The organism is Arthrobacter sp. 08Y14, assembly GCF_002929455.1.
GTDB lineage: Bacteria > Actinomycetota > Actinomycetes > Actinomycetales > Micrococcaceae > Arthrobacter_B > Arthrobacter_B sunyaminii.
In genome coordinates this window covers 461,184-576,526 of the sequence record NZ_PJIX01000003.1, presented here as the reverse complement: position 1 = coordinate 576,526, position 115,343 = coordinate 461,184, and the positions used below count along the sequence as shown (strand labels likewise).

96 protein-coding genes and 1 pseudogene (2 of these 97 cut by a window edge) are annotated in these 115,343 nt (G+C 63.8%); 46 read left to right on the top strand and 51 right to left on the bottom strand.

All coding sequences use genetic code 11. The annotated features are described in order from the left end of the window. The 4 genes from CXR03_RS14985 to CXR03_RS14970 form a co-directional block, all read right to left on the bottom strand. Positions 1-631, bottom strand: partial view of a formimidoylglutamate deiminase gene (locus tag CXR03_RS14985; protein WP_258073674.1) — the 5' end (the start) only. It extends 794 nt beyond the left edge of the window; 631 of the gene's 1,425 nt are visible here — the first part of the coding sequence; it begins with the start codon at positions 629-631; its stop codon lies beyond the left edge, outside the window. Next, positions 628-1,947, bottom strand: a complete 1,320-nt coding sequence (locus CXR03_RS14980) for an allantoate amidohydrolase (RefSeq protein ID WP_258073673.1) — start codon at positions 1,945-1,947, stop codon at positions 628-630. The genes CXR03_RS14985 and CXR03_RS14980 overlap by 4 nt, the downstream gene beginning before the upstream one ends. Positions 1,948-1,951: 4 nt before the next feature. Then, a complete protein-coding gene (locus CXR03_RS14975; protein ID WP_104104522.1) occupies positions 1,952-3,637 on the bottom strand; it encodes a urocanate hydratase in 1,686 nt (561 codons plus the stop codon). Between the two features lie 76 nt (positions 3,638-3,713). Continuing rightward, a complete protein-coding gene (locus CXR03_RS14970; protein ID WP_104104521.1) occupies positions 3,714-4,544 on the bottom strand; it encodes an IclR family transcriptional regulator in 831 nt (276 codons plus the stop codon). 88 nt (positions 4,545-4,632) lie between these two features. On the opposite strand from CXR03_RS14970, the gene hutH reads away from it, so the two are divergent. Next, entirely contained in the window at positions 4,633-6,207 is a 1,575-nt protein-coding gene (gene hutH / locus CXR03_RS14965) for a histidine ammonia-lyase (RefSeq protein WP_104104520.1), read from the top strand. A 4-nt stretch (positions 6,208-6,211) separates the two neighbouring features. Beyond that, positions 6,212-6,508, top strand: coding sequence for an acylphosphatase (locus CXR03_RS14960; protein WP_104104519.1), 297 nt, complete (start codon positions 6,212-6,214; stop codon positions 6,506-6,508). A gap of 226 nt (positions 6,509-6,734) precedes the next feature. Here the strand turns inward: CXR03_RS14960 and CXR03_RS14955 are convergent, their stop codons facing one another. The 13 genes from CXR03_RS14955 to CXR03_RS14895 all read right to left on the bottom strand — a co-directional run bounded on the left by CXR03_RS14955 (position 6,735) and on the right by CXR03_RS14895 (position 19,914). Then, entirely contained in the window at positions 6,735-7,640 is a 906-nt protein-coding gene (locus tag CXR03_RS14955) for a hypothetical protein (protein ID WP_181034632.1), read from the bottom strand. Between the two features lie 222 nt (positions 7,641-7,862). Then, entirely contained in the window at positions 7,863-8,972 is a 1,110-nt protein-coding gene (locus CXR03_RS14950) for an FAD-binding oxidoreductase (RefSeq protein WP_258073672.1), read from the bottom strand. Between the two features lie 17 nt (positions 8,973-8,989). Continuing rightward, positions 8,990-9,892 (bottom strand): aminoglycoside phosphotransferase family protein, encoded by a 903-nt coding sequence (locus CXR03_RS14945; RefSeq protein ID WP_104104517.1) that lies wholly within the window; start codon positions 9,890-9,892, stop codon positions 8,990-8,992. 176 nt (positions 9,893-10,068) lie between these two features. Then, positions 10,069-11,586: an Asp-tRNA(Asn)/Glu-tRNA(Gln) amidotransferase subunit GatB gene (gene gatB, locus CXR03_RS14940; RefSeq protein WP_104104516.1), complete on the bottom strand. Its 1,518-nt coding sequence runs from the start codon at positions 11,584-11,586 to the stop codon at positions 10,069-10,071. Further along, positions 11,586-13,088, bottom strand: coding sequence for an Asp-tRNA(Asn)/Glu-tRNA(Gln) amidotransferase subunit GatA (gatA, locus tag CXR03_RS14935; RefSeq protein ID WP_104104515.1), 1,503 nt, complete (start codon positions 13,086-13,088; stop codon positions 11,586-11,588). The genes gatB and gatA overlap by 1 nt, the downstream gene beginning before the upstream one ends. Positions 13,089-13,096: 8 nt before the next feature. Then, entirely contained in the window at positions 13,097-13,393 is a 297-nt protein-coding gene (gene gatC, locus CXR03_RS14930; protein ID WP_104055298.1) for an Asp-tRNA(Asn)/Glu-tRNA(Gln) amidotransferase subunit GatC, read from the bottom strand. Positions 13,394-13,621: 228 nt separating this feature from the next. After that, positions 13,622-14,116 carry a GNAT family N-acetyltransferase gene (locus tag CXR03_RS14925; protein WP_104104514.1) on the bottom strand — a complete coding sequence of 165 codons (495 nt, stop codon included), beginning with the start codon at positions 14,114-14,116 and terminating at the stop codon, positions 13,622-13,624. A gap of 112 nt (positions 14,117-14,228) precedes the next feature. After that, positions 14,229-14,675, bottom strand: a complete 447-nt coding sequence (locus CXR03_RS14920; RefSeq protein WP_104104705.1) for a TraR/DksA C4-type zinc finger protein — start codon at positions 14,673-14,675, stop codon at positions 14,229-14,231. Between the two features lie 144 nt (positions 14,676-14,819). Next, positions 14,820-15,461 (bottom strand): ABC transporter ATP-binding protein, encoded by a 642-nt coding sequence (locus tag CXR03_RS14915; RefSeq protein WP_219816257.1) that lies wholly within the window; start codon positions 15,459-15,461, stop codon positions 14,820-14,822. After that, positions 15,451-16,359: an ABC transporter ATP-binding protein gene (locus CXR03_RS14910; RefSeq protein WP_104104513.1), complete on the bottom strand. Its 909-nt coding sequence runs from the start codon at positions 16,357-16,359 to the stop codon at positions 15,451-15,453. Before CXR03_RS14910 ends, CXR03_RS14915 begins: the two co-directional genes overlap by 11 nt. Then, complete coding sequence (locus CXR03_RS14905) at positions 16,356-17,186, bottom strand: ABC transporter permease (RefSeq protein WP_258073671.1); 831 nt, start codon at positions 17,184-17,186, stop codon at positions 16,356-16,358. Before CXR03_RS14905 ends, CXR03_RS14910 begins: the two co-directional genes overlap by 4 nt. Before the next feature lie 73 nt (positions 17,187-17,259). Beyond that, on the bottom strand, positions 17,260-18,285 hold the full coding sequence (locus CXR03_RS14900; protein WP_258073670.1) for an ABC transporter permease: 1,026 nt from the start codon (positions 18,283-18,285) through the stop codon (positions 17,260-17,262). Positions 18,286-18,288: 3 nt separating this feature from the next. Beyond that, positions 18,289-19,914, bottom strand: a complete 1,626-nt coding sequence (locus CXR03_RS14895; protein WP_104104511.1) for an ABC transporter substrate-binding protein — start codon at positions 19,912-19,914, stop codon at positions 18,289-18,291. Between the two features lie 196 nt (positions 19,915-20,110). Here CXR03_RS14895 and CXR03_RS14890 point away from each other — a divergent pair, with 196 nt between their 5' ends. Then, entirely contained in the window at positions 20,111-20,443 is a 333-nt protein-coding gene (locus tag CXR03_RS14890) for a helix-turn-helix transcriptional regulator (protein WP_104055291.1), read from the top strand. Between the two features lie 77 nt (positions 20,444-20,520). Further along, positions 20,521-21,333, top strand: a complete 813-nt coding sequence (locus CXR03_RS14885; protein ID WP_219816256.1) for a bifunctional 2-polyprenyl-6-hydroxyphenol methylase/3-demethylubiquinol 3-O-methyltransferase UbiG — start codon at positions 20,521-20,523, stop codon at positions 21,331-21,333. Between the two features lie 8 nt (positions 21,334-21,341). Here CXR03_RS14885 and CXR03_RS14880 read toward each other — a convergent pair whose 3' ends face one another. The 4 genes from CXR03_RS14880 to CXR03_RS14865 all read right to left on the bottom strand — a co-directional run bounded on the left by CXR03_RS14880 (position 21,342) and on the right by CXR03_RS14865 (position 25,171). Then, positions 21,342-22,154: an inositol monophosphatase family protein gene (locus tag CXR03_RS14880; protein ID WP_104104510.1), complete on the bottom strand. Its 813-nt coding sequence runs from the start codon at positions 22,152-22,154 to the stop codon at positions 21,342-21,344. Next, positions 22,151-24,358 carry an NAD-dependent DNA ligase LigA gene (gene ligA, locus CXR03_RS14875; protein ID WP_104104701.1) on the bottom strand — a complete coding sequence of 736 codons (2,208 nt, stop codon included), beginning with the start codon at positions 24,356-24,358 and terminating at the stop codon, positions 22,151-22,153. Before ligA ends, CXR03_RS14880 begins: the two co-directional genes overlap by 4 nt. Before the next feature lie 121 nt (positions 24,359-24,479). Further along, complete coding sequence (locus CXR03_RS14870) at positions 24,480-24,785, bottom strand: pore-forming ESAT-6 family protein (RefSeq protein WP_104104509.1); 306 nt, start codon at positions 24,783-24,785, stop codon at positions 24,480-24,482. Positions 24,786-24,835: 50 nt separating this feature from the next. Beyond that, positions 24,836-25,171, bottom strand: coding sequence for a hypothetical protein (locus CXR03_RS14865; RefSeq protein ID WP_104055287.1), 336 nt, complete (start codon positions 25,169-25,171; stop codon positions 24,836-24,838). 356 nt (positions 25,172-25,527) lie between these two features. Here CXR03_RS14865 and CXR03_RS14860 point away from each other — a divergent pair, with 356 nt between their 5' ends. Next, complete coding sequence (locus tag CXR03_RS14860) at positions 25,528-27,870, top strand: FdhF/YdeP family oxidoreductase (RefSeq protein WP_104104700.1); 2,343 nt, start codon at positions 25,528-25,530, stop codon at positions 27,868-27,870. Between the two features lie 105 nt (positions 27,871-27,975). Here the strand turns inward: CXR03_RS14860 and CXR03_RS14855 are convergent, their stop codons facing one another. Beyond that, a complete protein-coding gene (locus tag CXR03_RS14855) occupies positions 27,976-28,293 on the bottom strand; it encodes a DUF6457 domain-containing protein (protein WP_104104508.1) in 318 nt (105 codons plus the stop codon). Positions 28,294-28,469: 176 nt separating this feature from the next. Here CXR03_RS14855 and CXR03_RS14850 point away from each other — a divergent pair, with 176 nt between their 5' ends. Genes CXR03_RS14850 through eccCa form a run of 4 tightly spaced genes read left to right on the top strand, consistent with a single transcriptional unit; the run spans position 28,470 to position 35,240 of the window. Beyond that, positions 28,470-28,760 (top strand): hypothetical protein, encoded by a 291-nt coding sequence (locus tag CXR03_RS14850; RefSeq protein ID WP_104104507.1) that lies wholly within the window; start codon positions 28,470-28,472, stop codon positions 28,758-28,760. Positions 28,761-28,765: 5 nt separating this feature from the next. Beyond that, on the top strand, positions 28,766-30,106 hold the full coding sequence (locus CXR03_RS14845) for an EsaB/YukD family protein (protein ID WP_104104506.1): 1,341 nt from the start codon (positions 28,766-28,768) through the stop codon (positions 30,104-30,106). Further along, complete coding sequence (locus CXR03_RS14840) at positions 30,103-31,245, top strand: hypothetical protein (RefSeq protein WP_104104505.1); 1,143 nt, start codon at positions 30,103-30,105, stop codon at positions 31,243-31,245. The genes CXR03_RS14845 and CXR03_RS14840 overlap by 4 nt, the downstream gene beginning before the upstream one ends. Further along, the gene (gene eccCa, locus CXR03_RS14835; RefSeq protein WP_104104504.1) at positions 31,242-35,240 is read left to right on the top strand and encodes a type VII secretion protein EccCa; all 3,999 of its coding nucleotides are present in this window, start codon (positions 31,242-31,244) and stop codon (positions 35,238-35,240) included. Before CXR03_RS14840 ends, eccCa begins: the two co-directional genes overlap by 4 nt. A gap of 12 nt (positions 35,241-35,252) precedes the next feature. On the opposite strand, the gene CXR03_RS14830 is transcribed toward eccCa, so the two are convergent. From CXR03_RS14830 to CXR03_RS14805, 6 genes are all read right to left on the bottom strand, one after another. Beyond that, positions 35,253-36,086 (bottom strand): PP2C family serine/threonine-protein phosphatase, encoded by an 834-nt coding sequence (locus CXR03_RS14830; protein WP_104104503.1) that lies wholly within the window; start codon positions 36,084-36,086, stop codon positions 35,253-35,255. A 184-nt stretch (positions 36,087-36,270) separates the two neighbouring features. Continuing rightward, positions 36,271-37,452: an adenylate/guanylate cyclase domain-containing protein gene (locus CXR03_RS14825; RefSeq protein WP_258073669.1), complete on the bottom strand. Its 1,182-nt coding sequence runs from the start codon at positions 37,450-37,452 to the stop codon at positions 36,271-36,273. Continuing rightward, positions 37,445-38,020: a PH domain-containing protein gene (locus CXR03_RS14820; RefSeq protein WP_104104502.1), complete on the bottom strand. Its 576-nt coding sequence runs from the start codon at positions 38,018-38,020 to the stop codon at positions 37,445-37,447. The genes CXR03_RS14825 and CXR03_RS14820 overlap by 8 nt, the downstream gene beginning before the upstream one ends. Further along, positions 38,017-38,901, bottom strand: coding sequence for a biotin--[acetyl-CoA-carboxylase] ligase (locus CXR03_RS14815; protein ID WP_104104698.1), 885 nt, complete (start codon positions 38,899-38,901; stop codon positions 38,017-38,019). Before CXR03_RS14815 ends, CXR03_RS14820 begins: the two co-directional genes overlap by 4 nt. Positions 38,902-38,978: 77 nt before the next feature. Continuing rightward, entirely contained in the window at positions 38,979-39,827 is an 849-nt protein-coding gene (locus tag CXR03_RS14810; RefSeq protein WP_104104501.1) for an NAD(P)-dependent oxidoreductase, read from the bottom strand. Between the two features lie 275 nt (positions 39,828-40,102). Beyond that, positions 40,103-40,747: a hypothetical protein gene (locus CXR03_RS14805; RefSeq protein WP_146070538.1), complete on the bottom strand. Its 645-nt coding sequence runs from the start codon at positions 40,745-40,747 to the stop codon at positions 40,103-40,105. 555 nt (positions 40,748-41,302) lie between these two features. Here CXR03_RS14805 and CXR03_RS14800 point away from each other — a divergent pair. The 5 genes from CXR03_RS14800 to CXR03_RS14780 all read left to right on the top strand — a co-directional run bounded on the left by CXR03_RS14800 (position 41,303) and on the right by CXR03_RS14780 (position 47,305). Next, positions 41,303-42,898, top strand: coding sequence for an acyl-CoA carboxylase subunit beta (locus tag CXR03_RS14800; protein ID WP_104104499.1), 1,596 nt, complete (start codon positions 41,303-41,305; stop codon positions 42,896-42,898). After that, positions 42,895-43,155, top strand: coding sequence for an acyl-CoA carboxylase subunit epsilon (locus CXR03_RS14795; RefSeq protein ID WP_258073668.1), 261 nt, complete (start codon positions 42,895-42,897; stop codon positions 43,153-43,155). The genes CXR03_RS14800 and CXR03_RS14795 overlap by 4 nt, the downstream gene beginning before the upstream one ends. A gap of 114 nt (positions 43,156-43,269) precedes the next feature. Next, positions 43,270-44,964 (top strand): DUF885 domain-containing protein, encoded by a 1,695-nt coding sequence (locus CXR03_RS14790; protein ID WP_104104697.1) that lies wholly within the window; start codon positions 43,270-43,272, stop codon positions 44,962-44,964. 182 nt (positions 44,965-45,146) lie between these two features. Further along, the gene (locus CXR03_RS14785) at positions 45,147-46,574 is read left to right on the top strand and encodes a dicarboxylate/amino acid:cation symporter (protein WP_258073667.1); all 1,428 of its coding nucleotides are present in this window, start codon (positions 45,147-45,149) and stop codon (positions 46,572-46,574) included. A 95-nt stretch (positions 46,575-46,669) separates the two neighbouring features. Continuing rightward, on the top strand, positions 46,670-47,305 hold the full coding sequence (locus CXR03_RS14780) for a nucleoside triphosphate pyrophosphatase (protein WP_104104496.1): 636 nt from the start codon (positions 46,670-46,672) through the stop codon (positions 47,303-47,305). Between the two features lie 182 nt (positions 47,306-47,487). On the opposite strand, the gene CXR03_RS14775 is transcribed toward CXR03_RS14780, so the two are convergent. Then, positions 47,488-48,060 carry an endonuclease domain-containing protein gene (locus CXR03_RS14775; protein ID WP_104104696.1) on the bottom strand — a complete coding sequence of 191 codons (573 nt, stop codon included), beginning with the start codon at positions 48,058-48,060 and terminating at the stop codon, positions 47,488-47,490. Positions 48,061-48,685: 625 nt separating this feature from the next. On the opposite strand from CXR03_RS14775, the gene CXR03_RS14770 reads away from it, so the two are divergent. After that, positions 48,686-50,575, top strand: a complete 1,890-nt coding sequence (locus CXR03_RS14770; RefSeq protein WP_104104495.1) for an acetyl/propionyl/methylcrotonyl-CoA carboxylase subunit alpha — start codon at positions 48,686-48,688, stop codon at positions 50,573-50,575. A 78-nt stretch (positions 50,576-50,653) separates the two neighbouring features. Here CXR03_RS14770 and CXR03_RS14765 read toward each other — a convergent pair whose 3' ends face one another. Then, complete coding sequence (locus CXR03_RS14765) at positions 50,654-52,066, bottom strand: MFS transporter (protein WP_104104494.1); 1,413 nt, start codon at positions 52,064-52,066, stop codon at positions 50,654-50,656. A gap of 393 nt (positions 52,067-52,459) precedes the next feature. Beyond that, positions 52,460-53,863 carry an NAD(P)H-quinone dehydrogenase gene (locus tag CXR03_RS14760; RefSeq protein WP_104055273.1) on the bottom strand — a complete coding sequence of 468 codons (1,404 nt, stop codon included), beginning with the start codon at positions 53,861-53,863 and terminating at the stop codon, positions 52,460-52,462. Between the two features lie 105 nt (positions 53,864-53,968). On the opposite strand from CXR03_RS14760, the gene CXR03_RS14755 reads away from it, so the two are divergent. Continuing rightward, on the top strand, positions 53,969-54,769 hold the full coding sequence (locus tag CXR03_RS14755; protein WP_104055272.1) for a purine-nucleoside phosphorylase: 801 nt from the start codon (positions 53,969-53,971) through the stop codon (positions 54,767-54,769). Positions 54,770-54,812: 43 nt separating this feature from the next. Further along, entirely contained in the window at positions 54,813-56,573 is a 1,761-nt protein-coding gene (locus CXR03_RS14750; RefSeq protein ID WP_104104493.1) for a phospho-sugar mutase, read from the top strand. Between the two features lie 40 nt (positions 56,574-56,613). Here CXR03_RS14750 and CXR03_RS14745 read toward each other — a convergent pair whose 3' ends face one another. The 3 genes from CXR03_RS14745 to CXR03_RS14735 form a co-directional block, all read right to left on the bottom strand. Beyond that, positions 56,614-58,236 carry an EAL domain-containing protein gene (locus tag CXR03_RS14745; protein ID WP_308470586.1) on the bottom strand — a complete coding sequence of 541 codons (1,623 nt, stop codon included), beginning with the start codon at positions 58,234-58,236 and terminating at the stop codon, positions 56,614-56,616. Beyond that, positions 58,229-58,579: an STAS/SEC14 domain-containing protein gene (locus CXR03_RS14740; RefSeq protein WP_146070537.1), complete on the bottom strand. Its 351-nt coding sequence runs from the start codon at positions 58,577-58,579 to the stop codon at positions 58,229-58,231. Before CXR03_RS14740 ends, CXR03_RS14745 begins: the two co-directional genes overlap by 8 nt. Positions 58,580-58,826: 247 nt before the next feature. Beyond that, entirely contained in the window at positions 58,827-59,870 is a 1,044-nt protein-coding gene (locus CXR03_RS14735) for a hypothetical protein (RefSeq protein WP_104161755.1), read from the bottom strand. A gap of 440 nt (positions 59,871-60,310) precedes the next feature. Here CXR03_RS14735 and deoC point away from each other — a divergent pair, with 440 nt between their 5' ends. From deoC to CXR03_RS18345, 3 genes are all read left to right on the top strand, one after another. After that, complete coding sequence (deoC, locus tag CXR03_RS14730; protein ID WP_258060110.1) at positions 60,311-60,985, top strand: deoxyribose-phosphate aldolase; 675 nt, start codon at positions 60,311-60,313, stop codon at positions 60,983-60,985. Positions 60,986-61,024: 39 nt separating this feature from the next. Beyond that, positions 61,025-61,276: a hypothetical protein gene (locus CXR03_RS14725; protein ID WP_104104489.1), complete on the top strand. Its 252-nt coding sequence runs from the start codon at positions 61,025-61,027 to the stop codon at positions 61,274-61,276. 187 nt (positions 61,277-61,463) lie between these two features. Beyond that, on the top strand, positions 61,464-61,607 hold the full coding sequence (locus CXR03_RS18345) for a hypothetical protein (RefSeq protein ID WP_181032373.1): 144 nt from the start codon (positions 61,464-61,466) through the stop codon (positions 61,605-61,607). Between the two features lie 45 nt (positions 61,608-61,652). Here the strand turns inward: CXR03_RS18345 and mfd are convergent, their stop codons facing one another. Both mfd and CXR03_RS14715 read right to left on the bottom strand, forming a co-directional pair. Then, complete coding sequence (gene mfd / locus CXR03_RS14720) at positions 61,653-65,270, bottom strand: transcription-repair coupling factor (RefSeq protein ID WP_104104488.1); 3,618 nt, start codon at positions 65,268-65,270, stop codon at positions 61,653-61,655. A gap of 211 nt (positions 65,271-65,481) precedes the next feature. Next, positions 65,482-67,188, bottom strand: a complete 1,707-nt coding sequence (locus CXR03_RS14715) for a M20/M25/M40 family metallo-hydrolase (protein WP_104104487.1) — start codon at positions 67,186-67,188, stop codon at positions 65,482-65,484. A 377-nt stretch (positions 67,189-67,565) separates the two neighbouring features. Here CXR03_RS14715 and CXR03_RS14710 point away from each other — a divergent pair, with 377 nt between their 5' ends. The 4 genes from CXR03_RS14710 (at position 67,566) to nhaA (ending at position 70,830) form a co-directional block, all read left to right on the top strand. After that, positions 67,566-68,213, top strand: coding sequence for a hypothetical protein (locus CXR03_RS14710; protein WP_104104486.1), 648 nt, complete (start codon positions 67,566-67,568; stop codon positions 68,211-68,213). Between the two features lie 399 nt (positions 68,214-68,612). Continuing rightward, a complete protein-coding gene (locus tag CXR03_RS14705; protein ID WP_104055263.1) occupies positions 68,613-69,110 on the top strand; it encodes a DUF2505 domain-containing protein in 498 nt (165 codons plus the stop codon). Between the two features lie 12 nt (positions 69,111-69,122). Then, a complete protein-coding gene (locus CXR03_RS14700; protein ID WP_308470585.1) occupies positions 69,123-69,356 on the top strand; it encodes an SCO4848 family membrane protein in 234 nt (77 codons plus the stop codon). 85 nt (positions 69,357-69,441) lie between these two features. After that, complete coding sequence (nhaA, locus tag CXR03_RS14695; protein WP_104104485.1) at positions 69,442-70,830, top strand: Na+/H+ antiporter NhaA; 1,389 nt, start codon at positions 69,442-69,444, stop codon at positions 70,828-70,830. A 31-nt stretch (positions 70,831-70,861) separates the two neighbouring features. Here nhaA and CXR03_RS14690 read toward each other — a convergent pair whose 3' ends face one another. The 5 genes from CXR03_RS14690 to CXR03_RS14670 all read right to left on the bottom strand — a co-directional run bounded on the left by CXR03_RS14690 (position 70,862) and on the right by CXR03_RS14670 (position 74,375). After that, on the bottom strand, positions 70,862-71,467 hold the full coding sequence (locus CXR03_RS14690; protein ID WP_104104484.1) for a hypothetical protein: 606 nt from the start codon (positions 71,465-71,467) through the stop codon (positions 70,862-70,864). Further along, a complete protein-coding gene (locus tag CXR03_RS14685; RefSeq protein WP_104104483.1) occupies positions 71,464-72,372 on the bottom strand; it encodes a hypothetical protein in 909 nt (302 codons plus the stop codon). Before CXR03_RS14685 ends, CXR03_RS14690 begins: the two co-directional genes overlap by 4 nt. Further along, positions 72,372-73,145 (bottom strand): signal peptidase I, encoded by a 774-nt coding sequence (locus tag CXR03_RS14680; RefSeq protein ID WP_104104482.1) that lies wholly within the window; start codon positions 73,143-73,145, stop codon positions 72,372-72,374. The genes CXR03_RS14685 and CXR03_RS14680 overlap by 1 nt, the downstream gene beginning before the upstream one ends. A 29-nt stretch (positions 73,146-73,174) precedes the next feature. Continuing rightward, positions 73,175-73,717 (bottom strand): hypothetical protein, encoded by a 543-nt coding sequence (locus tag CXR03_RS14675; RefSeq protein WP_146070536.1) that lies wholly within the window; start codon positions 73,715-73,717, stop codon positions 73,175-73,177. Positions 73,718-73,805: 88 nt separating this feature from the next. After that, complete coding sequence (locus tag CXR03_RS14670) at positions 73,806-74,375, bottom strand: alternate-type signal peptide domain-containing protein (RefSeq protein WP_181034631.1); 570 nt, start codon at positions 74,373-74,375, stop codon at positions 73,806-73,808. A 285-nt stretch (positions 74,376-74,660) separates the two neighbouring features. Here CXR03_RS14670 and CXR03_RS14665 point away from each other — a divergent pair, with 285 nt between their 5' ends. The 6 genes from CXR03_RS14665 (at position 74,661) to CXR03_RS14640 (ending at position 79,845) form a co-directional block, all read left to right on the top strand. Then, positions 74,661-75,236 (top strand): low molecular weight phosphatase family protein, encoded by a 576-nt coding sequence (locus tag CXR03_RS14665; RefSeq protein ID WP_104104479.1) that lies wholly within the window; start codon positions 74,661-74,663, stop codon positions 75,234-75,236. 122 nt (positions 75,237-75,358) lie between these two features. Next, positions 75,359-75,757: a VanZ family protein gene (locus CXR03_RS14660; RefSeq protein ID WP_181034630.1), complete on the top strand. Its 399-nt coding sequence runs from the start codon at positions 75,359-75,361 to the stop codon at positions 75,755-75,757. 241 nt (positions 75,758-75,998) lie between these two features. Then, positions 75,999-76,361: a hypothetical protein gene (locus CXR03_RS14655; protein ID WP_104104477.1), complete on the top strand. Its 363-nt coding sequence runs from the start codon at positions 75,999-76,001 to the stop codon at positions 76,359-76,361. 85 nt (positions 76,362-76,446) lie between these two features. Next, positions 76,447-78,204, top strand: coding sequence for a PAS domain-containing sensor histidine kinase (locus tag CXR03_RS14650; protein WP_104104476.1), 1,758 nt, complete (start codon positions 76,447-76,449; stop codon positions 78,202-78,204). Positions 78,205-78,264: 60 nt separating this feature from the next. Further along, the gene (locus tag CXR03_RS14645; protein ID WP_104104475.1) at positions 78,265-78,672 is read left to right on the top strand and encodes a YciI family protein; all 408 of its coding nucleotides are present in this window, start codon (positions 78,265-78,267) and stop codon (positions 78,670-78,672) included. 24 nt (positions 78,673-78,696) lie between these two features. Continuing rightward, entirely contained in the window at positions 78,697-79,845 is a 1,149-nt protein-coding gene (locus tag CXR03_RS14640; RefSeq protein WP_104104474.1) for an RNA polymerase sigma factor, read from the top strand. Between the two features lie 184 nt (positions 79,846-80,029). Here CXR03_RS14640 and CXR03_RS14635 read toward each other — a convergent pair whose 3' ends face one another. Further along, on the bottom strand, positions 80,030-80,860 hold the full coding sequence (locus tag CXR03_RS14635) for a response regulator transcription factor (RefSeq protein ID WP_104104473.1): 831 nt from the start codon (positions 80,858-80,860) through the stop codon (positions 80,030-80,032). A 118-nt stretch (positions 80,861-80,978) separates the two neighbouring features. Between CXR03_RS14635 and CXR03_RS14630 the strand changes: the two genes are divergently transcribed. From CXR03_RS14630 to CXR03_RS18720, 5 genes and pseudogenes are all read left to right on the top strand, one after another. Further along, on the top strand, positions 80,979-82,640 hold the full coding sequence (locus CXR03_RS14630) for a cell wall metabolism sensor histidine kinase WalK (RefSeq protein ID WP_104104472.1): 1,662 nt from the start codon (positions 80,979-80,981) through the stop codon (positions 82,638-82,640). A gap of 649 nt (positions 82,641-83,289) precedes the next feature. After that, positions 83,290-84,342: a glycosyltransferase family 4 protein gene (locus tag CXR03_RS14625; protein WP_146070535.1), complete on the top strand. Its 1,053-nt coding sequence runs from the start codon at positions 83,290-83,292 to the stop codon at positions 84,340-84,342. Further along, on the top strand, positions 84,329-85,600 hold the full coding sequence (locus tag CXR03_RS18190) for a lipopolysaccharide biosynthesis protein (protein WP_146070534.1): 1,272 nt from the start codon (positions 84,329-84,331) through the stop codon (positions 85,598-85,600). The genes CXR03_RS14625 and CXR03_RS18190 overlap by 14 nt, the downstream gene beginning before the upstream one ends. Next, positions 85,597-86,484 carry an ATP-grasp fold amidoligase family protein gene (locus CXR03_RS14620; RefSeq protein WP_104104470.1) on the top strand — a complete coding sequence of 296 codons (888 nt, stop codon included), beginning with the start codon at positions 85,597-85,599 and terminating at the stop codon, positions 86,482-86,484. The genes CXR03_RS18190 and CXR03_RS14620 overlap by 4 nt, the downstream gene beginning before the upstream one ends. A gap of 154 nt (positions 86,485-86,638) precedes the next feature. Then, positions 86,639-87,416: pseudogene (locus tag CXR03_RS18720) on the top strand (IS481 family transposase); the annotation flags it as partial. Between the two features lie 590 nt (positions 87,417-88,006). Here CXR03_RS18720 and CXR03_RS14610 read toward each other — a convergent pair. Further along, positions 88,007-89,422, bottom strand: a complete 1,416-nt coding sequence (locus CXR03_RS14610) for a hypothetical protein (protein WP_146070533.1) — start codon at positions 89,420-89,422, stop codon at positions 88,007-88,009. Between the two features lie 225 nt (positions 89,423-89,647). On the opposite strand from CXR03_RS14610, the gene CXR03_RS14605 reads away from it, so the two are divergent. Further along, positions 89,648-91,759 carry an acyltransferase family protein gene (locus CXR03_RS14605; RefSeq protein WP_104104467.1) on the top strand — a complete coding sequence of 704 codons (2,112 nt, stop codon included), beginning with the start codon at positions 89,648-89,650 and terminating at the stop codon, positions 91,757-91,759. A 1,054-nt stretch (positions 91,760-92,813) separates the two neighbouring features. Next, positions 92,814-93,008, top strand: a complete 195-nt coding sequence (locus tag CXR03_RS18835) for a transposase (protein WP_181034629.1) — start codon at positions 92,814-92,816, stop codon at positions 93,006-93,008. A gap of 387 nt (positions 93,009-93,395) precedes the next feature. Here the strand turns inward: CXR03_RS18835 and CXR03_RS14595 are convergent, their stop codons facing one another. Continuing rightward, a complete protein-coding gene (locus tag CXR03_RS14595; RefSeq protein WP_146070532.1) occupies positions 93,396-94,334 on the bottom strand; it encodes a glycosyltransferase in 939 nt (312 codons plus the stop codon). A 267-nt stretch (positions 94,335-94,601) separates the two neighbouring features. On the opposite strand from CXR03_RS14595, the gene CXR03_RS14590 reads away from it, so the two are divergent. From CXR03_RS14590 to CXR03_RS14570, 5 genes are all read left to right on the top strand, one after another. Beyond that, positions 94,602-96,080, top strand: a complete 1,479-nt coding sequence (locus CXR03_RS14590) for a polysaccharide biosynthesis tyrosine autokinase (protein ID WP_104104464.1) — start codon at positions 94,602-94,604, stop codon at positions 96,078-96,080. Continuing rightward, complete coding sequence (locus CXR03_RS14585; protein ID WP_104104463.1) at positions 96,073-97,557, top strand: sugar transferase; 1,485 nt, start codon at positions 96,073-96,075, stop codon at positions 97,555-97,557. The genes CXR03_RS14590 and CXR03_RS14585 overlap by 8 nt, the downstream gene beginning before the upstream one ends. 44 nt (positions 97,558-97,601) lie before the next feature. Further along, positions 97,602-99,479, top strand: coding sequence for a DUF4012 domain-containing protein (locus CXR03_RS18715; protein ID WP_258073666.1), 1,878 nt, complete (start codon positions 97,602-97,604; stop codon positions 99,477-99,479). Positions 99,480-99,713: 234 nt separating this feature from the next. Continuing rightward, complete coding sequence (locus tag CXR03_RS14575; protein ID WP_104104462.1) at positions 99,714-100,274, top strand: peptidase; 561 nt, start codon at positions 99,714-99,716, stop codon at positions 100,272-100,274. Positions 100,275-100,416: 142 nt separating this feature from the next. After that, positions 100,417-101,730, top strand: a complete 1,314-nt coding sequence (locus CXR03_RS14570; protein WP_104104461.1) for a UDP-glucose/GDP-mannose dehydrogenase family protein — start codon at positions 100,417-100,419, stop codon at positions 101,728-101,730. 427 nt (positions 101,731-102,157) lie between these two features. On the opposite strand, the gene CXR03_RS18340 is transcribed toward CXR03_RS14570, so the two are convergent. Then, positions 102,158-102,295 (bottom strand): hypothetical protein, encoded by a 138-nt coding sequence (locus CXR03_RS18340; protein ID WP_181034628.1) that lies wholly within the window; start codon positions 102,293-102,295, stop codon positions 102,158-102,160. A gap of 195 nt (positions 102,296-102,490) precedes the next feature. Here CXR03_RS18340 and CXR03_RS14565 point away from each other — a divergent pair, with 195 nt between their 5' ends. Next, positions 102,491-103,231, top strand: coding sequence for a glycosyltransferase (locus CXR03_RS14565; protein WP_104104460.1), 741 nt, complete (start codon positions 102,491-102,493; stop codon positions 103,229-103,231). Here CXR03_RS14565 and CXR03_RS14560 read toward each other — a convergent pair. From CXR03_RS14560 to CXR03_RS14545, 4 genes are all read right to left on the bottom strand, one after another. After that, positions 103,228-104,226 carry a GDP-L-fucose synthase gene (locus tag CXR03_RS14560; protein ID WP_308470584.1) on the bottom strand — a complete coding sequence of 333 codons (999 nt, stop codon included), beginning with the start codon at positions 104,224-104,226 and terminating at the stop codon, positions 103,228-103,230. The two genes, CXR03_RS14565 and CXR03_RS14560, sit on opposite strands and share 4 nt — an antisense overlap. Before the next feature lie 5 nt (positions 104,227-104,231). Beyond that, on the bottom strand, positions 104,232-105,260 hold the full coding sequence (gene gmd, locus CXR03_RS14555) for a GDP-mannose 4,6-dehydratase (protein WP_104104458.1): 1,029 nt from the start codon (positions 105,258-105,260) through the stop codon (positions 104,232-104,234). 362 nt (positions 105,261-105,622) lie between these two features. Continuing rightward, the gene (gene sufU / locus CXR03_RS14550; RefSeq protein ID WP_104104457.1) at positions 105,623-106,096 is read right to left on the bottom strand and encodes a Fe-S cluster assembly sulfur transfer protein SufU; all 474 of its coding nucleotides are present in this window, start codon (positions 106,094-106,096) and stop codon (positions 105,623-105,625) included. Then, positions 106,097-107,413, bottom strand: coding sequence for a cysteine desulfurase (locus tag CXR03_RS14545; RefSeq protein ID WP_104104456.1), 1,317 nt, complete (start codon positions 107,411-107,413; stop codon positions 106,097-106,099). A 284-nt stretch (positions 107,414-107,697) separates the two neighbouring features. Between CXR03_RS14545 and CXR03_RS14540 the strand changes: the two genes are divergently transcribed. Both CXR03_RS14540 and CXR03_RS14535 read left to right on the top strand, forming a co-directional pair. Next, the gene (locus CXR03_RS14540; RefSeq protein ID WP_104104692.1) at positions 107,698-109,944 is read left to right on the top strand and encodes a LamG-like jellyroll fold domain-containing protein; all 2,247 of its coding nucleotides are present in this window, start codon (positions 107,698-107,700) and stop codon (positions 109,942-109,944) included. Positions 109,945-109,974: 30 nt separating this feature from the next. Next, the gene (locus tag CXR03_RS14535) at positions 109,975-110,487 is read left to right on the top strand and encodes a VanZ family protein (RefSeq protein WP_104104455.1); all 513 of its coding nucleotides are present in this window, start codon (positions 109,975-109,977) and stop codon (positions 110,485-110,487) included. Positions 110,488-110,659: 172 nt separating this feature from the next. Here CXR03_RS14535 and CXR03_RS14530 read toward each other — a convergent pair whose 3' ends face one another. Together CXR03_RS14530 and CXR03_RS14525 are read right to left on the bottom strand one after the other, a co-directional pair. Then, complete coding sequence (locus tag CXR03_RS14530; protein ID WP_104104454.1) at positions 110,660-112,144, bottom strand: glycerophosphodiester phosphodiesterase; 1,485 nt, start codon at positions 112,142-112,144, stop codon at positions 110,660-110,662. Continuing rightward, a complete protein-coding gene (locus CXR03_RS14525) occupies positions 112,141-112,593 on the bottom strand; it encodes an adenylyltransferase/cytidyltransferase family protein (protein WP_104104453.1) in 453 nt (150 codons plus the stop codon). The genes CXR03_RS14530 and CXR03_RS14525 overlap by 4 nt, the downstream gene beginning before the upstream one ends. A 250-nt stretch (positions 112,594-112,843) precedes the next feature. Here CXR03_RS14525 and CXR03_RS14520 point away from each other — a divergent pair, with 250 nt between their 5' ends. Next, a protein-coding gene (locus CXR03_RS14520) for a DNRLRE domain-containing protein (RefSeq protein ID WP_104104452.1) crosses the window boundary here: on the top strand, positions 112,844-115,343 show its 5' portion. 620 nt of this gene lie beyond the right edge of the window; the window shows 2,500 of its 3,120 coding nt (coding positions 1-2,500); it begins with the start codon at positions 112,844-112,846; the stop codon falls past the right edge of the window.

The window sequence follows — 115,343 nt, the reverse complement described above, 5'->3', positions numbered from 1 at the left end:
CCACGCTGACCTGCGCCGGATCGAACTCCTCGGCAAACGCAGCACGCAGGGAGGCCAGCCGCTGCAGCCAGGCGGCGCCGTCGCGGTCCCCGAAGCGCAGCTGTCCCTGCGTGAGCGGGGCACCAAATCCGCCGGCCAGGTAGCAGGTGTCCAGCAGGGTCAGGCGGATGCCGGCGGCAACGGCGGCCCGCGCCAGCGCCCGTTCCATGGCGTGCTCCTGCGGATAGGCGCTGCCGTCCGGCTGATGGTGGACATAGTGGAACTCGGCCACGGAGGTCCATCCGGTGACCACCATTTCCGCGAACACCGCAGTGGCAAGCTGCTCATACAGTTCCGGAGTCAGGGCAGCGGCTACCTCGTACATCTGCTCACGCCAGGTCCAGAAGCTGCCGGTGCCGGCGGCGTGCGTGCGTCCGCGCAGGATCCGGTGGAAGGCATGGGAGTGCGCGTTGGACGCCGCCGGGAACGTCACGCCGGGCAGCCGGCAGTCCCCTTCCCTGGCCGGCACGCCGGTTTCGGTTCCCGTCACCGTGCCCGCGGGATCAATCTCCACCCGGACACCGGCGGCAACCGTGCCGTTCACCCAGGCTTGCTCGCACCAGAAGGATTCCTGCCGCTCCGGGATGCTCACAGCAGGTCCTGCAGGGCATCGGCGAGCGCGGCAACGCCGAGCTCGGCGTCGGCATCCTCCACATACTCCTCCGGCGAGTGGCTGATTCCCGAGGGATTGCGGACAAACAGCATGCCGGTGGGCACCCGAGCCGCCAGCACTCCGGCGTCATGCCCGGCGCCGGTTGCCAGGACGGGGGCGCCTGGCACGGTTCGAGCCACTGATTGCTCGAGTGAGCGCTGAAGGGCGGCGTCAAAATGGACGGTGCCGGAATAGGATTCCTCGGTCAGGCGGACTGTGCAGCCCTCCATCGCGGCGATCCTCTGGGCCTGGCCGTGGATCTTCTGCACCAGGGCAGCGGTAACCGCGTCCTCGGGGTGGCGGACATCCAGCCAGAGGTCCACCCGGGAGGCGATGACGTTGGTGCCGCCGGGAACCGGTTCCAGCCGGCCGACCGTGGCGCGGGCCCCCTGCTGGGCTGCTGCGGTCTGCCGCACGGCCACGATCAGCTGGGCGGCGGCGACCATGGGATCGGCGCGGTCCGCCATCAGGGTGGTTCCGGCGTGGTTTCCCTGCCCGGCGATGGTGAAGCGCCACCGCCCGTGGCCCAGCACGGATCCTCCCACGGCCACGGCCGGACCGCGCCCGGCCGCATCCATGAACTCCTCGGTGTTCAGGCCGCGCCCCTGCTCCACATGCAGTTCCACAAAGTCGCCGATGCGGCTCAGCACCGCATCATCGCGTCCCATCAGCTCCGGGTCCAGTCCGTTGGCGCGGGCGACGTCGGCAAAGGTGTTGCCGTCCGCGTCCCGCAGGGACAGGGCTTTAGCCGGGTCGATCGCTCCGGCCAGCAGCCGGGAGCCGAGGCAGGCGACGCCGAAGCGCGAACCTTCCTCTTCCGGGAACACCGCGACGGCGAGGGCCCGGTTGCGGACCAGGCCCCCTTCCCTTTCCCGGGCCTGCAGCAGATCCACTGCCGCCAGGGCACCGGCCACGCCAAGGGGTCCGTCGAAGGCACCCCCGCCGGGCACGGAGTCCAGGTGGGAGCCGGTGACCAGCGCGCCGCGGCGCTCCGGTACCCCGGACGTCGCGTCGATCCCCGCTGCAGAAGCTCCGGGCAGGTCCCACCAGGCCCACAGAATGCCGTTGGCATCCGTTTCCACGGCCAGCCCGCGCCGAAGCGCTTCGGCCGTGAACCATTCACGCAGGTCTCGTTCCGCGGCGGAGTACACCGGGCGGGAGTATCCGCCGCGGCGCTCATCGCGTCCGGTGTCCTCAATGGCGGCCATCAGAGCTTTAAGGGGCGAAGCAACGGGCGAAGCAGGTGACAGGTCCATGGATCTACTCTGCCATCGGGATACGGACACCGCGCTCGGCGGCGACGTCGGAGGCGCGCTCATATCCGGCGTCGACGTGGCGGATGACGCCGGTGCCCGGATCATTGGTCAGGAGCCGCTCCAGCTTCCGGGCGGCCAGCTCGGTTCCGTCGGCCACCGACACCTGGCCGGCATGGATGGAGCGGCCGATGCCCACGCCCCCGCCGTGGTGGATGGAAACCCAGGTGGCACCTGAGGCGGTGTTCAGCATCGCGTTGAGCAGGGGCCAGTCGGCGACGGCGTCGGAGCCGTCGGCCATGGCTTCGGTCTCCCGGTACGGTGAGGCCACCGAGCCGGAATCCAGATGGTCGCGGCCAATGACAATCGGTGCGCTGACCCTGCCCTCCGCGACGAGCGAGTTGAACAGCAGCCCGGCCTTGGCCCGGTCGCCGTAGCCCAGCCAGCAGATGCGGGCCGGCAGGCCTTCAAACTCAACATGCTCCGCCGCGGCGTCGAGCCAGCGGTGCAGGCGCATGTTCTCCGGAAAGAGGTCCTTCATGGCCGCATCCGTGACCGCAATGTCCTTCGGATCGCCGGAAAGCGCCACCCAGCGGAAGGGGCCCATGCCTTCACAGAAGAGCGGCCGGATGTAGGCGGGAACAAACCCCGGGAACTCGAACGCCCGCCCGTAGCCGCCCTGGCGTGCTTCGTCGCGGATGGAGTTGCCGTAGTCAAAGACCTCGGCCCCGGCGTCCTGGAAGCCCACCATGGCCGCCACCTGGCGGGCCATGGATTCGCGGGCCTTCTTCGTGAAACCTTCGGGGTCGGCGGTGGACTCGGCGGCCCAGCGCTCCATAGGAATGCCTGCCGGCAGGTAACTCAGCGGGTCGTGGGCTGAGGTCTGGTCCGTGACAATGTCCACGCTGATGTCCCCGGCGAGCTGGCGGCGCAGCAGTTCCTCGAAGACCCCGGCGGCGTTGCCCACCAGTCCCACCGACAGCGCCCGCTTCTCGGCCTTGGCGGCCATGACCTTGGCGACGGCGGTGTCCAGGTCCGTTTCGACCTCCTGCAGGTAGCGTTTGCCCTCGCGGCGGCGCAGGCGGGATTCGTCGACGTCGACGATCAGCACCGCGCCCCCGTTCAGCGTCACGGCCAGCGGCTGCGCACCGCCCATGCCGCCGCAGCCGCCGGTGAGGGTCAACGTGCCGGCGAGGGTGGCGTTTTCATCGTGAAAGAGCTTCCGGGCAACGGCGCCGAAGGTCTCGTAGGTGCCCTGGAGGATACCCTGTGTGCCGATGTAGATCCAGGATCCGGCCGTCATCTGGCCGTACATCATCAGCCCTTCGGCCTCCAGCCGGCGGAACTCGGGCCAGGTGGCCCAGTCCCCCACCAGGTTTGAGTTGGCCAGCAGCACCCGCGGCGCCCACTCGTGGGTCCGGAAGACGCCCACGGGTTTGCCGGACTGGACCAGCAGGGTCTCGTCGTCGGCCAGCGTGGAAAGGGTGCGGACGATCGCGTCGTACGCCTCCCAGCTGCGCGCAGCCCGGCCGGTTCCGCCATAGACGACCAGATCCTCCGGCCGCTCGGCAACTTCCGGGTCCAGGTTGTTCATGAGCATCCGCAGGGGCGCTTCCGTCTGCCAGCTCTTAGCTGTCAGGGAAGTGCCGCGGGGGGACCGGATGCTGCGGGAAGAATCGGAAATGGTAGCCATGACCAGACGGTAGCTGAGGGTTCCGGTCCGTCCGCAGAGGATTTTCGGGGCGTCTGGGATTCCAGACAACAGGTGATCAGGAAGGTTGCAGCGGCATCGGAGGCTGGGACGTCTGGGCGCCCAGCCGGCGGGAGATTTCGGCGGCGCACCGGGAGACGCCGGTCAACTGGTCGGCTGCAAAGGCAGGGATCCCCTGCAGGGCGGCAGGACCGGCTGAATCGGCTGACAATCGGTTTGGCGCTGTGAGCGTGACACTGGCAACCGCTCGGCCGGAGCGGTCCAGGACGGGCACGGCGATTGAGGAAAAGCCTTCCGTTACTTCGTTTTCCTCCCAGGCATAACCGCGTTCACGCACCTGTGCCAGGAGGCCGGTCAGGGCGGCACCTCCGATGCGGCCGGAGCGCAGAGTCTCTGAATCCGGGTAGAGTGCCCGCAGTTGCGCGTCCGTCATTTGGGCCAGCATGGCCCGCCCGCTGGCGGTGCGGTGGGCCGGAAGCCGGATGCCGGCGTCGGTCACCAGGGGCAGCTGCTTCGGTGCCCGTTCCTCAATCACGTAAATCACGTCAGTGCCCTGCAGGACTGCCAGGTGCGCGGTCAGGCATGCCCGGGTTACCAGCTTTCGCAGCGGAAACCGGCCAATGCGCTGCAGCGGAGCCTGCCGCGCGTAGCCGGTGCCGAATTCATGGGCTGTCGCACCGAGGGCGTATTTGCGCTCCTCCGGCAAATGGACGGCAAACCCGTCGGCAACCAGGGCGGCAAGCAGGTGGTAGGTGGTGGACCGCGGCAGGGAGAGGTCCCGGGAAACGGCGGTGGCGCTGACGGGGCCGGCCTGCGTTCCCAAATACCGCAGGATCGACAGGACTTGTGCAGCAGCGGGAACCTGAACCCGGAAATAGCTCTCTGGCATGTGCAGAGTCTAGTGCAGTGTCTGGAATCCCAGACAGGGAATCGGCGCCCCGCTAGGACCCCTGCCGTTCCCATGCTCAGATAAGGACATGGAAACCCTGCAGAACCCCCGTACAACCATCGAGCTGGGAACCGGCGCCCTGGCGGCGGAGGACATCGTTGCCGTAGCCCGGCACGGCGCCGCCGTCACGCTGGCAGCCGAGGCAGTCACCGCCATGACAGCCTCACGCACGGTCATCGAGGAACTCGCTGCCGACGATAAGCCCCACTATGGGGTTTCGACCGGCTTCGGGGCCCTCGCGGTGAAGCAGATCGTCCCCGAACAGCGCAGGCAGCTGCAGCGTTCACTGATCCGCAGCCATGCGGCGTCGTCGGGTGCGGAAGTGGACACGGAGGTAGTGCGGGCGCTGATGCTGAACCGGCTGTCCACCCTCGCCACCGGCCGCACCGGTGTTCGCCCCCAGGTGGCCCTCGCGTATGCCGGGCTGCTCAATGCCGGCATTACTCCGGTGGTGGGCGAGTACGGTTCACTGGGCTGCTCAGGGGACCTGGCTCCCCTCTCCCACTGTGCGCTGGCCCTGATGGGCGAAGGCGAGGTCCGGACCGCCGACGGCGAGCGGGTGCCGGCCGCAGCGGCCCTGGCGGCAGCCGGGCTGGAACCGCTGGAGCTGCAGGAGAAGGAGGGCCTGGCCCTGATCAACGGCACCGACGGCATGCTGGGCATGCTCACGCTGGCCATCGCTGACCTGCACCTGCTGCTGTCCACCGCGGACCTGGCAGCAGCTATGAGCGTTGAAGGACTGCTGGGCAGCGACGCGGTGTTTGCCGCGGATCTGCAGGCACTGCGGCCGCAGCCCGGACAGGCCGAATCCGCTGCGAACATCCGGGCCGTTCTGGCCGGATCGGCTCTGATCGAGGAACAAAAAACCGGCGGCTTCACCCGCGTGCAGGACGCCTACTCACTGCGCTGCGTTCCCTCCGTCCACGGCGCTGCCCGGTCCACCCTGCAGCATGCCGAGAATGTTGCAGAATGTGAGCGGGCCTCGGCCATCGACAATCCGGTGGTGACCCTGGACGGGCGGCTGGAATCCAACGGCAATTTCCACGGTGCACCGGTAGGCTACGTGCTGGATTTCCTCGCCGTCGCCGTCGCCGACATTGCCTCCATGAGCGAACGGCGCACCGACCGTTTCCTGGACCGCTCCCGCAGCCACGGCCTCAACGCGTTCCTGGCCTTTGACCCGGGAGTCGATTCCGGGCACATGATTGCCCAGTACACGCAGGCCGGGATCGTTTCCGAGCTGAAGCGGCTGGCCGTTCCGGCGTCGGTGGATTCCATTCCCTCATCGGCAATGCAGGAAGACCATGTCTCCATGGGCTGGGCGGCGGGACTGAAGCTGCGCCGCGCAATTGACGGACTGACGCGGGTCCTGGCCATCGAGGTGCTGACCGCAGCCCGGGCACTGGACATGCGCGACGGCGGTGTTTCCACCTCCCGCAGTGCGCCGGCGGTTACCGCGGTGCGGGCTGCCCTGCGTGAAGTGGTGCCGGGGCCGGGTCCGGACCGGTACCTGGCGCCGGAGATCGAGGCCTGCAGGGTGGCCGTGGCGGACGGTTCCCTGCTCGCTGCTGCTGACTCCGTGCTGGACACGCCGTTACTCTAAGCCCATGACACCTACGGATGCTCCCGTCCCTGCCCGCCGGTTAACCGCCCGGATCACCGGAGAAGTCCAGGCGGTGGGGTTCCGCTACCGGACCCTGCAGCAGGCAGTCCGCCTCGGGCTCACCGGCCTGGCCGCCAACCGCAGCGACGGATCAGTCCTGGTGGTCGCAGAGGGAGCCGGCCCGGCTTTGGAGGAGCTGCTGCAGTGGCTGAATTCTCCGGCTGCTCCCGGAACAGTGAGCACTGTGCAGGATTCCTGGTCCGAAGCGACGGGTGAATTCGGGGCCTTCCGAACTGAGTGACCGCCATGGCGGGATGGCCAGCAGTTTGGACAAAGAAAAGCGCCGGCAGACCTTGGGTTGGTTGGGGGGAACAACCCTGGTCTGCCGGCGCCGGATAGGTCACTACTCTATCCATTCATCACTCGCACCCTTATGAGGTATTAACTACGTTAACCCCCCTGACTGGGCACGAACTGGAGGAAAGCTGGCAACTCCCTGAATGTCGGAAGATCCGCAACTGCGCAGGTCAGGAGGCTTTTTGCCGTGTCAGTGCCTCATGCACTTTTCGTACTGCCTGGGGAACGGGATTGCTGGACGCCAGCACCAGTGCAGGCCGCTGGCCCTTGGCCGGTGAGGCACAGGCAGGGGATGCTGCATTGGCGGAGATTCCCGGAGCGGTCTTCTTCTTCGGCTGCACGGCACCGGCCCGCGGCTGCTCTTTCTTGGCGGCCCCGTTGCCCGAACCCTTGACGGCGCCCTTGGTCGGAGTCTTGGCCGGGGTCTTAGCAGGAGTCTTGGCCCCTGCCGGCTGCTTGCCGGGCACCTTGCCGGCAGTGGTCTTTACTGCGCTTGGCTTGGCCGCGGTTTTAGCGGAAGGCTTCTTGGCTGCCGCCGGCTTCGCCGCAGGTGTCTTGACCGCTGATTTCGCGGCGGTCGGCTTCTTGGCTGGGGCCGGCTTTGCCGCAGGCGCGGCCGTAGCCGTCTTCGCTGCAGGTGCCTGATCCTTCTTGGCCGGACGATCCGTCCGGTTTGCTTCAGCCGGAGTGGAAGTCAAAGCAACCGCTGCTGCGTTCGCAGCCGCACGCGCCGCGGCCACGGCTTCGATCATCGACACAGCCGGCCCAACGGTGCGGGCGGCGGGATCATAGGCCCGGCCGGTCGGAGGCGCCGGACGCAGTGCGGCGAGGAGCTCGTCCGCTGCGGAGCGGGTGGTGTCGATGAAGGCCAGTGCGGCGGTATCCTCGGGCGCGGTTTCGCTGCGCCGAATGGCCGAATTTTTAACGGCCCGGTAGATGGCAGCGATCACTACAATCAGGGCGGCACCCGTTGCATACATAAGGATCAGCGAAAAGGCCAGAGATGTTGTTCCGCCGGAAAAGAATCCAAACCCCGTTACGGCCAAAATCAGCCAGGCTCCGGAGATAACGGTCACTGTTGTTCGGATTTTGACATAGAGCGAACTCTGCTGCGCGCCAACCAGCTGTGGCGGCAAAATATCTGACACTGGGACAGACCTTTCAAGCAAAAAGGTGGATCTAAAAAGAAGAGAAAGCCGACTTGGCTTTATCCTTCAACTGTAGGCACCCGGGCACGCGAATATGACCATACACACTCACTTGCACCGATTCGTTACGCAGCAGTGATGAGACTTTGGTCACAGTCCGGCGCGGGTGGGACTCAGTGCCTCAATGACGGCCTTTTTCGGCTGTTCCCCCTGCAGCATTGCGGCCGCGATTTCCGCCATTCCGGATGAGGTTTGAAAGCCGTAACCACCCTGTCCGGCCAGCCAAAAGAATCCGGGAACAACGTCGTCGTACCCCACCACGGGAAGCCCGTCAGCTGCCTGGGTGCGCAGCCCGGTCCAGGACCTCACAACCCCCGTGATTCCCAGGGTCGTCACGGAATTAACGAGGTCAACCAGCGCGGCAACGTCCTCGGCGTGCGGGCGGGCGTCCATGGGCTCGCTGGGAACACTCTCCGACGGAGACACCAGGACCCGGTTTCCATCCGCGCGGTAGTAAAAGGTCTCATCCGCGTCGGCCACCATGGGTGCATCCGCAGGCAGGGGGTGTTCGACGTCGACGATGGCGGCCGTGCGGCGGTACGGCTGCAGTCCGCGCTTCCGGACTGAGTAAAGGGCAGCCAGTTCGTCAGCCCAGGCACCGGCGGCGTTGACCACCACACGGGAAGTGATGTGCTGCTCCCCCGCCTCCGTGACCCAGCGGCCGGAGTTGTCCCCTCCGGCCTGATAGCGAGCACCCCGGACCGGGGAACCTGTCAGGATGCGCCCGCCCCGGTCCAGGATCCGCCGGCGGTGGTATTCCATCAGCGCGTCGGTGTCACACCCTACGGACGTGGTGTCCAGCCCTGCCGCCGGAAAGTGCTCGGGCTTCAGTTCAGGGGCCAGCGCCATCATCTGCGCCGGCGTAATGGGATGCATGTGGCCGCTGGCGCGGTCCCGTACGGTTTCCTCGCTGCCGACCAGCAGGAAACTGCGTGCCGTGAGGACAGGTTTCGGCAAATGGACCTCAAGTGCCCGGATGAGGGCCAGGGTTCGTACGGTCAGTTCTTGGATGACTGCGGGCCCGTAGCTGGGTATGAGCTGGCGGGCGGAGCGGGAGGAGGTGTGGAACCCCAGTGTCGGTTCGGCTTCCACCACCAGCACGCCGGTTCGGCCTGCCAGTGCCGAGGCCAGGGACAGCCCGGCTATTCCGCCGCCGACCACCAAAATGTCACAGTCCACCGTGTCTCCCATGTTCTTCATTGCTTTTTCGGCCGCTTTCAAACCCAGTCCCGCTCATCGGTCAGAATTTCCATCAGGGTTTCCGACCCCATGAGATACATTCCCGGATGATCGTCAGAATTGGCCAGCAGGTTTGAGGCCATGCACACCGCCCAGCCCTGCGCCCTGCCCCAAACGTGCGGATCGGCGTCGTACTGGCTGCCCAGTGCGGCACGGAAGGCGCTGCGCCCGTGTTGGTCAAAGACCAGCCAGGCGGCCGCGAGGTCTGTGGCAGGGTCTCCGGCCGTCAGATCTCCGAAATCGATGACGGCCTGCAGCCCGCCGTCCGGAGCGCCCACGAGGTTGGCCGGATGCAGGTCACCGTGCAGCCAGAGGTTCGGGCCGGGCCAGCCCGGCAGCGTGAGGCTGGCCTCCCACAGCTCCCGGACCCGGGCGGCGTGGGGAACCATGCCGCTGGCGAGGCGGCCCAGAACCGCGTTGTTGCGGGTGGCCAGCGGCACGCCCCGGACCGGGTTCCGGGGGTAATCCGGCGGGGCAGGCCGGTGGAAGGCGTTGAGGAAACCGGCCAGCGGAGCAGCCAGTGCAACGTTGCGGTCCCGGGGCTGCAGCGAAACCTCGGCACCGTCAAACCAACGCGTGATGTTCCAGGGAAAGGGAAATGCCTCGGAGGGGCGGCCGGCAAAGACCGGAGCAGATGTTGCCACGGGAAGATCAGCGGCGAGACTGGGGAGCCACTGCTGCTCGTTGGCCGTCAGCTGCACCGCCGAAAGCCGCCTGGGAAGCCGGACGGCGTGGTCTGGGCCGAGCCGGAAGATGTAGTTGTCCCAGCCGTTGGCGACCAGCTGCAGCGGCTGCTCCGCTGCCGCGGGGTGCTGCTGCCGGAGGAGCTGACGCACGAGGTCCGCATCTGCGTGGATCTCTGCTGCGGGATGATCGGCCATGCCAGAACCCTACAGTCAGCACCGGGCGGTCGTCTCCCTGTTTCGCGGCTGGGTCATAAACGCTGCCCTGGAGTGCGCCGATGGCCTGTTAAACGCTGCCGGCCCCGGGATGTCCCGGGGCCGGCAGCGTTTATGCGGTGCTTATTGTTGATGCGGTGTTTACTCGGTGGCCCGAGTTAGCCCTGCACGCCGAGGCGTTCCAGGATCAGCTCGCGGACGCGGCCGGCGTCGGCCTGTCCGCGGGTGGCCTTCATGACGCCGCCAACAATCGCACCGACGGCCTGGACCTTGCCGCCGCGGATCTTGTCCGCAACGTCGGGCTGGGCCGCCAGGGCGGCGTCGATGGCTTCAAGCAGGGGGCCGTCGTCGGACACTACGGCCAGGCCGCGCGCCTCAATGACTTCCTCCGGGGTGCCCTCACCGGCGAGGACGCCGTCGAGCACCTGGCGGGCCAGCTTGTCGTTGATCTTGCCGGCCTGGATCAGGCGGTCAAGCTCCACGATCAGTTCCGGACTCACGCCCACCTCGGTGGGCTCCACTTCGGCTTCCTTGGCACGGCGGGAAACTTCACCCATCCACCATTTGCGGGCCACCTGCGCGGAGGCACCGGCGGCAATGGTTTCCTCGATGGAGTCCATGACACCGGCGTTGACCACGTCGCGGAACTCAGCGTCCGAGTAGCCCCAGTCGGCCTGCAGGCGCTTGCGGCGCTCGGCAGGCGGCTCGGGCAGGCGGGAGCGGAGCTCTTCGATCCATTCCGGCGTGGTGACTACGGGAACCAGGTCCGGCTCCGGGAAGTAGCGGTAATCATCGGCGTCGGACTTGGGCCGGCCCGACGTCGTCGAGCGCGTATCCTCGTGCCAGTGCCGGGTTTCCTGGACAATCTTGTTGCCCGACTCCAGAACAGCGGCGTGGCGCTGGATCTCGAAGCGGACGGCGCGTTCGACGGCGCGCAGCGAGTTCACGTTCTTGGTTTCGGAACGCGTGCCGAACTTTTCCTGGCCGTGCGGGCGCAGGGAAACGTTGGCGTCGCAGCGCACGTTGCCGCGTTCCATCTTGGCGTCGGAGACGCCGAGGTTCTTCACGATTTCGCGCACCGCGGCCACGTAGGCCTTGGCCAGCTCGGGAGCGCGGGAACCGGCGCCCTCGATGGGCTTGGTGACAATCTCCACCAGCGGAACGCCGGAGCGGTTGTAATCCACCAGGGAGAAGTCGGCGCCCTGGATGCGGCCGGTGGCCCCGCCCATGTGGGTGAGCTTGCCGGCGTCCTCTTCCATGTGTGCCCGCTCGATTTCGACGCGGAACACGGTGCCGTCTTCGAGTTCGATGTCCAGGTAGCCGTCGTACGCAATGGGATCTTCGTACTGGGACGTCTGGAAGTTCTTCGGGGTGTCCGGGTAGAAGTACTGCTTCCGGGCGAAGGTGCAGGATTCGGCGATCTTGCAGTTCAGCGCCAGGCCGATCAGGATCGAGTACTCCACGGCGGTCTTGTTGACCACCGGCAGCACGCCGGGCATGCCCAGGCACACGGGGGTGACGTTGGTGTTCGGCTCGTCGCCGAAGACGTTGGGCGCATCGGAGAACATCTTGGTGCTGGTGCTGAGCTCCACGTGGACCTCAAAACCGAGCACCGGATCGTACTTCTCCATGGCCTCTTCGAAGGACAGGGTGTCGTCCTGGATGTGCACAGACATTACTTCACTCCTCCGAGTACGGGTGCAGAGGCCAGCAGCGGGCCGCCCCACTTCTTTTCCAGCATGCCCTCGAGTGCTGCGCCGGCGCGGTACAGGCGGGCATCTTCGCGGACCGGAGCCAGGAACTGGATGCCCACGGGCAGTCCGTCGGCCAGGCCGCCGGGGATGGAAATGCCCGGAACGCCGGCCATGTTGGCCGGGATGGTGGCAACGTCGTTCAGGTACATGGCCAGCGGATCGTCCAGCTTCTCCCCCAGCTTGAACGCCGTGTTGGGCGAGGTGGGGGAAATCAGGACGTCGGCCTGGGTAAACGCGGCGTTGAAGTCGCGCTGGATCAGGGTGCGCACCTTCTGGGCCGAGCCGTAGTAGGCGTCGTAGTACCCGGCGGACAGGGCGTAGGTGCCCAGGATGATGCGGCGCTTGACCTCGTCGCCGAAGCCGGCGGCGCGGGTGGCGCCCATGACGCGCTCAATGGTCATGGGACCGTCGGCGGGCAGGGCACGCAGGCCGTACCGGACGCCGTCGTACTTGGCCAGGTTCGAGGAAGCCTCGGACGGCATGATCAGGTAGTAGGCGCCCAGGGCGTACTTGAAGTTGGGGCAGGAAACCTCAACGATTTCCGCTCCGGCATCCTTGAGCAGTTCCAGGGATTCGGAGAAGCGGGCCAGGACGCCTGCTTCGTAGCCTTCACCCTGCAGCTCCTTGATGACGCCGATGCGCATGCCTGCCACGTTGCCGTTGCGGGCGGCTTCCACGAGGTTGCCCACGGGATCCGGCAGCGAGGTGGAGTCGCGGGGATCGTGTCCGCCGATGACTTCCTGCAGCAGGGCAGCGTCCAGGACGGTGCGCGATACCGGGCCGATCTGGTCCAGCGAGGAAGCCATGGCAATGGCGCCGTAGCGCGAAACCCCGCCGTAGGTGGGCTTCACGCCCACGGAACCGGTGACGGCGGCAGGCTGGCGGATGGATCCGCCGGTGTCGGTGCCCAGCGCCAGGGGTGCTTCGAAGGCTGCCACGGCTGCGGCCGAACCGCCGCCGGAACCGCCGGGAATGCGGTCCAAGTCCCAGGGATTGCGGGTGGGGCCGAATGCGGAGTGCTCCGTGGAGGAACCCATGGCGAATTCGTCCAGGTTGGTCTTGCCGAGCATGGGCATGCGTGCGGCACGGATGCGGGTGATCACCGTGGCGTCATACGGGCTCATCCAGCCCTCGAGCATCTTTGAGCCGGCCGTGGTGGGCTGGCCCTTGGTGACGATGAGGTCCTTGATGGCGATGGGCACGCCGGCCAGGGTGTGCAGGGATTCACCGGCGGCGCGGGCCTTGTCGACGTCGGCCGCAACCTGCAGCGCTTCGTCGGTGTTCACGTGGAGGAAGGCGTTGACGGCGCCGTCCACCTCGGAGATCCGATCCAGGTGGGCCTGTGTAACTTCGACGGCGGATACCTCGCCGGCGGCGAGCTTGTCTGCCAGGACGGCAGCGCTCGAAGTAATCAGTTCATTCATGGAAGTCTTTACTCCTCATCCAGGATGGCAGGGACCTTGAAACGGCCGGCCGCATTGTCGGGAGCACCGGAGAGCGCTTCTTCATTGGTCAGCGTCTGCCCTACAACATCCTCGCGGAACACATTGAACAGCGGGATGGGGTGGGAGGTAGCCGGGATGTCCTCACCGGCAACTTCGCTTACGGATTTGATCGAATCAACAATGACATCCAGTTCGCCGGCCATCTTGGCCAGTTCATCCTCGGTCATCTCAATGTGGGCCAGATGCGCCAGGTGCGCCACAGCCTCACGATTGATCTCAGACATGAGTCTCCCATGCGTCTTTTTTCGGATAAAAGGTATCCGTCCCAGTCTACGGCGTTTGGTGCTGCGGTTTTCCGTGGTCCGCGGGTGCAGCCTGAATCGCTGAACTCCCCTCTTGACCAATCCGTAGAACAGATAACGGGCTCAAATCGACGACGGAAGCCCGTTATCTGTTCTACGGACGCCGCGTGTTCAGGACCCGGGCGCGTGGCGGGTCGCCCGCAGGCGGCGTCAGAGCTCCAGGCGGAAGACCCAGAGGAGGATGTCCTCGTCGGGCACGGCCCAGTCACGCTCGGGCACGCGCTCAAACCCCATGGACTTGTACAGGGCGTGGGCGTTGGTCATCGGGGTCATGCTGGTCAGGCTGACGGCGTGGATACCGTCGAGGCTTCGGGCATACTCGATGACGGCGGCCACCAGGGCGCGGCCGACACCGCCGCGCTGGAGGGCAGGGTCCACTGCGAGCATGCGGAATTCCAGCTCGCCCTCAATCGCAATGTCGGTGTACGGCTGCCCGGCGAAGGTGATTGCGGTGGACGCCGCTACCTTGCCGTCCAGTTCGGCCACCCAGAGCAGCGCGTTGGCCGCACGGTCCTCAACGTTCTCCAGGTCCTTGACGTAGGGGTTGTCTGCTTCGATAAACCCGGCGCGCAAATAGGCATCGCGGGTGATCCGGCGGATGTCGTCAAAGTCTGCCTCGGTGGCCTGCCGGACGGTGATGCTCATGCGCGTTACGAATCCTTACGTGGTTCTTGATTTCCACCGTAGATTCTAGCTCCGCATATCACCGGCCCCTCGCCGGCGGTGATGCCGGACACGGCTGTTCGGCGGCACACGGTCAGCGGCGCCGGGCAGCCGCGGCGCAGGTCACGCAAAAGCGCGCTTCAGGCCGAATTTCCAGGCGCTCGGAAGGGATCGGATTGCCGCACATTTCACACACCCCGTAGGTGCCTTCGTCCAGCCGGACCCGCGCATCCAGCAGCTCAATCAGCGACTCTTCACCGGCGGCGAGCAGTGCCATTTCATTGTTACGTTCAACGGAGACGGTGGAGCCCTCGGGGTCATGTTCGTCGTCGGCCGGTGTGTCCTTGGCAGCCAGGGTCACTTCGCGGATGTCCGCCACGACGGCGGCAATCTTTTCCCGGGCCTGGCCAATGCGCTCGTCCAGCAGCTCGGCGAAATGGGCTGTGTCCAGATCGGCAGGGGTGGGACGCTTGGGCGCCGGGACTCGCGCAGCTGCGGCAGTGGAAGTCTTCCGGGGGGCAGCAGTTGTCTTACGGGTCATGGATTCCTCCTGGTCCGAAAATGCCAAGCAAGTGTTCCTAATTATCCGCGCCTTGCCCGGAAAGTCCCGCCCCCCGCATGCCTCTCTCCCCTCAGGGCTTAAAGCCGCACGGAACCGGCACAACACACGCACAGCAACGGGTACTTACGAAAGGTGCGTGATGCTCCCGCACCAGGCATCCAGCAGCTCGCGGTCATGACTCAGCGCCAGGACTCCGAGGCCGCGGGCAGTGACCTCCTCCCCGATTATCCGGACCACTGCGGCAGTGGTGGCGGCATCAAGCATGGCGGTGGCCTCGTCGCAGATGAGGTAATCAGGTCTGGCGGCCAAGGAACGGGCAAGGCAGGCACGCTGGAGCTGCCCGTCGGACACCTCATGCGGATACCGGTCCAGCAGGTCGCCGGTCAGCTGGACCCTGGCGGCGACCTGCCGCACGCCTGCGTCCACTTCCCTGCGCCGGCCGGAACCGCGGCCACTGCCCATCATCCCCTCGGCGATCACTGCACGCAGCGTCATGCGGGGGCTGCAGGACCGCCGTGGAGACTGGAACAGCATGGCGACTGCGCCGTCACCCGCCGCCTGGACAGTCGCACCGTTGCAGGTCACGTGCCCGGTCGACGGCGGCATCAGGCCGGCCAGCACCCGGGCCAGCGTCGTTTTGCCGCTGCCCGAGGGCCCGGCCAGACCAACTTGGCTGCCGGCCCCGATGCTCAGGCTCACGTTCCGCAGCACCGTCCTGCCGCCGTAGGAGAACCCCACGTCCACCGCACTCAGCTCACCGGGCAAGATCCGCCTCCAGTTCTGCGGCCGCCCGCAGCCGGTCCGCGTACGTATAGTCCGGCGGCAGATTTGTCAGTTCCGGGGGCAGGCCCGGCATCGGATGCAGCCCGTTGGCGGGAAGGGCCGCGAGCAGATCCATGCTGTAGGGCTCGGCCGGCGCAGTGAGGATCCGGGCGGCCGGACCGGTCTCAATGATCCGCCCCGCGTACATGACGGAGAGTTCGTCGGCGGTGCGGGACTCGGCGAGCGCCTGCAGGTCATGGGTGATCAGGACGACGGCGGTGCCGGCGTCCGCTGTGGCGCGAAGCAGTCCCAGGGTGAGCTGCGCCAGATGCGGGTCCAGGCCGGAGACCGGTTCGTCCGCCACCAGCACATCCGGGTCCCCGGCAAGAGCGAAGGCAAGGGCTGCACGCTGGAGCATGCCGCCGCTCAGCTCATGCGGAAACGCGTCCATCGCCGCCGGGTCCAAATTGACCCGGGCCAGCAGCTCCTGCGCGGTGGCCGTTCCCCGAAGCTCGCGAAGTGTTTCCCGCAGCTGTGCTCCCACCCGGCGGACCGGAGTGAGATAGGTGGCGGCGGACTGCGGCACGTAGCCGATCTCCCGCCCCCGCAGCCCGGCTGTCCGGGCGGCCGCGGCACGCCCCGCACCGGTCAGCGCTGTCACCCGTCCGCCACGGTCAACGTATTCCAGTTGTCCCCCGGCCAGCGTGCCCGCCGGCAGCATGCCGAGGATTGCAGTGGCCAGGGTTGTCTTTCCGCAGCCGGACTCCCCCACGACGGCATGGACCCTGCCGCGGCAAGCGGTGAAGTCAACGTCGGTAGCCGCGTGCACCCACCCTGCCTTCCCGCGGATGTTCACCGGTATCCGGACTGTGTGTCCTTTGGCCCTGATGGCAACACTCATGGCCGGCCTCCTGTTTTGGATACGAGCCCGGCCCCGCAGGCAGCGATTGCCAGGGTGGTACAGACGAGAAGCAGCGCGGGGAACGCCAGCGCCCACCATCCGCCGAGCATCACTTCCGCCTGCGCCTCCTGGAGCAGTGTGCCCAGGGAGGCCCGGTCCGGGGACAGGCCAAGGCCCAGGAAGGAAAGGGTGGATTCGTGCCAGATGGCATGCGGCAGGAGCATCACGGTAGCCACCGTTCCCTGTCCCAGAGCCGCGGGGAGGAAATGCCGCCAAATTACCTGGGCCCGCGTCCCGCCAAGGAGATAGGACACTTCCACATACTCAAGGCCGCGCAGGGACAAAACTTCTGCGCGGACGATCCTTGCAACCTGCGTCCAGTGCGTCAGGGCGATCGAGGCAATGATGGCCGTCACCGATCCCCTGAACATGGCCACGATGACCACTCCCAGCAGCAGATGCGGAACAGCATTGACTGCATCGATGCACCGCATGATGATCCGGTCCGCGCGGCCGCCCAGCGCCGCCGACACCGCACCCACCAGCATGCCCAGGACCATCGCCAGCACTGCACAGAGCACGGCGATCAGCAGCGAGACCCGCAGCCCGGAAGCCAGGCGGACAAACAGGTCGCGGCCGGCATGGTCTGTTCCGAACAGATGGGCGGACGACGGCGGCAGGCGGGCTGAGCTGAAATCGGTCAGCTTCTGGTCGGTGCCCGCCAGCATCGGAACCAGCACGGCATAGGCAACGATTCCGGCCAGCACGGCTACACCCAGGAAGGCACCGGCCCGCTTTCCGGCGCGGCTGCGCTCCGGGGGAACCACCTCGCGCAGAACGGGGGCGCCTCCGGGACTGGAAGTTCTGGGACTGGAAGTTCTGGGACTAGAAGTTCTGGGACTAGACATCGGCGGTCACCCTCGGATCGAGCAGCACGTACAGGAGGTCCGCAAGCAGGGATGCTGCCAGAACGGCGATGGTGGTCAGGACCGTGAGGGCAGCCAGCAGGGCAAAGTCCAGTGCCTGCGCTGAGGACACCACGGCGGCAGCCAGTCCCGGCCAGGAAAACACCGTCTCGATCAGAACGGCGCCAACGATCACTTCCGGAAGCCGGGATCCAAGCACGGCGATGAACGGCGCCAGCGCTGCGGGCAGCACATGTTTGCGGACCACGGTCCTCTCGGACAGCCCGCGGAGCCGGGCCCCGCGCACGGCATCGGACCCCAGGATCCCTGCCGTGGAGGCACGCAGGGAGAGCACCAGCCACGGCAGCTGCGACAGTGCTGTGGCCAGGACGGGCAGCACCATGTGCCGTGCCACCTGACCTGCGCTGAGCTCGGCCCCGGGATCCGTCAGTCCTCCGCCGGGGAGCCACCCGGTGGCAACGGCGAAGACTCCCAGCAGTCCCAGCGATATGACAAACGGGGGCAGCCCCTGGAGGACGGTCGCCGCGGCACCCACGGCCCGGTCCAGCAGTCCGCCCGGACGGTGTGCGCACCGTACTGCCGTCAGGAGTGAACAGACCACGGCAAGGAACAATCCGGTTCCGGCGACCAGCAGAGTCCAGGGCAGGCGTTCGGACAGCACCGCCGTCACCGGCTGCCGGAACACCCGTGAATAGCCCAAGTCACCGGTCAGCGCCGAACCGATCCACTGCCACCACGCGGAGAACCAGGAGGTCTCCAGGTTGAGGGCCTCAGTGAGCTGCCGCCGCTGTTCAACCGACGCCTGCACATACCGGTCCCCCAGGTAGGCGGCCAGCGGATCGAAGGGCGAGATACCGGCCAGCAGGAAAACCAGCAGGCTCACGCCCAGAACCACGGGCACCGCGAGGACGCAGCGGCGGAAGATGATGATCCGCAGATCCGCGCGCCGGTGCCTGCGGCGCTCCCGCCGGCCCGGCAGCAACGGTGCTTCCGCGGGCACCGGCTACTCCCGCGTCCAGTCGCGCAGGCTCCACCAGAAGCCCCACCCGACGTCGTGGGCATGCGGTTCCAGGACGGTCTGGACGTTTTCCCAGCCCATATCCCGCTGTATGTAGTTGTGATTGATGAAGGCCAGCATGACGTAGCCGGGCTGCTGGATGTACAGGTCCTGGACGGCCCGGTAGTGGGCTGTACGTTCTGCGGGATCCGCACTTTTCCGGGCTGCCTCCAGGTGGGCGTCCATTTCAGCGCTGCCGGTGTTGCCCGGATTGGCAAAGGGTGAACCTGTTCCCGGAACTGCCGTATGCAGGGTCTCGAACAGCTGCGAATCCAGGTCATAGGGTTTATCGCCGCCGCCCAGGAGGATTCCGACGTCGTTGCGCCGTTCCTCGATCACGTTCCAGTCTGTCCCGAGAAGCGTGACGTCCACGCCGAGCTTGGACATGTCCGAGGCAAACGCCAGCGACAGGTCCCGGCGGAGGGTGTCACTGGCGTTGTACGCCAGTTCAAAGGCCGCCCGCACACCGTCCCTGGTCCGCACTCCATCCTCACCCGCGACCCAGCCGGCATCGTCGAGGAGCGCTTTGGCCCCCTCGGGGTCAAACGGAAAGACGGCCTCCGGATCGAAGGCGTTCCCGTAGACGGCTGCCACCGGGGTGTGCGCGGGAACGCCGCGGCCGTCCAGTACATGGTCCACCATGCCCGCGCGGTCAACCGCCAGGTTCATGGCCAGAACCGCTTGGGGATCGCTGGCGAAGGCGTTGCCGGAGGGCAGGGACAGTCCCCGCCAGTCAGCTGTGCCCACGGCTTCATGGGAATACCCGGGCTTATCCTCGTATGCTGCGGCCAGCCGCGGCGGCAGGACGGTTCCGTCAATCTCTCCCGACTGAAGCCGCTGGGCCCGCGAGTTGTCATCGGGCATGCGGACGATCGTCACCGTTTTCACTTCGGGGGCACCGTTCCAGTAGTCCTCATTGGCGCTCAGGACCAGCTCATCGGGGCGCAGCGACGTGAGCGTATAGGGGCCTGTCCCCACCGGGTCGGTGTTCAGGGATGATTCGGCGGCCAGCCCTGGCGTCAACCGCTCCGACGGCGCAATGCCCAGCAGCAGCCGGCTGGCGAATCCCGAGTAAGGATATTTCAGGGTGAAGGTGACGGTTCCGTCCGGTCCGGCGGTGACGTCCTGAAGCATGTCATAGGAAGGGGCCAGTTCGGAGGCCGAGGCCGGGTCGATGACGGCCTTATAGGTGGCAGCAACATCTTCGGCGTCCAGGGCAGTGCCGTCGGTGAACTCCACGCCGTCGCGGAGACGGACAGTCCATTGGGTGCCTTCGGCGTTGCTCTGCGGCATCTCTGTTGCCAGCCAGGGGACGAGGTCCGGCAGGGATGAGGAACCGTCAGTGGGCGCGAGCCGCAGGAGCCCGTCATAGATTTGCGACTGTCCGCTGTCTCCATGGCCTCCCACGGGATTGAACCGGCCAAGTTCATTTGTATCCGCAAGCACCAGGGCTGCGCCGTCCGGGGACTCGTCCGGGGACTCCTCCGGGGCCGCTACGCAACCGGCCACGACGGTCAGCAGCAGGGCTGCTGCTGCTACTCGGGGCAGGTCCCGACACCGGATTCCTGACATGTGGGCTCCTGACGACGTATGCATGCCTATGCACATAACGATGAATCAATACCTACCCCGGCACCATCCTCTCCGCCCAAAAACGCTCTGAAACTTGTCTTTGCGTTACCTTCCCCCGGGTGCTGACCCCGTTGTGCGGTGTGGCGGCGCTCTGCAAGGATTCAGAGGTATGCGAGGTGTGCGAGGATTTCGAGGTATGAGACCCCTTCCGCCCGGTGCCGTCATCGACGCTGTAGCTGACGTTCCCGGCACCGTGGATGTGCCGGGATGGGCCGCCCGTTTTGACCTGATTTCCGATCCGACCCGGCTTAAGCTGCTGCTGTGCCTGCACTTCAGTCCGGATATCTCGGTGACCCGGCTGGCCGCCGCCGCCGGGGTGTCACAGACAGTGGTCAGCCAATCACTGCGCCCGCTACGGGACCGGGGGTGGGCGGTGGTGGACAAAGTTGGCCGTGAGCACCGCTACCGGCTGGTGGATGAATCGCTGCATACCCTGCTCCATACCATCGGCGCCCCGCATGCTCACTGATCGCACGCCAACTGATACTGCAGGAAACTCCTGTGCACACAGCATTTCTTTGCATACAGAAGAACCGGGGACTTTCAGTGGTTGACGCGCACTACAACGAGCCGCGTTTGGTGGCCCTCTACGACGAGGACAACGCCGGCCGATGGGACGTCGATTTTTATGCAGGGATGCTGGGCACGCTCAGCGAACAGTTAGGTCCACTGAGGATTGCCGACGTTGGCTGCGGCACGGGCAGCTTTGCGGTGGAGCTGGCGCGCGCCGGCCATACCGTCACGGGCATTGATCCGGCTCCGGGAATGCTGGCTGCGGCCCGTTCGCGCGACGGCGCCGAGCTGGTCACCTGGCTGGAGGGGACAGCGGCCGATCTGCCCGCTGGCCCCTTCGACGCCGCGGTCATGACCGGCCATGCGTTTCAATGCCTGCTCACCGAAGCTGAGATCCTGTCAACACTGGAGGCGGTGCGCTCCCGGTTGACGCCCGGCGGAACCTTCTTCTTTGAGTCCCGGAACCCGGCAGCCAGGGCCTGGCTGGAGTGGGACAGCAGCAGTGCGGGGCCGAAGCTGCAGGAATCCTCGGCCGGGACGCTGGAAGTTGAATGGGAGCTGATTGCCGCAGCGGAGGAGCCCGACGGTGTTGTGGTCACCTTCGAGGACCGCACCCGTTTCCTGGCCGACGGCGCGCACTTTGCCAGCCGGAGCACCCTCAAATTCACTCCCGCGGGTGTGCTGGCCCGGCTGTTGGAGAAGGCCGGATTCAGCGAGGTGGACTGGTACGGCGACTGGGACGGCGGGCCGCTGCATCCCGCCTCCAGCCGGGAAATCATCGTGGCGGCGCGGAGCCTTCCTGATGCAGCTGCCCGGTCGGAGGCCGGTTCCAACGGGTACCGCTGAGCCCCGGTTCAGGCCCCGACTGCGGCACCGGCAGCGGTCACTGCCTGAAGCCGCTCGGTATCGCTGCCCGGAGTCCCCGGCCTGCGCACCGGAACTCCGGCTTCTTCGGCAATCAGCGCACCGGCGGCATAGTCATATTCGTTAAGCCCGCGCTCCAGATAGGCGTCCAGGGTTCCGTCTGCCACCATGCACAGGTCCAGGGCGGCGGATCCGAGCCGGCGGACATCGGCATACCCTGCCGCCAACTCGGCAAGGGCCGCGTACTGCTCGGCGCGCACTGCCCCGTCATAGGAAAATCCGGTGCCCAGCAGTTTGCCGGTCCGCTCCGGATCCGGTCCCGTCAGTCTGCGTACAGTGCCGTGTTCGGCCAGCCAGGCGCCGTGGCCGCGGGCCGCCGAATAGACCCGCACCAGCGCCGGGGCGTGTACGACGCCGGCCAGCCAGACGCCGTCGTCGTTCACTGCCGCCACAGAGGTGGCGTAGTAGACGATGTTGCGGATGAAGTTGGTGGTGCCGTCGAGCGGATCGATGGACCAGCGGATGCCCGAGGCGTTGTCCGGCACGCTGGCATCCAGCTCTTCTCCGGTGACCGCGTCCTGCGGACGGCGGCGGGCCAGGACCTCGCGGACGGCACGCTCGGCGGCCGTGTCGAACTCCGTGACCCAGTCACCGGCGGCACTCTTGTTCACGGCGTTCAGGCCGTCGGCGGTGCGGCGGGCAAGCACGGCTGCACCGGCCGCCGCAGCCTCCCTTGCCACATCCAAAAGCTCCAGCGGATCGTCTCCGGGAACGGCAGCGCGGTCCGGCAGCGGCGGCGTCATGCCGGGCCCTCTTCCTGCCGCGTGTCCTCCTCCAACAGCGTGCCGTCCAGCAGCGCGCGGAAGCCGTCTTCATCCAGCACCGGCACACCGAGGGACTCCGCTTTGTCCAGCTTGGTGCCCGCGTTCTCCCCCGCCACCAGATAGTCGGTTTTCTTGGAGACCGACCCCGAGGCCTTCCCGCCGCGGGTGATGATGGCTTCCTTTGCCTCGTCGCGGCTGAAGTTCGGCAGGGTTCCGGTGACCACAATGGTCATGCCTTCAAGGGTGCGGGGCATCGTTTCGTCTCGTTCGTCGGCCATCCGCACCCCGGCAGCGGCCCAGCGGTCCACGATCTCGCGGTGCCAGTCCTCAGCGAACCATTCGGTCAGGGCCGCCGCGATGGTGGGGCCCACGCCGTCGACATGGGCCAGCTGCTCTTCCGACGCGGCACGGATAGCGTCCATGGAACCAAACGCGGTGGCCAGCGCGCGGGCCGCCGTCGGCCCTACATGCCGAATGGACAGAGCCACCAGCACCCGCCACAACGGCTGGGTCTTGGCCTTCTCCAGCTCGGTAAAGAGCTTGCGGGTGGTGGCGGTGGGTTCGGAGGGCTTCTTGGCCGTTCCCTTGGAATAGAAGTACGGAACCAGTTCGGTGCCGTCCACCACGCCCTTCACCCGCTTGGGGCGTTCAATCCGCACATCGGCCAGATCCTCGACCTTGAGGTCAAACAGGCCGGCTTCACTGGTCAGCGGCGGGATCTGGGGCTCGGTGGGCTGCGTCAGGGCAATGGCCGCCTCCCAGCCGAGTGCCTCAATATCGAAAGCGCCGCGGCCGGCGAGGTGGAAAACGCGCTCCCGCAGCTGAGAGGGGCAGGACTTGGCATTGGGGCAGCGGATGTCCACGTCCCCTTCCTTCGCCGGTTTCAGTTCCGTGCCGCAGGAAGGGCAGTGCGTGGGCATCACAAAGTCCCGTTCGCTGCCGTCCCGGAGGGCGACGACGGGACCCACGATTTCCGGAATCACGTCACCTGCCTTGCGCAGCACCACGGTGTCGCCGATCTTCACGCCCTTGGCCTTGACCACGTCTTGGTTGTGCAGGGTCGCCATTTCCACGGTCGAGCCGGAAACGGAGACCGGAGTCATCATCCCGTAGGGCGTGACGCGGCCGGTGCGCCCCACGTTCACCCGGATGTCCAGGAGCTTGGTGTTCACTTCCTCCGGCGGGTACTTGTAGGCAACGGACCAGCGCGGAACCCGCGAGGTGTGGCCGAGGGCGCGCTGCAGGGCGAAGTCGTCCACCTTGACCACAATGCCGTCGATCTCGTGCGAGAGGTCGTGGCGGTGCTCGCCGTTGACGGCAATGTAGTTGAGCACTTCGTCGTAGCTGTCCAGGACCTTGTAGTACGGCGACGTCGGCAGGCCCCACTGTTTCAGCAGTTCGTAGGTTTCGGACTGGCTGGCAGCTGCCAGACCAGCACGTGCACCGATGCCGTGCACATACATGCTCAGCGGACGCCGGGCAGTGACTTCGGGGTCCTTCTGCCTCAGCGATCCGGCGGCGGCATTGCGCGGGTTCGCGAACGGCGCCTTCCCGGCTTCAACCATGGACTCGTTCAGGCGGGCAAACTCCTTGGAGGGAATGAAGACCTCCCCGCGGATTTCCATTTCCGCAGGGATGTCCTCTCCCGTGAGCACCCGCGGGATGGATTTGATCGTGAGCACGTTGTGCGTAATGTCCTCACCGGTGGTGCCGTCGCCGCGGGTGGCCGCCCGGACAAGCTCCCCGTTGCGGTAGAGAAGGTTCACGGCCAGGCCGTCAATCTTGAGCTCCGTCAGCCACTTGATCTTGGCGTCAGGGGCAATGTTCGCCACTGACGCTTCGGCCTTGCGGACCCAGGCATCCAGTTCGTCCAGCGAGAAGACATCCTCCAGGCTGTACATGCGCTGAAGATGCTCCACCGGAGTGAACGCCGCTGAGATCTCCCCGCCGACTTCCTGGGTGGGCGAATCATTGGTGACCAGTTCCGGATGCAGCGCTTCAAGTTCCTCGAGCCGCCGGTACAGTTCGTCAAACTCCGCATCGGAGACGAGCGGAGCGTCTTCGTTGTAGTACGCGAAACGGTATTTGCGCACCTGGTCCGCAAGATCCTGGTATTCCGCACGCAGGTTGTCGCTGGGCGGGGTGTCAGTGCTGACCGATTCGACGGCGGCTGCGGTGTCCATGGTTTCCGGGGATGTCTTGGCTGTGCTCACCTAATCAATCTTGCCCCATTCGACGCCGCCGGGGCAGTCCCGCCTTCCCGGCCGCTGCCCCGCCGCGCGTCCCCCGTCCCCCGGCCGCCCGTCAGCCGATGTTCTGCACGGCTCCCTTGGCCCGGGCACCGGCGCTGGACGCTGTCTGATCGTTCAGGTTCAGGGTCTGCTTCACCAGCCCGATAATGGTGCGGGTTTCATTGGCGGCATTGCGGAAGCGGTTTTCCACGGCCTGGTACTCCTCCGAAACACCGTCGGCGGAGAAGTCGGACATGGCCGAGTTGACCGCTTTTTCCCGCTCGCCGATCAGCGATTCGAGCTGGGCAACAATGGACTGGATATCCCCCTGCACAGCGGCGGAGGTATCGGTGTCATAACTCAAACGATCCTGGGACATGGCAAATCCTTTCGAAAACTATCAGTTACCTGCTGGGAATTAGGGTGATGTCAGCGGGAGGAACCGAAGCGGGCAGCATCAAAGCTTGCCGCTCCCTGCTGCTGCTGGGCATTGTCCGCGGATTCCTGGTCTCCCATTTGGAAGGACCTGTCCATTTCCGACTGTCCCAGCAGGATGGCGGCGAGGGACCCGTTCAATTCATTGGCCACTTCATCCGTGCGTGCCTTGAATTCGTCGAACTTCACCCGGCCCGAACCGTTGAATTTGCCCTCCAGCGGAGCCACTGCCTGCACCAGCGAGCGCACCAGCTGTCCCAGGTCCTCGTGTGAAGATCCCGTTTGCTGTGTCAGCGTTCCCAGCGTTTGTGAACCCATATCGAATTTCATCACTGCCTGCTTTCGGCGCGTACTGCGCCCTCGTCCGTTCCGGTTTCCTCCGGCACCGGATCCGCCGCACCCCTTTCGGGACTGCCCGTCCGCCTGCCTGTGGCACCATCCAACGTGGAGGCATCCCAAAAAGCCATGCAATGATCCGCACCTGTGGATAACCGCGCGGTGTCGGCAGGAGCCCGGGATGTCCGCCTTTGGAGCCGGTCCGGAAAAGAAGTTCTCGGCGGCGCGTCGGCGGAAACCTTGCTATGCGATACCGCACCTGCTAGGCCTATTTGTACGGATGAGGCGTTTCGGCCGGGAAGGACCGGGTTCGAAACTGCATAGGGCAGGACGGCGAAGGGATGTACGGAATGACCCGGAAGGAACCCCGCGTTGAAAACGTGGATGAGAAGGACATACAAGTTACGTCTCCGAAGGAATGGGCAGCAGGAATTCCTGCCGTCTATCACTCGCTGAAACCTGCCGTGCAGCACATGGGCGCCAAGCGGGCACTGGAAGCCACGTTCAAGATGAACCAGAAGGACGGCTTTGACTGCCCCAGCTGCGCCTGGCCGGACCCGACGCACCGCAGCAAATTCGAATACTGCGAAGAGGGCGTCAAGGCCGTCACATGGGAGGCCTCCCCCGTCATCATTCCCTCCGAATTCTGGGCCGAGCACAGCATTACTGAGCTTCGCGGCCGTACTGAATACTGGCTGGGCATGCAGGGCCGGCTGACGGAGCCGGTCTACAAACCGGCCGGTGAGGACAACTACCGCGTGATCAGCTGGGATGAAGCGTTCCGCATCGTGGCGGACAAGCTCAACGGGTTGGATTCACCGCATGAGGCCGCGTTCTACACCAGCGGCCGCACCTCCAACGAGGCCGCCTTCCTGTATCAGCTGCTGGTGCGCGGCTTTGGCACCAACAACCTGCCCGACTGCTCCAACATGTGCCACGAGTCCTCCGGCTGGGCCATGGGTCAGACCATCGGCATCGGCAAGGCCACGGTCACCTACGATGACTTCGGCAAGGCGGACCTGATCATCCTGATGGGCCAGAACCCGGGAACCAACCATCCGCGCATGCTGACCGCGCTGGAGGAATGCAAGCGCAATGGCGGCAGCATCGTTGCCGTGAACCCGCTCCCCGAGGCCGGCATGCGCCGGTACAAGAACCCGCAGAAAGTCCGCGGCATTGCCGGCAAGGGAACGGAACTGGCCGATCAGTTCCTCCAGATCCGCCTGGGCGGAGACATGGCCCTGCTGCAGGCCATCTCCAAGCGGGTCCTCGAAGCCGAGGAGAAGAACCCGGGCACTGTCCTGGACCACGACTTCCTGGAAAAGCACTGCGAAGGCCTGGCCGACCTCAAAGAGCACTTGGTGCACCTGGATGACCAGACCGTTGTAGAGGCAACCGGCCTGCCCATCGAAGAAATCAACGAACTCGCCGACCGGTATCTGCGGGCGGAGAAGGTCATCATCTGCTGGGCCATGGGCATCACCCAGCAAAAGAAGGCCGTGCCCACCATCAAGGAGATCATCAACCTCCTGCTGCTGCGCGGCAACATCGGCAAACCCGGAGCCGGAGCTGCCCCCATCCGCGGGCACAGCAATGTCCAGGGCGACCGCACCATGGGCATCTGGGAGCAGATGCCGCCGGCCTTCCTGGATTCCCTGGGCAAGGAGTTCAACTTCGATCCCCCGCGCGACCACGGCGTCGACGCCGTCGAAACCTTCTACAAGATGCAGGAGGGACACATCAAGGTCTTCGTGGCGCTGGGTGGAAACCTCATCTCGGCAATCTCCGACACACAGTTTGCCGAAGCTGCCATGCAGAAGACCGAGATGACGGTGCAGATCTCCATCAAGCTGAACCGCTCCCACCTGATCACGGGCGAGGAAGCGCTGATCCTGCCCACCAAGGGACGCACGGAACAGGACATCCAGGAAAGCGGTCCGCAGTTCGTCTCGGTGGAAGACACCGTCTGCGTGGTGCACGCTTCCCGGGGAAATCTGACCCCCGTATCGGAGAATCTATTGTCCGAACCCGCCATCGTTTCCCGCCTCGGAGCGCTGGTGGTCGGTGATCGGATCGACGCCGACTGGGAGGGCTACGAAAAGAACTATGACCTGATCCGCGACCATATCGGCCGCGTCGTCGACGGCTGCGACAACTACAACGAGAGGATCCGCCACGAGGGCGGCTTTGTCCTGCCCAACGGACCGCGTGATTCACGGACCTTCCCCACGCCCACCGGCAAGGCGGTCCTTACGGTCAATGATCTGGAAGCCGTTGAACGCCCCGAGGGCACCCTGATCCTGCAGTCACTGCGCTCCCACGATCAGTGGAACACCACCATCTACGGGCACAATGACCGCTACCGGGGTATCCGCGGGGGGCGGCATGTGCTGTTCATGAATGCTCAGGACATCACGGAGCTGGGCCTGGCTGACGGGCAGTACGTCGATATCCACGGAATACACCACGACGGCGTGAAGCGGGTCCTGCGCAAGTTCCGCGTGGTCTCGTATCCCACGCCGAAGGGCTGCGTTGCCGCCTACTACCCCGAGGCCAACGTTCTGGTCCCGATGGACCATGTGGCCGAAGGCAGCAACACCCCCGTGTCCAAGACTGTCCTCGTGCGCGTTGAGCCCAACCTCGACCCGGCACACGAACAGGCCGAAGACTTCAAGACCCGGGCTCCGGCTTAGGTCCCGGTCCCGGAGGCGCACAAGGGGGCTAAGAACTTCAGCACTCCGCAAAAAGGCGGGAGCTTCTCCACCGGAGAAGCTCCCGCCTTTTCCTCTACCCGCCTGTTACTGGGCGGAGTCCTTCCATCCCTGGCCCTCCGGTCCTTCCAAACCTGTGGCCGCGAGCTGGAAGGCAGTGTCGGCAGCTGTTTGGACTGCTTCCTCCGCGGCCTTTCGACCGCTGGTCTTGGACAGGCCGGCGGCGTATCCCACGAGGAATGTGCTGATGAGACCGGCGTGCGGGCCCACATTCTCGGACGATTCCTCGGCCAGGTCCACCAGCATTTTGTGATCCACTTCCAGGTCCAGGATTTGCAGCGCCTGCGTCAGGCGGCGGCTCCATTCGCTGAGGTTGCGCTCTTCAGGGCCGGGGTTGGTGCTCATGAGATCTCCTTCGGTGCGGGATGGTCCAACAAGACTTAGCACCGGGTACAGGATTGCACAACGTTAGTCTCCGGCAGCCGTCCACAGGGTTGTCCCCAGCTTCGCCCTGACCGCACCGAAATCATGTCCGCGGTGCAAGGATGTAGCCAACGTGTCCAAAGGGCGAGGGGACCTTCATGGCCAGCGACTACGACAATCAGCTCATCGAGTCCGTCACCGTGCGCCGGCAGCGGCTGCTGACGGCCCTGCTCTTTGGGGAGAACCCGAACGAGCGCCGCTGGATGGACAGCGTCCGCCTCTTCCTCCTTAGCGTCGCGGCGGCCGCAGTCATTGCCGCGGTTTGTGTGGGGTATTCCTTTGTCAGCAACCTGCTGGCCGAAAACCGTGCCAAGCAGGAGGATCAAACGCAGCGCCAGGGCAGTGCCCTGTCCCAGCCGTTTACCGAGTACCACCGGTCCGGGGCCTGACCACGATGGCCCATCCCTTTACCCGTGTCACCCTGATCGGCGCACGGAAACACGTTGACCTGCTCCTGCCCTCCGACGAGCCGGTAGGGCTTCTCCTTCCCCAGGTCCTGAACCTGCTGGAGGATGTGCCCGCCGCGCAGGTGGCGGCCAAGGTACTCGTCGCCGGTGACGGCACGGAACTCCGCGCCGGACAGTCCTTGAACCAGGCCCGGGTCCTGGACGGTTCATCGCTGTTGCTGTGCAACGCCGCGGAAGCTCCGCCGGCCGCCGTCGTCTATGACATCACCGATCTGGTGGTGGATGAAACCAGTGCTGTGGGCGGCCGGTGGAACCGCCGTTTCAGTGCTCTCACCGCCGGGACCTTCATGGCGGCAGGCATCTGGACCGGCGCCGAAATCCTGCTGGCGGCACTGGCTCCGGATTCCGCCTGGTGGATGCTGCTGGCCCTGTCACTGCTCGGGCTGGCCGCCGGCACTTCCGCGGGGCAGCTGCAGCCGCGCAGCGCCCTTGGCACCACCCTGCTCGGAGCGGGGTGGCTTGCCGGTCTGGGCGGTACCGTCCATGTTTACGACGGCGATCCGTCGCGGCTTCCCGCCGCTGCCCTGATCGTGGCCGGGCTCTCGGTCCTGGGGCTGGCAGGTCTGGGAACCTTCTCCGCCCAGCCGCGCGCCTTTTTCAGCGCTGCCGCAACGCTGGTCCTGGCCGCAGGAGTGTGGGCCGCTGCCGGTGCGCTCACCGGGGACGCCGTCCGGGCCGCCGCCTTGGCTGCACTGGCCGGCACGGTCATCCTGGGGCTGCTGCCCAAGCTGGCACTCGCGTCGTCCGGTCTTGCCACACTGGATGACCAGCGGGCGAAGGGCGGTTCCATCGCCCGCACCGATGCCCGGGACGCGGTGGCCGCCGCACACCGCGGGCTGACCCTGGGCACCGTCATCACAGCGCTGTGCCTGGCTCCCGGACTGTGGCTGTTGGGCACGGACACCCGTGATCAGAACTGGACGCTGCCGCTGCTGCTGGCCCTGACCCTGGCCCTCGTCCTGCGCACCCGGTCCTTTCCCCTGGCTCCGCAGCGAATTGCGCTCTACCTCGCCGTCGCCGTCGGACTCGGCTCCGCAGCACCGGCTGCGCTGCGGGTCTTGCCCGGCCAGCCCTGGGCTGTGGGGGTGGCAGTGCTGCTGATCGCGGCCACCGCGGCAGTTTCGCTGACGTCCACGCTCCCCGACCATACCCAGGCACGGTTCCGTCTGCTGGCCAAGCGGATGGAAACCTTATCCATCCTGGCCTCCGTTCCCCTGACCGCCGGCATGTTTGGTCTGTTTAGCCAGCTGGCCGGGAGCTTCTCATGAACGTGCCCCGCCCTGCCGAATCCGGGCTGCGCCGCGTGCTCACCGGTTCGGCCGATCTTTTCCGCGGTGATGACTACCCGCGCCGGCTCGCAGAAGCAGCGGCCGGTTCCCAGCTGCCGGTCACCACGGGCCGCCGCATCGCCGTCGTAGGATCCCGCGGCGGGGCGGGGAGAACCACCTCGGCGGCACTGCTGGCCAGGATTTACGCGGCCATGCGTGCCGACGCCGTGGCCGCCGTCGACAATGCGCCGGAAAGCGGAACGCTAGGTTTTCGCCTCGGGGTGCCGGACGCTCCGTCGCTGGAAGCCGTTGCTGCCCGGATGGACGCCGATCCCCCTGCCACGATGGCGCAGCTGGCGGGCCTGCTGGCGGTTGCGGGGCCCGCCAATCTGCTGGTCACCGGACGCCGGAGCCCCCATGCCCGGGCAGGTGCGGGCGTGGGGACTTCGGTTGCCGGCAGCACCGCGGCGGGGACGACGGCGCCGGCATGGACACCCGCCGGTCCCCTCGCCCGGAATCTCTCCGGCGGCCAGGATGACGGCGGGGTGTTCGACGGCGTTTCCTCCGGTGCACCCGGCATTCCGTCCCGCCGCGTTTCCGAAGGAACCGGTCAGGTTGCTGCCGACGCCGCAGCCTCTTTGCTGTCCCGGATAGTTTCCCGCTACTGCCCCATCACGGTTTTCGACTGCGGCGCAGGGCTCAGAGCTCCGGCGGCCCGCTGGGCCCTGGAAAGCTCCCATCTGGCTCTCTTCGTCACTCCGGCCAGCGCCGCGGGAGTGGCGGACGCCGTCGAATACTCCGCGGGTTGGCACCTCGATCCGCTCCTCGGCTCTGTCCCCCTCCTGGTGCTGGTGGTCCAGTGCACCAGGGACGGCGCTTTGTCCGCGTCCCGGCAGGCCGCCGGCCTCCGCCGTGCCGGCATCGACGCTGCCCATGTGAGCTATGACCGGCATCTGGCAGCGGGAACCGCCGTAAGTCCTGCCCTGCTGGCCCGCCGGACCCGCCTTGAAGCGGTGTCCCTGGCGTCGCGGGTCCTGTCCCTTGCCGTGTCCGGCCCGGGACCCGGCCCGCGACGGTCCGGATCTGCCGGATCTGCCGGATCTGCCGGATTTGCGCAGGCGAGGAGAACTCCGGCATGAGCACCAGAATCCTGCACCGGCCCGCACGGACCACCGCTCCGGCACGAACCATGGAGGCGTTCTCCCTGGATGCCCCGCCTCCCGTGGAAGGCGGCAAAACCGGCATGAACATGATGTCCCTGGTTCCCCTGCTGGGTGCCGGCGTCTCGATGACCGTCATGATGCTCTTCCGCGGCTCGCCCCTGGCGGCCGTGGGAGCGCTGATGATGATCGTTACGATCATTGCCTCTGTCCTGATGATGCTCAGCCAGCGCGGCAGGCAGGGAAAACAGCGCCGGGAGCAACGGGAGAACTATCTGGAGTACCTGGAACGCTGCCGCACCACGCTGCGCTCGGACGAGCAGGCCGCCCTTGCCGTGGCCCGGACCTCCAGCCCGCCGCCGGATGCACTGTTTGACATCATCAGGGATACCAAACGGCTCTGGGAACGCCGCCGGCACAACGAGGATTTCCTCCAGGTCCGGATTGGCACCGGCTCCCGGCACAACCGGGACATCACCATTCAAAGCTCCGGCTCGGCCCTGGCCCAGGCAGACACCTTCATGACCACCGAGGTGGAGATCCTCAAACAGCGCTACGAATCCAGTCCCGAACTGCCGCTGACCGTTCCGCTGGACTGCGCCGGAAACGTCTCAGTGGTGGGGTCCCGCCGGTTTGTTGCCCGGGTAGCCAGGCTCCTGCTCACCGAAGGCGCGGCGTTCCATTCACCCGAGGACCTGCACCTTGCCCTCATCGCACCGCCTGACCGGCGGGACGACTGGGAGTGGGCCACCTGGCTCCCCCATCTCGCGGACCAGAGTTCCAGCCATGCCACCGGACCCATCCGCCGGCTGGCTCCCACTGCGGAAGACCTCAGCGACGTAATCAGCGAAGACCTGCACCGGCGCTCCACCCTGGCAGCCGAGTCCCGCAAGAACTTCCTGCGCGGCGGCGTGGGCACCGCGTTGCCCCGGCTCCTGGTGCTCAGCGACTCCTACGGTCTGCTCCCGTCGGAACTGCAGGTGCCGGACCAGGAAGCCTCGGCCGGTTCCCTGGGCATCACCACGGTGTTCCTGGTCGCGGAGCGCAATCAGGAACCGGGAGAAGTCTCGGTGCGGATCAGCGAAGACCGCGACGGTCCGGACGGCGCGTTCATCGTGGAAAACTACCGGGGGGACGCGGTGCTTCCCGCCGTCGAACGCGGCCGCCTGGACGATCTTCCGCTGCCCCTCGCGGAGGCCCTGGCCCGTGAGCTCGCCCCGCTTCGGCTCTCGCCGGATTCCCTGGAGCATGACAGCAGTGAAACCGCCCAGGGATTCCTGGAAATGCTGGGGCTTTCACCCCAGCTGGACGAAGCGGACATCCGGCGGCTGTGGAAGCCCCGCGGCGAGGTGGACTTCCTGCGGGTGCCGCTGGGACCCGATGACCGCGGGAGGCCGGCCCTGCTGGATTTGAAGGAGTCCGCGCAGTTTGGTCACGGGCCCCACGGCCTGTGTGTGGGTGCCACCGGTTCCGGCAAGTCCGAGATGCTGCGGAGCATGGTGGTGGGCCTGCTGGCGACGCACTCGCCCGACGTCCTGGCCATGGTGCTCGTCGATTACAAGGGCGGTGCCACGTTTGCCCCGTTCGCCGGTGCCCCGCAGGTGGCCGGCGTCATCACCAACCTCTCCGATGACGTCAGCCTGATCGAGCGCGTGTACGCCAGCCTTGCGGGCGAGATCCAGCGCCGGCAGGAAGTCCTCAAAGCGGCCGGCAACCTTGCCAACATCACGGACTATCAGCTGTACCGGCAGGAATTGAAGTTACAGGGACGGGAGCCGGCCCCGCTGCCGCACCTGGTGGTGATCATTGACGAATTCGGCGAGCTCCTCACTGCCCGGCCGGACTTCATTGAGCTCTTCCTGTCCATTGGCCGCATCGGCCGCTCCATCGGCGTGCACCTGCTGCTCTCAAGCCAGCGGATTGAGGCCGGCAAACTCCGCGGCCTGGACACCTATCTGTCCTACCGGATTGGGCTAAGGACCCTTTCGGAGGGCGAATCCCGCACGGTGCTGGACACCCCCGATGCCTTCCATCTGCCTCCGGTGCCCGGCTTCGGATACCTGAAGGTGGACACCACCACGTACACCCGTTTCAAGGCCGGTTATGTTTCCGGCCCTCTGGAAGCCGCGCAGGAAACCGCGCAGGACGACGCCGGCCTGTCGCCGCAGGTCCTGCAGGTCCCCCGTTATGCCGCGTCCCTCGAGGCACAACCCGCGGCCAACGACGCGCGCCCGGCATCGACGTCGGCCTCCAAACGCACCACCGGACCCACCGTCCTGTCCACGCTCATGGACACTCTTTCCATGTTCCCGCGGGCGGTGGACCCCATCTGGCTGCCGCCGCTGCCCCGCGGCATTGCGCTGGACCAGGCCGCCGGCGGACTCTCCGCCGAGAAGAGCCTGCGTCTTGCCTGCGGCGGATCCCTGCGGATCCCCGTGGGACTGCTGGATGACCCGGCCAAGCAGTGGCAGGGCGTGTGGGAGCTGGATCTGGCAGCCAACGGCGGCAATGCTGCCATTGTGGGCGGCCCTCAAACCGGGAAAAGCACGGCGCTGCGCACCATCGTTGCGGCGTTATCACTGACCCATAGTCCGGCGGAGGTGGGTATTTACGGCATCGACCTGCTCGGCAGCGCCCTGCTGCCGCTGGAAGGGCTGCCCCATGTGGGCGGGGTGGCCGTCCGCACCAACCGGGAGGTCGTCCGCCGGACAGTGGATGAACTCCTGGCCATGCTGGCCCACCGCGAACACCTCTTTGAGAAATACCAGGTGGACTCGCTGCCCACCCTCCGCCGGCGGTGCGTCGACGGCGGGATCCCGGAGCTTCCCAGCGCCGACATCGTCCTGGTTTTGGATGGCTACGGGCAGCTCAGCGACGAATTCGAGGACATCGAAAAGCCGGTCCACGCACTGATCAGCCGCGGTGCCGGCTACGGCATTCACGTCATCGCCACGTGCTCACGGATGAATGAGATCCGGATCTCGCAGCAGAGCTTCTTCGGTAACCGGATTGAACTGCGGCTGGCCGATCCCGGGGAGTCCGCCCACGGACGCAAGATGGCCGAAGCCGTCAGCCCCGGAAGCCCCGGGCGGTCACTGACGGACCGCAAGCTGCAGGGCCATTTCGCCCTGCCGCGCATCGATGCCGGGACAGATGACGGTTCCGCCGCGAGCAGCCTGCAGGATTTGGTGGCTGCCGTAGCGGCGGCCACCCGCGAGCGTGCCATGCAGGTTCGGATTCTGCCTGCCTCTGTTTCCGCTGATACAGCCCCCACCCCCGAAGCGGCGGCCTCCGTACCGCTGGGTCTCCGCGAGGCCGACCTCGGCACCGAGATCCTTGACCTGCACGGCAGGGAACGGCATTTGCTCATCATGGGTGATGATGCTTCCGGCAAAACCAACGCCCTGCGGTCCGTCATCCGCCGTCTGACGTCCCAGCATCAGCCCGAGGACATCGTCTTTGCGGTCTTCGATCCCCGCCGCAGCCTCACCGGGGAAGTCCCCGGCGAATCGCTGGGCGGCTATGCCACCAGCGCGGCCCTGGCGGAAAAGCTCGCAGCGGCGGTCGCCGGGGAGCTGGAGAAGCGGACCTCGGCTGGCCCGGCGGAGCTGGCCGGCCTGCCGCGCATCGTGCTGGTCATTGATGACTACGATGTGCTGACCGCCGGCGGTTCCTCGCCGCTGAGCCGGTTGACCCCGTTCCTGCCACTTGCCCCTGAAATCGGGCTGCATGCCGTCCTGTCGCGCCGGGTACGCGGGGCGAGCCGGGGAATGTATGAACCCTTCTTCACGTCCCTGCGCGATTCCGGCAGTGCCGCGCTGATCCTCTCCGGCGACCGGGCGGAAGGAACCCTGATTAACGGGGTTCGGGCCCGGACCCTGCCGCCGGGCCGGGCGCAGCTGATCCAGCCGGGCAAGCCTGTTCAGGTGCTTCAGCTGTTCCTGAACGAGGAGCCCAGCCGGGTCCCCGGGTAAGGACGGCCGGGTTTACGATTCCGTCGCGACAGCTGCCGGCTGCGGTTCCGCTGCACTGGACACGCCTGCGGCGGCCTGTCCGGTGCGTTCGTTAGCCGTCTCGACGTCCACCACCAGCACCGTAATGTTGTCCCGCCCGCCGGACCGCAGCGCCGCCTGAACCATGGCGGCGCAGGCATCCTGCGGGTTGGCCACTGTGGACAGAATCTGCTGCAGCTGCCCGTCGCTGATTTCCCCGGTCAATCCGTCGGAGCAGACCAGCAGACGGTCGCCCGGTTCCACCGGGATCAGCCAGTAGTCTGCCTGCGTGTCGCTGCCTGTTCCCAGTGCGCGTGTCACGACGTGGCGGCGCGGATGGATGAGCGCTTCATCGGGCGTAATCTGGCCCATGTCCACCAGTTCCTGGACCTCACTGTGATCCACGGTGATCTGTTCCAGCGCTCCGCCGGTCAGCCGATAGGTGCGGGAGTCTCCCACATTGAAGACCAGCCAGCACGGAACGCCGTCCCCGGAGACCAGGACCGCTCCGGTCACCGTGGTGCCGGCACGGCCCCCGGTGGCCTCGCGGATTCGAGTGTCGGCTTCGCGCAGAAGTGCCCGCAGCTCGTCGGCTCCCACCTCCGGAAGGTGTTCACCCACAAACGCCGCTTCGCCCAGGGTGCGGACGCAGATGCTGCTCGCCACTTCCCCGGCTTCGTGTCCGCCCATGCCGTCGGCAACAGCGAACACGGGATCCGCGGCGATCAGCGAATCCTCGTTCTGTTCCCGGCGTAAACCGCGGTCTGAGGCGTAGCCAAAGACTGCACGGAGTTCCAAACCCGGGGATGTCGTTTCGTCGGAGTTCATTCACGCCCTATCCGGAAGCTGCCCGCTGTGTGGACCACAGCAGTGACACATATTACGCCTTGTCACATCACCCTAGCGGAATCTGCTGGGTGGCGGCCCGATGCCGGCTGCCAACATTCCGTGCCGTCCCTGCAAGTGCCGCACTTTTCCGGTGCAGCCCCGTTCAGGCCAGTCCAGGTTCAGGCTAGTCCAGGATCAGGCCCGGTCCGGTCCCGCGGGCCAGGGTCACCGGATGGATCTCACCGAATCCGCGCACGTTGCGGGGCTGGTGCGGAATGAGGATAAACCGGTCATTGTTCCGCAGAGCAGCTGCAGTGGAGGCATCTGTCAGCACCGTTCCAGGCTCGGCCAGGGACGTCAAACGCGATGCCAGGTTCACGGTGGGACCGTAAATGTCGCCCAGCCGGGACAGCACCCGTCCCCAAACCAGGGACACCCGGGCCGCCGGCAGCAGCTCATCCTCGGTGAAGGCCTTGGCCAGCGCCAGTGAAATCTCGGCTCCGGCTTCAGGGGTTTCCGCGTTGAAGAGCACTTCGTCACCGATGGTTTTCACCAGCCTGCCGCCGCCCACCGAAATGATCTCAGCGCATTTGTGCTCAAAGCGCTGGACCATCTGGGCAAGGGTCTTTTCGTTCATCTGCCGTGACAGGGAGGTATAGGACACCAGATCCGCGAAGCCGACGGCGCGGGCCAGCGGCAGCGGGTTATCGTCCGAAGCGGAGCCGTCATGGCTGGCCAGACCGGCCTCGGCGCGCAGTGCCAGCCGCTGGACGGCGGAGTTCATCTGCCGCTTCCAGGCGTACACCAGGGTCTTTTCCAGCGGTTCGATCAGGGCCGGCAATGCGGCCACGAGGGCCTTGCGGGCCTCGGCGTCGGGAATTCCGCGCTGGACCACCATTTCCTCAACGAGCGCCTCGATCTGCCACACCACCATGCGGTCCGTCATCTGGCCGATCGAGCGCATGATCGAAATAGCTGCCTCTTCGGTCAGCTGCTCGTCACGGACGAGTTCAATGACCGTGGTCAAGGCCTCGCGGTCCTGCTCAGTGAAGAACACGGCGTCGTCGTCGAGGTTGGGAAAGCCCATCGCGCGCCACAGCTTGCGGGCGGACAGGAGGGAGACACCGGCTTCAGCGGCAGCCTCACGCCGTTTGAGGGTTCGCGGTCCGCCGATCAGCTGGGCTTCGAGCTTCCGCACGTCCTCGCGGTCAATGACAGCAGGGTTGGTTGTGCCTGCAGGCTCGCCGGAGCCGCGCTCCGCGTCCGGCTCTGCCGCAGCTTCGGGCTGGACTCGGGGTCGGACAGCGGGCATGGACAGGGTCATGGGTTCGGGATCCGCACCGACGTCGCGGCCTTCCTCACTCATCGCCCCTCCCTTCGTAGTCGTATTCCCCATCTCCATCAATATCTACACCATCAAACATGGCGGTCATGGGCAGCTGGCCTATGGCAGCAAGCACGATGGCCTTGAACTTGTGCACTTCCGGGACATGTTCGTAATGCACCGTCTGGCCGTAGCCAACATCCACCACCAGCGTTCCGGAGCGCTGCATGCGGTCCGGAACGGTCTGCCACGCCTCCAGCTGAAAGACCGAGGCGAGCGACAGTTCGCGCTCCCGCCGCCGCAGCACGCCCTGCCGGTGGATCAGGCGCTGGTTGGTCACGATGTACCGCGAAAACGCCCAGCGCAGCACGGGAGGCACACAAAACCGGGCCAGCAGGACGGCCGCAATGACGACGACGGCGGGCTGCAGGTAGCCGCGCCAGTCGGCAACCTGTCCGGGCAGGGCGTCCCGGTCAAGGTAGCCGTAGCCGAAACCGGCCGCCGCACACACCACCACGGCCAGGACCACGGGCCAGGCCAGCTGGCGGGCGTGCGGCCTGCTGGCCACGATGATCCGCTCCCCCGGCGCCAGATTCAGCCGGATGCTCACGCCTGAACGGCGCGCAGGTGCACCACGTCGCCGGCAACGACTGCATGCCGCTCACCGGCTTCGTCCACCAGGACCAGTGATCCGTACGCGTCCAGGGCCACGGCCCGGCCCGTCAGGGACTTGCCGCCGGGAAGTTCGGCACGGACCTCCTGGCCCAGGGTTGCCATGCGGGCACTGATCTTTTCCAGCAGCGAGGTGCCGTCCGCCCACGGGCGGGAGGCATCGCCGTCGACCGCCCGGAACTGGGCATATTTGTCCGCCAGCTCCCGGATGTAGTCCTCCAGCAGGATGTTGCGGTCAGTGGTGGAGGCGTATTCCATGAGCAGCGACGTTGCGGTGGGCACCGGCAGGTCCTCGTCGGTGAGGGAGACGTTCATGCCCGCTCCCACTATGACGGCGGGAGGGGCGCCGGAAGAGTCCATCACCAGCTGCGCCAGGACGCCGGCAAGCTTCCGCCCGTCCACCATGACATCATTGGGCCATTTCAGCCGGGCCTCGACGCCGGTGCGCCGGGCCACTGACTCGGCCAGGGCCAGGGCGGCCAGCAGCGAAAGCCAGCCGTAGGACTGGGTGGGCAGCGGACGGCCCTCGGCGTTCACCGGACGGAGCAGGACGCTGACAAACAGCGACGAGCGCGGCGGAGCCTCCCACGTGCGGCCCAGCCTGCCTCTGCCGGCCGTCTGCATGTCCGCCGTCAGGACCGAAAGATCGGGGACGTCGGAGGGGCGCAGGCGCGCCCGTTCTGCCAAATCAGTGTTCGTGGAGCCGGTTTCCGCCACCACATCCAGCTGCGCCAGGGGTCCCTGCGGCGCCACGAGTGCAGCCCGGAGGCGTTCCTGGTCGAGCCCGGGTCTTTCCATGCTGGAGTAACGCAGTTGCATGCCTTCGATCTTACGCGGGCCCGCCGACATTGCCCTGCGGCCGGATCCGGCCGCAGGGTTCGGTGTCCTTCGGTGACCTAGAGGAAGAAGTCCTGCATGAGCTTGTCCTCGGGCGCGCCGAGTGAATACGGACGGAAATCGGTGATGCCCTCTTCGCGCAGCACCTGCTCATCCGTGTAGAAGTTGCCGGTGGCTTCGCGGCTGGGCCGGGTCAGCACGGCGTGGGCCGCGTCGGCCATGATGTCGGAGCTGCGCGAGGCGGCTGCCATGGTCTCGCCGCCGAGGTTACGGATGGCGGCGGTGTCAATGGCGGTGACAGGCCAGAGCGAGTTCACCGCGACGCCGTCGTCCTTGAGTTCCTCCGCGAGTCCGAGCGTTGTCAGCGACATGCCGTACTTGGCCATCGTGTAGGCCAGATAGGATCCGGCCCACTTGGGATCCAGGTTCAGCGGGGGCGAGAGCGTGAGGATGTGGGGGTTCTCCGACCGGCGCAGGGCATCCAGGGAGAACTTGGAGAGCATGAACGTGCCGCGGGTGTTGATGTCGGCCATCAGGTCATAGCTCTTCATGGTCATGTCATCGGTGCCGCGCAGGTCGATTGCGGAGGCATTGTTGACGACAATGTCGATGCCCCCGAAGGCCTCCACCGTTTCGGCCACGGCGCGGGCGACGTCGTCGTCGTTCCGCACGTCGCCAATGATCGGCAGGGCCTTGCCGCCGGCCGCGTTCAGCTGGTCAGCCGCAGTGTAGACAGTGCCCTGCAGCTTGGGATGCGGCTCGGCGGTTTTAGCCATGATGGCAATGTTGGCGCCGTCGGCGGCTGCGCGCAGGGCGATGGCCAGGCCGATGCCGCGGCTGCCGCCGGACATCAGGATGGTGCGCCCGGCGAGGGAACGGGTCGTGGATTCAGGTGTGAGAGAGGTCATGGCAACAGGCTAATGCACGCGGGCCCATTATGTTACTCGCCAGTAACATCCAATTTCGGTTCGGTCCGCTGTACTCCCGGCATGGGAGTTCCGCGGTCGCGTTTCGCCAGGCGATGTTCAGCGGGCCTGCCTGCACCCTCCTCATGCCGCGTCACCAGAATCCTTCGTGCAGATGCGGGGGAATGCCCGAATTCTTCGTGCAGATCCGGGGCTTATATCGGCCCAAAAGCGGGTTTTGGGCCCGTTATCTGCACGAAGGAATCCAGCAGCACCCGTTACCCCTGCACGAGGTACAGCGCGAACAGCACCACCACCGTCGCCAGCGCCAGCCTCAGCAGGAAATAAGCCTGCGGATACCTGCGGGCAAGGCGCAGCCACACGCCGGATTCGCCGACGGGCCAGGAACGAGACTCGCAGCGGATGACCGTCAAGGTAAAGAAGATTGCTCCAGCCACGCCGCACACGGCGGTCAATGCGCCGACCAAATCCGCGTTGCCGGTCAATCCGCCGCCCAGCAGGACACCAAGAGCCAGTCCTAGTGAGCTTCCCCGACCCACGAAATCCAGATACCGGGCCATGCCCGGGAGAAAGACAGCACGGAAACGGCGGGGGGCCTCCCGACGGAGGAGGCGTCGGACGGCTGCGCCCTGCAACCGCTCGGTGCGGGCCAAATCCTGGAGCGTGTTTGCGGCGGCCACCGTTTGGGCCAGCTCCGGGAGCAGGTCGGCTGCCGGTATCCGCTGTGCCGGCGAAAGAGCCGGCCGGCTGATCAGCTGCAGCAGAGCCTTCTGCGACGCAGCGCGTTCGGATTCAAGCGGTCGGGAAAGGAGGGCGCGCCGGGTTCGCCGGAGAAATGCGGCATCCCGGCGACGGACGTTGGCCTCAGAACGATCGGGCAGCACCGAACGAACAGACAGCACAGACTTCCCCGACCGCACAGACTTCCCTGACAGCACAGATTGGACAGGCCAAGCAGCCCTGGAAAACCCTAGCTCCGCCGGTACCGTCCCCCAGCCAAGCTCCTGCATCCGGGCAGCGACAAGCTCCAGATAAGCGTCCCGGAGCGCCGGAACCCCGGCATAGTCCCAGCAGGCCCGCGCCAGGATCCAGACACCAAAACCGGCAGTCACCAAAGCAGCCGCCTGCAGCACCACCCATAAGTCCGTTTCCATCACGGCGTCCAGCACCTCCCCCAGTGGACCGGCAACCCCTGCAGGTCGGGAGAAATCCTTTCACAGCACCCCTACTGTTACGGCTGCACCGTCATCAGGGGACGAACAAGAGACGCTCGCCCCGCGGACACCAGGCCAAGGGCAACGGTGCGAAATTGTAGGATCCCTACACCGGGGACCGGTGAATGACCTCACTAGACTGGATAAATCGCCGTGCGCGTTGTGCAATTCCTACTTAACGCAGAAATGCCGCACCAATACCGCACGGCACATGCCCCAACCACTGCGCACTCCGGAGACCAGATGAGCATCGACCAGGACCTTGATCTGCAGACCACAGCCGGCAAGATCGCAGAGTACCGCCGCCGCCAGGAGCAGGCGCAAATGCCGTCCGGTCCGGCCGCCGTCGAGAAGCAGCACGCCCGGGGCAAACACACTGCCCGCGAGCGCATCGAGATGCTCGTTGATGCCGGGTCCTTCGTCGAATTCGATGCCCTCGCCGTACACCGGTCCACCGCGTTCGGCATGGAAAAGAAGAAGCCGCTGGGCGACGGCCTGGTGTCGGGTTACGCCACCGTGGACGGCCGGCCCATCGCGGTCTACAGCCAGGACTTCACCGTGTACGGCGGATCGCTGAGCCAGGTCAACGGCGAGAAGATCGTCAAGGTCCAGGAACATGCCCTGCGCAACGGCTGCCCCGTCGTCGGCATCCTGGACGGCGGCGGCGCCCGCATCCAGGAAGGCGTTGCCTCACTGGCCATGTTTGCGGACATCTTCCGCAACAACGTCCATGCCTCCGGCGTGGTCCCGCAGATCTCCCTCATCATGGGCCCGTCCGCCGGCGGGGCTGCCTACTCCCCCGCACTGACCGACTTTGTGGTCATGGTGGACAAGACCAGCCACATGTTCATCACCGGGCCCGACGTCATCAAGACCGTCACCGGCGAGGACGTGGACATGGAAACCCTCGGCGGCGCCCGGCAGCACAACGCCAACACCGGCACCTCCGCGTATCTGGCCTCCGATGAAGAGGACGCCATCGAGTTTGTCCGCGAACTGCTGGACTTCCTGCCGTCCAACAACCTTGCCGAGGCTCCGCTGGCAGCGTTCGCTTCGGACATGGAACTGAACGACGGCGATCTTGCCCTGGATGAACTCATCCCGGATTCGGCCAACCAGCCGTACGACATGCGCGCGGTCATTGAGCAGGTGCTCGACGACGGCCATTTCCTGGAGATGCAGGCCCTCTACGCCCCCAACGTGATGATCGGCTACGGCCGGGTCGAAGGACACACGGTGGGCATCGTGGCGAATCAGCCGATGCAGTTCGCCGGCACCCTGGACATCGCCGCCTCCGAAAAGGCCGCCCGGTTTGTCCGCCACTGCGACGCCTTCAACATCCCCATCCTCACCTTCGTGGACGTGCCGGGCTTCCTGCCGGGCAAGGACCAGGAGTTCCAGGGCATCATCCGCCGCGGCGCCAAGCTGCTCTACGCCTACGCCGAGGCTACGGTTCCCAAACTCACTGTCATCACCCGCAAGGCGTACGGCGGCGCGTACATCGTGATGGGTTCCAAGAAGCTCGGTGCGGACCTGAACCTCGCCTGGCCCACGGCCCAGATTGGCGTCATGGGCGCCCAGGGCGCAGTGAACATCCTCTACCGCGGCCAGCTCAAGCAGGCGGCCGACGCCGGTGAAAGCGTTGAGCAGGCACGCGCGGATTACATCGCCCAGTATGAGGAAGAGCTGCTCAACCCGTACCAGGCCGCCGAGCTCGGGTACGTTGACGCCGTCGTCGCCCCTTCCGAAACCCGCCTCCAGCTGATCCGCGGGCTGCGCGCACTGCGGGACAAGCGCGCGTCGCTGCCGGCCAAGAAGCACGGGAACATCCCGCTGTGACGGCCTGGGATATGCCGGACACCTGGGGCCGGGAACCGCAGGCCGCACCCCCGCAGCCTCCCCTGTTCTCCGTGCTGGCGGGAAACCCGTCCGAGGAGGAACTCGCGGCGCTGGCCGCCGTCGTGATGGGCCTGAGCGCAGACGACGGCGTGGCGCGCCCTGCGCCGGAATCCGCCCGCCGCACCTGGCACCGGCGGCGGATGCTCAGCCTGGCGCCCAAGCCCGGCCCCGGCTCCTGGCGGCGCAGCTTCCGCTAGCCGGCGGCCCGCGGGGCAACTGTTTGCGTTACGTTGTGATTTCATTCATCCGGGGATGTCCGAGGGACCGGTTAGGCTTCACCTGTGACCCAACAGACTCCTTCATCAGATCCCCTGTCCTTCGCTGGCTCGCACACCCGCCAGCCGACCGCCATCGACGCCGTTGCCGATGCCTTCACCGAGACGCTGCTGCAGCTGGATCCGTCCCTAGCCACCTCGCTGGGCATCCCCGGCCACGAAACCGAATACGCGGACTATTCCCCTGCCGGCCTGGAATCCGTTGCCGAAGCCATCCGCGAGACCCTGGAACGCCTGGACGGCCTGCAGCCGACCGACGACGTTGACCGGGTAACCCTCGACGCCATGCACGAGCGCCTGGGCCTGGAACTGGAAATCCACGAGTCCGGCTGGAACCTCTCGGACCTGAACAACATCGCGTCCCCGGCCCAGGAAATCCGGTCGATCTTCGACCTCATGCCTGCTGCCACCGTGGAGGACTGGCAGCACATTGCCGGCCGCCTGCACAACGTTGCCGACGCTGTCTCCGGCTACATCACCTCCCTGCGTGCCGGGAGCGAGCGCGGCCTGCTGCCGGCCCGCCGCCAGGTGCTGATTGTCATGGAGCAAACCACCAAGTACGCCGAAGACGGCGGCTTCTTTGACAGTTACGTCACCGGTGCCGCACTGGCCGACGGCGGCGACCTTCCCGAGAGCCTCAACGCTGCTCTGCGCACCGGTGCCGACTCCGCCCGCGCCGCCTACCGCAACCTGGCCGCGTTCCTGGAAAACGAACTGCTGCCGAAAGCACCGGAAAAGGACGCCGTCGGCCGGGAGCGCTACGCGTTGATGTCCCGCCGCTTCCTGGGCTCCGCCGTTGATTTGGAAGAAACCTACGCGTGGGGTGTGGCCGAACTGGACCGCATCATTGCCGAGCAGGAAGCCGTGGCCGAGCAGATTAAGCCCGGCGCCACCGTCGAAGAGGCCATGCGCCTGCTTGACGAGGATCCCGACCGCCAGCTGCACGGCACCGATGAGCTGCAGGCCTGGATGCAGGGCCTGGCGGACCGCGCCGTACAGGACCTCGCCGGCACCCACTTCCAGATTGACGGGCCCATGCGCGAGATCGAGTGCATGATTGCCCCCACCCAGGAAGGCGGCATCTACTACACCGGTCCCAGCGACGATTTTTCCCGCCCGGGCCGCATGTGGTGGTCCGTCCCCGCCGGTGAAGACACCTTCACCACGTGGAAGGAAACCACCACCGTCTACCACGAGGGTGTTCCCGGACATCACCTCCAAATCGCGACGGCGACGGCGGCCCGCGGGCTGCTGAACAACTGGCGCCGCAACATCTGCTGGGTCTCCGGACACGGCGAAGGCTGGGCCCTGTACGCCGAGCGGCTCATGGACGAGTTGGGCTACCTCAGCGATCCCGGCGACAAGATGGGCATGCTGGATGCCCAGCGCATGCGGGCCGCCCGCGTGGTCTTCGACATCGGCGTGCACCTGGAACTGGAAATCCCCGAACGCTGGGGCTCCGGAACCTGGACCTCCGAAAAGGGATACGAGTTCCTGAAGCAGAACATCGCCATCTCCGAAGGGCAGCTGAACTTCGAGTTCACCCGCTACCTCGGCTGGCCCGGACAGGCCCCCGCCTACAAGCTGGGCCAGCGGCTCTGGGAGCAGATCCGCGACGAGGTGCGCAGCCGGGAAGGCGAGGACTTCGACCAGAAACGCTTCCACACCCGAGCCCTGGAGCTCGGGTCCGTGGGACTGGACACGCTGCGCCGGGCACTGCTGGAGGCGTAACCCCCGCCACTTTCAGAGCGATATTCATCACAGTACGAGCCGGAATAACCCCCGGGGTAGGCAGCACACCGCCATATCCCGGGGGTTTTCGCTTGATCCGCCGCGGCCCGTGCCAATTCTGCGGCGTAACATTTCGCAACGAGCAATCTCCTCTGATAAAGACTGCCTACTAGCATCTTTAGGTGACCACACAGACCCCCTCCCCCAAGACTTCCTCCGGCCGCAGGCTGCCCCGCTGGATGACTGCGTTCGGACCGCAGATCATCATCGCCCTCATCGCGGGCCTGCTGCTGGGCCTGCTGGCCAAGAACATGGGCACCGTCGGCGACGGCGAGCCCAACTGGCTGACGACCACGCTGACCACCATCGGCACGAGTTACGTCTCGCTGCTGAAGGCCGCCGTCGTCCCCCTGATCTTCACCGCCGTCGTCAGTTCCATTGCCAACCTGCGTGAGGTGTCCAACGCCGCCCGCCTGGCCTGGCAGACGCTGCTCTGGTTCGCTATCACGGCACTTATCGCCGTGGTGATCGGCATCCTGCTGGGCGTCATCATGCAGCCCGGTGCCAACGCCGACGCCGAGCCGCCCGCCGAATACCAGGGCGGCACCGGAAGCTGGATGGGCTTCCTGACCGGCCTGATTCCGGCCAACTTCCTGGGCCTGACCGCCAGCACCTCGATCGCCGAGTCCGGCGCCGCCTCCACCGCCATGAACTTCAACGTGCTGCAGGTACTGGTCATCGCGATCGCCGTCGGCATTGCCGCGTTGAAGGTCGGCAAGCCCGCTGCCCCGTTCCTGGCACTGAACGCCTCGGCGCTGGCCGTCATCCAGAAGGTCCTGTGGTGGATCATCCGCTTGGCTCCGCTGGGCACCGTGGGTCTGATCGGCCGCGCCGTGGCCACCTACGGATGGGACACCATCGGTTCACTGGGCATGTTCGCCATCGCCATCTACGTTGGCCTGGCCATTGTCCTGTTCGTGGTTTACCCGGTGCTCATCAAGGCCCACGGCCTGTCCATCCGCCAGTGGTTCTCCGGCGCCTGGCCCGCCATCCAGCTGGCCTTCGTTTCCCGCTCCTCCGTGGGCACCCTCCCGCTGACCCAGCGTGTCACCGAGCGGAACCTCGGCGTACCCCGGGCCTACGCCTCCTTCGCCGTGCCGCTGGGCGCCACCACCAAGATGGACGGCTGCGCCTCGATCTACCCGGCCATCTCCGCGATCTTCGTGGCGCAGTTCTTCGGCATTGATCTGGGCTTCACCGACTACCTGCTGATCGCCCTGGTCTCCGTGCTGGGTTCTGCCGCGACCGCCGGAACCACCGGCGCCGTCGTCATGCTGACCCTGACCCTGTCCACCCTGGGCCTGCCGCTGGCCGGCGTGGGCCTGCTGCTGGCCATCGACCCGATCCTGGACATGGGCCGCACTGCCGTGAACGTGGCCGGGCAGACCGTCGTTCCTGCTATCGTCGCCAAGCGCAACGGCCTGCTGGACCTGCCGATGTACAACGCCAGGCGCAACGGCGATCCGTTTGCCGACGACTCCGAAGAGGTTGCCGCCGAGGTGACCGACGCCGTCGAGGCCACGGTGCCCGGCTCCGCCCAGGCGCGTTGATGTACTGATTGTTGTCGCGGTGAAGGCCGTCCCGGATTTCCGGGGCGGCCTTCTCACGTTTCGGGCCCCTGCACCGGCCCAGTTAGGCTTGAGGGGTGACTGACCTGAACCTGATCCTCGCTTCCGCCTCCCCCGCCCGCACCAAGCTGCTGACCAACGCGGGAATTGCCCATTCCGTGCTCGTGTCCGACGTCGACGAAGACGCCGTCACCGCCCGCTACGGTACACCGGACCCGCACGACACCGCACTGCTGCTCGCCCGCGCCAAAGCCGAAGCCGTTGCTGCGCTGCCCGAGGCCGAAGGATCCCTGGTGATCGGCTGCGACTCGGTCTTCGAGTTCGAGGGCGAAGCGCACGGCAAGCCCTGGGAACCCGAAGTGGCCCGCGAGCGCATCCGCCGGATGAGCGGCAAGGTGGGCGTGCTGCACACCGGACACTGGCTCGTGGATTGCCGCGACACGGAAGACGACGGCGGCTCCGGTGCTACGCTCGGCGGCGTCAGCTCCGCCTCGGTGTACTTCGCCAAGCTCACCGCCGAGGAGATCGACGCCTACGTCGCCACGGGCGAGCCCCTGCAGGTGGCCGGGTCCTTCACGATCGACTCCCTGGGCGGAGCGTTCATCGAGAAGGTCGACGGCGATCCGCATGCCGTCGTCGGCCTTTCCGTCTCGATGCTGCGCGAGCTGCTCGCCAGCGCCGGCGTCAAGATCACTGACCTCTGGGACCGGTAGGGTTCCCTGCCTGCTTCGGCGCGTTCCTGGGTTCCGAAGTGCCAGGTCCTCCGGGAATCCTTCGTGCAGATCACGGGCTCAAACCGGGTCCGCCGGAATCCTTCGTGCAGATCACGGGCTCAAACCGCCCGAAACTGCGCTTATAAGGCCGATATCTGCACGAAGGATTTTGGCAAAGCCCGTCATCTGCACGAAGGATCAGGAATCCACCCTCCCATCCTCAATCCCCGTTGCACTTTCGTGAGGACAGCGGCCTTTCCGCGTCTCATGTCTTCTTTGCTGATCTTCACCTGGTGCCAGCCAACTTCGGCTGTGAGAAGATCACGCCGATGGTCGCTATGCTGCTGCTCCGGCGAAAGGTGATGACCCCCGTCGTACTCCAGGCAGGTGCGGAACCGCTCGCAGGCTAAATCCGTCCACACCACCGGATGCCCCTGAGCGTTCACCAGCGGATAATTCGGAACAAACTCCGGCATTCCTTCGTGATGCAGCAGCAACCGCAGCCAGGACTCAGGCGGTGAATCTACTCCTACCCGCACCAACGACAACGCATCGCGTGCACGCTGTAGGTATGGCAGCCACTTCTTGGAGTCCAGATAAGCAGTCAGTTCGGCGAAAGTGACAACCGCGAATCGGGGCGGCCCGAACGAACGGTGGTGCTCGCTCACCAAATGATCCCCGGCAACCACCAGCTCATCAACGGAGAGCATCGAGGCCAAATCGAGCCAGGTCCGCTCCACCGACGTCACAGCCATCCCGGAGACAGTGACGATCTCCCGGCCGGTCAGCGCAAGCCGGTGCCCCGTAACCCACCGCCGTCTAGGCACTGCCTGCGACGGCTCCCTGCTCAGGTGGAGAGTGGCATCGGTTTCCTCTCGGCGTGGCACTACCATTCCGTGGATGCGTGCGGCAGTGATGTGGCTGATGACAGCCCCAGGCACGAGTTGCACATGAGGCCTGCATCGTTCAAGAAGCGTCGGTTCTTCATGTATCGGCACCCGTATTGCCCGGCTCGGCGTTTGAAGATCCGAACCCCTGAGACGGTCAGCGCTCACTCCTGCGGCCAGTCCTTGGGCGAGCGTAAAGGGACTCAACAGCTCGGGAGGCAGAGGGCGGCTGGGACGCATGCCTCTATTACGCAACGAATCGGCTCCGGGTGCAGAAGATATCCACAGCCCGCGCCTCCCGGCACCATGGGCGGACATCCGCAAAGCCCGGTGCAATCCGTAGCCCTGCCCCCGCCCGCCCGTACGAACGGCACTGGATTGTAGGGTCCCCACAACGAAACCGGGTGTCCCACGCAGAAACAGCACGCAATATGGCTGGAAACCACAAAATCGCGCTAGGCTCCGAACAGATCAAAAGGAGCCAGTGCATTCAATGAGCCAGTTCAACCCCGCACCCGCCGGCAGCCTGCAGGAAACCCCGCAGGGCACCCTGCAGGACCCGCAGGACGCCACCCAGACCACGCAGATCAGCACCCGCAGCATCACCAAGATCCTGATCGCCAACCGCGGCGAAATCGCCGTCCGGGTCATCCGGGCCGCCCGCGATGAAGGCCTGGCTTCGGTTGCCGTCTACGCCGACCCCGACCGGGACGCCCTGCACGTCCGCCTCGCCGACGAGGCCTACTCCCTGGGCGGCAGCACCGCCGCTGAGTCCTACCTGGACATGGGCAAGATCCTCGACGCCGCCCGCAAGTCGGGCGCCGACGCCATCCACCCCGGGTACGGTTTCCTCTCCGAAAACGCCGAGTTTGCCCAGCGCGTCATCGACGCCGGGCTGACCTGGATCGGCCCGTCCCCGCACGCCATTTCCCAGCTCGGTGACAAGGTCCAGGCCCGCCACATCGCGGCCAAGGTTGGCGCCCCGCTCGTGCCGGGCACCGCCGATCCGGTGAAGAACGCCCAGGAGGTGCTGGACTTCGCCGACGAGCACGGCCTGCCGCTGGCAATCAAGGCAGCCTTCGGCGGCGGCGGCCGCGGTATCAAGGTGGCCCGCACCCGCGAAGAAATCCCCGAAATGTTCGACTCCGCCGTCCGCGAAGCCACCGCAGCATTCGGCCGCGGCGAGTGCTTCATCGAGCGCTTCCTGGACGCCCCGCGCCACGTGGAAACCCAGTGCCTGGCCGATGCGCACGGCAACGTCGTCGTCGTCTCCACCCGCGACTGCTCGCTGCAGCGCCGCAACCAGAAGCTGGTGGAGGAAGCCCCCGCTCCGTTCCTGACGGAAGAGCAGAACCAGCGCCTGTACAACGCTTCCAAGGCCATCCTGCGCGAAGCCGGCTACCAGGGCGCCGGCACCTGCGAGTTCCTGGTCGGCACCGACGGCACCATCTCCTTCCTCGAGGTCAACACACGCCTGCAGGTTGAGCACCCGGTGTCCGAGGAAGTCACCGGCCTGGACCTGGTCCGCGAGCAGTTCCGGCTGGCCCGCGGCGAGGAGCTCGGCTACGGCGATCCCGAGATCCGCGGCCACGCCTTCGAATTCCGCATCAACGGCGAAGATCCCGGCCGCAGCTTCATGCCCGCTCCGGGCACCGTGGACACGCTCAAGCTGCCCACCGGCCCCGGCGTGCGCGTGGATTCGGGCATCGAAGCCGGCGAAACCGTGAGCGGCAACTTCGACTCCATGCTCGCCAAGCTGATCATCACCGGCGCCACCCGCGAGCAGGCCCTCCAGCGCGCCCGCCGTGCCCTGGCCGAAATGGAAATTACCGGCATGCCCACCGTGCTGCCGTTCCACGCCGCCGTGGTCGCGCATCCGGATTTCGCCCCGGCGGCCGGCCCGTTCAAGGTCCACACCCGCTGGATCGAGACCGACTTCGTCAACAACATCCCCTCGTGGTCCGGTGAGCAGAATTCACGGAACGACGACGGCGGCCGGCAGCGCGTCACCGTGGAGGTAGGCGGCAAGCGGCTCGACGTCGTGCTCCCGGCCGGACTCGGCGGCAACGGCAGCGCTTCCAACGGCACGGGCAACCGCGGAGCCGGCGCCAACGGCAAGGCCCGCAAGTCCTCGCGCAGCCGTGGCGGAGCCAACCCTGCCGCCACCGGCGACGACCTGACGTCCCCCATGCAGGGCACCATCGTCAAGGTGGCCGTAGAGGACGGTGCGCAGGTCGCCGAAGGTGATCTCGTCGTCGTACTCGAAGCCATGAAGATGGAACAGCCGCTCACCGCGCACAAGTCCGGCACCGTGTCGGGGCTGAGCGCACTGCCCGGTGCGACGGTGTCCGCCGGTGCTGTGATCGCGTCGATCCTGGACTGACCCCGGCAACAACGGCAACAACAAAACGGCTCGGCCCCCTTCACCGGGGACCGAGCCGTTGTCGTTAAGGCTGCGGGGTTAGCTGGAGTGGTTCGTGTAGTCCACGTCCTTGGTGTCCTTGGTGACGAACAGTGCGATCAGCGTCAGCACGGCCATCGAGGACAGGTACACACCTACCAGCCACGGGCTGCCGTCGGCCGCCTGCCACAGTGCCACGGCGATGAACGGAGCCACTGCCGCGCCCAGGATGGAGGAGACGTTGTACGCGATCGCGGACCCGGTGTACCGCACGTTGGTGGGGAACAGCTCGGGCAGCATGGCGCCCATCGGCCCGAACGTCAGGCCCATCAGCGTGAAGCCGATGATCAGCAGCGCCATGACGCCGGCGGTTCCGCCGCCCAGCAGCGGGGAGAAGGTGAAACCGAACAGGAAGATCCCGGCGGTGACCACCAGCAGCGTCTTGCGGCGCCCAAACTTCTCGGCCAGCGGACCGGACACAAGGGTGAAGATTCCGAAGAACACCACGCCGATGATGAGCATGATCAGGAAGTCGTTGCGGGCGTAGCCCAGGCCGGCGGCGAAGGTGTCCGGGTCGAAGGTCTTGCCCGTCTTCTCGGCCGCCGCACGGGCGGCTTCCTCGCTCTTGGCTGCGGTGCCGTAGGAGAGCGTGAAGGTGGTCATCAGGTAGAACAGCACGTACGTGGCCAGCATGATGAACGTGCCGGCAATCATCTGGCGCCAGCTGTACTTGAACGCGCGGCTCAGCGGCATCTTGCTCACTTCGCCGGAGTCGACAACCTTCTGGAAGGCCGGGGTCTCCACCAGTTTCAACCGGACATAAAGGCCGATGATCACCATGACGGCGCTGGCGAGGAAAGGAACGCGCCAACCCCAGGCGTCAAACTGGTCGCTGGTCAGCTGGAAGCTCAGCAGCAGGAACAGGCCGTTGGCCAGTATGAAGCCGATCGGAGCGCCGAGCTGCGGGAAGGTTCCCCACACGGCACGCTTGTCGGCCGGCGCGTTTTCCGTAGCCAGCAGTGCGGCTCCGGACCATTCGCCGCCGAGGGCCAGGCCCTGGGCAAAACGCAGGACCACCAGCAGTGCCGGGCCCAGGATGGTCCAGCCCGGAGTGAGGGCCGTGGGCAGGCAGCCGATCAGGAAGGTGGCAATTCCCATGGTCAGCAGCGAGGCCACCAGGGTTCCCTTGCGTCCCACCTTGTCGCCGAAGTGGCCGAAAACAATGGATCCCAGCGGGCGGGCAATGAAGGCCACGCCGAAGACCGCGAACGAACTCAGCAGGGCCGTCACGCCCTCCGCATTCGGAAAGAACAGGCGCGGGAAAACGAGGACCGCTGCGGTCGCGTAGACGTAGAAGTCATAAAACTCGATGGACGTTCCGACGAGGCTGGCGACAATCACCCGGCCCTTGGTGTTGGCCTTTGCCGGCGCCGGTGCCGGCGTAGGTGTCGCGGAGGGATCGGTAGTAGACATTGGAGGTCTTTCTCAGTGGGAGTGAGGTTATTTGCACAATGCTATGAGCCATATCCCACCATTCGGACATCGTGTCCACTATTTGGACACGATGCCTTTTGCGGACCTTTCAGTGCCCGACGACGACGCCCCGGACGTTCGCGCGGCCGGCATCCTCGGCCGCTCGGGGAGGATCCTTCTTGCTGGGTCATTCATAGAACAGATAACGGGCTTCTGGCCCCGGAATGGCCCCGTTATCTGTTCAACAGACGGGCGAAGCGGCTCCACCAGCTCGGCCCGGGCAGCAAAAAGCCCGCCTCCGCAGTGGACCAATTCCACCGCGGACGCGGGCTTAGCAGGACGGGAAACCGCCCCAAACAGGAAACCCTGACGGCCTTGCCGCCGGACGGGAACCTACATGTGCACGTGCAGGCGACGGGCAGCTTCGGAAATGGAGCCGGTCAGCGACGGGTACACCGTGAAGGTGTTGGCCAGGTCATCAACGTGCAGCTTCTGGGTTACCGCGATGGCGATCGGGAAGATCAGCTCCGACGCACGCGGGCCCACCACAACGCCGCCGATGACGGTGCCGGAGCCCTTGCGCGAAATGATCTTCACGAAGCCTTCCTTGACCTCCATCATCTTGGCCCGTGCGTTGGTGTGCAGCGAGAGCTTGATGACGTCGCCCTGGTAGCGGCCTTCGGCAATGTCCTGCTCGGACACGCCCACGGAGGCAATCTCCGGGGAGGTGAAGATGTTCGAGGCGACGTTCTTGAGCTTCAACGGCTTCACGCCGTCGCCCATCAGGTGCGCAATGGCGATCCGGCCCTGCATCGCCGCCACGGAGGCAAGGTTGAACACGCCGGTGCAGTCGCCTGCGGCGTAGACGTTGGAGGCGGTGGTGCGGGAAACGCCGTCGACCTTGATCTGTCCGCGGTCATCGAGCTGCACGCCGGCCTCTTCCAGGCCAATCCCTGCCGTGTTGGGGATGGCGCCCACGGCCACCAGGCAGTGGCTGCCTTCCACGGTGCGGCCGTCGTCGAGCGTGACCAGCACGCCGTTGCCGGTGTTCTTCACGGACTCGGCGCGGGAGCGGTTCAGCACGGTCATGCCGCGGGCCTGGAACACGTCCTCCAGCACGACGGCGGCATCCGCGTCTTCGCCGGGCAGGACCCGGTCGCGGCTAGAGATCAGCGTGACCTTGGTGCCCAGACCGTTGTAGGCGGACGCAAATTCCGCGCCGGTGACGCCCGAGCCAATGACGATCAGGTGCTCGGGGATCTCGGTGAGGTTGTAGACCTGCTTCCAGGTGAAGATGCGTTCGCCGTCGGGCATGGAGGATTCCAGCTCACGCGGGCTGGCGCCAACCGAAATCAGCAGCGCCTCAGCCTCAACAGTCTGCGTGCCGTCCTTCGTGACAACCTCAAGGGTCTTGTTGTCCAACAGCCGGCCCTTGCCGGTGATGACCTTCACCCCCACCCGCTCAAGGGTCCGGTGAATGTCATTGGACTGTTCCTTGGCCAGGGCCAGGAGCCGGTTGTTGACCATCTTCAGGTCCGCCACCGCGGGCTGCCCGGTGGAGCCAAAGTCCACGCCCAGGGAAGAGGCCGAGGCGAAGCGGGTCATCACGTCGGCGGTGGCAATCAGGGTTTTGGAAGGCACGACGTCGGTCAGCACGGCTGAGCCGCCCAATCCGTCCTGCTCCACAATGGTGACGTCCGCCCCGAGGGACGCGGCTACCATGGCGGCTTCGTATCCTCCCGGGCCGCCGCCGAGGATCGCAATTTTTCGGGCAGTAAAATCAAGTTGGGTCGTCACAGTTGTCCATTCTGTCCCATCCCCGCCGCCCGCTCAAACGCCGGAAGGTCCGCCCCAAGCTCAGCCACCATGCGGCGCACGCATAAGTCACGGTAGGTTGGACCAGTGAGCAACGATCCTTTTGAACTAGCCCAGCAGGCCGCCAAGTACATTGCCGAGGAAACCGGCGTGCCCAACCATGACATTGCCCTGGTCCTCGGCAGCGGCTGGGGTGAGGCCGCCGAACTGATCGGCGAGACCACTGCCACCCTCAACGCAACGGACATTCCGGGCTTCTCCGCCCCCGCTGTGCAGGGGCACGTGGGGACAATCCGGTCCGTGCTGACGCCGTCGGGCAAGCGCGCACTGGTTCTCGGCGCACGCACCCATTACTACGAGGGCAAGGGCGTCCGCGCCGTCGTCCACGGAGTCCGCACCGCAGCCGCGGCCGGCGCCAAGGTGATGGTTCTCACCAACGGCTGCGGCGGCCTGAACCCCGATTGGAAGCCCGGAACCCCGGTTCTGATCAGCGACCATATCAATCTCACCGCCACCTCCCCGCTGGAAGGCGCCACCTTCGTGGACCTGACGGACCTCTACTCCTCCCGCCTGCGCGAGCTGGCCCGCACCGTGGACCCGTCCCTGGATGAAGGCGTCTACGCCCAGTTCACCGGTCCGCATTACGAAACGCCCGCCGAAGTCCGGTACGCCAAGACCATCGGCGCAGACCTGGTGGGCATGTCCACCGCGCTCGAGGCCATCGCCGCCCGGCACGCCGGCATGGAGGTGTTCGGCATCTCGCTGGTCACCAACCTGGCCGCCGGCATCAGCCCGGAGCCGCTCAGCCACACCGAGGTCCTGGAAGCCGGAGCCGCTGCAGGCCCCCGGATTTCCCGGCTGCTGGCTGACATCATCGGCAAGCTCTAACGGCCGCCGCTTCATTCCTATCCCCGATCCGCAGGTACATCCCATGACGTTGAATCCCACCGAGCTGAACGAGCTTGTGACCGCCGCCAAGAGCTGGGCGGATGAAGACCCCGATTCCGGAACAGCCGCCGAGCTGCGGGGACTGCTCGCTGAGCTGTCCGCCGATGCTTCCGCGGCAGCAGCTGCCGCGGAAGAGCTGGCGGACCGGTTTGCCGGCACGCTGGAATTCGGCACGGCCGGCCTGCGCGCTGCATTGGGCGCCGGACCCCGCCGGATGAACCGTGCGGTGGTGCGCCGCACGGCCGCCGGCATCGCCTCGTTCCTGCAGGACACGGCCGGTGACAAATACACCCCCAGTGCCGTGATCGGCTACGACGCCCGGCACAAGTCGCGCGCCTTCGCACTGGAGACGGCGGCCGTGTTCAGCGCCGCCGGCATCGAAACCTTCCTGCTCCCCTGCACGCTTCCGACGCCGGTGCTCGCCTACGCCGTTCGTGCCCTGGACACCGACGCCGGTGTGATGGTCACCGCCAGCCACAATCCCGCGGCGGACAACGGCTACAAGGTGTACCTCGGCGGGCGGACGGTGAAGGGCCCGGGCAAGGGTGCGCAGATTGTCTCGCCGTACGACGCCGAAATTGCCGCCCGTATCGACTACAGCGTGCCGCTGAAGAGCATTGAGATTGCCCCGGAAGGCTGGACCGACGTGTCCGAGTCCATCGTGGCGGACTACATCAACGCCGTGGATCGGCTGGCATCGCGCGAACGGTTCCCGGAACGGGATCTGAAGATTGTCCTGACCTCGCTGCACGGCGTGGGCGGGGAAACCATGAAGTCCGTGCTGAAGGACGCCGGTTTCCGCAAGGTCATTCCGGTGGCTGCCCAGGCTCTGCCGGACCCGGACTTCCCCACCGTGGCCTTCCCCAACCCGGAGGAACCCGGCGCGCTGGACCTAGCACTGGAAACCGCCGTCGAGCACAACGCCGATCTGGTCATCGCCAATGATCCCGACGCCGACCGCGTTGCCGTGGCGGCTCTGAACCCGGCCGACGGCGAGTGGCGGATGCTGCGCGGCGATGAAGTGGGCGCCCTGCTGGGCCGGCATCTGACCCGCCGCATCACCTCGGGACATTGGAAAGTCCGCGGGGAAAAGACGCGCAAGGGCGTCGTTTTCGCCAACTCGATTGTTTCCTCACGCCTGCTGGCGCGCGTTGCCGAAGCTGCCGGCTTTGCCCACGTTGAGACCCTCACCGGCTTCAAGTGGATCTCCCGCGTGCCCCACCTGACCTACGGCTATGAGGAAGCCCTGGGCTACTGTGTGGCGCCGGGCCTGGTCCGCGACAAGGACGGCATTTCCGCCGGACTCCTGGTGGCCGAAATGGCTGCTGCCCTGAAGATGCAGGGGCGGACGTTCTTCGATGAACTCGATGACCTGGCCCTGGAGCACGGGCTGCACCTGACCGACCAGCTCTCCGTCCGGGTTTCCGATCTGGGCCTGCTGGGCGAGATGATGGCGCGGCTGCGTGCCCAGGCTCCCGTGTCCCTGGGCGGCTCCCCCGTGGAATCCGCCGTGGACCTGGCCGAGGGAAGCGCCGAGCTGCCGCCCACCGACGGATTGAAGTACCTCACGGCTGACGGCACCCGGGTGATCATCCGCCCCTCCGGCACCGAGCCCAAGCTCAAGTGCTACCTCGAGGTGATTGTGCCGGTGGAATCCGCTGCGGACCTTCCGGCGGCCCGCGAACAGGGCCGCGCCCGGCTTGATGCGGTGCTCGCCGACGTGAACGCCGCTCTGGGACTGTAACGCCGGGGCTGCCGCACCTGGGCTGTAACGGCGGCAGGAGTTATCCGGGAAGAACGACGACGGCCTGCGGGAGGGTGCGCCCCTCCCGCAGCAGGTCGGTGACCTGAACCGCGGGAAGCGGCCTGCTGAAGTAGTAGCCCTGCCCGCAGCAGCAACCCATCTCCTGCAGCTGCCGTGCCTGCTTGGCGGTTTCAATGCCTTCAAAGACAGCGTCCATCCCGGCGGCACGGATCAGGTTGTGGACCGCAGCCACAAACCTCAGCTGGCCGTCGTCGTCGGCCATATCCGAAATAAGTGACCGGTCCACCTTGACCGTATCCACCGGCAGCCGCCGCAGGTAGCTGATGGAGGAATAGCCGGTGCCGAAGTCGTCGATTTCCAGGCCAACCCCCAGCGCCTGCAGGGAGCGCAGCGAGTAGGTCTCCACGTCACCGCCCAAGAGAAGAGCGCTTTCGGTAATCTCGAGGACCAGTTCCCCGGGTTCCGCTCCCGTTTTGCGCAGGGAGCCGCGCACGAAGTCCACCAGATCCATGCTCTGCAGTTCCGACGCCGCCAGATTGACCCGGAGCAGGAATTTCCCGTCGGCGGGCAGCAGCGGGCGCCACTGTGCCAGCTGCTGCAGCGCGGTGTGCAGCACCCAGCGGCCGATCCCGACGATCAGCCCCGTCTCTTCCGCCAGCGGGATGAAGTCATCCGGCATCACCAAACCGCGGCTGGGATGGTTCCACCGTACCAGCGCTTCAACGCCCTGCAGCCGGCCCCCCTGCAACTCCACCACGGGCTGGTATTCAAGGAACAGCTCACCATTCGAAGCGGCCTGGCGAAGCTCGCGCGCTGTTTGGCGGCGCAGCTGCCTGCGGTACAGCATCACCGGCTCAAACACTTTAATGCGCCGGTGAACGTCCTCCTTGGCCGCGTACATGGCGGTGTCCGCACGCAGCATGATTGCACTGGCGTCTTCACGGGGCTCCGCCAGATGAATCCCGATGCTGGCCCCGGTCCAGGCGTCAATGTCCTCCAACGGGATGCGCTGCTTGAGGGAGTCCACGATTTTCAGCGCTGTGCCGCGTGCCTGCTGGACGGTGGAGACCGGCAGCAGCACGGCAAACTCATCCCCGCCCAGGCGTGCCACAACGCTGCCGGGGCCGGCCGCCGCCACCAGCCGTGCGGCAATCTCGATCAGCACCAGGTCCCCGGAATCATGCCCCAGACTGTCATTGACTTCCTTGAAACCGTCCAGGTCAAGCAGGAGGACGGCCGGCCCCGGCTGGCCGTCCCTGCGGTTGGCGACCGCAGCAGTCAGCGCCTCGTGCAGGGATGAGCGATTGCCGATGCCTGTGAGCGGATCGGTCATAGCCATCTTCTGCATGGTCAGGTGTGCCTCGCGCAGCTCGCGGGTGCGTGTTTCCACCCGCTCTTCAAAGGCGGCGTAGACCTCGTTGAGTTCATCGGCCAGCAGATTGATGCCCGTGATGACGGCGTCCACCTGGTCCCGGGCCTTGGAGACGGGGATGTGCGTGCTGAGATCGCCTGACGCTATTCGGATGATGCCTTCGACAACTTGGCTCAGACGGCCGTCTTCTTCGGGCGGACGGCGGGCGTCTTGCGGCGTTTCCGGTGCGATGTCCGGCGCAGCCGGTTTCCCGGGCCGGGCATCAGGCAACGCTTTTCCTCCTCAGCCAGCCCAGGGCTTCCTGTTCAGACGAGAAGTAGCGGGTGGGACAGGGCTGGACGGTTCCGCCCAGGAGGAAGTTTGCGATGACACGGTCCACGGGTGTCATGCCAAGAACCGCGACGGCGGCCAGGGACTGAGCACTGCTGAACACAGTGCGCGCACTCCTGGTGACAGCTTCAACGCCGGTCAGAACCAGCAGCATCGGCATCTTCCTGATGCCTGCCAGCCGCCCCACTTCGTCATTCGCCGCTGCGGCCATGGTTCCGGTGACTACTTCGCCGGGCGGGAGGATCAGCAGGATGTGTCCTTCGGGCGCCATGGAAACGTCCACCTTCGGCCCCTTGTCCGGCGCCGGAGCACATCCGCACTCGTAAACCACCGTGCCCGTACCCGTGCCTGAAGAACGCTCATCCGGACAGTCGTTCCAGACTGTTCTTTCGACTCTTTCGACCGATCTTTGCTGTGTCATGCTTCCCCCCAGAAGCGCCGGAAAGTCGCTGCGCGATGCCGCTGCAGTGTCGTGCTCCGCGCCTACTCCCGAAATTGATGCTTGCTAGCCCCGCACGTGCTTTTTCCGATCAGTGGCTGCCGGCATTAATGCTGTCAATGATGCTGCGGACCTCCAGTGCCCGACGGTGTGCGCCGCGCGCAATGAAGACTTTCTCAGAATGAACCGCTGCAGCCAAGGCTTCATCATTCCGCCCGAGGTGATGCAAAGCAAGGGCTGCAACGTATTCCACTTCCGCAATCTCGTGCTCAGGCAGCAGCTCCCGCTGGTCTAGTATTTGCTGGACTATGACCGCGGCTTCCTCAGCACCGTTGTTGAAAACGAGCCACTGTGCACGGGCAGTGGAAAGCTCCAGTTCCATGAGCGGAGTTCCGCCGGTAACGGAACTGGCCAACTCCGCCCGTTCAATGCATTCGAGGGTTTCCTGGTCCGCTATGCCTGCCGAGAGGCGCGCCAGTGCGGACGCTTTGTTGAAAAACGCCCAGATATTTACATCATTATCCGGGGCAAGGTTCTCGGCGGCCAGTTTATGGAATCTAATCCCGTTCTCGCCGTCGCCGTTCAGGAACGCAACGTTGCCGACCGCCCAGTACGCCTTCCCCGCAATAACTTGTTCATCATGTTGACCGGCCAAGTTGGCCATTCTTAGTGCGTGCCCCCATGCCTCGGTGGCTTTGCCGCTCTCGGTGAGAGCAGCAACAAGACCATGCAGCATCTCCAGTTCTTCGTCCGGGTCCATTGCATCCGGAAGATCTATAGCGGCTGCTTCCTGGGCGACAACAAGTGACTCGCCTATGTGCCCCAAGCTCTCCAACGCCCTCGAATACAGAGCTCTAGCGCGGGCAATCATGGCCTGATCCCCTTGCAGTGCCGAGCTTTCCGACAGTTTCTTGGTGCTCGCTGCGAATTCCTGAATCAAGCCCAGCTCCATTTGGCATTCCGCGAGCAGGAGCGTCATGCGCCAGTAGCCGGTAATGTCCTTTTTGGTGAGGGCTTCATCTGCTGCCGCAGTTGCATGGCCTAAAGCGGCCTTGTACTCGCGCCGGTCCCAATGCAGGCGTGCCCGGTACTCGTTCAGCATTTGATCAACAGAGTTGTCCAATTCCCACTGCACCTAACTCGCTCATTCAAGACTTGTTTCGACTACAGTACTCCAGGCTCACCCATGGGAGCGTTCCCGCCATAGAACCTGAGTGTCCGGAATCCTACACTCTGCGTGCTGAAAAAAGACTGCAGATTTTACCTCCAAACTATCGATTTATTCGTTTGCTTGAGCGAGACTTTACTTTGTCGTTATTTACTACTTGGAGGACTCAATGAAAAAAATGGCATCCGCGATGCTTCTTGCCGCCACAATCGCTGTCTTTGGTGCAGCTGCGCCCGCTTCGGCAGCAACACTCGACCTCGTATCGTCGGTAGCAAACCCCCTGGGGACGATTTTTCCCATCGTTTTTCCGTAGGTAACAAATGGCCGGGTCAGCGTCGAAGACGTTTACCCGGCCATCATCTTTTCCGGAGCCCAAACCGCCCCCTGCCTGTGGCAAGATGGTTGCCATGCCTACAGCCATTGCACAGTACATCGACCACACACTCCTCAAACCCGAGGCCAGCCGTGAGGACATCCTTAAAGTCTGTGCCGAAGCCGCTGAGTACGGTTTCAAGTCCGTCTGCGTCAACCCGCTGTGGGTCGGCACCGTGCGCAACGCGCTCAAGGGCAGCGGCGTCCTGACCTGCTCGGTCATCGGCTTCCCGCTGGGCGCCACCACCACCGAGGTGAAGGTGTTCGAAGCCCGGGGTGCACTGCAGGACGGTGCTGACGAGATTGACATGGTCATCGACATCGCCGCCGCCCGCCGCGGAGACCGGGACGCCCTGGTCCGCGACATTGCTGCCGTGGCCGACGAGGTTCACACCGGCAACGGCATCCTGAAGGTCATCATTGAAACGGCGCTGCTCACCGACGAGCAGAAGGTCCTTGCCTGCGAGGCAGCAGTGGAAGCCGGAGCGGATTTCGTGAAGACGTCCACCGGATTCAACGGCGGCGGAGCCACCGTTGAGGACGTTGCCCTCATGCGCAAGACCGTAGGACCTGACCTCGGGGTCAAGGCTTCGGGAGGCGTCCGTTCACGCGAAGATGCGCAGGCAATGATCGACGCCGGTGCCACGCGTATCGGAGCGAGCTCCGGTATCGCTATTGTTAAGGGTGGGAACGCCGCGTCGGACTACTGATCCGCCGGCTACTGAAATCTTTTTGAAACGGAGAACACCATGGCAGGAACACGGTCCAAGCAGCCCACGCACTCGGGTGAAGGGCACCTTGTCAGCAACCTCGTCACCTTTATCATCTTCCTGGCGATCTTTGCCGTTGGCCTTTACTCGCTGAACTGGCTGAGCCTGGACAACGTCTGGCCGATGGTGATCTGCCTGGCTCTGGGTACGCTGGCGTACTTTGTGCCGTTCGTGACGGGCCGTTCGGATACGGCCAAGGAACTGGCCGAAGGCCGGGTTGCCGGCAAGTAGCAGCATCCTCTTCAAAAAACGTTTGCACGCAGCCGGTCAGGCTGCGTGCAAACGTTGTTAACGGGCAAAACACCAGCCCCGGGCCCCCAACAGGCCCCGTTCCAAGTGATTAACGCGTACTTCCGGCAGGCATCCACGTACTCACTACGCTAAGAAACCGGTAAGCCGGTCTCCTATATTCGATTCCATGAGCACCACTATGACGCGCCGGGAATGGCGCCAGGACCGTGCCCGTCAGCAGCGCACCATGCGCATCGGCTACGGGATTGTCATTGCCACCGCAGTAATGTGCGTGGCCGTTTTCATTGTGGCGCTTACCCAGCCGGTCTAACCGGGCGGTGGCCGGGACGCCCCGTCCGACGCCCCGGCCACCGATTCACTCCTTGAAAACCGCGTCCACCACCTGCTGCGCCCAGGCCAGGATTTCGGCATCCACCAAATCCCGTCCGCCAATCCGGGCGGTCTTGGGCTTGGGCACCAGCACCGCATTCAGCGCCGGCTTCACCGAGGCCCCGGGGTACATCCGCTGCAGCCTCATCACGCGGGACTCGGGCAGGTCCGCCGGAGCAAACTTGATGAAGTTGCCCTGCAGTGCCACATCCGTCAGCCCGGCCTCGCGGGCACCCACCCGGAAGCGGGCCACGTCGATGAGGTTCTGCACGGCCTGCGGCGGCTCGCCATAGCGGTCCACCAGTTCGGCCAGCACCTCGTCGATCGCCTCGTACGTCACCGCTGAGGCCAGCTTGCGGTAAGCCTCCAGCCGCAGCCGCTCCCCCGGCACGTACTCGTGCGGCAAATGAGCGTTCACCGGCAGCTCGATCTTCATTTCCGCGGCCTTCTCCTCGGCCTCGCCGCGGTAATCGGCCACAGCCTCGCCCACCAGCCGGATGTACAGGTCAAAGCCCACCCCGGCGATGTGGCCGGACTGTTCCCCGCCGAGCAGGTTGCCGGCGCCGCGGATTTCCAGGTCCTTCATGGCCAGCTGCATGCCGGCGCCGAGCTCGTTGTGCGTGGCCACGGCCTTGAGCCGCTCCAGCGCCACCTCGCCCAGAGGCTTTTCCGACGGATACAGGAAGTACGCGTACGCGCGTTCCCTGCCGCGGCCCACACGCCCGCGCAGCTGGTGCAGCTGGGACAGGCCAAAGTGGTCCGCCCGGTCCACAATCAGCGTATTGGCGTTGGAAATGTCCAGCCCGGTCTCAATGATCGTGGTGCACACCAGCACGTCAAAACGCTTCTCCCAGAAGTCCACGATGATCTGCTCGAGCTTGGATTCGCTCATCTGTCCGTGCGCGACGGCGATGCGCGCCTCCGGGACCAGCTCCTGCAGGTGCGCGGCGGTCCGGTCGATGGAGGACACCCGGTTGTGCACAAAGAACACCTGGCCTTCGCGCATCAGTTCGCGGCGGATGGCCGCTGAGGCCTGCCGGTCCGTGTAGGGGCCAACATAGGTCAGCACCGGATGCCGTTCCTCCGGCGGGGTGGCCAGGGTGGACGTTTCCCGGATGCCGGTCAGCGACATTTCCAGGGTGCGCGGAATCGGCGTAGCACTCATCGCCAGGACGTCCACGTTGGTGCGCATCTTCTTCAGCGCTTCCTTGTGCTCCACGCCGAAACGCTGTTCCTCGTCCACGATCACCAGGCCGAGGTCCTTGAACTGGACCTCCTGGGACAGCAGCCGGTGCGTGCCGATCACCACGTCCACCGAGCCGTTCTTCACGCCCTCGATGGTTTCCTTGGCCTGCTTGGCCGTCTGGAAGCGGGACAGCGACTCCACCCGGACGGGGAATCCGGAGAAACGTTCACCAAAGGTTTCCATGTGCTGCTGGGCCAGCAGCGTGGTGGGCACCAGCACCGCCACCTGCTTGCCGTCCTGCACGGCCTTGAACGCGGCGCGCACCGCAATCTCGGTTTTGCCGTAGCCGACGTCGCCGGAGACCAGGCGGTCCATGGGGACCTCCTTCTCCATGTCCGCCTTGACCTCGTTGATGGTGGTCAGCTGGTCCGGGGTTTCCACGTACGGGAACGCCTCCTCCAGCTCGCGCTGCCACGGGGTGTCCTTCGCGAACGCGTGTCCCTTGGACGCCATCCGGGCCGAGTAGAGCCGGATCAGCTCCCCGGCAATCTCCTTGACCGCCTTGCGCGCCCGGGACTTGGTCTTGGCCCAGTCCGAGCCGCCCATCTTGGACAGCACCGGAGTTTCCCCGCCCACGTAGCGGGTGATCTGATCCAGCTGGTCGGTGGGAACGAACAGCCGGTCGCCGGGGCCGCCGCGCTTGGCCGGCGCGTATTCGAGCACCAGGTACTCGCGCACGGTCTTGTTCTGGCCGGCACCGGTGGCCCGCTGGATCAGTTCCACAAACTTGCCCACACCGTGCTGCTCGTGCACCACAAAGTCGCCCTCGTGCAGCTGCAGGGGGTCGACGGCGTTGCGCCGCTTGGAGGGCATCTTGCGCATGTCGCGGGTGGAGTAGGCGCTGGCCCGGCCAAGCAGATCAGCCTCGGTCAGCAGCCCGGTCTTCAGCCCGTCAAAGACGTAGCCGCGCCCGGCGCTGGCGGTGGTGATGGAGATGATGCCCGGCACCGGTTCGGTATCCAGGGATTCGGTCAGGGCGGCCGGAATGTCGTTGTCACGGAACAGTTCGGCCAGCCGGGAGGCGGGGCCGGGGCCTTCGGTAACGACGACAACGCGCCAGGCGTCCCGCACGCGGGAGCCGATGAATTCCATCATCTCCGCCACGTCGCCCTGGTAGCCGCGCGGTTCGCGGGCGTTGATGGTCAGTGTGTCAATGTCCAGGACGGTTTCATCGTCCGGGTTGAAGGAGGTGATGGACCACCAGCCCACCGAGTTGGCAAGGGCAGCGGAGCGGGTGTCGGCCAGGGAGCGGAAGCTCGCGGCCTCCAGATCCGCGCTGATGCCGGCGGACAGATCCAAAGGTGCGGCACCGCCGTCGGACGCTGTGGCCCACGCCGCGGCGAGGAATTCCTCGTTGGTGGCTGCCAGGTCATGGGCGCGGGCCCGGACTTTCTCGGGCTCGATCACCACGGAGAGCGACCCGGCGGGCAGCTGGCCCATCAGCGGCACCATTTCATCCACCAGCACCGGGGCCAGGGATTCCATGCCCTCGACGGCGATGCCCCCGGCAATCTTCTCCAGCATGTCCGCGGCGGCGGGCATCTGGGACTGCAGCTTCGCGGCGCGCCGCATCACCGACGGGGTGATCAGGATTTCGCGGCAGGGCGGAGCGTAGAGCTCGGCGGGGTGGGTGATGTGCGGGCCGGTAAGGGTGCGCTGGTCGGCGACGGCGAACCAGCGCATCGAGTCCACTTCGTCGCCGAAGAAGTCGATGCGGATCGGATGGTCCTCAGTGGGCGGGAAGACGTCCAGGATGCCGCCGCGGACGGCAAACTCGCCGCGGTGCGAGACCATGTCCACCCGGGCGTAAGCGGCTTCGGAGAGCGCCTTGACGACGTCATTGAACGGACGCTCCTCCCCCACCTTCAGCGCCACCGGCTGCAGGTCGCCGAGCCCGCCGACCAGCGGCTGGACGACTGCGCGCACCGGCGCCACGATCACCTGAATGGGATGGCCCTCGGGATGGGCAAGCCGGCGCAGCACGGACAGCCGCCGGCCCACGGTGTCCGAGCGCGGCGAGAGCCGTTCGTGCGGCAGTGTTTCCCAGGACGGAAACTCCTCGATGCCGGCCAGCGGCAGGTAGGAGCGCAGAGCTGCGGCCAGGTCCTCGGCTTCGCGGCCGGTGGCCGTCACGGCGAGCACCACCGGAGGTGCGGCAGCAGCGTTGGCGGTTCCGGCGTCGTTGGCTGCTTCGGCGAGCCCGTCCACCATTTCCGCCAGCAGCGCCGCACGCATGCCCTGCGGCGCGCCGATCTGCAGGTCGTCGCTGCGGCGCTCGGGGGTGCGCGAGGCGAGGGTTCGCACCCGTGCGTAGGACGGGTCTTCGGCCAGGGCGGCGCGCAGTCCGTTCAGGCTCATGGGGAGGGGCTCCTTGACGTGAGGCAACGCAAATAACCCGAAGTTCACTGAGGAACCCCGGGGCTTTTCTTCCAGAGTACCCGCATGAAAGGGCCGGGGCGGGCCCCGTCCGCTCCCGGCGGATAGGCGGGCGGCCGCTGTGTAAACACACAACCGCCGCCCGTCACATGACGGGCGGCGGCTGTGTGCGGATGTGCGCTTCAGCGCCTGATTACTTCAGTGCCTCATCGCCCCGGAACTGCAGGTCAACCTCGGCTGGTGCCAGCCGCTTCGACCGGACGTCGCCGCCGCCGCGCAGGTCCGCGTCCGTCCGCGCGAAGGTCAGCACGGCATGTGCCACGGCGTCGGACATCTGGTCCAGTCCGCGGCGGTTGATGTTCCCGAGGTCATCGCATTTCTGGTGGTAGCAGGGGTCGTACGCTTCCCCCGCGGTTCCGCCGAACACCGCCGCTTCTTCCTCGGTCTTGACGCCTTCAGCACCGCTGAACAGCCCGCCGGCGGGAATGTTGTTGAGGATGAACGCCGAGTAGTCGGAGCGTCCGCTGAACTCAGTGGGTGCCGAGGCCAGCTGCTGCCCGGCAAAGTACTCCTCGAAGATCCTCTCGATCTCGTCGGATCCCGTTGGCCGCGGAGCGGTACTTCCAGGGAACGCAGAGCCGTCGCCGTCGTACACAAAACGGACCAGGTTCGGCGACCCCAGCATGTCGAAGTTCAGGTTGGCCAAGGTGCCGTCCAGCCCGTCCTGATCCAGCTGCTCGACGTAGTGGTTGGAGCCCTGCAGCCCGTCCTCTTCTCCGCCCCAGAACGCAAAGCGGACCCGGTTCTGCAGCGGGTGCTTTTTGGTGGTCTCGGCGAGCTGGATGGCGGTTTCCAGGACGGCGGCGCTGCCGCTGCCGTTGTCATTAATGCCCGACCCTACCGCTACGGAATCTAGATGCGCGCCGACGACGACGGTACGGTCCGCGTTTCCGCGGGGTGTGTCAGCCAGAATGTTAAACGAGTTGGTGGTCTGCACTCCGGCGTCAATGTTGAGCCGCAGTTCCACTCCGTCAGTGCCGGCCAGCGCTTCGCCAATGGCAAAGGTGGTGCCAACCACGGGGATGGTTGACGGCTCACCCAGGGTGCCGTTGACCAGCCCAAAGCGGTCATCGTTGGCCACCTCGTCCCCCTGGTTGAAGATGACGGCGCCGGAGGCACCCGCCGCTGCCGCATTCGCCGCTTTGATCCCGAAGGAGCATTCGCCGCGCTGCATCAGCGCAATGCTGCCGGCGGCGAATGCGCTAAAGTCCTCAGCCTCGCAGCCGGAGGTGGTAACCCGGTCCCCGGAGAGGTTGATATCCACAGCACTGACGGGTGCCGTGACATCCCCCGCGCCGGAGTAGGTCATGGTGGTGAAGTCGGTTCCGGCTGTGTAGACCGTGGCCGTTGGTGCGGTCTGTTCCAGGGCTTCGCTGATCACCGCAAACTGGTCGTAGGAGAAATCCTGGCGCACGGGCTTGTAGCCGGCACGGCGCAGCTGGTCCTCAATGTATTGGCCGGATGCCTCATAGCCTGGCGTCCCGGCCGCACGGTTGCCGCCGTTGGCATCCGCGGCGTCCTGCAGACCTTCCAGATGGTCAAAAACATTGTGGAGGGTGACGGCGGCACGCAGCTTGGCGCTCTCATCCTTCACGGGCTTGACCGGTTTCCCCGGTTTTCCCGGCTTTCCGGGCTTCCAGGGATGACCCGGCTTGCCCGGATGGCGGCCCTTGCCGCCGTCGGTCACGGCGTTGGTGCCGGCCTCGGTTAAGGTGTCGGTGCCGTCCGTCACGGTGGCGCGGGCCGAGCCCGACTCGGCGAACACCGGGCCTGCGGTTCCGGCGGTAAGGACAACAGCGGCTGCGAGCGCAGTTCCGCGGAGGATACGTGGTGTTTTCATGCTTCCCCTCATAGGTGCGAGTGATGTCAGATCCGGCGGCGCGATGGCACCGGCCGGACTTCGGGCACCTCCCCCGGGGGTGCCGTGCGGCTGACGGTAGGACACTGCAGCCCGGCTGGACAGCGAAGACCGCCAGTTAGGTGAAGTTGCGGCGAAAAGCCGCGTGCCGCCGTCGTCTCTGTTCCGTCCCGTCCGGCCACACGCTAGGTTGAAGGGTTTTGCCTGCATCGGGCCAGCGCCGAAGTCCCGAGCCGGAAGCCCTGAGCCGGGCAACCGGAGCCCAATCCGGCGGAGTGTTCTGGATTTTCGTTCCGCCCACTGCCACGCTGGGATGGCACGGGCATACGCCAGATCCCTCCGCACGTAAGGATTGCCCCATGGCACGCAAAGCCCACCGCCTTTTCGGCGCGCTGCTCCTGTCCCTCTTCGCTCTGGCCGGCTGCAGCAATGCCGCCGAGGACTCGGAGTCGCCGGCCACCGCCACGGAAACCACGCTGAGTTCGGAATCGGCGCAGGGCGTCCCGGGCGTCACCGAGAGCCCGGACCGCTGCGGAAGCACCACCCCCAGCCCCATTGCCAGCGGCATTATCCAGGGAACGTTCGGCTCCTACTGCGAGAACGCCATCGCCACCACGTACGACACGTCGGCGGTGCCCGACGGCGCGGACACCACCGTCACGATCAATGAGACGGACGCGTCCACCACGCTGGAGATGATCGCCCGCGGCTTCGCGCCCAACACCGAGTTCAGTGCCACGCTGCATGAGAGGTTGTGCGGTGCGTCCCCCTCGGACGCCGGAGAGGAATACGACGACACCCGCAACGAGGACTCCGACGACCTGGACCTGGACTTCACCACCGATGAGAACGGCGGCTCCACCGCCAGCGTCACGGTGCCGTGGGTCCTGCCCGACGACGGCATCGGCCGCTCGCTGCTGATCACCCTCGACGACGACGAGACAGCGAGCCCAAGCGCGACCGACGATGACGACCGCGCCGTCGCCTGCGTGAGCCTGGAGCGGTGATCCGGTCCACCCCGCCGTTGGTTCTCATTCAAACCTTGATGAGAACCTGAGGGTTTTTTGCGCTTATCTTTCTACTCAGGCAGTAGATATTGACTATGGGGATCATTGACACACTGCGCCGCACCATCTCAACCGTTTCGGAGCCTCGGGTAAGGAGATGTGACTGGTGCCGGGCCGAGCCGGTCACATTCCGCAGCAGCGGCGGCTACCACTACTGCTCGACGCGGTGCGAAGCCGACGACGCCGCAGATCAAGCCGACAGCCCCTTGTAAGGGTCATCGCGAAGCCGTCGGCGTTTCGGAGCTGAAGGCTCGCGCGGATTAGGATGATTCCGGGCCGGTTGAACTGTGCGAAGCAGCGCGGACCGCCGGCAAACCGACATCCCTATCTGGAGGACCCATGGCTCTGAACGCCTCGACCACCCTGCCCTACGACGCCCGGACAGTCACCGACACGTTCACCAACGAGGACTTCCTGCGCAGCGTCAGCGAACACGTGGGCGGATCCCTGGTCTCCGCCACCGTGGAGGGCGACACCGCCGGAGCGTTTGTCCTGACCGCCGTGCGCACCCTGCCCACGGACCGGCTGCCGGACATCGCCAAGAAGTTTGTCGGCGCCACGCTGACCGTCACCCAGAAGGAACACTGGGCCGCACCGGGGCCCGACGGTTCCCGCGAAGCGTCCGTGGACCTCTCCGTGGGCGGCGTGCCGCTGAAGGTCAATGCCGTCCAGCGCCTGGTTCCGGTGGCCGAGGGCACCCGGGTGGATGTTGACGGCAAGGTCAGCTCCTCCATCCCGTTCCTGGGCGACAAGATCGCCAAGCAGGCTGAACCGATGATCGGCAAGGCGCTGACCATCCAGGCCGGTCAGGCCGGCAAATGGATCGAAAGCCGCTAGGGCCGGGCAACCGTGGATAACAGCATTGCCCTGCCCACCGCACTGGCGGTCATCCTTATCGTTGCAGGGCTGTGGTCCCTGATCGTCTGGCCGCCGTATCTGATCGAGGCGTACAAGAGCCCCAAGGCCCGCGACGAAAAGGGTGCGCCCACCCGGTACCTGACGGTGAACCTGATGAAGGTCACCACCTCCATGGTCTTCGGCCTGGTCACCATCATCGTGGGCTTCCGCGCCCTCATGGGCTGACACCGGTGGGATAACACCCCCGGTTGGTGCCAGAATGCGGATACCCCGTCTTTTCTGACGGAGGATTTCTCTGCTGAGGAGTTCCATGGCACCGGATCCGCAGAACCACCCCGCCGGCCGCCCTGTGCCGCCCGCACGTCCGGGCGGCACGGTCCCGGCCCGCTCCAGCTATCCGGAGTTCCTGCGTATCGCAGCGGTCCTGCGCAAGGAAACCGTGGGCGGGGTGCTGCTGCTCATCGCCACGGTGGCCGCGCTGATCTGGGCCAACTCCCCGGCATCGGACTCCTACTTTGCGCTCCGCGACTTCGAGTTCGGCTACGAACCGTGGCACCTGAAACTGAGCGTGGGCGCCTGGGCCGCTGACGGCCTGCTGGCCGTGTTCTTCTTCCTGGTGGGGCTGGAACTCAAGTACGAGTTCGTTGCCGGAGACCTGCGCCAGATCAGCAAGGCGGTTGTGCCTGTGGCCGCGGCGGCAGGCGGCGTCGTCGTTCCCGCCCTGATCTACGCCGGAATCAACTTTGCCACCGACTCCGGCGGGATGCGCGGCTGGGCCATTCCCACCGCCACCGACATTGCGTTTGCGCTGGCTGTGCTGGCCGTGATCAGCTCGCACCTGCCCTCAGCGCTGCGGATCTTCCTGCTTACCCTGGCCGTGGTGGATGACCTGATTGCCATCACCATCATCGCGTTCTTCTACTCCGAAGACGTGCACCTGCTCTACCTGCTGATTATGCTCGCCCCGCTGACCCTGTTCCTGTACCTGGCGCAGACCAAACGGCGGTTCTTCGGCACCCATCCGGTGGCCGCCTGGTTGGTCCTGCTGCCCATCGGAGTGGCCGTGTGGGCGCTGATGCACGCGTCCGGCGTACACGCCACCGTGGCCGGCGTGCTGCTGGGCTTCTGCGTTCCCGTGCTCCGCCGCGGCCCGGACGGCACACCGGTGCAGCCGCAGCCGGGCAAGCCGGGGCTGGCGGAAATCTTCGAGCACCGTTTCCGTCCCATTTCGGCCGGTTTTGCGGTGCCGGTGTTCGCGTTCTTCTCCGCGGGCGTAGCGATCGGCGGTTTTAGCGGCCTGGGCTCGGCACTGGCCGACCCGGTGGCGCTCGGCATCCTGGCGGGGCTGGTGCTCGGTAAACCTCTGGGCATTCTGGCCACCACCTGGGTGGTCACTGCCGCCACCCGCGCCCGGCTGGATTCCAGCGTGAAATGGATCGACCTGCTCGGCATCGGCATGCTGGCCGGCATCGGCTTCACCGTGTCCCTGCTGGTCAATGATCTGAGCTTCGATCCGGGAACTGAGCACAACGACCACGCGAAGGTGTCCATCCTGGCCGCGTCAGTCACCGCCGCACTGCTGGCCTCAGTCCTGCTGCGGATCCGCAACCGGCACTACCGGCTGGTGCAGGAAGAGGAGACGGCCGACGCGGACCAGGACGGTATTCCGGATGTTTACGACGACGACGGCGGGCGTTAGCGGCGGAAGCGCAGCCTAGCTGCTCGCCTAGCTAGCAGAAGTACGACGCCCGGAATCTCGCTTCTACGGCCCCCGCCGAGGGCGCGGGGTCAATGATTTTCATTGAAGCGCTCAGCGCCTCTGGCAGCCGCTGAGGAAGCGGCTCTACGTATGCCGTGGTTACATCGACATATATCGTCTTGGAATCAATCGACGGCCCGATGAAGTCATCAAGGCCTGGCAGGTCCCTCAAAGCGAAAGAGCCAGTATTTTCGATTACAAAGCTCTTTTTAGCCTCTCGTCCCCTAACTGAAACGGTAACGAGAATCTGGGCGCCGCTTGGGAGTAGAACCGGATCAACCTTCGTATAGTCGATGTAGACGATGCCCACGCTCGCGAACTGACGGCAGGTAGGTTTTCCCGTGATCGCTGGAAGCGCCTGGCGCTCGGTGGTCACGAGCTGCGTCACGGTGTTCCGTTGGCCCCAGTACGCGTAGGCGACAGTGCTACCTATTCCCAGCACCACGGTCAGTACAAAAGCAACAGACGCCGTACGAAATCCGGGCTGGGACCGGAGGCGTCCAAACCACCCCAGACGCTTCTCCGGCACGGGCTGGCTTTCGTCCCCCGCCACAGCCCCCAACTGTTCCCTGCTCATGCTGACCTATTCCGTAAACGAAGAACTACTGCGGCGCAGAAAACCACCGACATACCTATCAGGAGCGTACCCGAGAGCGACCGGATGATTGGTTCCACGGTGCTCTGGAAGCCCGCCGGGATAATGCCGGCCGGGGCCTGCTGTTCGGCTGGGACAACAGCCTGGGGCGCACGTGCTTCAGCTTGGCCTTCCGGCAGCGCTGCCGGAAAAACACTGTTGGGTCCTGCTGCCTGCAGGCCATCCGATATCCCGGGCAGGGTCACCGGTTCAGTAGAAGACCCAGCTGTCGCCCTCGGTCCAGGGCTGCCGGGATCTGCACCGAATTCAGCGGGCTCACCTGGACCGAACAGTGCATCACAGGCCCGGCGGGGCGCAGCATCTGTGGATTCCAGGAGGAAAATCATATCGACGTCTGCCGAACGGTTCATCGTCTCATTCGGCGCATCAATGGAAAGGTCCACCACCAGACTCAACACGTGTTCCTCCCCGGAGCCTAGGTCCCAGATCTCCGGAACATCGGTACAGCTGCCCTGTGGGCCAAGGACAGAGCGACCCGGGAGGCCGGAGGTGAGTCCCGCTGTCAGGCCGAGCTGGCCGTTCAGCTGAGGATCGGACCGGACCATCACAGCAGCAGCGGACAGCCGGGCCGGCTCCCCGCTGCCGTTGCGGACCCACAGGGTAGATCCGGTAGCTGCACCGGGAACATAGTGGAATGCTTCGTTGAAGATCGGGCCGGCTATCGACGGTGCGTACGTCGTTCCATCGCGACTGAATTCGAGATAGTCATCGGCCGCGAAAGCGCCGGGCGCTCCGGCCAGGGATACGGCTGCGGCAACAGCTCCGACGGCGGACGCGCCGATTAATCGCTGGCACCATCCCGCCGTGGATGCTGTAGACCGATTCATCAGACGGTGGCGCGCTTTCGGGTTTCGACGCGGTGGCGGCCTGAGGTGTTGTCGTCACGGGAGTGGTCATGGTCGCAGCCGTCGCAGTCCGTGAGGATGGGATCGCTGAACTCGAGGATGTCCGAGCCGCTGCCTGCCGGCGAGCCGAAGCTCGGGAAGATGGTGCCGTCATCGCCGCCGGCGCCGGGGCCCTGCCCGGTCGGACCTTCCGGAGAGGCGTCGTCGTCGTTGCGCTTCTTGGCCAGGGCACCGCGGACCAGAGCAACCACTCCGTATCCCATCAGCGCGAAGGCTCCCCACTGGGCGATGGCGCCGCGGTCGGAGTTGCCCAGGCCGTTGGCAATGAAGCCGACAAACGGGACCGCATAGAAGAGCTTTCCCTTGACCTGGATTTCCCGCACCGGCAATTCGTCTTCAACGTCGTTGTTGTCGCCCTTGGTGGTGAACACCATTTCTCCGCTCTGCTCCGCGCTAATGGCGGTGATGCGGTGGGTGATGACGGCCGGAGAACCGGATTCAATCTGGTAGGTGATGACGTCGCCAATGCGCAGTTCCTCGAAGGGAATGGGCTTGACCACGAGGAAGGTTCCTGGTGCGTACTTCGGGGCCATGGAGCTGGTGAGGACGCTATAGGTCTGTGAGCCGGTGAGCATCGGAACGACAACCAGAGCGAGGGCGGCCAGGGCTGCGAGGCAAAGCGCGATGTAGCTGACGCCGGTGGCGATGAAGCTCAGGGGGCTGGCTTTGACTTCCGCTTTCCTGCGACCGCTCATGGTTTTTCCTATCTCGTCTCTAGTTTGAATCAATTGGAAGCGACCTGCGTCACGTCGAGTATTGCCGAGGGTCCAATTACGGGAACGCCGAGCATCTGATTCGTGGTTCCGTCTTTTAGCGCCGTACGGAAGCAGAAGGTCTGCTTCACCATCGTTTTCTGGGGCAGCGTGGCTGCCGAAGCCTTGTACATGGCGGCAGCTGCCGGGCAGGTTCCGTTGGTGTTGCTGAGGGCAACGCCAACAACCAGCGGTGCGGCAACCGGGTTCACCGTCAGGGTTGTGATGCTCCTAAAAGGAGAATCCCGGGTGACGTTCACAGCGCTGGCGACGCTGACCGGTGTGATCAATTCCTTCGAAGCCATACTCAGTTTGGCTGACGGTAACTGTAACGCCTGGCCCGGTGACAGCAGCGTGTCTCCGACCGTCACTTTGAAGTCCGCTGCTTGGATGGTGCCGGCGTTGGACGGCACTGCTGCGTTCCATAGTGCGTAGCTTCCCTGGACTGTCATCAGCCCGAGCACCACGGCGGCAAGGATCAGGCCGGTCGCTTTCAGTGCTCGAAGACTCTTCACGGAATGCATCTCCAGGGGGAACAGGCTGTGCGCGGAGCGTGTGCACCGCGCACAGCCAGGGGTTAGAACAAAGTGGCGTTAGCCGGTGTTACTTGCCGGGCGTGGCTGAGGCGGTCGGCGTCGGCAGAACCTGCTGGTCCAGCTTGTAGGAGATGTTCTTGAAGTCGGCCAGCGCGTTGACGCTGCTGCGCAGGTCCGTGTCCTGCTTGAAGGTGAACTTCGCTGAGGCGGTTACCTTCTGGATGGGCGTTGCCTTGCTCGACTCGATGATGGCGTCCTTCAGGTCTTTACCTGCAGCGTCCTTGACGACCACGTTTTCGACCGTGACGTTCTGGTCCACGAAGTTGCTGGAGGGGACGTTCTGGATGGAGAGTTTCGCCTTCATCAGGTCGCCGACCAGCTTGACGTCCATGGTCTGGCTGTAGGTGAGAACATCACCGGGAACCACCTTGTAGTCCGCGACAGCGTTGGTCGGATCCAGGTCCACCACGGTGCCGTAGGCGTTCTTCCACACACCGGGCTGGGTCGTCAGTTCCAGGTCACCGGCTGCGATCTGCCCGGCGTTGGCTGACTGCGTCTGGTTCCAGACTGCGAGGGTTCCGCCGCCGCCGAGCAGCAGTGCCGAGCCGATACCGATTGCCAGTGCGCCTTTAGCCATCTTGTTCATTGTGTTCCCCTTGTTCGTTTTGCTTGAGACTGCTTCGGCCTAGGAAGGTTTTCCTTGCCGCTGGGTATTACTTTGCCGCCCCGTCCTCAAGAAACAGCGCGTCCTTCCCGCAGGGTTGATGCAACGTTTGGCCAAAGCTCAAGGCCCGCACAAGGTAACCTCAACATCAGCGCAATGAACCGTGGATTTGTCCGCAAACGCCCGTTTTAGCGCTCCCAAGCATCCGCAGTACACGCAACAGCAACCATAAAGACGCGCAATTCGAAGCCCGAGGACATGAGCATTAACACCCCGTTCCGCATCCTGACCGTCTGCACCGGCAATATCTGCCGCTCCCCCATGGCCGAGCGCCTGCTCCAGGCCGGCTTCGACGCCATGGCCCCCGGCGAGTTCACCGTCACCAGCGCCGGCACCGGCGCCCTGGTGGGCTCGGGCATCGAACCGCACGTGGCCGGTTTCGTGAACGTCTTGGGCGGGGACTCCACCAACTTCATTTCCCGCCAGCTCAGCTCCGACATCCTCGCCGGCCAGGATCTGGTGCTCGCCCTGAGCCGGGCGCACCGCAGCAAGATCGTGGAACTGGCCCCGGGGCTGCTGCGCCGCACCTTTACCCTGCGCGAGCTGGCACGGCTCCTGCCGCACATTGACGGACAGGCCGACGTCGGCGCCTCCGAACGCTGGACGGCCGCCCTGGGCCGTGCGCTGCGTCTGCGCACCGCCAACCCGGGCGGGCCTGAGGAGGACGACGTCGTGGACCCCTACCGCCGCAGCGAGGAGACCTACCAGCAGATGGTGCATGAACTCACCCCCGCCGTGAATGCCCTGCTGGCCTGGGAACGCCGGTACCGGTGACGGGCACCGGACCTGCCCGGCAGCCGCCGCCCCCGCCCGGACCTCCGGCACCCCAGACGCCGCCAACGCCCCCGACGCCGAAACCCGCGTCCCGGCGGGTCCGGCAGCGGCGGACGCTGGCAGTGCTTTTCCTCCTCTATATAGGGGTGCTGGCGCTGGTGGTGTTTTGGCCCTCCCCCGTGGATGAAGGGTCCGCCGGCACGCTCAAGATAATCCTGCGCAAACTGCACGGCATCGGCGTGCCCGGCTGGATCAACTACGGCTTTGTGGAAACCATCGCCAACGTGGTGATGTTCATGCCCTTCGGCGTGATCGGCGCCGCCTGGCTGGACAGGGACCGTACCTGGCTGGCAGCCGCCGTCGGCATTGCCGCCTCCTGCACCATCGAGGCAGCGCAGGCCCTATTACTGCCCAACCGCTACGCGACGATTTATGACGTCACCGCCAACTCCCTCGGCGCGGCCCTGGGCTGCATTGCGGTGTACGCCTGGCGCTCCCGCACCCGTCCGCCGCTACCCTAAATGCGGCCATAAGGGAACGGCACCCGGCGCCGGCGGTTGCCCCGCCCGGGAATCTTTCCCCGATCTTGCGCCTTCGCGGGGGACGTTCCTGAGCTAAGGCTGGCATTGTCATATACATCAAGCAGCCTTATCAATCACCCAGACCCGCCGCGCACCACAGCGGCCCCCAGAGCGGAGGAAAACTCATGGCTCCGAAAGCATCGGTTTCATCCTCCCCCTCGCCGCGGGCAGGAGTCTGTTCATGATGACCACCGCCGAGCACGCCCCGGATCTGCTGCACCGCGAGCAGCTGCTGGATCTCGCTGACCAGCTCGGCCCGGCGTCCTGCCGCGAGTTTGTCGGCAACTACGTGGCCATGTGGGAAGGCCGCTTCGACCGGCTGCGTACGGCCGTCATCGCCGCGGACGACGCCGCCGCCATGGACGTGGTGCTGAGCATCAAAATCGCCAGCGAAATGGCCGGCGCCCAGCGTCTGGCAGCTCTGGCCCGCTGCGCCCAGGAGCGCCTGAAGCAGGTAGGGGCGGCGGAGCTGGCTTCCATGCTGGGCGTCATCGCCGCCTGCGGCCAGGAAACCATGCCCTGCCTGCTCGCGTCTCTGGACTAAGCCTCACGCAGCGGGCGAAACCCCACGTCGGAGCCGGTACGCTGGAAGCCAAGCAGTTCGCTTACCAGGGGGAGAGTTCATCACCATGTCACGGCTCTCCGCACGCATGCTCTCCGCCTTGAGCTCCAACCGCGATTTCCACGAGATGACGCTGGCCCAGCGGGTCCGGATCAGCCACGCCCCGCTGGTCATCACCGTCACCCTGCTCTGCATCATCTTCGCCACACTGCTGCCGGATATCCTGACCCGGCCGCTGTTCCAGACCGGGCTGGCGCTGCTCGCGGCAACCACGGTGCTCACCGCCGTCGTTCCCTGGGACCGGCTCTGGTATCCCTTCTACTGGTTCCTGCCGATCCTGGACTTTATCGCCATCGGCTACCTGTACGCCGGCAGCCTGGGTTTGGCCATTGGCATCTACCTGCTGGCCATTTTTCCCGTTTTTTGGCTGTCCTGGTCCCGCGTTTCGACCCTCGGCGCCCGCATCCTGAGTTTCCTCGGCCCGCTGGCCATCGTCTGGAACCCGGTGTTCGCCTCCGCGGAACCCATCACCGGGCAGCGGCTCGCCGCACCCATCCTCGGTCCGCTGGTCACTCTGGCCGTGGCGGTTACCGTCACCGTAATGCGCAAGGACATGGCCGCGCAGCAGGCTGCACTGCAGGCCAAGGACCAGCAGCTGGAAAACGCCCTGAACCTGAGCACCGAGCGCTCCGAGCTGCTGGACGTTGTGCTGAACGCCATCGACGTCGGCGTCCTGGTGGTCAATGCCAACGGCACCGCCGTGCACAAGAACAACTCCATGGAAGCCCTGGACGGCCGGATCCGGCCGGACGGCATGAAGCACACCCAGGAACCGGACCTGCTGTTTTTCGGACTCGACCGCACCACCGCCCTGCCCGCCGACCAGCGGCCCGTGGCCCGCGCCATTAGGGGCGAATCCTTCGAGGACGTGCTTTTGTACGCCGGTCCGCCCGGTGACCAGATGGCCCTGTCCTGTTCCGCGCGCGTCCTGCGCAACGAGCAGGGATTCAACGGCGCCGTCATCGCCTTCCACAACATCACCCCGCTGGTTGACGCACTGCGGGCCAAGGACGACTTCGTCTCCAGCGTCTCCCATGAGCTGCGCACTCCCCTGACCTCCATCATGGGCTACCTGGACCTGGCCCAGGAGGAGGCCGAGGACACCGGGCTGACCGGAACCATTCCGCACGCCGTCTCCGTGGCCCAGCGCAACAGCGAACGGCTGCTGCGCCTGGTCTCGGACCTGCTCGCCACCGCGTCGGGCAGCGTGTCGGTGGATCCCCGGCCCGTGCCCGTGGCCGAGCTGATCTCCACCTGCCTGCGCGCCGCCGCCCCGCGGGCGGCCGCCGCTGGAGTGGAGCTGGCCGCAAGCTGCGCACCCGCTTTGGCGGTGCAGGCGGACCCGGTGCGGCTGGCCCAGGTGCTGGACAACCTGCTCTCCAACGCCATCAAATACTCGCCCGACGGCGGCACCGTAACGGTGAGTGCCTGGGCCGACGATACCTGCACCTGCCTGGAGGTCCGGGACACCGGCATGGGTATGAGCGAGCAGGACCAGAAGGAACTGTTCACCAAGTTCTTCCGCACCGGCGCCGTCCGTCAGGCCGGCATCCCCGGGGCCGGGCTCGGCCTGGCCATCTCCAAGAACATTGTGGAGGCCCATGGCGGCACCATTACCCTGGTCAGCCGCCCCGGCGTGGGATCCGCGTTCACGGTATCCCTGCCCCATGCGTCGTCGCTGGCCGACCCCGCCGACCCCGCCGACGGAACGGAAGCCTCCCCCGCGGATGTCGAAATTGCGGGAACTGCTTCGTCCCTGGAGTGAACGCAGCCACAATGGCTGTGTCGCCGGAAACTGTGTGGCAGGAATCCAGGGAGAACCGTCATGGCCAAGTACCTTTTGCTCAAGCACTACCGCGGCGCTCCGGCAGCCCTCAATGATGCGCCGATGGACCAGTGGACGCCGGAGGAAATCTCCGCCCACATGCAGTACATGCAGGACTTCGCGGACCGGCTGACGGAAACCGGCGAGTACGTGGACGGGCAGGCTGTGTCCCCCGAGGGAACCTTTGTGCGGTACGACGGCGAGGGCCGTCCGCCCGTCACTGACGGTCCGTTCGCGGAGACCAAGGATCTGATCGCCGGGTGGATGGTGCTCGACGTCGACAGCTACGACCACGCGCTCGAGCTCGCCGGGGAACTCTCCGCGGCTCCGGGCCGGGCCGGCAAGCCGATCTACGAGTGGATCGAGGTCCGGCCCTTCCTTACTCCGCCGCTGACCGTCACGGAGTAATCGGAATAACGGAGTGAGGCGCTCATGGTCGACGAGGTGCTGCTGCGCACGCTGACCCCGCAGGTGATAACCGCCGTCGTTCGCCGCGGAGCCGACTTCGCGGCGGCCGAGGACTCAGTGCAGGAAGCCCTCATCGAGGCCCTGCGGACGTGGCCTCGGCAGCCGCCGCGGAATCCGAAGGCGTGGCTGGTCACCGTGGCCTGGCGCAGGTTCCTCGACGCCGTGCGTGCCGAGGACTCGCGCCGGCAGCGGGAGTTGCGGGTGCACACCGAACCCGCCGCCAGACCCGCGGGAATCACCGATGACACGCTGCAGCTGTACTTCCTCTGCGCCCATCCGGTGCTCAGCCCGTCCTCGGCGGTGGCGCTAACGCTGCGGGCCGTGGGCGGGCTGACCACCCGGCAGATTGCCGCCGCGTATCTGGTGGGCGAGGCCACCATGGCACAGCGGATCAGCCGGGCCAAGCGACTGCTCGCCGGGCACCGCTTTGAAGCTCCCGGAGACGTGGCAACCGTGCTGCGGGTGCTGTATCTGGTTTTCAACGAGGGGTACTCCGGCGACGTGGATCTGGCCGCCGAGGCGATCCGGCTCACCCGTCAGCTGGCCGCCGGCGTCGACCATCCGGAAGTGCACGGGCTGCTGGCCCTGATGCTGCTCCACCACGCACGGCGCGCCGCCCGCACCCGGACCAACGGGCAGCTGATTCCGCTGGCCGAACAGGACCGCAGCCAATGGGACACCGGGCTGATCGCCGAGGGGATGGACATCCTGCAGCGGGCGCTAACCAGGGACCGGCTCGGTGAGTTCCAGGCGCAGGCCGCCATTGCCGCGCTGCACGCCGACGCCCCGGCGGCCGGCGAGACGGACTGGCCGCAGATCGTGGAGTGGTACGACGAGCTGGTGCGCCTCACCGGCAGTCCGGTGGCCGGGCTGAACCGGGCGGTCGCGGTGGGTGAGGCGGACGGGCCGCGCGCCGGGCTGGCCGCTCTGGCGGCGCTGGACCCCGCGCTCCCCCGGCACACCGCTGCGCTGGCCTACCTGACCGAGCGCGACGGCGATCCGGCGGCTGCGGCGCGGCTCTATGCCGAGGCGGCCCGTGCCGCCACCAATGTGCAGGAGCGGGACCATCTGACACTGCAGGCGGCTCGGCTGAATGCTGCGCTGCGCGGCTGAGGGGTCAGGTGGTGCAGGTGGGTGCTGCACGGTTTGGCGTCAAACGGCGCGGGCTTGCCGCACCGGCTCCTGAACGGCCGCAGGGCTCCCGCTCCACGGGGTGCCCTGCCCGGGCAGCACCCGGACGGCGTCGACGCCGGCGAGCCCGCCCGGCGATTCCGGAGCCAGGTCCGCGCGGCGGACGCTAGCGGGACGGGGCCAGCCGGTAGCCCACGCCGCGGACCGTTTCCAGCCAGCGCGGGGACCGCGAGTCGTCGCCGAGCTTGCGGCGGACGTTACCCACATGGACTTCGACGGTGCGTTCGTCGGCCTCGCTGATGAACCCGCCGGCGTCGTACTCATCGCCGCGCAGACGGCGCACCAGGTCGGTTTTGGTGCGGACGCGGCGTCCGCCTTCCAACACGGCGTGCAGCAGTTCGAACTCGGTGCGGGTCAGTTCAACAGGCTTGCCGTCAATTTCGGTGGTGCGGGTGCCGAAGTCCAGGCTCAGCCCGTTGTGCCGGAACTGGCCGGCCTCTTGGGCGCCGGCGCCGGCTTCAGCGGGAGCAGCAGCTGCAGGAGCTGCCGGAGGCGCGGCCTGCGCGGAGGCACCGGGGGCGTCCGGCACGGCAGTCTGGGGAGCCGTTGTCGCGGTTTCCTCGCTGGCGCGGGGGCGGCGCAGCATCGCGGAGATGCGGGCGCGCAGTTCACGCGGGCGGAAGGGTTTGGTGATGTAGTCATCCGCACCCGCTTCCAGACCCATGAGGGTGTCGAGTTCCTCGGCGCGCGCGGTGAGCATCACGATGTAGGCGTCGGAAAACAGGCGCAGCTGGCGGATCACTTCAAACCCGTCAATATCCGGCAGACCCAGGTCCAGGGTGACCACCGTGGGATTGTGCGCGCGGACAGCTTCCACACCCTCGGTCCCGTTGGGAGCGGTGAAAACCTTGAAACCCGACTGCTGCAATACCGCGTTTAAGAGGTCGCGGATATCTTTGTCGTCCTCAATGATGACTGCAACGCGCTGTATTTCCATATTTGGTGATTTTCCGTCCTGCGAGACCTTCTGATAACCCGCTCCCCTTACTCGAGATACTACAGGCTCCCCCTATAATCGCAGCTATAGCTGTCAAGGATCAGGGGTTCGCTTTTATATGTCCAGTTTCGAACGCCGGGCCCTGACCCTATTGGGAATCCGCACTCATTTCCACGAATTCTCGCTTCGGCTGAAGGTGGCCATCACCCAGCTTCCGCTGGTGATCTCGGTGTTTATTGCACTGCCCCTGGTGGCGGCGGGGAGCCCGGAAACGTTCGGGGAACCAGCGTTCCGCCTCGGCCTGGGGCTGCTGGCCGTGGCCACTGCCGCCTCCGTTGCCATTCCCTGGGACCGGCTCTTTGTGCCGGCGTACTGGCTGATCCCGCTGCTGGATTTCGGCGTGATCTGCCTGTTGTACACGGGTGGCCGGGACTCCGTGACAGGCCTGAGCCTGCTGTGCGTGCTGCCGGTCTTCTGGCTGGCGTGGTCCGGTGCCGCGCGCCGGCTGGCCGGGCTGCTGAGCTTTGCCGGGACCGTCCTGGTGGTGTGGACGCCGTTGATAATTGCCGGCCAGACCGAGCTGCGGGACCTGGCCGCCCCCATGCTGATTCCCTTCATCATGCTGGCGATCTTCGGCACCGTGGCCATTGTGGAGCGGGACACCCTGGAGCAGCAGCAGGAGCTCCGTGCCGCCAAGGTGGAACTGCAGGAGAGCCTGCTGGAGAGCCGGCGCAGTTCCACACTGCTCAGCGCCGTGCTGGACACCGTGGATGTGGGCGTCCTCGCGCTGGACCGGCACGGCGAAATCATCCTGATGAACAACCGGCAGGTGATCAACCACGAGCTCACGCTGCCGGTGGGGACCACCAGCTTTGTGGAGGAGACGCTGGAGATTTTCGGTCTGGACCGGAGGACGCAGCTGCCACCGCACGCCCGTCCGGCCCAGCGCGCCATGCGGGGTGATTCCTTCTCCGACTACGTGGTGTGGGTGGGTTCCGGTGAGCGCCAGCGCGCCCTGGCTGTGGCCGCCCGCCCGGTGACCGACGACGACGGCGCCTTCAACGGCTCGGTGCTCGCCCTCTCCGATGTCACGGACATGGTCAATGCGCTGCAGAGCAAGGATGACTTTGTAGCCAACGTGTCCCATGAGCTGCGCACTCCCCTGACCTCCATCCTCGGGTATCTGGACCTGGCCTTGGAGGAGGCCGAGGACCGGCACATGGCCGGCCCCATCCCGTCTGCCCTCCTGGTGGTCCAGCGCAACGCCGAGCGGCTGCTCACTCTGGTTTCCGATCTACTGGCCACCGCCTCCGACTCCCTCCAGCTCATGCTGTCCGAGGAGAAGCTGGGCGAACTGATCGAGATTGCCTTGGACTCCGCTGGCCCGCGGGCTCAGGCGGCCGGGGTGGAGCTGCGCCGTGAACTGGCCGGGGACCTGATATTGCAGGTGGACGCCGGGCGGATGCTCCAAGTGCTGGACAACCTGCTCTCCAACGCCATCAAGTACTCCCCCGACGGCGGCGTGGTGACCGTCCGTGCCTGGGCAGAGGAAGAGTCAGTGATCATGGAAGTGGCGGATACCGGCATGGGCATGAGCGTGCTGGACCAGCTGGAGGTCTTCGCCAAGTTCTTCCGCACCGGTTCGGTCCGCAAGGCGGCCATTCCCGGCGTGGGCCTTGGCCTAGTGATCACCAAGTCCATTGTGGAGGCCCACGGCGGACTGATATCACTTGAGTCTGAGCTGGGTGTGGGGACTACGTTTCGGGTGGAGCTGCCTTAGGCTTCCAATCCCATGGCAGCCTAAGTGTGCGCTTAGTAGCACCCACATCAACAGGGAACACGACTCTTGGCAACTGTCCTGGCAGGTACGAGGCCAGCAGGTGGCTCAGGCCCAGGACCGTTTCCACCCAACGCCTAAACGAGGTCCTTCACCGAGTTTGCCGCGGACCTTATACGAATGCACTTCACTGTAAGTCCGTAGGCTTCAAGAGCTTACGGACGTCGCATTCATCGGCCTCTGGTCTCGAACTATTCACCGCCGCCTTTGGCAAAAGGCGGATCGACTACCAGGCGAAGCTTGGCAACCCAGTGGACCCTTCCCCAAATCTGCAGTCCGCTAGGCGCTTTCTGCGCCGATGCCCTACCTCCCTGGCGTGATTACGGACGGCAAATCACAACCTGACCTCAACTGACGACCCTGTAAGCCCGCAGAATATAACACCAAATAAGACTTGATTAGTTCCCTCCCATCTGTTCGCGCTGTTTGGCACAAACAAGCTCAACCTCTAAACTGACCGTGGACATGCTCATATTTGGTCATGCCTCACAGACCATTTGGCGCCTCGATATAGGCGACGAGCAGCGACGACTATCGGTGGGCTTTCCTGAGATCTTGCTGGGCAAATCACCGTTGTCGTAGAGAGGGAAAGTTGAGAGTTCTTGTTATTGGTGACCCACCGGACATGCCCGGTGGTATAGCACAGGTCATGACTTTGGTGGATTCATGGTGTCAAAACGAGCCTTCCATCGAAGCCACATTCCTGAACCCTCTTGGAAAAAAGGATTCTTCGGGATACCCAAGCCTGACAAGCTTTTTTGTTGCACTAAAACAGATGACAGTGGCCCGCCCCGACGTAGTCCATTTTAATACAGCGTCACGAGGCAGCACCTATCGCAATCTACTGTTCAGCCTGTTTGTTCGAGTGTATCGGATTCCGTACATCATTCATCTACACGGTGGCGGTTATCCAGAATTCCTAAGCAAGCTGCCTAAGGTGCGAATGCGTCTAGTTCTGAGCTACTTTAGACACGCGAAAAGCGTGATTGCCTTAACTCCAAGCTGGAGCAAGTTTCTGGTCGAGCAACTCAAGATTGACGCCTCCAAAATCGCAGTAATTCCTAACGGCACGGCTGATCCAGGATCAGTGCTTATTAGTAATGCCCAAAAAACGGCAACACCAACCTTCGTATACGCCGGGCGCTTGACTAGAGCCAAGGGCGTGCCTGAACTGATTAGGGCTTTTCACGCACTTCCTGAAGAACTGAACGCTCGTCTGTTACTTATAGGAGGCTCGACCGACAATTCAGTATCCGCTGAACTAGACAAATCGACAGAAAACATAATCCAACTCGGCTGGCGCACAAACCATGAGACCCTCACGGAGATGGCCGCAGCTTGGGCCGTTGTCCTCCCGTCGCACTTCGAAAATATGCCTCTTACCGTTTTGGAATCCATGTCTGTATCCACTGCAGTTATAGCAACTCGCGTTGGCGGGATCCCAGAAATGATTCAAGATACCGTTGATGGCGTCCTCATTCCACCACGTGATGTCCATGAATTGACTCGGAGCATGGAAGCACTATGTCAGATAGGGACGGCTATTAAATACGGATCGAAAGGACGAGTTCGATGGCAGCAAAGCTACACCAGCGAACGAATGATTTTAGCCATAATAGATCAGTGGAATAATGCACAAAAATAGCGTATTCTCCCAGAGCTTTTACGTTCTGCTGATTCGAGTCGGCGGTGCTGCACTCCAGCTCGTCTTGGTTGCCCTAGCGGTTGCTCTCTTTCCCGTAGAGGATGTCGGACAAAACGCCATCCTATGGAGTGCAGCAATCATTGCACGCGTAGGAGGAACGCTGGGGCTGGATCTCTATATACTCCGTGAGCTTCCATCCGTCTGGGAAAGCTCACAAACCGATTTTGGGCAACGCAGCAAGGGGATACTGTTAAGTCTCTTGCAAGTGCTGCTTCCTCTGACCATACTGTTTCTGGCAACCGGACTATGGCTGACGTCACTTGGTATTTTTCGTCTGGAAATGGCCCTGACTCTTCCCATCGTTATTTTTGCATCAGCGTTGCAACGACTTTGGTCATGCCAATTACGCGCCCGCGGTCAGTTGATGCTGGGACAGACACTTGACGCGATAGTACTGCCAATGACTGCTATTGTTTTTCTACTGGCGGCCCACCTTTGGGCACCTCATTTTCTCATAGCAGGTCAGTGCATATCAATCGTACTTTTGTCGGTTCTAATGTCTGTACTACTATCATCCGACCTTCGGCGCAGCGCGAAGAACCAAAGACTCACCGGCCGAGATTGGAAAAATGTCGCGCCTCTCGGAGTTGGATCAGGGCTGAGTGTAATCGCCTCGCGTGCTCCCATCATGTTCGTTGGAGCTGCGTCTATTACTCAAGCGGCGTCGTATGAAATAGGTCAGAGAATTCATTCGGCTGCTACCTTGGCGTCGGCCTCTGCCACATCAGTCCTGTTTCCCCGAGTAAAGGGTCACATCAAACTAGGAGATACCCGCCAACTGCTCCGTGAACTACTTTCTGCTTCTATTCTAGGCCTCGTGCCGGCACTCTTCATACTTGCCGGGCTTCTTTTAATTGGTTCTGAGAAAACCGAGCTGATGCTTGGAGCCGAATATGCTGGGGCATGGGCTACTGCAGTAGTCCTCGCTACAGCCGCCTGTATCAATTCTTTGACTGGATTGTGCCACGGGGTCTTAGCCATGGCAGGCTCGGGTCAAGCTTTTTGGATTATCGGCGCGGTCCAGGCTTCAATCACTCTGCTCTACGGATTCTTCTACTTTGATGGAGAATCCGTCCATATGGCCGTGTTTGTATTATTTATGGAAATAGGTCGTGGAATCGCGCTTCTAGGACTTATCAGCCGGCTTTTTCTTCGAATTGGCGGGACAGCAAAAAAAATGGAAAGAACAAGCATATGACCATCAAAAAGTTTGTCAGGCAGGCCTTCTATCAGCCTCTGAGATTACTGCCGATCGCAACACGCCGTAGAATTATTTATCTACGCGCATATAGGCGCTTACCCAACCTCACCGCACCAACGCTATTTTCAGAGAAAATAAACTGGCGCATCATCAACGACCGCCGCGAATCAATCGCTTTCACTTGTGACAAAGTGAGAATGAAGGTGTATGCCGGTTCGAAGGCAAGTTCCGTCTTGGTTCCCAAAACACTTTGGCACGGGCGTGACTTGGATGAACTAAGAAACTTAAATATCACTGTGCCTTGGATCCTGAAACCGAACCACAGTAGTGGCCAGGTAATTCTTGGCGGTAACTCAGTTATCGACGTCGATACCTTGAAGAAAAAAACTAGGTCATGGTTAAAGGATTTCAACTTCGGAGTACTTGGGGAGTGGGCCTATAGCCAAGCGACCCATGAGTATCTCCTCGAAGAAATGATTGGTGACGGCAAGACCCCTTTGCCCGATTATAAGTTCTATGTTTTCGACGGTAAGGTTCGCCTCATCCACGTTGACATCAGTCGTTTCGGTAATCCGACTCGAAGAATGTATTCACCGTCATGGGAAGCCCTTGACTATCACAACAGCATCCCCTTGGGACCAATTGAGGAGCGCCCCGATAATCTCGATGAGATGATAGACATTGCATCAGCTATCGGGCACGGTTATGATTTCATGCGGGTAGATCTTTACAGGGATAACGGAAGGATCTGGTTCGGTGAAATGACCCCCTATCCTGCTGGTGGGGCAAAGCCATACCGTCCCAAAGATCTCGACCTTATCCTCGGAGAACACTGGGTCTTACCCTCGATGCCGGCTAGCTGTACAGAGCACGGACGTTAGTTATATCTACGGCGTGGCACGGTGACATAAGAAGACCTTCGAGTGAGGTGGAGCTTGTCGACAGCACACCTACCCGGGGGTCTTCCATGTCTCCTGCTACTGCCACCCTCCGCCCCTCCTCCTCCGAGGCCGCTCGCATTTAGCGCATTGCGTTGTGGAGGATCAATGGTCTTTACGGCGGGCAGCTGAACGCTTCCAGGTTTTTGCCACCACGGCAGCCCGGTGGGCTGCATCTTACTGCGCTGGGCGCTGCGGGGATGGCAGACGGTTCCGGGCTGCCCCACCGCAGCCCGGGCCGGACATGCAGCCGGACCGAGCGGCGGATCATCGCGCTGCGCGTGAACAGACGGTGGGGCCGGCACGGATCGGCCACCGGCTGGGCATCCGCCCCTCACCATGCACCTGGTGCTTTCGCGTAACGGTTTGGCACGGCTTACCTGGCAGGACCGTGCCACGGGCAGGGATATCCCTGCTATGAACACACCGCTCCCGGGGATCTGATCGACATGGACATCAAGAAGCTCGATCGGATCCCCGACGGCGGTGGACACCGGGTCGTGGGAAGGCACTGGGGAACCGGAACAAGACCGGAAGCCAGACGAACCGCCGGCCGGGGTATGCGTTTCTTGCATACCGCTGTCGATGATCGCTCCCGGCTGGCCTTTACGGAAATCCTTGCCGAAGAGCGCAAGGACACCGCCGCGGGATTCTGGCGGCGGGTGCAGACCTTCTTCGCGGCACAGGGAATCATGGTCGAGCGAGTGCTCACTGATAACGGCTCCTGCTACCGGTCCCGGACCTTCGAGGAAGCTCTGGGGGCGGGCGTCAAGCACAAGTTCACCCGCCCGTACCGGCCCCAAACCAACGGCAAGGTCGAACGGTATAACCGCACCATGCTCGAGGAATGGGCGTACGCCCGGCCCTACCGTTCAAAAGCTCCCCTGCTCCGAGCTCAGGAAAATCCTGGTACTTCCTGACGCATATTATGGAGGTGGGGAAGGCCCTTTTTGTTATGGACATGTCGTTGGTGAGTTCTGCGATTCATGCAAGTGTTCGCCCGCCCTACGTGCCTAGCAGGGATGGGGGCTAGCATATTACCGAAATCTCTATAGCCTAATGGCTTTCTTGCGAGAGAGCCGGATCAGCAATCCTTGCTGCGTGGATGTCAAATGGCCATCCCAACTACCATGGAAATCCATGCATGGCCTTCAGAGGTTCCAGTGCGAGGCGCGAACCCAGGCATTATCCGGGGCCACAAACTTTGTCACCCCGGAGTCATCGGTAGGAGTACTGCATCTTCGTGTAGGACCCTGCAAAATGCCTTGGTCGAATCCACGCAGGGAAGGCGCGTTGGCGGGTCCGTCGCTCCTTAACTCTCCGGCTTGGCTAGCGCTGGCAGGCTGCCATGGTGCAGCCATCCGGGGCGAACGTGGGAGAGGCAGCGCACTACAATCCGTAGTAGACCACTGGGTGCTCTGCGATCTTGGTGAGTCACCGATCGCGTTGGTTCGGTTTGTTCTGCTCAGCTTGTTAATCGTTTATAACTGGTTACTGTTGGGGAACGTTGGCTTGCGCCCCGCTCAGCTGCAAGAAGGGATGCGGCGATCCCTGCGCTGGCGAAGAGCAGAGCGAACAACGGTGGACTGTTGAAAGAAGGAGCGGCTACTGACTCGATTGCGAACTCGATGAACCAAGCGACGGAGACGACCCCAATCCATCGCACGTACGGGTCGCTTGTTGTGCGGATCAAACTGTGTCCAGTTTTCGCTAGGAAAAACAGTGCCAAACAGAATGCGATTAGTCCGAATATGCCCGCTTCACCTAGAATCGCCGGCCAGAAAGTGTCGGACAGGAACCCACCTTTGTCTCCGGGACCCATCCTATAAATGAACGGATAACCTAAATTCACGTATTCCGGGCTGTATTCTTGGCTCGCCGTAAAAGATCCAAACCGTCCAAAACCGGCGCCTAATGGAAAATATGCCAGGCTCAGAGCAAGCGAGTCTCGATACATCAAGGTTCTAGCGGTTTCGGTGGGATTCAGGAAATACTCGTTGTAGGTGAACTGGACTACGCTACTCAACGAGTCCCATCCCACCAATAGTGCCAGGGGAAGAACCACAAACATCGACAGAGATGTACTGAGCCGTTTGCCCGGGGTGAAGGACCTCGCAGAGAGTGCTGCTGCGGCCGCCGCGACAATCGCCTTGCGCCGGAAGCTGAGCAGTACGCCAAGCATGGCGCCCACCAGGAGGACCGAAGACCCCGGGCTTTTCCTGACGTTGGCTCGGTAGGCAACCAGTGCTGCGATGGCCAACGCCATGAATTGACCATAGGCAAAGGGATGGTCGAAAGGACCAATCAGGCTCGGGAACCCCAAACGGTAGCTAACGCCGGCGCTAGCGCGTCCGAGAAACGCAGTCCAAAGACCCGGCATCACTAGATTCACCGCTGACGCTATTAGGACGAAAATCATTACACACGCAGCAGGTTTTACCATTCGCTTCACGTCGCGACTGGTCCAATTAAGCTGAGCTACGGCGAAAGCGAAAATGAAGCCCTTTATCGTCAGTAACAAGCTCTTCAGCCCGATGTCTAAAGGTGCATCTCGAGCCAGACAGCTCAGCACCCCGAACAACACATACACTAAGAGCCATTTCGCGCCAGGCAGCGAACGCAACGGGTCGCCTCGGAGCCATCTCATGCCCACACAAAAAACTACGGCAGCCCCGATCAAGAGCTCATCGGCCCATCCAATCACAGCAAGGCCGGTGGCAGTTTCAACGCTGGTTCCGAACATGATTGTAAGAACAGTCGCTCCGACGGCGACTTTCGGCCTGAAGAGAAATAACCACGCGATGACGAATGCTCCAACGAGCACTGCGGTCAAAACAGGCTGAACTAGGATGCACGCTGCGCCGACCGCAGCAGCGATCACAACCGCCGGACTCCACCGCATTACCAACACCCCAAGCCGCCCAGTGAAGAGCATATAAGTTGATCTGATCTTACAGCCGCTCAAGATCCCGCGAGGACCACAGCTGTAACGATCAAGAGTTGTGACGTCAGCGTGCCTCTGTCCGACTAGTATTATATAGGCGCTTTTTGCGCTAGCCGCGCTTATCGGAGGAGTCTTTGCGTTGGTCTCTACGTTGGGAATCTCATGACACATTTTGCAAGTATCCGCAAAAACAAGCAAAGAAGATCGCCAGGGGAAGTGCAGAGAGGATTTCGCACCGACGTCCAAGGCCTCAGGGCAGTTGCTGTAGGAATCGTATTGATTTATCATGCTGGCTTAGAATGGATGCCAGGTGGCTTCGTTGGGGTAGACGTCTTTTTTGTAATTAGCGGTTTCCTCATCACAGCCGGAATCGTCAAAGAAATACAGCGCACAGGACGATTCTCTTTCCTAGGTTTCTACGGACGGCGAGCTGCAAGGATCCTACCGGCCGCGACTGTTACACTTATCGGCGTAACCCTGCTGTGCTACCTCCTGATGCCGATAACTCGTTGGATGCAGGTCGGCAGAGATGCGATGGCCAGCGGTGTGTATGCTGTGAACTGGATTTTTGCTCGTGATTCCGTGAGCTATCTGGCCAATGATCAGTCCCCAAGCCCTTTCCAGCATTTTTGGTCGTTAGCTGTGGAGGAACAATTCTACCTCTTCTGGCCATTGGTCCTGGTGGTTTTTGCATGGATTGCAGCAAAGACAAAGCACAGGATCATCGTGGGTTTTTCTCTTGCCTTGATTGTAATTGGGTTCCCGTCATTTTTATGGTCTATCTACCTAACCTCCGATAATCCTGCAGCTGCGTACTTCGTGACGACCACTCGACTGTGGGAACTTATAATAGGAGCAAGTCTCGCCGTATTTGTCGGAATCGGAAAGAATATTCCTGATGTCATTGCGGCGATAATTGGCTGGACCGGTCTTGGAATCATAATTATTGTTGCCATAAAGTTCGATGGTGCAACTTCCTTCCCCAGCTATAATGCAGCGTTACCGACGCTCGGTGCGGCCATGGTTCTCTGGGCAGGTCGAACAGGAGTTAATTTCGGCCCGGTGGCTGTTTTGGGTACCAAGCCAATGGTAGCGATCGGAGCCATCTCTTATTCGCTGTACTTATGGCACTGGCCTATGCTCGTACTCGCAGAAGCAGTCTTTGGTCCACTGAGCGCCCTGGTTGGACTAGCAGTTGTCGCCAGTGCGTGTGTGCCGGCTTGGGCAAGCCTTCGATACGTCGAACGCCCATTTATAAAATGGTCGAAGGAGCAGAAGAGTTCAAAGGCTGCGGTAAAAACGGGCGGAGTTCTTACCCTTTCCGCGGTCACGGTGGGTGCGCTCTTAGCGGTTGCGGTCCCGCCGGTTCCCCCTACAACAGACACGGAATTTGTTGCTACTAATCTCGGTCAAGAAAACGCTTCTGATACTCCTGTCGGGGCTGAGGTACTGCTACAGGACCAGGATCAGGGGAACCCGCAGAAGTCGTTCCCATCGATCACACCCTCAGCCATTGCCGCGCCTACCGACATTCCCAAGACTTGCCTAAAATCCGAACTGAGCGAAGACGTCGAGAAATGTTCATTCGGGGATCTGTCTTCCACCACAGTCCTGGCAATGGTCGGTGACTCTCATGCTGCGATGTTGGTTCCTGGTGTGGCGGCAGCAGTATCTGAACGTGGATGGAGACTGGATGTGTATACGAAAGGCTCTTGTCCGCTAACAGCCGCTGTAATACTCTTGGACGGCAAACCTTACGATAATTGTCTAAACTGGGGCAAGAATGTCAGCGAATCAATCCTAAATCAACCGCCCACTGCACTTATCGTTGCTACAAGTAAGTACAAGGTTGCAGGGATTGAGAGTTCAGAGGCCAATAACAACGCTTTGGTTCAGGGGATGCGGGACGCTTGGAAGCCATTTATTGAAGAAGGAGTACAAGTGATATCGATCCGCGATACCCCGAGACCTGGTGTCTTGGTCCCTGACTGCGTCGCACAAAATGAGAACGATTTAGCCGCTTGTGCTATGAAAAAAGAGGAAATCCTGTCCTCGCTTGTTCCGGAGCTCGAAGCAGTCGAAGGGCTTGACCGAGCACACGCTGTAGACCTCACCGAAGCAATTTGTCCTAATGAACTGTGCCCAGCCGTCATCGGTGGGATTCAGATCTACAGGGACAGTAACCATATTACGGCGACCTACGCGCGGACAATGCATGCCCAAATAGGAACAGCACTAGACAGAGTCCTTCTTTCGAATCCGGCGAACCGTTAACACTCTGAATACGCAGCCGGAGAAAAAGTTGAATCGCAATGGGACCTGGGCATCATGAAACTCACCTCTTAAGCTAAGCATGAGGGACTGTCTTCCTGTCATAGCAGTCGCTTAACTGTGAACTGCTGTGTCTACATCTCCTGGGCCATAACGGTGGTGCTAGTGGGGCGGGTTGAATCCACCGGGTGTCACTGGCCGGGTCGGTCTTAGCCCTCTCCCTTTTTCGTAGTTCCGAATACAGCATCCGGGCGGGGGCAGGCCGGTCGGTTCCGGTATGGTTTCGGCCCCAGTCATTAATCATCCGGGAGGGTGCTGCCATCGGAACCGACACGGCGGCCCGGAAGATCTCCAATAGAAGCACGACGCTGGGTCTTCGTACGAAGGATGCGACTACCTGGCGCCCAGACCAGCTCCCATCTCAAGTCTCAGCGAATAGAGAGGGGGCAACCACGATTCTGGACAAGAAAGCATCGACGGTTGAAGCCTCTACGTCGGCGAGACCAGCCACCACGCCGTGGCCGTGAATCAGGCCGGGAAGAAGCTCCACGACAAAGCCCTGCCGCGAGACGAAACCAATAGGCAGGAGATCGTTACTGTGCTTGCCGCGCCCGGGAATATCTTGGTTGGCGCTGCGCAGAATGGGTGATATGCACCCGTCAGACGAAAGCCGATTCCCGGGACGCAGCGCTCAACTCAGAAGCCGCACGGGTCCATGTATCCGACGCCGCTGCGTTCGGTGAAACTGGACGATGAAACTCTGGCCGAACTATCCGGGCTCTGCGGTTTCGACGAAACGGAACCACGGGCTTCTGAACCAAATCCCAACCGGCATCAGAACCCGCGCTAGGCCGTCATCTGCACCACCCGGCCAGTGCGGATTCGCTCACCCGTTACCACTGAACGGGTCGCCTAAGCAAAATTTGATGCGCAGGGCCAACAAACCAAGGACGTCGTGGGCACCGACGCAGCCGGAATCGTGTTGCTCAAACCGGCTGTGGAGTTTCTGGCGTTGCACACGCAACGCGACTAGTTCACGTCCCACATCGAAACCCTCGTGCAGGCCCACCCTCTTCACGAGGGCCGGACCTCGGAGCCTGGCACCCGCGTCAGGATCTGCGCACGAATTCTCACCGAAGTCAGCGGCAAACGCTTCGCCCACCTAACCTCTTACGCCGGGATCGCCCCGCTTGCGCGCCGTTCCGGGATCTCCATCCAAGGTGAGCGTCCGAGTCGGCAGGGTAACAAGTAACTCAATCGCGCCTGCACCCCGACCTCCGCCGCGCTGTATCACCCGCTTTCAAGAGCCCGATACGACCGCGAGCGTGCCTAAGGTAAGAGCAATAAGCAGGGCATCATCGCCATTGTCCGGCGTCGTTCGGATGTTATCTTCGCAGTGCTCCTGTAGGCGCCCACAGAGCAAAGGGAGACTTGGAATAGAAGGAATAAAAGTCACTCAAAAGAGTTGCATCTTGTCCAAGGGGCTTTGGGCAACGGCACAAAACTGACCCGACCTGTGAAACGATCAGAGACCTTACGGAATGGGTCGAAAAGTCATACGTGAGTGCGGCGCCTTCATTTGTTCTGAGTACGCAACACCATTGGACATTCAGACAAAAATAGCATCACAAAACCGTGCTCACACTGCTTTCGGTCTTTGTGCCATGCTCGCCTCCAATAAACCAGGATTCGGCCCCATAAGGTTCATTTCGAATGCCAAACCGCGGCGGGTCAATTCCCTCGTTATCTGGTTTTGGTGATTGTCAACGTGTTCTCCATGATCTTTCGACCTGGTAACCATGATTGGAGTTTTACCGAGGTCCATGATGCGCATCGCAGATCCGACACCGGCATGGGTGATCACTACGTCAGCGCGCTCCACTTGTGAGTCAAATTGGAAAGCGTCCATCATCGCGGTTGCGTAACCAGGAAGGTCCCCACGGTTCGTGACCCCAAGCTGCCAGACGATATCATGTTCGCCAAATTGTTTGACTATGGCGTCCACAGCGCGATCGAACCTATACGGACGGATGGTCCCGAGTGTTACAAATATCTTAAGCCGCCTGTTTTTAGGAACAAAGATCTCATTTGAAATAAGTGTGTAGTCATCCAGGACACAAGGACCCTGTTTCCACTTTTTACTGCTCCATTCCGCGTGCTGAGTGTAAACTTGTGTCCCAGGAATGGCAGAAACAATGCGACCAGATAGCGATGGACCATCAAATCTTGAAACGCTTTCAAGGTAGTAACGCCGCATGCCTGCCGTTGTCGAAGCAGCAATAAAAGCGGGTACTGCAAGCGCGGCTCCCGTGCTAAACACCATGTCATAGTGCCCTTTACGAAATTCAGTCTGGAGAGGTCCGACGGACCTCAGGGCGGTCCGCCAATCTCGGGACGCGATGTACGGGAGGAACATGACATTTTTCTCGCGTCGAAGGAGCGACTTCGACTGCTCATTTTCGAATGTGACCCAAAGTGGGTCAGCTGATATGTCAAGTTTAGGTGCTAGACGATGTAGCTGTGCCAGATGCCCCCCAGTTGAGGCAACCAGCACGGCGCGCTTCTTGTTACTCTTCACGAGATTCTTCCCCTATCACAGCCAACCTACCAAGCCAACCTACTCTAGGCGACATATACATAGAGCATGAAAACGTCGTCCTCAACGAGGCAAGATGACTCGATGATCCTCCGCCTATCTAGAACTCGTACTCGGCAGAGCACTGCCCGACGACACGATTAGGTTTGGACTCGCTACGTGTCCTAATCTAGCGGTGTTGCTAGGTTGGAACTGAACTGTTTCCATGGCTCCACTCTCACTTTCGTATCCTTGAAAGGTATAAGGAACTTGGAACTGCGCGAATATCTTGGAATTCTGCGAAGAAGTTGGCTGATGGTTATTAGTGCCGTTTTGACTGCAGTATTGGTCGCAGCTCTTGCCTCGCTTCTCGCGAAACCCGCATACACAGCGACGACCCAGCTGTTCGTGTCTATCCAAAGTTCTGGCAGCGTGAGCGAGTTGCAGCAAGGCAATACCTTCACCCAAGCCCGCGTGCAGTCATACGTAAAAACGGCCAAAACTCCCGCTGTACTCCAACCTGTTATCGACAGTCTCGGACTCGAAATCACGCCAGCGGCGCTAAGCTCCCAGGTGAGTGCGACGGCCGACCCTAACACGGTCCTTTTCTCCGTGTCCGCTTCGGCCGCGTCACCGGTCGATGCCGCGTCTCTGTCCCAAGCAGTCGCTGACAGTCTTGTCACTGTCGTGGGAGGCTTGGAGGGAGCAGCTCAAGGCGGGAACTCACCCGTAAAGCTGTCTGTTGTTACACCAGCAACGGCGCCTGCTGCTCCATCCAGCCCTAACGTGCAGTTAAATCTCGCTGCCGGCGCATTAGTCGGACTGCTAATAGGACTAGCTGGCGCGATTGCCAGGTCGTTTTTCGACCAACGAATCCAGACTGAGTCTGATATTCGTAAAATCACCGAGAAGCCACTGTTGGGAGCAATTCACTACGATCAGGATGCAGCTTCCGCCCCCTTAATCACTCAGGTCCCTGCCCAAAGTCCTCGTGCCGAATCATTCCGCCAAATACGCACAAACCTTCATTTCGCCCACGCAGCCCGAAGGTCAAATTCAGTTCTGGTAACGTCCTCCCTCCCCGGCGAGGGAAAAAGTACGACTGCTACCAACTTAGCAATCGCTCTTGCAGAGGCTGGTCAAAAGGTAGTTCTGGTTGACGCTGATCTAAGAAGGCCGCGGATCGACGAGTATCTAGGTTTAGAGCGGTCCGCAGGCCTTACTACCGCTCTTGTTGGGCAGGCCCATGTCGACGATCTCCTTCAGCCTTGGGGAAACGATAACTTATTCGTTCTGACCGCTGGTCTTATTCCCCCTAATCCCAGTGAGCTTTTGGGATCCCCAAATATGAAAAAGTTACTGCAGCATCTTGAATCATCTTTCGACACGGTTGTAATAGACGCCTCTCCTTTGTTGCCAGTTACTGATTCGGCGGTATTGGCCCAGCAGGTTGGGGGAACCGTCTTAGTTATAGGTTCAAATAAGGTCAAAACTGCGGAGCTTGAAAAGACTCTGACCGCATTGAAGCTTGTAGACAGCGACATTCTGGGCCTCGTCCTAAACCTCGTTCCTACGAAGGGTCCTGGTGCATACGGATACAGCTACTATTCGTACAACTCGACGATGGCGGAATTGGATCAACCAAGCTCACGTCGAGTGGTCAAGCGCCGTGAAGCCCATAAACCCCGGAATCGTACTGCCGACGCACAAAGCAGGACACCGAAGAATTACTCCGATAACCGTGCCTAGCTCACAGACGTTTCCTAGGTCCGAAGTCGGAGTCGATAAGAGGGACAAGCAGGACTGGGGTGAAAAGTACACACGTAGGATCGCCGTAGTCGACGCAATTGTCGTCGTGTGGGCTACAGCCGGTGCACTTGTATTACGCTTTGGCTCTGCATCAGGTGCGAGCCTAGTTTCTATTGATGGCAAGCCTTATGTTGCTCTGTCTGTCGCACTAGCCATCCTATGGTGGGCGATGTTAGGCATGTGGGGAGCCCGGGATCCCAAAGTTTTTGGTTACGGTATTGATGAATTCAAACGGGTTTTTAGCGCGTCGTTTTGGTTGTTTGGTCTCATCGCTTTAGCTTCCTACAGCTTTCAACTCGATACAGCAAGAGGCTATATCGGGGTCGCGCTGCCAGCTGGTGTGCTGGGACTCGTGATTGCACGTGCCTTAGTCCGTCATATGTTACGAATTGAGCGCAAACAGGGAAGAAGCACAGCGACAGTTCTCGTAGTTGGAGGACCCACAAGTGTTGAGCACCTCGTCAGATCCCTTCTGAGCCAGCCAATGGCTGGCTACCTGCCGATCGCAACATATCTTCCTCAAGCAGCCCCCGGAACGACCATTGATGACAAATTGGGCCTACCGAATCTGGGATATGGAACGTCTGTGGTCGAATTGACCGAAATGATTCGATCGCTAGCTCCGGATGCTGTGGCCTTCTCATCAGGTGTGCCCCTCCCTCCACGAACTATCCGTGAGTTAGGTTGGGCGCTGGCTGACCTGAACATCCGCATGATTATGGCTCCTGCCCTTACCGATATCGCGGGCCCCCGCATCCATACACAGCCGCTCGCCGGCTTGCCACTCATACACGTCTCGACACCAAATCTTGCGGGTTGGAAGCGATTTACGAAACGAGTCTTTGATCTGGCGGGCGCTATTACGCTGATAGGGCTATCCTCCCCAATACTTATATTAACTGCTTTACTTATTCGTTTTGACAGCCCTGGCCCTGTCTTGTTCAAGCAGAACCGTGTGGGGGCAGCGGGAGTACCATTCCGTATGTTGAAGTTTCGCTCGATGATCGTAGACGCTGAAGCTCGTCTGCATGACCTGCAACGCCTCAATGAGGGCAATGGTGTCATGTTCAAGATGAAGGCCGATCCGCGTGTGACGCGTGTCGGAAGGTTTATCCGCAGGTATAGCATCGATGAACTCCCGCAGCTTTTTAACGTGTTGGGAGGAACCATGAGCCTCATCGGCCCACGTCCGCCTCTCCCGTCGGAGGTAGAAACCTATGAGACATATATGCGTCGGAGACTGCTGGTGCGTCCTGGACTTACAGGGCTCTGGCAGGTGAGTGGTCGTTCGCTGCTCTCATGGGAAGACACTATTCGTCTAGACCTTTACTACGTAGAGAACTGGTCCCTGGCCGGAGATATTGCCATTCTTCTCAAGACCTTTAGAGCGGTAGTCTCGCGTCACGGCGCCTATTGATATGACGCTGGATATGACGATCCTTCTCTTTACTGGAGACTTACGTGAATAAAAGCGTTGTTTTACACGACCCTGATTCAGGCGCCGCTTCGTCATCAGGTGTTATGGAGTCCAGTCAGAAGAGGAAACGACTCCTGATACGAGTTGCATTGGCCGCTCTTGTGTTGGCATTGATAGGCGGAGGCGCTGCTGGAACACTTTTTTATCAAGCATTATCTGTACGGGGACAGCTCCAAGGAGCCATTGACCTTGTGCCACAGTTGCGCGCCGAACTCTCTGATGGTGATGGGGATAAAGCGCAAAAGACACTCGAAACAATCCGCTCTCAAACGGCGGCGGCACGGTCAACCACAGGAGGGTCCCTTTGGACCTTGGGAGGCGCTGTACCATTCGCAGGAGTCAATTTCGGTGCCGTACGTGAGATTGCTGTAACTGCAGACGAGCTAGCAACTAAGGCCGCTGCTCCACTACTCAAAGTATATTCATCGCTAGATTTGGGCGCTCTCGCACCAAAAGACGGCCGCTTTGATGTGACTCAATTGGAAGAGTCTGCACCAAGCATTCTCACAGCTGCGGATACGGTAAGGCTTTCCCACCAGCGAATGGCCCTAATAGATGCCTCCAAGCTAATGCCTCAATTGGCTGCCCCAGTAGGGTCTGCCATAGAAGAACTTGGGGACCTAGATGATGCCATGGTAACCGTATCTTCAGCTGCCAAACTTCTGCCAGCCATGCTCGGCTCGTCGGAGCCTCGAAGTTACCTAGTGCTTGTGCAGAATAGTTCCGAATCCAGGGCAACCGGTGGAATCCCCGGGGCCTTGGCCGTACTGCACACAAACGATGGCCACGTCACTCTGGGAAAGCAGAGCAGCGCCGTCGAGCTGGGCTCCTTTTACCCGTCCATTGAAGTAGACCCAGAGCAATCGACACTCTATTCGGCCCGTTTGGGAACTCAGATGCAAAATGTGAACCTCACACCAGATTTTCCCACCGCTGCCATGACAGCTAAGAAGATGTGGGAGAAGCGGAACCCGAGCGATGAAATTGACGGAGTTTTTGCCTTGGATCCGGTCATGCTCAGTCATCTGCTGGGCGCCACAGGCGCTATAGATTTGGCGGATCCGCAGATCCTGGACTTAATTGACGGCACAGATCTCCCTGTCTCCTTGACCAAAGCTAACGTTGTTACCACGCTCTTGTCTGATGTTTACCGGGAGATTGAAGAACCGGCAGCGCAAGACGCATATTTTGCCGCTGTAGCGAGCAAGACATTTACAGCTTTCACCGAAGGGCATGGAAGCAGCACAGAGCTGATGCATGCACTAGCTGTAGGTGCAGAAGAAGGCCGCCTCAACCTTTGGTCCGCTAGGAGGGAAGAACAGGAGACTCTCGCATCAACTGCTATCTCCGGCTCCATTGTCGGGAACAGGGGCGGCGGCGCAACGTTCGGAGTGTATTTCAACGACGGTACGGGTGCGAAGATGGATTTCTACGCCCGGCGCACCGTCCAACTCATTCAGTCCTGTAAGTCCGAAGGATATCGCCGCGACACCGTGCGCATAACGGCTGAAAACGGCGCTCCCGCCGATGCGGCCACTTCGCTTCCCGCTTACGTCACCGGCGGAGGAACCTATGGCGTTAAGCCCGGACGAATACGCACCAACTACGTTGTTTACGGGCCATCTCAGGCCTTTGTGGAGACGGCAACCATTAACGGTGTTGCCGCACCCGTTAGCTCCGGCAAGCACGGTCAGAGACCGGTAGGAACAGTGTCACTCGAATTGGGCCCCGGGGAAACGGCAACAATTGACGTAGTCTTCTCAAAGGTTGTCCAAGACTCCGAGCCTCAGGTTCGAGTAACTCCTACTATCCAACCTTTAACGGAAGTAATCCGCCCCGTTGAACGAGGGACATGCGGTTGATCTGATGATCTAGAGATTTTCATACCATTTTCAGCTTGGAAGTAGCCCCTGTACCTGTTACCGTGAAGATTGTTTCCACGAGAGTATAATTCGGTGGAACGATGTCCGGTGGTGCTGGGGCGAGCTCCTGGACCTTACATTTTGGAATTTCGGTTGGTTTTCATGAGTTGTTGGTGGGGACCGGGCCAATCAGTACCTACGACAGTCTTTTATCAATTGCTTGGGGAGTCTCATATGAAAAAAACCGCATCTGCTTTGGTCCTCGCTGGATCACTCGCTTTCTTCGGTGCCGGCGCCGCTAATGCCGTGCAGAACTACCCGGCACCCACTCCCGGCGGTGTCAGCGACGCCACTGTTGCACCGGGTGCCACCGTCACCTTCAGCGGATCCGGTTTCATCCCCGGCGAAGCTATCCGCGTTGACGTCGACTACGACAATGCTCCGGTTGTAGTTCCGGGCACCGGCGTCAACGGCGTCATCATCCTGGCCGAACTGGTGAACACTTTCACCACCAACGCCGACGCGCAGGGTGGCTTCAGCACGGCTATCACCTTGGGCGAGGCTGGAACATACACGCTGACGGCCACCGGCCTGGAATCGGGCAAGGTTGTCACCGCAGTTGTTTCCGTTGACCCGTCCTTCGCAGAAGGTGCCGGCAACGGCGGTGCGGACAACGATGCCGACTTGGCCGACACCGGTGCTGACTCGGCCATGCTCCTCTGGGGTGCCGCGGGCATCGTAGCTGTTGGTGCCGGCGTCGCATCAGTTGCAGTAGCACGCCGCAAGAACGCATAACTCAACGTTCTCAGGCAACACCCGGGAGGGCGGAGACCAAATGGTTTCTGCCCTCCCGGTTTTTCTCATTGGGTAGCACGAACTTTAGGTTTCAGCCTGGGGCTGGCACTTTTGATTTGTATGAAATTTATTTAGGGGAACCGTGCGTATATCTGTCATCGGCTGCGGCTATCTGGGAGCCGTGCACGCTGCCTCCATGGCCAAGCTTGGGCACGACGTTGTGGGCATAGACGTCGATCAGGCAAAAATCAATGAACTAACCTCCGGCCGTGCGCCCTTCTTTGAGCCAGGGCTCCCGGAACTACTAACGGAGTCCATTGACTCCGGCCGTCTGGCCTTCAGCACGGAAATGGCTGACGCCGCAGGTGCCGATGTTCATTTTGTCTGTGTGGGAACACCGCAGCGCAAAGGTGAATATGCTGCGGACCTCCGTTTCGTGGATGCTGCGTTCTCTTCCTTAGCTCCTTACCTCAAGCCCGGTAACGTTGTCGTAGGGAAGTCCACCGTTCCGGTCGGGACTGCGGCACGTCTGGCTGAGGGTCTGCAGGAATTCGCTCCGGAGGCGATCCTGGTGTGGAACCCCGAGTTCCTCCGTGAAGGTCACGCTGTGCAGGACACTCTCACCCCGGACCGCTTTGTATACGGTGTTCCGGACGGCGAGCCCGGCACATCTGCCGTAGCTGCACTGGACGAGGTGTACGCCACTCCCCTGTCGACCGGCACCCCGCGCCTTGTGGTGGACTACGCCACTGCTGAATTGGTTAAGACGGCCGCCAACTCCTTCCTGGCCACCAAAATTAGCTTCATCAACGCCATGGCCGAAGTTTGTGATGCCGCCGGGGCAGACGTCACGGCTCTGGCTGATGCCATCGGTATGGACGATCGGATCGGCCGCAAATTCCTGAACGCTGGCGTTGGATTTGGCGGTGGATGCCTGCCCAAGGACATCCGAGCCTTCATGGCTCGCGCCGGCGAGCTTGGCGCAGACCAGGCGCTGACCTTCCTGCGCGAAGTGGATACGATCAACATGCGCCGCCGCACCCGAGTGGTGGAAATGACCCGCGAAATCTGCGGCGGATCACTCATGGGCAAGCGCATCACCATCCTGGGCGCGGCCTTCAAACCTGACAGTGATGACGTCCGGGACTCCCCTGCGCTTAGTGCCGCGGCCCAGATGCAACTGCAGGGTGCCACTGTCACGGTCACCGACCCCGAAGCACTGTCGAACGCCAAAGGCCGCTTCCCGGAACTCGGCTACGAGCCCATCACAGAAAACGCCATCGAACGCGCCCATGCGCTGGTGCTTTTGACCGAATGGAAGGAATACCGAGCGCTGGATCCCCGGACCGTTGGCGCGCTGGTCACGGAAAAGAACATCATTGACGGCCGCAATGCCCTGGATTCCGCAGCCTGGCGCCAAGCAGGCTGGAACTTTAAAGGCATGGGCCGCCCGTAGTTCGCCAAGGAATAAGCTTTAACCAAAGTGCTGTAGGACCAAATTCTCTGGGTCCTGCAGCACATTGGTTTCTACCCCTATCCGCAGCGCTCAAGCCCTGCTAAGATCAACCTGCTCGCCGTGCCAGACGGAACCGGTTAGAGCGCACTAGTCTCGTTTACAACACAAATTCCTGGGGGAATTTCTTGCTTTCAGCAGCATCAGTATCAGCACTTCCACTTTCGGGCCTTTTCGCCAGCACGGGCATGATTATCTGGGCCCTCGTAGGGCTGGCCGGGATGCTCACCGGACTCATCACTGTTGGCGCGGCCCGCCGCCGAAACCAGCCAATTGGTGATGCAGAACAGATTGCGCCAGTAGCCCAAGATAGTGCGGTTTCACCCGACGCCCTCACTCAGGCCGCGTAAGCTCAGGCCTGTTTGCTGCCTCATCGGGCAAATGCCGCCGCCACCGTCACCGTGGTGACCATGACCAGCAAAGCCAATCCGGCAAGAGTGAGCCACTCGCGGCTCGTACGCCGGTAGTGCTTCCGACGCCATTCCCTGGTGGGCTCAAGTGTGTCCATGCATTCGAACATATGACCCCGCCCTGAACTACAAAACGGTGGTTGCTACTCGCTTTCGCGCCCCGCCCTACGCGCACAACAGCCAAGATGCCGAGGGCGCTGTTCCGGTGTTCCTTCCTCCACGGTAGGCTCCTGCCAATCCCCATTCGACGCTGCACCACTGCAGCGCGTGCCGGCAGAAGGGCTGGGCTCCCCATGCGGAACCACGTTCGGATCAGCGTTTGTCTGGCTGCCTACAACGGCTCCACCTACATCGAAGAGCAACTGCGCTCCATCCTGTCTGAACTCGATGACACCGATGAAGTCCTAGTGGTAGATGACTGCTCATCCGACGGCACGGAAGCCGTGGTGACGGCAGTGGCTGATCCCCGCATCCGGCTGCTGCGGAACGAGCAGAATCTGGGCCAGGTGAAGACCTTTGAGCGGGCGCTGCGCGAGGCCACCGGCGACTTCCTGTTCCTCTCCGACCAGGACGATATCTGGCTCCCCGGCCGGGTGGACAGAATGCTCAAGGCGCTGCAGGAGGACATGGTGGTGGTTTCCAACTGCCGGCATTTCGGCGCTGCTCCGGGACGGTTTCATCAGATCCGGCTGCGGGCCGCCGACTCATCCCGCCATGCGGCGAACGTGCTGGGCATTGTGGTGGGATACCGGCTCCATTGGGGCTGCGCCATGGCTCTTCGGGCAGAGTTCCTGAACCAGGCGCTGCCGTTCCCCGGCTACCTGCGCGAGTCCCACGACCAGTGGCTGGCCATGGCCGGAAACCTTGCCGGCAGCATCCGCTACCTGGAGGAGGACACCGTGCTGCACCGGTTGCACGGCGGCAACCTGACCCCGGACAAGGTCCGCGGCCTGCACGCCATCCTGAAGGCGCGGATGGCCTTCCTGACCAACCTGATGATTCTTCTCGGCCGCACCCGGCTCCGGCGTTCCTAGCTGCGCAGGACGTGGGCGTTGTTTCGGAACCAGTCGACGGTTTCGGCAATACCCTTTTCCAGCGCAATGGACGCGGTCCATCCGGAAGCAGTCAACTTGCTGACGTCCAGGAGCTTCTGCGGGGTTCCATCCGGTTTGGAAGTGTCCCAGGACATGTCCCCGTTGTACCCCACAGCCCCGGCCACCATCTCGGCGAGCTCGCGAATGGATACGTCGGTTCCGGTGCCAACGTTCACCTGGTCCGGACCGTCATAGTTCTCCAGCAGGTGAAGACAGGCATCGGCCATGTCATCCACGTGCAGGAACTCGCGGCGGGGTGCTCCGGTCCCCCAGTTGGTGACCTCCGGTGCCCCTGCGGCAGCGGCCTCGTCATATCTGCGGATCATGGCCGGCAGCACGTGGGAGCCTTCCGGCGAGAAGTTGTCGCCGGGGCCGTACAGGTTGGTGGGCATGGCGGAGATCCACGGAAGTCCGTACTGCCTGCGGATGGCCTGGACCTGCGTGATCCCGGCAATCTTCGCAATGGCGTAGGCATCATTGGTGGGTTCAAGGTGCCCGGTCAGCAGGGAGCTTTCCCGGATGGGCTGCTCCGCGGCCTTGGGATAGATGCAGGAGGAGCCGAGGAACAGCAGTCTTTCCACGTTGTGTGCCAGCGCGGCATCAAGAACGTTGACCTGGATCTGAAGATTGTCGCTCAGGAAGTCCACCGGGTAGGTGTTGTTGGCCAGGATGCCGCCAACTTTTGCCGCTGCGAGCACCACGTACCGCGGTTGCTGTTCTTCGAAAAAGGCGAAAACTGCTTGGCGGTCCTTCAGGTCCAGCTCCGACGAGCTGCGCCCAACAAGATTCGTAAATCCGGCGCTTTCGAGACGCCGCATGATGGCAGACCCCACCAGTCCGCGGTGGCCTGCCACATAGAATTTTGCCTGCCGGTCCAGTTCATGGGGCGTAAATTCAACATTGTCGCCAGCGCTAACTTCACTGGGATTTAGCACGTCCATCAATTGCCCCAGACCCCCACGCTGACTTTGTCAATCCAATCTGTTCCGCTGCATCCCAAGGCTTCTATGTCCGCATCGACCATAATGCGGGCCAGCTCCGGCGCTTGCACTCTTGCTTTCCACCCAAGGTCAGTGAGAGCTTTCGATGCGTCACCGATGAGGGAATCCACCTCGGTGGGCCGCAGATAACGGTCATCGAATTGAACATGGTTTTCCCAATTCAAGCCCGCATGGTCGAAGGCAACCTCAAGGAAGTCGCGGACGGAATAGCCCACACCGGTTGCGAGCACATAGTCACTTGGGGTGTCCGCCTGCAGCATCCGCCACATGCCTTCAACGTATTCGGCGGCGTACCCCCAGTCGCGGACCGCGTCCAGGTTGCCCATGAAGAGGGTGTCCTGAGTTCCGGCCTTGATGGCAGCCACGGCACGGGTGATCTTGCGGGTGACAAACGTTTCACCGCGGCGTGGAGATTCATGGTTGAACAGGATGCCGTTGACCGCAAACATCCCGTAGGCCTCACGGTAATTCTTGGTGATCCAGTAGCTGTACACCTTGGCGGCACCGTACGGGGAACGCGGATAGAACGGGGTTTCCTCATTTTGGGGCGGGGGCGTTGCCCCGAACATCTCTGAGGAGGAGGCCTGGTAAAACCGGGTTTGAATGCCGGCCATGCGAACGGCTTCCAGCAGCCGGATCGCACCGATCCCGGTGGTGTCGCCGGTGTGCTCGGGCTCATCGAAGGAGACGCGCACATGGGACTGGGCGCCCAGGTTGTAGACCTCGTCCGGCTTGATATCCGCCAGCAGGGTGACGAGGCGTGCGCCGTCACTCAGGTCCCCGTAGTGCAGGAACAGTGAGGCGTCGCTGTCATGCGGGTCGACATAAAGATGGTCGATCCGGGCCGTGTTGAATGTTGAAGCGCGGCGGATCAGACCGTGCACCTCATAGCCCTTGGAAAGCAGAAGTTCTGCCAAATATGATCCGTCCTGGCCTGTGATGCCAGTGATGAATGCCCGCTTAGCCAATGGAGCCCCTTAGGTTTTTCTGTCGTTCCGGCTGGGGGTCCCGGCCATAGCCTTCGCTCACCCCCACGGCGAAAATCTGGTGAATGTCTTCTGCGGCAGGATCCTGAGACGAGCGGCGTTTCCTACCATCTAGGAGCATGGAAGCAGAGGAAAACCTCCCCCAGCAATGAGTAGCAGTACTCGCTTCAGCAGGGATTACGGGAGAGTTTTAGAGTTTTTCGCCTGTAAGTCACTGGGATGGAGTCCGGCGGTTCGTGGACGGGGGCGGATGGGCGCAGCAGGCAACGGCACGGCAGCAGTGGCCGCAGGCATGAAAAAGCCGGACTACCCGCTTCCGCAGGTAGCCCGGCTTACGTCTTGTGTCAGTTGGCCGCGAGCAACGCTTCCTCCAGCGCCACCCAGGCGAGCATGGCGCACTTAACCCGCGCTGGGTAGCGGGAAACGCCGGAGAACGCGGCGGCGTCGCCGAGCACCTCTTCATCGGCCTCCACGGTACCGCGGGAGCGCATGACCTCGCGGAAGCTCTCCACCAGGTCCATCACTTCATCCCGGGGCATACCGGCGGCCAGATCGGTCAGAACCGAGGCCGACGCCATGGAAATGGAGCACCCCTGCCCTTCCCAGCTGATGCCCTGAACTGCGGAGCCGCCGTCGTTCTCCGCTGCGGCGGCACCCATCACCGCGCGCAGCGTGATTTCGTCACCGCAGGTGGGGTTCAGCTGGTGGCTCTCCCCCGACTTCGCCCCGGCCGGAACCTCCGCCAGCCCGGCGCCGTGACGGGCCTTGGCATGGTCCAGGATGATCTGCTGGTACAGCTGCTGCAGCTCGGCGCTCATTTACTTCACTCCAAAAAACGGACGCACGCCGGCCACCGCGTTCAGGAACGCGTCGACGTCGTCGGTGGTGTTGTACAGGTAGGTGCTGGCGCGGGTGGTGGAGATCAGGCCCAGCCGGCGGTGCAGCGGCTGCGCACAGTGGTGGCCCACACGCACGGCAATGCCTTGGTCATCCAGGAACTGGCCCACGTCGTGGGAGTGGACGCCGTCGACGTCGAACGCCGCCAGCCCGATCCGCTCCACCCCGGCGCGGGGCCCGAGCACGCGGATGCCCTCGATCGCTTCCAGGCCGGACACCAGCCGCTGGCCCAGCGTGGCCTCCCACGCGTGGATGCGGTCCATGCCGGTCTCGCTCAGGTAATCCACCGCGGTGCCCAGCGCCATGGCCTGGGAAATGCGCTGCGTGCCGGCCTCAAAGCGCTGCGGCGCGGGCAGGTACTCGGCGCGTTCCATGGTCACGGTGGTGATCATGGAGCCGCCGGTCAGAAACGGCGGCATGGCGTCCAGCAGCTCGGCCTTGCCGTACAGCACGCCGATGCCGGTGGGGCCGAGCATCTTGTGCCCGGAGAACGCGGCGAAATCCACATCCAGCGCCTTCACGTCCACCGGCAGATGCGGCACGGACTGGCAGGCATCGAGGACGACGAGCGCTCCCGCGTTGTGCGCCAGGCTCACCAGGGTTTCCACCGGGTTGATGGTGCCGAGCACGTTGGAGGCGTGCGTGAACGCCACGATTTTGGTGCGCCCGGTGATCAGCCGCTCGGCCTCCTCCAGCCGCAGCGCGCCGTCGTCGTCCACCGGAATGAACTTCAGGGTGGCGCCGGTGCGGGCGGCCAGCTCCTGCCAGGGAATCAGGTTGGCGTGGTGCTCCATTTCGGTGACCACAATGTCATCGCCCTCGCCCAGCGCGAAGCGGCGGGCCGCCTCTCCCCCGCGGCCGGCGGCGGCGTTGGAGAACGCGTAGGCCACCAGGTTCAGCGCCTCGGTGGCGTTGGAGGTCCAGACAATCTCATTGGGTCGGGCGTTGATGAACGCGGCCACCTTGGCGCGGGCGTCCTCGTACACGTCGGTGGCCGCCACCGCGAGGGTGTGCGCACCGCGGTGCACGGCGGAGTTGCGCTGTTCGTAGAACTCCTGTTCGGCTTCAATCACGCTGAGCGGGTTCTGCGAGGTAGCCCCGGAGTCCAGGTAGACCAGCGGATGGCCGTTGACCTGCTGGTCCAGGATCGGGAAGTCGTTGCGGATGCGCAGGACCTCGGCGTTGTCCATCAGCTCCGGTGCGGGCTTGAGGGTATCGGGGGTGGAAACCACAGGCACGGGAAAAACTCCTTGGCTGGCCGTCGGTGTGCGCGGGTAATCTGCATTACGCCACATAAGTCTGTGCTAATCATCCCACTGCACGGCTGCGAGCGCACGTGAGTTGGGCCTTAGTTGGCTTCGCGGGTGGAGGGCTGAGTGGAGTCCGGCGGAAGACAAGTAACCCCTACTCATGCTCTCCCCCGGGCGCAGCGGCTAAACCTTCCTTAGCGGGTGCTCTCTGCATCCGCAGGTGCCGCTGGGGCACACACATGGTGCTGGGGGCACCCAGGCGGGAGATCATGATGCGCAAGAAGATTACAGCTGTTCTGGCCGGCATTTTGCTCGCGGCGGTTTCACTGATTGGTCTGGCCCCGCCGTCGGCCGCCCTGTCTCCGGGGGTGGCGTTCTCCGCCACCAACCTGCCCACCTGGCAGACCAACGGCATTGTCTGGGCCATGGCCGAATCCAACGGCGTGGTCTATGTCGGGGGAACCTTCACCGCCATCCGTCCGCCCGGAGTGTCCGCAGGCGGTGCCGGAACCCGAAGCGCGGTGAACTTTGCCGCCTTTGACGCCTACACCGGCAACCCCATCAACTGCTCCCTGTCCGTGACGGGCGGCAGTGCCACGGTGCGGGCCCTGGACGTCTCCCCCGACGGGCGCACCCTCTACATTGGCGGCAGCTTCGGCACCATCAACGGCGTGAACACCACCCGGATTGCCGCCATCAACCTTCCCAGCTGCACGGTGAACACCAACTTCAGGCCGGCAGCCGTTTCCGCGACCGTGCGGGCCATCGAGGCAACCAGTTCCGCTGTGTATTTCGGCGGGGACCTCCGGAGTGTAGGCAGCTCAACACGTGAGCGACTGGCCGCCGTCAGCACCACCGGCGCACTGCTGCCGTGGGCACCGTCCGCGGACCAGCCCGTGCGGGCGCTGCACGTTCCGGCCGGACGGAACGTGGTGCTGGCCGGCGGTGACTTCAACACCATGAACGGCGCCGATTCCAAGGCCCTGGCCGTTCTGAACAACACCACCGGCACCAACATCCGCACCTACCCCAACCTCTTCATTCCGCGCACCTCGGTGGTGAAGTCCATCGACTCCGATGCCACCAGTTTCTACATTGGCAACGAGGGCACCGGCGGCGGCGTGTTTGACGGCCGTGCCCGGCTGGACCTGAACACCTACAATCAGGTTTGGCGGGACACCTGCCTCGGAGCCACGCAGGCAGTCTCCGTGTATGCCTCCACCCTTTACTCGGCGAACCACGCCCACGACTGCAGCAGCATGAACGGCTTTCCTGACGGCCCGAGGGTGCACCTCACCGCACAGAGCATCAACAATCCCTCACTCATGTATCAGTGGAACCCCATCACCAATGACGGCCAGGGGGAAAGCATCGGCCCGCGTACTCTGGCCCACACCACCGCAGGCAACGGCACGGATGTGCTGTGGACCGGCGGAGAATTCACCACCGTCAACGGCGCTCCGCAGCAGAGCCTGACCCGGTTTGGTCCCGGTCCGGGCACGGCTGGACCCGGCACGCCGCGGTTTGTCAGCGCCGAGTCCCGCGCCTCCGGCCAGAACACCGTCCGGTGGCAGTCCACCTCAGACCCGGACGATTCCGAGCTCACCTACCGGGTCTACCGCAACGGCTCCGCCACCCCGCTGGCTACGGTCAACTCGTCCTCGCGCTGGTGGGACCTGCCCCAGGCCTCCTTCACCGACACCACCGCGGTGCCGGGCACCACCTACACCTACCGGGTGCAGGCCAGTGATCCCAGCGGGCGCACCGGTCCGCTGTCCGCTCAAACGCAGATCACCACCGCCAGCTCGGCGGCTCCGTATCCGGCCCTGGTGCGGGCCGACGGCGCCACCACCTATTGGCGGCTGGGCGACTCCCAGGCAGCGGCCGCCGATTCCTCCAACGGCAACAAGATGGGCCTGCCCAACCTCGGTGCCGCCATTGGGGGAACCACCTCGGCGCTGCGCAGCGACAGCAACCGTGCCGCCACCTTTGACGGCGTGGATGACATGATCTTCGGCCAGCAGCGCGTGAACGCTCCGACAGTGTTCAGCGCCGAAGCCTGGTTCAAGACCGACACCACCACCGGCGGAAAGATCCTGGGCTTCGGCAACGCGCAGCCCCGCCGCAACAACTCACTCCTCGGGTACAGCAGTGTCTATGACCGCCACGTCTACATGAGCGACGCCGGCAAGCTCGTCTTCGGCGTCTGGACCGGCACCCGGGTGGTGGTGACCTCCCCGGCCAGCTACAACGACAACGCGTGGCACCATGTGGTGGCCACCCAGGGTCCGGGCGGCATGGTGCTCTACGTCGACGGCGTGCGGGTGGCCTCCAATACAGTCTCGGCGAACACCGTCAGTCTTGGATCCTGGCGGATTGGCGGGGATTCGATTCCGTCCAGTTGGCCCAGCGCTCCGACCAGCCGGCACTTCAAGGGCGCCATTGACGAGTTTGCCGTCTACCCGACGGCGCTGACTCCCGCCCAGGTGGCCACCCACAACCAGCAGGGACGCAGGTAACCGTGGCCGCAGGAGTTTTCGGGCACGTGCGTGGCCGCGGGTAGGCGCGGCCACGCAGTCCGGCGGGTGGGGTTTGGGCTGGCCACCGCCGCGGTCCTGGCAGGAATGGGGGCCGTCCTGCTGGCTCCGCGGCCCGTGGACCAGCCCTACTACGGGAAGGTGCTGCGCGCCATCCGCGGACTGCAGGAGCACGGCTTTCCCGGCTGGGTGGACTACGCAGTGATGGAGGCAGCGGCCAACGTGCTGTTCTTTGTGCCGCTGGGCCTGTTGGCGGCGCTCCTGCTCCCCGCCCGGCTTTGGTGGGCAGCGCTGACGCTGTGCGTGGGAGTTGCGGTGGGGGCTGAAATTGCCCAGGACCTGTTCCTGCCTCAGCGGCAGGGAGATCCGCAGGATGTCCTGGCCAACGGGCTGGGAGCATTGCTGGGTGTAGCGGTGGCCGCGGCGGGCCGGGGCATGAAGACTCTCATCTCCCGGGCCCGGGGGCGGCGCCGGCTCCGGGTTGGTGCGCGGAGCCGGGACGGCCGGGTCCGGACCGGGGTCTAGGCCGGACGCGGATCGCAGTCCTCCTCTGTACAGCTAATGGGCTCATGCCGCGCTTTTCGGCCCGGTATCTGTACTACGGATCCCGGGCCGCCGGCGGTAAACCCCATTACCTGTACAACCGAGACCGTGTGCCTACCGGGGTCTAGCGGGCCCGGGCCTAGAGGACCCGGGCCTAGAGGACCTTGACGTTGCGGAACTCAACCGGGCAGTCCTCTGAATAATTGCGGGCCAGGCTGAAGTAGCCGCCGCGGTACTTACGGTTGGAGGTAACGCCGGCCCAGCCCGCGCCGTCGAGCCTCGAGTAGCGGATGCTGTCCGGGTCCAGATCAATCTTGAAGGACATCCACTGGCCGATCTTGACCGGCTCGGTATCCACCGTGCTCAGGCGGAGTCCGCCGGATTCTCCGGGGCTGCGCAGCAGCAGTGTCATTTGTCCCGTGACCCGCACCACCAGGTGATAGCCACCCACGTCGCTGGGAATCAGCACCCGGTACGGGCGGTCATCGTCCTGCCCGAAGGCTATTCCGGCGTGCAGGGAGTTGTCGGTCGGCAGTGATTCCGGCCAGCGCATCTCAAACGCAATGCTGTAGAGCTCCCGGCGCACCGGTCCCAGGGAACCCATCCGGTAGCTGCTGTTGGCCGCCGCCGACATGAGCAGGGTGGATTCCGCAGGGTTCAGCTCCGGCTGGAACTCCCATCCCTGGTTCACCATCCACGGCAGGTCCCCCGCCGCCCGCATGCCGTCGCCGAAGCTGTCGGACGTGGCCATGGGCTCGTCCGTGGCAAGGTACGGAAGATTGGCACACATGAGCCCGGTGACGCCCAACGCGAGCAGCCGGTCACGGAGCTCCCGGGTATGGACCTCCCAGCAGATGACGGGCTTACCCGTGGCCACCACTTTCTTCACCGCTGCGTCCGAGGCCGAATGGTGAACGCCCAGAAAGGTGAACTTGTCAGCATATTTGGGCACCAGGTCCAGCTGCTCCACCGTGAAGTACCCCCAGCTGGAGTACCCGCGCTTGGAGACGGCCTCAATCTGCGCCGCTTCTGCTGACTGCTTCCAGATAAAGTGGCTGCGCGAATCCGGATAGGTGTCCATCAAATCCAGCAAAGCCTTGGCGTTGGTTCCCTGCTTGTCATCGATGAAGAGCACATGGGTGGCGGCAAAGGCATCCAGGACATCCTTGAGCAGCGGAATCTTCTCCGGCACCGCCCCGGGGCCCAACCAGGCACGGGCGTCCACCTTCAGCTTTGACACCTCCGCGTAGGGGGTGTCCTTGATGACCAGCTTGGTGCCGGTGGTACGTCCGGTGTCCAGATCATGATTGCAGATCAGCGTTCCGTCCTTGGTGGCGCTGACCGAAATCTCCAGGGCCACGGCACCGGCGTTGGCCGCCTCCCGGTACGCCGTCATGGTGTGCTCGGGCCAGTTGTCCCAGGATCCGCGGTGCGCCACCAGGAACGGGGCAGCGGCCAGCATCGACTCAATGGTGTGGACGGGTGCCGGCTCCGGCTGGGCAGTTTCTTCGACGTCAGCGTCAGCCCGTCCGGAGCAGCCGGCCAGGACAAGCCCGGCAGCGCCCAAGCCGAGGACTTCACGGCGGGACAGGCCGGAGGCAGGGGGAAGCCACTGCCCCAAAGCGCGCCGGGAGTTCATGCCTTCATGGCTGCGTCCCCGGCGCGACCGCCCTCCAGCAGGGTCAGGGCGCGGCGCAGCACGGTGGACGAGGTGGTCACCGTGTAGGGGAAATACACCACCTGCACCCCTATCTGGGCCATGTCCCGTTCCAGGCGGTTCCCCTTTTCGGTGCCCCGCCAGTCATCGCCCTTGAAAAACACGTTAAAACCCACTTCGCGCCACGTGTCGGCCTTGTTCAGATGCTCATCAACCACCACGTCGTCGACATAACGGACGCTGCGCACAATCTCCAGGCGCTCGGCAAGCGGGATCACCGGGGTGGTCCCCTTGAGCCGCTGGGTCATCTCGGTGGAGGCGACGCCGGCAATCAGATAGTCACACTGGCTGCGGGCATGCATCAGCAAGTTCAGATGGCCGACGTGAAAAAGGTCGTAAACGCCCGAGGCGTAGCCAATCCGAACTGTCATCTGAACAACCCCCAGGTGTGGTCTGCCTAACTAATACCCGTTCATCTTTGGCCCTAGTTCGGGGCCCGTAAAGCGATTTGGGAACAATCACGTAGGGGTTTGAGAAACATGAGTAGAGGGAATCGAAGCACGGGTACTCATCGGGTCTTTTCGAGTAAACGCCACCGTGGGAGACACGCAACGCCGGGTCTAAGCTTCCAAACAGTTTCGGGCCGCGGGCCCGTCCCCACGTTTATGAGGCGGTACAGCGGTGCATAAAAAGATTGCGGCCATTTGCTCGGCCGCGGCCGTAGCAGCGGCCAGTTTGATAGGCGTTGCCGCTCCGGCGAACGCCCTGTCTCCCGGCGTGGCCTTCTCCGCCGTCGCCCTCCCCACCTGGCAGACCAACGGCATCGCGTGGTCCCTGGCGGAGGCAAACGGCGTGATGTATGTGGGCGGCACCTTCACCCAGGTGCGGCCCCCGGGCACCCCGGCCGGCAACAGCCAGTCCCAGTCGGCAGTTAACTTCGCCGCCTTCGACGCATACACGGGCAATCCCACCTCGTGTGCCCTGTCCTTCTCCGGCGGAACCGGCGCCACAGTGCGGGCCATGGATGTCTCCCCCGACGGCCGCAAGCTGTACGTGGGCGGAAACTTCACCACCGTTAACGGCGTCACCGCCAACCGGCTGGCCGCCATCAACCTTCCAAACTGCACGGTGGACACGTCCTTCCGGCCCGGCACGGTGAGCCACACGGTGCGAACCATCGCCGCAACCGCTGACGCCGTCTACTTCGGCGGTGACTTCACCAGCGTCAACGGCACAGCCCGCAGCCGCTTCGCCGCAGTGGGCACGTCAGGCACCCTGCTTCCCTGGGCTCCGGCAGTCGACGGCGTTGGCCGCGCTTTGGACGTCCCGGAAAACCGCGACGTGGTCCTGCTTGCCGGAGACTTCAGCACGGTCAACGGAGCCGAGTCCCGTGCCCTGGCAGTGGTAGACAAAGGGACCGGCGCCTCCGTGCGCAGCTACCCGGCCGCCGATTACATTCCCACCTCGGCCGTGGTCAAGGACGTCACGAGTGACGGCACCAGCTTCTATGTAGCCGGAGAGGGCACGGGCGGGCGTTCCTTTGACGGCCGGGCACGCCTGTCCCTGGACAACAATTATGAGCAGATCTGGAAGGACACCTGCCAGGGCGCCACGCAGGCCGTGCTGCCCTACAAGGACGTGCTCTACTCCGGGCACCACGTCCATGACTGCTCCGCCATGGACGGTTTTGCGGACGGGGTCCGCAAGCACCTCTCCGCGCAGGACATCAATGACCCGTACCCCTTCCTCGGTTGGAGCCCCGACACCAATGACGGAACGGGTGAGGGCCTGGGCCCGCGGGCGCTGGAAACCACCGGTACCGGCAGCGGCGACGTCCTGTGGGTCGCCGGTGAGTTCACCACCACCAACGGCACCGCCCAACAGGGCCTGACCCGTTTCGGCCCCGGCCCGGCGTCAGCCGCGCCCAGCGCCCCGGCCACCGTCAGTGCCGTCAGCATCGCCGCCGGCCAGAACCAGATCCGCTGGACCTCCAGCGTGGACCATGACGATTCCAGCCTCACCTACAGCATCTTCCGCAACGGAAGCAGCACCGCACTTGGCACGGTGAGCGGCAACTCCACCTGGTTCAACACACCGCAGCTGTCCTTCACCGACCGCACGGCAGTGCCCGGCACCGCCTACTCCTACCGGGTGCGGGCCAGTGACGGTTCCACAACCAGCGGCCTCTCCGCGCAGGTTGCTGTCACCACGGCAACGGCCACCCAGCCCTATCCGGCCGCGGTCCTCGGTGACGGGGCCTCCACCTACTGGCGGCTGGACGACAGTTCCGCCACCACTGCTGCGGACACCTCCTCGGGCAGCAACCGGGGTATCGCCTTTGGCGGTCCGCTCCTGGCCGGCACCCCCGGAGCAGTTTCCGGCAGCACGGCAGGCGTGTTTGACGGCGTCGATGACCAGGTCTCCGGGCAGCAGCGCTATCCGGCTCCCACCACGTTCAGCGCAGAGGTCTGGTTCAAGACCGACGCCGCCACCGGCGGCCAGATCATGGGCTTCGCGTCCGGCCAGCCGGACCGCAAGAACAGCCGCAACAGCACCGGCACCGTGGACCGCCATTTGTACATGACACCAACTGGCGCCCTCACCTACGCCGTCCTGAATGACGCCAACGAGCGGGTTGCCGTCACCACCACCGGGACCTTCAACAACAACGCCTGGCATCACGCCGTCGTCACCCAGACGCCGGCAGGATCCACCCTGTACGTGGACGGCAAAGTTGTGGGGACCAGCCAGACGGCTGCGGCGCAAACCTACGTTGGCTCGTGGCGGGTGGGCGGAGACACCCTCCCCTCTGTGACTCAGAACCCCGCGTTTCCCGGGTTCCCCCGGCCCGTGCCCAACTACTTTGCCGGTGCCATCGACGAGTTCTCCGCTTACCCCACAGCCCTGAGCGCTGCGCAGGTGACGGAGCACTTCATCGCCGGCGGCGGAAGTCCCAGTGAGCCAGAGCCGGAGCCGGAACCTGCTCCCGACACCACGGCACCGAGCCGGGTAGCCGGAGTCTCGGCCACCGTCAGCGGCACCGCGGCCACCCTGTCCTGGAATGCCGCCACCGACAACGTTGGCGTCACCGGGTACCGGGTCCACCGGTCTGTGACCGAAGGCTTCACGCCGTCGGACAGCAGCCTGCTGACCACCACCTCAGAGTCAGCTCTCTCCTTCA

Coding starts and splice junctions, on each gene's coding strand:
- CXR03_RS14665 (WP_104104479.1), top strand. CDS start 74,661: ATGAGCATTAACACCCCGTTCCGCATCCTGACCGTCTGCACCGGCAAT.
- CXR03_RS14620 (WP_104104470.1), top strand. CDS start 85,597: ATGACCATCAAAAAGTTTGTCAGGCAGGCCTTCTATCAGCCTCTGAGA.
- CXR03_RS14815 (WP_104104698.1), bottom strand. CDS start 38,901: ATGCAACTGCGTTACTCCAGCATGGAAAGACCCGGGCTCGACCAGGAA.
- CXR03_RS14705 (WP_104055263.1), top strand. CDS start 68,613: ATGGCTCTGAACGCCTCGACCACCCTGCCCTACGACGCCCGGACAGTC.
- CXR03_RS14810 (WP_104104501.1), bottom strand. CDS start 39,827: ATGACCTCTCTCACACCTGAATCCACGACCCGTTCCCTCGCCGGGCGC.
- CXR03_RS14840 (WP_104104505.1), top strand. CDS start 30,103: ATGAACGTGCCCCGCCCTGCCGAATCCGGGCTGCGCCGCGTGCTCACC.
- CXR03_RS18345 (WP_181032373.1), top strand. CDS start 61,464: ATGAGCACCACTATGACGCGCCGGGAATGGCGCCAGGACCGTGCCCGT.
- CXR03_RS14950 (WP_258073672.1), bottom strand. CDS start 8,972: ATGAAGAACATGGGAGACACGGTGGACTGTGACATTTTGGTGGTCGGC.
- CXR03_RS14895 (WP_104104511.1), bottom strand. CDS start 19,914: ATGTCAGGAATCCGGTGTCGGGACCTGCCCCGAGTAGCAGCAGCAGCC.
- CXR03_RS18190 (WP_146070534.1), top strand. CDS start 84,329: ATGCACAAAAATAGCGTATTCTCCCAGAGCTTTTACGTTCTGCTGATT.
- CXR03_RS14830 (WP_104104503.1), bottom strand. CDS start 36,086: ATGAACTCCGACGAAACGACATCCCCGGGTTTGGAACTCCGTGCAGTC.
- CXR03_RS14635 (WP_104104473.1), bottom strand. CDS start 80,860: ATGGAAATACAGCGCGTTGCAGTCATCATTGAGGACGACAAAGATATC.
- CXR03_RS14710 (WP_104104486.1), top strand. CDS start 67,566: ATGGCACGCAAAGCCCACCGCCTTTTCGGCGCGCTGCTCCTGTCCCTC.
- CXR03_RS18340 (WP_181034628.1), bottom strand. CDS start 102,295: ATGGACACACTTGAGCCCACCAGGGAATGGCGTCGGAAGCACTACCGG.
- CXR03_RS14865 (WP_104055287.1), bottom strand. CDS start 25,171: ATGAAATTCGATATGGGTTCACAAACGCTGGGAACGCTGACACAGCAA.
- CXR03_RS14680 (WP_104104482.1), bottom strand. CDS start 73,145: ATGAGCGGTCGCAGGAAAGCGGAAGTCAAAGCCAGCCCCCTGAGCTTC.
- CXR03_RS14775 (WP_104104696.1), bottom strand. CDS start 48,060: ATGGCTGTGACGTCGGTGGAGCGGACCTGGCTCGATTTGGCCTCGATG.
- CXR03_RS14880 (WP_104104510.1), bottom strand. CDS start 22,154: ATGACGCCGCCGCTGCCGGACCGCGCTGCCGTTCCCGGAGACGATCCG.
- CXR03_RS14765 (WP_104104494.1), bottom strand. CDS start 52,066: ATGTCTACTACCGATCCCTCCGCGACACCTACGCCGGCACCGGCGCCG.
- deoC (WP_258060110.1), top strand. CDS start 60,311: ATGCCTACAGCCATTGCACAGTACATCGACCACACACTCCTCAAACCC.
- mfd (WP_104104488.1), bottom strand. CDS start 65,270: ATGAGCCTGAACGGACTGCGCGCCGCCCTGGCCGAAGACCCGTCCTAC.
- CXR03_RS14525 (WP_104104453.1), bottom strand. CDS start 112,593: ATGACAGTTCGGATTGGCTACGCCTCGGGCGTTTACGACCTTTTTCAC.
- CXR03_RS14800 (WP_104104499.1), top strand. CDS start 41,303: ATGAGCATCGACCAGGACCTTGATCTGCAGACCACAGCCGGCAAGATC.
- CXR03_RS14645 (WP_104104475.1), top strand. CDS start 78,265: ATGGCCAAGTACCTTTTGCTCAAGCACTACCGCGGCGCTCCGGCAGCC.
- hutH (WP_104104520.1), top strand. CDS start 4,633: ATGGAAACCCTGCAGAACCCCCGTACAACCATCGAGCTGGGAACCGGC.
- CXR03_RS14845 (WP_104104506.1), top strand. CDS start 28,766: ATGGCCCATCCCTTTACCCGTGTCACCCTGATCGGCGCACGGAAACAC.
- CXR03_RS14670 (WP_181034631.1), bottom strand. CDS start 74,375: ATGGCTAAAGGCGCACTGGCAATCGGTATCGGCTCGGCACTGCTGCTC.
- CXR03_RS14565 (WP_104104460.1), top strand. CDS start 102,491: ATGCGGAACCACGTTCGGATCAGCGTTTGTCTGGCTGCCTACAACGGC.
- gatB (WP_104104516.1), bottom strand. CDS start 11,586: ATGTCTGTGCACATCCAGGACGACACCCTGTCCTTCGAAGAGGCCATG.
- CXR03_RS14870 (WP_104104509.1), bottom strand. CDS start 24,785: ATGTCCCAGGATCGTTTGAGTTATGACACCGATACCTCCGCCGCTGTG.
- ligA (WP_104104701.1), bottom strand. CDS start 24,358: ATGGACACCGCAGCCGCCGTCGAATCGGTCAGCACTGACACCCCGCCC.
- CXR03_RS14825 (WP_258073669.1), bottom strand. CDS start 37,452: ATGAGTGAGGAAGGCCGCGACGTCGGTGCGGATCCCGAACCCATGACC.
- CXR03_RS14630 (WP_104104472.1), top strand. CDS start 80,979: ATGTCCAGTTTCGAACGCCGGGCCCTGACCCTATTGGGAATCCGCACT.
- CXR03_RS14605 (WP_104104467.1), top strand. CDS start 89,648: ATGACACATTTTGCAAGTATCCGCAAAAACAAGCAAAGAAGATCGCCA.
- CXR03_RS14530 (WP_104104454.1), bottom strand. CDS start 112,144: ATGAACTCCCGGCGCGCTTTGGGGCAGTGGCTTCCCCCTGCCTCCGGC.
- CXR03_RS14750 (WP_104104493.1), top strand. CDS start 54,813: ATGACGTTGAATCCCACCGAGCTGAACGAGCTTGTGACCGCCGCCAAG.
- CXR03_RS14575 (WP_104104462.1), top strand. CDS start 99,714: ATGAAAAAAACCGCATCTGCTTTGGTCCTCGCTGGATCACTCGCTTTC.
- gatA (WP_104104515.1), bottom strand. CDS start 13,088: ATGAATGAACTGATTACTTCGAGCGCTGCCGTCCTGGCAGACAAGCTC.
- CXR03_RS14890 (WP_104055291.1), top strand. CDS start 20,111: ATGAGACCCCTTCCGCCCGGTGCCGTCATCGACGCTGTAGCTGACGTT.
- CXR03_RS14975 (WP_104104522.1), bottom strand. CDS start 3,637: ATGGCTACCATTTCCGATTCTTCCCGCAGCATCCGGTCCCCCCGCGGC.
- CXR03_RS14650 (WP_104104476.1), top strand. CDS start 76,447: ATGTCACGGCTCTCCGCACGCATGCTCTCCGCCTTGAGCTCCAACCGC.
- CXR03_RS14685 (WP_104104483.1), bottom strand. CDS start 72,372: ATGAATCGGTCTACAGCATCCACGGCGGGATGGTGCCAGCGATTAATC.
- CXR03_RS14715 (WP_104104487.1), bottom strand. CDS start 67,188: ATGAAAACACCACGTATCCTCCGCGGAACTGCGCTCGCAGCCGCTGTT.
- CXR03_RS14980 (WP_258073673.1), bottom strand. CDS start 1,947: ATGGACCTGTCACCTGCTTCGCCCGTTGCTTCGCCCCTTAAAGCTCTG.
- CXR03_RS14920 (WP_104104705.1), bottom strand. CDS start 14,675: ATGACCCGTAAGACAACTGCTGCCCCCCGGAAGACTTCCACTGCCGCA.
- CXR03_RS14970 (WP_104104521.1), bottom strand. CDS start 4,544: ATGCCAGAGAGCTATTTCCGGGTTCAGGTTCCCGCTGCTGCACAAGTC.
- CXR03_RS14850 (WP_104104507.1), top strand. CDS start 28,470: ATGGCCAGCGACTACGACAATCAGCTCATCGAGTCCGTCACCGTGCGC.
- CXR03_RS14910 (WP_104104513.1), bottom strand. CDS start 16,359: ATGAGTGTTGCCATCAGGGCCAAAGGACACACAGTCCGGATACCGGTG.
- CXR03_RS14655 (WP_104104477.1), top strand. CDS start 75,999: ATGATGACCACCGCCGAGCACGCCCCGGATCTGCTGCACCGCGAGCAG.
- CXR03_RS14770 (WP_104104495.1), top strand. CDS start 48,686: ATGAGCCAGTTCAACCCCGCACCCGCCGGCAGCCTGCAGGAAACCCCG.
- CXR03_RS14945 (WP_104104517.1), bottom strand. CDS start 9,892: ATGGCCGATCATCCCGCAGCAGAGATCCACGCAGATGCGGACCTCGTG.
- CXR03_RS14540 (WP_104104692.1), top strand. CDS start 107,698: ATGCGCAAGAAGATTACAGCTGTTCTGGCCGGCATTTTGCTCGCGGCG.
- CXR03_RS14855 (WP_104104508.1), bottom strand. CDS start 28,293: ATGAGCACCAACCCCGGCCCTGAAGAGCGCAACCTCAGCGAATGGAGC.
- gatC (WP_104055298.1), bottom strand. CDS start 13,393: ATGTCTGAGATCAATCGTGAGGCTGTGGCGCACCTGGCGCATCTGGCC.
- CXR03_RS14925 (WP_104104514.1), bottom strand. CDS start 14,116: ATGAGCATCACCGTCCGGCAGGCCACCGAGGCAGACTTTGACGACATC.
- CXR03_RS14690 (WP_104104484.1), bottom strand. CDS start 71,467: ATGAGCAGGGAACAGTTGGGGGCTGTGGCGGGGGACGAAAGCCAGCCC.
- nhaA (WP_104104485.1), top strand. CDS start 69,442: ATGGCACCGGATCCGCAGAACCACCCCGCCGGCCGCCCTGTGCCGCCC.
- CXR03_RS14640 (WP_104104474.1), top strand. CDS start 78,697: ATGGTCGACGAGGTGCTGCTGCGCACGCTGACCCCGCAGGTGATAACC.
- eccCa (WP_104104504.1), top strand. CDS start 31,242: ATGAGCACCAGAATCCTGCACCGGCCCGCACGGACCACCGCTCCGGCA.
- CXR03_RS14725 (WP_104104489.1), top strand. CDS start 61,025: ATGGCAGGAACACGGTCCAAGCAGCCCACGCACTCGGGTGAAGGGCAC.
- CXR03_RS14860 (WP_104104700.1), top strand. CDS start 25,528: ATGACCCGGAAGGAACCCCGCGTTGAAAACGTGGATGAGAAGGACATA.
- CXR03_RS14960 (WP_104104519.1), top strand. CDS start 6,212: ATGACACCTACGGATGCTCCCGTCCCTGCCCGCCGGTTAACCGCCCGG.
- sufU (WP_104104457.1), bottom strand. CDS start 106,096: ATGAGCGCCGAGCTGCAGCAGCTGTACCAGCAGATCATCCTGGACCAT.